The organism is Nitrospira sp. MA-1 (assembly GCA_032139905.1).
GTDB lineage: Bacteria > Nitrospirota > Nitrospiria > Nitrospirales > UBA8639 > Nitrospira_E.
Genome location: JAQJDB010000006.1, coordinates 634,386 through 749,728, shown reverse-complemented (window position 1 = coordinate 749,728; position 115,343 = coordinate 634,386). Strand labels below are relative to the sequence as shown.

75 protein-coding genes and 1 pseudogene (2 of these 76 cut by a window edge) are annotated in these 115,343 nt (G+C 46.3%); 8 read left to right on the top strand and 68 right to left on the bottom strand.

Annotated features, from left to right (window positions below):
- On the top strand, nucleotides 1-1,046 hold the 3' portion of the coding sequence (locus tag PJI16_10715) for a glycosyltransferase family 4 protein (protein MDT3778029.1). 148 nt of this gene lie to the left of the window's left edge; only the last 1,046 of its 1,194 coding nucleotides appear in the window; the start codon falls outside the window, past its left edge; the stop codon is at nucleotides 1,044-1,046.
- A gap of 458 nt (nucleotides 1,047-1,504) precedes the next feature.
- Here PJI16_10715 and wecB read toward each other — a convergent pair whose 3' ends face one another.
- The 6 genes and pseudogenes from wecB to PJI16_10685 form a co-directional block, all read right to left on the bottom strand.
- Nucleotides 1,505-2,596, bottom strand: a complete 1,092-nt coding sequence (wecB, locus tag PJI16_10710; protein MDT3778028.1) for a UDP-N-acetylglucosamine 2-epimerase (non-hydrolyzing) — start codon at nucleotides 2,594-2,596, stop codon at nucleotides 1,505-1,507.
- A 264-nt stretch (nucleotides 2,597-2,860) separates the two neighbouring features.
- Nucleotides 2,861-4,009 carry a glycosyltransferase family 4 protein gene (locus PJI16_10705; GenBank protein MDT3778027.1) on the bottom strand — a complete coding sequence of 383 codons (1,149 nt, stop codon included), beginning with the start codon at nucleotides 4,007-4,009 and terminating at the stop codon, nucleotides 2,861-2,863.
- A 692-nt stretch (nucleotides 4,010-4,701) separates the two neighbouring features.
- Complete coding sequence (locus PJI16_10700; GenBank protein MDT3778026.1) at nucleotides 4,702-6,099, bottom strand: hypothetical protein; 1,398 nt, start codon at nucleotides 6,097-6,099, stop codon at nucleotides 4,702-4,704.
- A gap of 1,114 nt (nucleotides 6,100-7,213) precedes the next feature.
- Complete coding sequence (locus PJI16_10695; protein MDT3778025.1) at nucleotides 7,214-8,266, bottom strand: right-handed parallel beta-helix repeat-containing protein; 1,053 nt, start codon at nucleotides 8,264-8,266, stop codon at nucleotides 7,214-7,216.
- A gap of 237 nt (nucleotides 8,267-8,503) precedes the next feature.
- A pseudogene (locus tag PJI16_10690) lies at nucleotides 8,504-9,615 on the bottom strand (IS3 family transposase).
- A gap of 434 nt (nucleotides 9,616-10,049) precedes the next feature.
- Nucleotides 10,050-11,057, bottom strand: coding sequence for a glycosyltransferase (locus tag PJI16_10685; GenBank protein MDT3778024.1), 1,008 nt, complete (start codon nucleotides 11,055-11,057; stop codon nucleotides 10,050-10,052).
- A 146-nt stretch (nucleotides 11,058-11,203) separates the two neighbouring features.
- Between PJI16_10685 and PJI16_10680 the strand changes: the two genes are divergently transcribed.
- Nucleotides 11,204-11,545: a hypothetical protein gene (locus tag PJI16_10680; GenBank protein ID MDT3778023.1), complete on the top strand. Its 342-nt coding sequence runs from the start codon at nucleotides 11,204-11,206 to the stop codon at nucleotides 11,543-11,545.
- Between the two features lie 503 nt (nucleotides 11,546-12,048).
- On the opposite strand, the gene PJI16_10675 is transcribed toward PJI16_10680, so the two are convergent.
- The 25 genes from PJI16_10675 to rfbF all read right to left on the bottom strand — a co-directional run bounded on the left by PJI16_10675 (nucleotide 12,049) and on the right by rfbF (nucleotide 49,246).
- Nucleotides 12,049-13,350: a right-handed parallel beta-helix repeat-containing protein gene (locus PJI16_10675; GenBank protein MDT3778022.1), complete on the bottom strand. Its 1,302-nt coding sequence runs from the start codon at nucleotides 13,348-13,350 to the stop codon at nucleotides 12,049-12,051.
- Nucleotides 13,351-14,157: 807 nt separating this feature from the next.
- Nucleotides 14,158-15,099 carry a hypothetical protein gene (locus PJI16_10670; GenBank protein MDT3778021.1) on the bottom strand — a complete coding sequence of 314 codons (942 nt, stop codon included), beginning with the start codon at nucleotides 15,097-15,099 and terminating at the stop codon, nucleotides 14,158-14,160.
- 927 nt (nucleotides 15,100-16,026) lie between these two features.
- A complete protein-coding gene (locus PJI16_10665; protein MDT3778020.1) occupies nucleotides 16,027-18,258 on the bottom strand; it encodes a right-handed parallel beta-helix repeat-containing protein in 2,232 nt (743 codons plus the stop codon).
- Nucleotides 18,259-18,971: 713 nt separating this feature from the next.
- Nucleotides 18,972-20,099 carry a glycosyltransferase gene (locus PJI16_10660; protein ID MDT3778019.1) on the bottom strand — a complete coding sequence of 376 codons (1,128 nt, stop codon included), beginning with the start codon at nucleotides 20,097-20,099 and terminating at the stop codon, nucleotides 18,972-18,974.
- Between the two features lie 351 nt (nucleotides 20,100-20,450).
- Nucleotides 20,451-21,641 (bottom strand): glycosyltransferase family 4 protein, encoded by a 1,191-nt coding sequence (locus tag PJI16_10655; protein MDT3778018.1) that lies wholly within the window; start codon nucleotides 21,639-21,641, stop codon nucleotides 20,451-20,453.
- Between the two features lie 344 nt (nucleotides 21,642-21,985).
- On the bottom strand, nucleotides 21,986-23,479 hold the full coding sequence (locus PJI16_10650) for an O-antigen ligase family protein (protein ID MDT3778017.1): 1,494 nt from the start codon (nucleotides 23,477-23,479) through the stop codon (nucleotides 21,986-21,988).
- A 290-nt stretch (nucleotides 23,480-23,769) separates the two neighbouring features.
- On the bottom strand, nucleotides 23,770-25,674 hold the full coding sequence (gene asnB / locus PJI16_10645; GenBank protein MDT3778016.1) for an asparagine synthase (glutamine-hydrolyzing): 1,905 nt from the start codon (nucleotides 25,672-25,674) through the stop codon (nucleotides 23,770-23,772).
- Between the two features lie 503 nt (nucleotides 25,675-26,177).
- Nucleotides 26,178-27,446: a glycosyltransferase gene (locus PJI16_10640; GenBank protein MDT3778015.1), complete on the bottom strand. Its 1,269-nt coding sequence runs from the start codon at nucleotides 27,444-27,446 to the stop codon at nucleotides 26,178-26,180.
- Between the two features lie 30 nt (nucleotides 27,447-27,476).
- Complete coding sequence (locus PJI16_10635) at nucleotides 27,477-28,706, bottom strand: glycosyltransferase (GenBank protein MDT3778014.1); 1,230 nt, start codon at nucleotides 28,704-28,706, stop codon at nucleotides 27,477-27,479.
- Nucleotides 28,707-29,018: 312 nt separating this feature from the next.
- Nucleotides 29,019-30,698: a hypothetical protein gene (locus PJI16_10630; protein MDT3778013.1), complete on the bottom strand. Its 1,680-nt coding sequence runs from the start codon at nucleotides 30,696-30,698 to the stop codon at nucleotides 29,019-29,021.
- A 59-nt stretch (nucleotides 30,699-30,757) separates the two neighbouring features.
- On the bottom strand, nucleotides 30,758-31,729 hold the full coding sequence (locus PJI16_10625) for a glycosyltransferase family 2 protein (GenBank protein ID MDT3778012.1): 972 nt from the start codon (nucleotides 31,727-31,729) through the stop codon (nucleotides 30,758-30,760).
- 306 nt (nucleotides 31,730-32,035) lie between these two features.
- Nucleotides 32,036-33,877 (bottom strand): asparagine synthase (glutamine-hydrolyzing), encoded by a 1,842-nt coding sequence (gene asnB, locus PJI16_10620; GenBank protein MDT3778011.1) that lies wholly within the window; start codon nucleotides 33,875-33,877, stop codon nucleotides 32,036-32,038.
- Between the two features lie 85 nt (nucleotides 33,878-33,962).
- On the bottom strand, nucleotides 33,963-35,141 hold the full coding sequence (locus tag PJI16_10615; GenBank protein ID MDT3778010.1) for a phosphotransferase: 1,179 nt from the start codon (nucleotides 35,139-35,141) through the stop codon (nucleotides 33,963-33,965).
- 207 nt (nucleotides 35,142-35,348) lie between these two features.
- Nucleotides 35,349-36,692, bottom strand: coding sequence for an ABC transporter ATP-binding protein (locus tag PJI16_10610; GenBank protein MDT3778009.1), 1,344 nt, complete (start codon nucleotides 36,690-36,692; stop codon nucleotides 35,349-35,351).
- A gap of 26 nt (nucleotides 36,693-36,718) precedes the next feature.
- The gene (locus tag PJI16_10605; GenBank protein ID MDT3778008.1) at nucleotides 36,719-37,570 is read right to left on the bottom strand and encodes an ABC transporter permease; all 852 of its coding nucleotides are present in this window, start codon (nucleotides 37,568-37,570) and stop codon (nucleotides 36,719-36,721) included.
- 337 nt (nucleotides 37,571-37,907) lie between these two features.
- On the bottom strand, nucleotides 37,908-38,390 hold the full coding sequence (locus PJI16_10600; protein MDT3778007.1) for a hypothetical protein: 483 nt from the start codon (nucleotides 38,388-38,390) through the stop codon (nucleotides 37,908-37,910).
- Nucleotides 38,391-39,707: 1,317 nt separating this feature from the next.
- The gene (locus PJI16_10595; protein ID MDT3778006.1) at nucleotides 39,708-40,727 is read right to left on the bottom strand and encodes a hypothetical protein; all 1,020 of its coding nucleotides are present in this window, start codon (nucleotides 40,725-40,727) and stop codon (nucleotides 39,708-39,710) included.
- A 160-nt stretch (nucleotides 40,728-40,887) separates the two neighbouring features.
- Nucleotides 40,888-41,640 carry a class I SAM-dependent methyltransferase gene (locus PJI16_10590; protein ID MDT3778005.1) on the bottom strand — a complete coding sequence of 251 codons (753 nt, stop codon included), beginning with the start codon at nucleotides 41,638-41,640 and terminating at the stop codon, nucleotides 40,888-40,890.
- Between the two features lie 104 nt (nucleotides 41,641-41,744).
- Entirely contained in the window at nucleotides 41,745-42,947 is a 1,203-nt protein-coding gene (locus tag PJI16_10585; GenBank protein ID MDT3778004.1) for a glycosyltransferase, read from the bottom strand.
- Nucleotides 42,948-43,077: 130 nt separating this feature from the next.
- Entirely contained in the window at nucleotides 43,078-44,058 is a 981-nt protein-coding gene (locus tag PJI16_10580) for an NAD(P)-dependent oxidoreductase (GenBank protein ID MDT3778003.1), read from the bottom strand.
- A 166-nt stretch (nucleotides 44,059-44,224) separates the two neighbouring features.
- Nucleotides 44,225-45,520, bottom strand: a complete 1,296-nt coding sequence (locus PJI16_10575) for a DUF4910 domain-containing protein (GenBank protein ID MDT3778002.1) — start codon at nucleotides 45,518-45,520, stop codon at nucleotides 44,225-44,227.
- A 23-nt stretch (nucleotides 45,521-45,543) separates the two neighbouring features.
- Nucleotides 45,544-46,083, bottom strand: coding sequence for a dTDP-4-dehydrorhamnose 3,5-epimerase (gene rfbC / locus PJI16_10570; protein MDT3778001.1), 540 nt, complete (start codon nucleotides 46,081-46,083; stop codon nucleotides 45,544-45,546).
- On the bottom strand, nucleotides 46,080-47,318 hold the full coding sequence (locus tag PJI16_10565; GenBank protein ID MDT3778000.1) for a class I SAM-dependent methyltransferase: 1,239 nt from the start codon (nucleotides 47,316-47,318) through the stop codon (nucleotides 46,080-46,082). The genes rfbC and PJI16_10565 overlap by 4 nt, the downstream gene beginning before the upstream one ends.
- A gap of 162 nt (nucleotides 47,319-47,480) precedes the next feature.
- Nucleotides 47,481-48,476, bottom strand: coding sequence for a GDP-mannose 4,6-dehydratase (locus PJI16_10560; protein MDT3777999.1), 996 nt, complete (start codon nucleotides 48,474-48,476; stop codon nucleotides 47,481-47,483).
- Nucleotides 48,473-49,246, bottom strand: coding sequence for a glucose-1-phosphate cytidylyltransferase (gene rfbF / locus PJI16_10555; protein MDT3777998.1), 774 nt, complete (start codon nucleotides 49,244-49,246; stop codon nucleotides 48,473-48,475). The genes PJI16_10560 and rfbF overlap by 4 nt, the downstream gene beginning before the upstream one ends.
- A gap of 4,118 nt (nucleotides 49,247-53,364) precedes the next feature.
- Here rfbF and PJI16_10550 point away from each other — a divergent pair.
- Both PJI16_10550 and PJI16_10545 read left to right on the top strand, forming a co-directional pair.
- Entirely contained in the window at nucleotides 53,365-54,324 is a 960-nt protein-coding gene (locus PJI16_10550; protein MDT3777997.1) for a tetratricopeptide repeat protein, read from the top strand.
- A gap of 38 nt (nucleotides 54,325-54,362) precedes the next feature.
- Nucleotides 54,363-58,628, top strand: coding sequence for a PKD domain-containing protein (locus tag PJI16_10545; GenBank protein ID MDT3777996.1), 4,266 nt, complete (start codon nucleotides 54,363-54,365; stop codon nucleotides 58,626-58,628).
- A 1,430-nt stretch (nucleotides 58,629-60,058) separates the two neighbouring features.
- Here PJI16_10545 and PJI16_10540 read toward each other — a convergent pair.
- From PJI16_10540 to PJI16_10525, 4 genes are all read right to left on the bottom strand, one after another.
- On the bottom strand, nucleotides 60,059-62,335 hold the full coding sequence (locus tag PJI16_10540; GenBank protein ID MDT3777995.1) for an FG-GAP-like repeat-containing protein: 2,277 nt from the start codon (nucleotides 62,333-62,335) through the stop codon (nucleotides 60,059-60,061).
- Nucleotides 62,336-63,481: 1,146 nt separating this feature from the next.
- The gene (locus PJI16_10535) at nucleotides 63,482-65,125 is read right to left on the bottom strand and encodes a VCBS repeat-containing protein (protein MDT3777994.1); all 1,644 of its coding nucleotides are present in this window, start codon (nucleotides 65,123-65,125) and stop codon (nucleotides 63,482-63,484) included.
- A gap of 1,608 nt (nucleotides 65,126-66,733) precedes the next feature.
- Nucleotides 66,734-68,020: an O-antigen ligase family protein gene (locus PJI16_10530; GenBank protein MDT3777993.1), complete on the bottom strand. Its 1,287-nt coding sequence runs from the start codon at nucleotides 68,018-68,020 to the stop codon at nucleotides 66,734-66,736.
- Between the two features lie 233 nt (nucleotides 68,021-68,253).
- Nucleotides 68,254-69,219, bottom strand: a complete 966-nt coding sequence (locus PJI16_10525) for a KpsF/GutQ family sugar-phosphate isomerase (GenBank protein MDT3777992.1) — start codon at nucleotides 69,217-69,219, stop codon at nucleotides 68,254-68,256.
- Nucleotides 69,220-69,701: 482 nt separating this feature from the next.
- On the opposite strand from PJI16_10525, the gene PJI16_10520 reads away from it, so the two are divergent.
- Both PJI16_10520 and PJI16_10515 read left to right on the top strand, forming a co-directional pair.
- The gene (locus PJI16_10520) at nucleotides 69,702-70,349 is read left to right on the top strand and encodes a hypothetical protein (GenBank protein ID MDT3777991.1); all 648 of its coding nucleotides are present in this window, start codon (nucleotides 69,702-69,704) and stop codon (nucleotides 70,347-70,349) included.
- Between the two features lie 55 nt (nucleotides 70,350-70,404).
- Nucleotides 70,405-71,373 carry a Gfo/Idh/MocA family oxidoreductase gene (locus PJI16_10515; protein MDT3777990.1) on the top strand — a complete coding sequence of 323 codons (969 nt, stop codon included), beginning with the start codon at nucleotides 70,405-70,407 and terminating at the stop codon, nucleotides 71,371-71,373.
- 11 nt (nucleotides 71,374-71,384) lie between these two features.
- Here the strand turns inward: PJI16_10515 and PJI16_10510 are convergent, their stop codons facing one another.
- Nucleotides 71,385-72,218, bottom strand: a complete 834-nt coding sequence (locus PJI16_10510) for a hypothetical protein (protein ID MDT3777989.1) — start codon at nucleotides 72,216-72,218, stop codon at nucleotides 71,385-71,387.
- Nucleotides 72,219-72,952: 734 nt separating this feature from the next.
- Here PJI16_10510 and ilvD point away from each other — a divergent pair.
- Nucleotides 72,953-74,626 carry a dihydroxy-acid dehydratase gene (gene ilvD / locus PJI16_10505; protein ID MDT3777988.1) on the top strand — a complete coding sequence of 558 codons (1,674 nt, stop codon included), beginning with the start codon at nucleotides 72,953-72,955 and terminating at the stop codon, nucleotides 74,624-74,626.
- A 42-nt stretch (nucleotides 74,627-74,668) separates the two neighbouring features.
- Here ilvD and PJI16_10500 read toward each other — a convergent pair whose 3' ends face one another.
- The 13 genes from PJI16_10500 to PJI16_10440 all read right to left on the bottom strand — a co-directional run bounded on the left by PJI16_10500 (nucleotide 74,669) and on the right by PJI16_10440 (nucleotide 88,801).
- Complete coding sequence (locus PJI16_10500; GenBank protein ID MDT3777987.1) at nucleotides 74,669-75,883, bottom strand: multiheme c-type cytochrome; 1,215 nt, start codon at nucleotides 75,881-75,883, stop codon at nucleotides 74,669-74,671.
- A gap of 92 nt (nucleotides 75,884-75,975) precedes the next feature.
- Entirely contained in the window at nucleotides 75,976-77,313 is a 1,338-nt protein-coding gene (locus PJI16_10495; GenBank protein ID MDT3777986.1) for a multiheme c-type cytochrome, read from the bottom strand.
- 9 nt (nucleotides 77,314-77,322) lie between these two features.
- Complete coding sequence (locus PJI16_10490) at nucleotides 77,323-77,754, bottom strand: PDZ domain-containing protein (GenBank protein ID MDT3777985.1); 432 nt, start codon at nucleotides 77,752-77,754, stop codon at nucleotides 77,323-77,325.
- Between the two features lie 38 nt (nucleotides 77,755-77,792).
- On the bottom strand, nucleotides 77,793-78,668 hold the full coding sequence (locus PJI16_10485; protein MDT3777984.1) for an ethylbenzene dehydrogenase-related protein: 876 nt from the start codon (nucleotides 78,666-78,668) through the stop codon (nucleotides 77,793-77,795).
- A gap of 372 nt (nucleotides 78,669-79,040) precedes the next feature.
- Nucleotides 79,041-80,294: a hypothetical protein gene (locus PJI16_10480; GenBank protein MDT3777983.1), complete on the bottom strand. Its 1,254-nt coding sequence runs from the start codon at nucleotides 80,292-80,294 to the stop codon at nucleotides 79,041-79,043.
- A gap of 91 nt (nucleotides 80,295-80,385) precedes the next feature.
- Entirely contained in the window at nucleotides 80,386-80,709 is a 324-nt protein-coding gene (tatA, locus tag PJI16_10475) for a twin-arginine translocase TatA/TatE family subunit (protein MDT3777982.1), read from the bottom strand.
- A gap of 22 nt (nucleotides 80,710-80,731) precedes the next feature.
- Nucleotides 80,732-81,547, bottom strand: coding sequence for a tetratricopeptide repeat protein (locus PJI16_10470; protein ID MDT3777981.1), 816 nt, complete (start codon nucleotides 81,545-81,547; stop codon nucleotides 80,732-80,734).
- Between the two features lie 14 nt (nucleotides 81,548-81,561).
- Complete coding sequence (locus PJI16_10465) at nucleotides 81,562-82,674, bottom strand: hypothetical protein (GenBank protein ID MDT3777980.1); 1,113 nt, start codon at nucleotides 82,672-82,674, stop codon at nucleotides 81,562-81,564.
- 69 nt (nucleotides 82,675-82,743) lie between these two features.
- Entirely contained in the window at nucleotides 82,744-84,516 is a 1,773-nt protein-coding gene (locus PJI16_10460) for a radical SAM protein (protein ID MDT3777979.1), read from the bottom strand.
- A gap of 249 nt (nucleotides 84,517-84,765) precedes the next feature.
- On the bottom strand, nucleotides 84,766-85,722 hold the full coding sequence (locus PJI16_10455) for an ethylbenzene dehydrogenase-related protein (protein MDT3777978.1): 957 nt from the start codon (nucleotides 85,720-85,722) through the stop codon (nucleotides 84,766-84,768).
- 115 nt (nucleotides 85,723-85,837) lie between these two features.
- Complete coding sequence (locus tag PJI16_10450) at nucleotides 85,838-86,809, bottom strand: molecular chaperone TorD family protein (protein ID MDT3777977.1); 972 nt, start codon at nucleotides 86,807-86,809, stop codon at nucleotides 85,838-85,840.
- Nucleotides 86,810-87,130: 321 nt separating this feature from the next.
- Entirely contained in the window at nucleotides 87,131-87,685 is a 555-nt protein-coding gene (locus PJI16_10445) for a 4Fe-4S binding protein (GenBank protein ID MDT3777976.1), read from the bottom strand.
- Nucleotides 87,686-87,802: 117 nt separating this feature from the next.
- The gene (locus PJI16_10440) at nucleotides 87,803-88,801 is read right to left on the bottom strand and encodes a hypothetical protein (protein ID MDT3777975.1); all 999 of its coding nucleotides are present in this window, start codon (nucleotides 88,799-88,801) and stop codon (nucleotides 87,803-87,805) included.
- A 255-nt stretch (nucleotides 88,802-89,056) separates the two neighbouring features.
- Here PJI16_10440 and PJI16_10435 point away from each other — a divergent pair, with 255 nt between their 5' ends.
- Nucleotides 89,057-90,151: a WD40 repeat domain-containing protein gene (locus tag PJI16_10435; GenBank protein ID MDT3777974.1), complete on the top strand. Its 1,095-nt coding sequence runs from the start codon at nucleotides 89,057-89,059 to the stop codon at nucleotides 90,149-90,151.
- Nucleotides 90,152-90,224: 73 nt separating this feature from the next.
- On the opposite strand, the gene PJI16_10430 is transcribed toward PJI16_10435, so the two are convergent.
- The 19 genes from PJI16_10430 to PJI16_10340 form a co-directional block, all read right to left on the bottom strand.
- The gene (locus PJI16_10430) at nucleotides 90,225-91,685 is read right to left on the bottom strand and encodes a sigma-54 dependent transcriptional regulator (protein MDT3777973.1); all 1,461 of its coding nucleotides are present in this window, start codon (nucleotides 91,683-91,685) and stop codon (nucleotides 90,225-90,227) included.
- Complete coding sequence (locus PJI16_10425) at nucleotides 91,682-94,906, bottom strand: PAS domain S-box protein (protein MDT3777972.1); 3,225 nt, start codon at nucleotides 94,904-94,906, stop codon at nucleotides 91,682-91,684. The genes PJI16_10430 and PJI16_10425 overlap by 4 nt, the downstream gene beginning before the upstream one ends.
- Before the next feature lie 63 nt (nucleotides 94,907-94,969).
- On the bottom strand, nucleotides 94,970-95,890 hold the full coding sequence (gene secF, locus PJI16_10420; GenBank protein ID MDT3777971.1) for a protein translocase subunit SecF: 921 nt from the start codon (nucleotides 95,888-95,890) through the stop codon (nucleotides 94,970-94,972).
- A 158-nt stretch (nucleotides 95,891-96,048) separates the two neighbouring features.
- A complete protein-coding gene (gene secD, locus PJI16_10415; protein MDT3777970.1) occupies nucleotides 96,049-97,683 on the bottom strand; it encodes a protein translocase subunit SecD in 1,635 nt (544 codons plus the stop codon).
- Between the two features lie 19 nt (nucleotides 97,684-97,702).
- Nucleotides 97,703-98,026, bottom strand: a complete 324-nt coding sequence (gene yajC, locus PJI16_10410) for a preprotein translocase subunit YajC (GenBank protein ID MDT3777969.1) — start codon at nucleotides 98,024-98,026, stop codon at nucleotides 97,703-97,705.
- Nucleotides 98,027-98,067: 41 nt separating this feature from the next.
- A complete protein-coding gene (gene tgt / locus PJI16_10405) occupies nucleotides 98,068-99,273 on the bottom strand; it encodes a tRNA guanosine(34) transglycosylase Tgt (protein MDT3777968.1) in 1,206 nt (401 codons plus the stop codon).
- Between the two features lies 1 nt (nucleotide 99,274).
- Complete coding sequence (argS, locus tag PJI16_10400) at nucleotides 99,275-101,056, bottom strand: arginine--tRNA ligase (protein MDT3777967.1); 1,782 nt, start codon at nucleotides 101,054-101,056, stop codon at nucleotides 99,275-99,277.
- 68 nt (nucleotides 101,057-101,124) lie between these two features.
- A complete protein-coding gene (locus PJI16_10395) occupies nucleotides 101,125-101,820 on the bottom strand; it encodes a glycosyltransferase family 9 protein (protein ID MDT3777966.1) in 696 nt (231 codons plus the stop codon).
- 388 nt (nucleotides 101,821-102,208) lie between these two features.
- Nucleotides 102,209-102,829 (bottom strand): molybdenum cofactor guanylyltransferase, encoded by a 621-nt coding sequence (locus PJI16_10390; GenBank protein MDT3777965.1) that lies wholly within the window; start codon nucleotides 102,827-102,829, stop codon nucleotides 102,209-102,211.
- Between the two features lie 63 nt (nucleotides 102,830-102,892).
- Nucleotides 102,893-104,767, bottom strand: coding sequence for a c-type cytochrome (locus tag PJI16_10385; GenBank protein MDT3777964.1), 1,875 nt, complete (start codon nucleotides 104,765-104,767; stop codon nucleotides 102,893-102,895).
- A 13-nt stretch (nucleotides 104,768-104,780) separates the two neighbouring features.
- Nucleotides 104,781-105,578 (bottom strand): cytochrome c, encoded by a 798-nt coding sequence (locus PJI16_10380; protein MDT3777963.1) that lies wholly within the window; start codon nucleotides 105,576-105,578, stop codon nucleotides 104,781-104,783.
- 216 nt (nucleotides 105,579-105,794) lie between these two features.
- Complete coding sequence (locus tag PJI16_10375; protein ID MDT3777962.1) at nucleotides 105,795-107,108, bottom strand: nitric oxide reductase; 1,314 nt, start codon at nucleotides 107,106-107,108, stop codon at nucleotides 105,795-105,797.
- A 66-nt stretch (nucleotides 107,109-107,174) separates the two neighbouring features.
- On the bottom strand, nucleotides 107,175-109,142 hold the full coding sequence (locus PJI16_10370; GenBank protein ID MDT3777961.1) for a cytochrome ubiquinol oxidase subunit I: 1,968 nt from the start codon (nucleotides 109,140-109,142) through the stop codon (nucleotides 107,175-107,177).
- A 688-nt stretch (nucleotides 109,143-109,830) separates the two neighbouring features.
- Nucleotides 109,831-110,703, bottom strand: coding sequence for a formylglycine-generating enzyme family protein (locus tag PJI16_10365; protein MDT3777960.1), 873 nt, complete (start codon nucleotides 110,701-110,703; stop codon nucleotides 109,831-109,833).
- 85 nt (nucleotides 110,704-110,788) lie between these two features.
- Complete coding sequence (locus PJI16_10360; protein ID MDT3777959.1) at nucleotides 110,789-111,709, bottom strand: SUMF1/EgtB/PvdO family nonheme iron enzyme; 921 nt, start codon at nucleotides 111,707-111,709, stop codon at nucleotides 110,789-110,791.
- A gap of 50 nt (nucleotides 111,710-111,759) precedes the next feature.
- Nucleotides 111,760-112,134 carry a hypothetical protein gene (locus PJI16_10355; protein ID MDT3777958.1) on the bottom strand — a complete coding sequence of 125 codons (375 nt, stop codon included), beginning with the start codon at nucleotides 112,132-112,134 and terminating at the stop codon, nucleotides 111,760-111,762.
- A gap of 10 nt (nucleotides 112,135-112,144) precedes the next feature.
- Entirely contained in the window at nucleotides 112,145-112,879 is a 735-nt protein-coding gene (locus tag PJI16_10350) for a DUF3047 domain-containing protein (GenBank protein MDT3777957.1), read from the bottom strand.
- Nucleotides 112,879-114,750: a cytochrome ubiquinol oxidase subunit I gene (locus PJI16_10345; GenBank protein ID MDT3777956.1), complete on the bottom strand. Its 1,872-nt coding sequence runs from the start codon at nucleotides 114,748-114,750 to the stop codon at nucleotides 112,879-112,881. The genes PJI16_10350 and PJI16_10345 overlap by 1 nt, the downstream gene beginning before the upstream one ends.
- A gap of 1 nt (nucleotide 114,751) precedes the next feature.
- Nucleotides 114,752-115,343, bottom strand: partial view of a hypothetical protein gene (locus PJI16_10340; protein MDT3777955.1) — the 3' portion only. 482 nt of this gene lie beyond the right edge of the window; only the last 592 of its 1,074 coding nucleotides appear in the window; the start codon falls outside the window, past its right edge; its stop codon occupies nucleotides 114,752-114,754.

Genomic DNA, 115,343 nt, shown 5'->3' with positions numbered 1-115,343 from the left:
ATACACGGATTTCTGATCAGCTTATTGACGGAATCCACGTGAAAGTAATCAACGTGCTGATTGATAACCAACAGTCTGTCCTAAAGAGAATCTGGACATTTGCTCAATATGCCATGATTTCCACATGGTATGCACTCACCCTTAGAGCCGATGTAGTGATTGCTTCTTCGGGCCCCATTACAGTGGGAATTCCCGGACTAGTGGCGCGGATGCGGGGGAGAAAACTGGTCTTTGAAGCACGTGACCTATGGCCTGAGGGGGCTGTGAAAATGGGCCTACTGAAAAATCCCATCGTAATTAAACTCTTATATGCTTTAGAAAAACTCTGTTACAAAAGTTCACACACAATCATCGGACTTTCCCCTGGGATACAGCAGGACATCCAGGCAAGATTTCCGTCGTGCCGGGTGGAAAGCGTTACAAATGCTGCCAATATTGAGTTGTTTTCAAATACCTTTCCTCCCCCTGCGGGTCTTCAAGCAGGCAGCTATGCGATATATTTTGGCAACATCGGTGAAGTGAATCATCCTGGATACTTGCTGGATGCAGCCTCAATTTTATTGCAGCAGGGCAGGAGTGACATCCAGGTGGTGTTTATTGGAGAAGGACAGTTGAAAAAAGCATTGATAGAGCGTGTTAGCAAAGAGCGATTAATCAATGTTTTATCACTGAATCTTATGCCGAAATCCACTCTGGTGCGTTATGTTCAGCATGCATTGGCTTCAGTTGTTCCTTTAAAACCCTTACCGGTATTCGACACCTCCTCACCCAATAAATTATTTGAATCGATGGCCGCCGGCGTGCCAGTAATTCAGACGACACAGGGTTGGATTAAAGATTTCCTTAACGACCATGAAATAGGGTTTACGGTAAATGCCCATGACCCTAAAGAGCTTGCGGACAAATTGATTTTCATGAAAGATAATCCGCATCTCTCGCAGGAAATGGGTAAACGGGCCAGACAGGTAGCTAAGAAATATTTTGACAAGAATTATCTTGCGGATAGGATGCTTGACATCCTAAAAAAAGTGGCACATGAAAACTGAGCCACGTTTTTCAGAAACACCCCTCTATGGACATGGCCTGAAACTTGGAAGTAGGTGGACCAAATTATAGTACTTCCTAAACTCAGGTATGCTTGGATTGAGGTAAAAAAGAGAGAAGATTAATGGGCCTGATATTTGGTAGGGTCATTTTTTTCGCGGACAATATTTCAAAAAGAAGCTGGAGGTATAATGGTGTCCATTTGCAAATGAAGGGAATACATCTCAGAACTTCGAACCCGAAATGACTGTCAAAAATGTAGCCATCTCAATTTTTAAATTATCTCCTGCCACAAATTACACTACCATTCGATTTCTAAACAGAAATTTAAAGGAATTGGGAACCCATCCAATCTCCTGAAGAACCAGCTCCTAATCAAGAGCACCTGAAACATTCATCAGAAAAATTTATCAACGGATGCAAGGGTATTACACCCTAAAAAACATTCAATAAAACCAGCTTACTTGTGTGTTTTCGCACAAAATTTTTCAATGACATCAACTATCCTGCTGGCCGCCTGCCCATCCCAAAGAGCTGGTGGGTTTTTATTTAAAGATTTCTGTGAAAGAGCGGCTTTGGCGGCTGCAACAATGCCTTCCTTGGTGACTCCTGCAAGTCTATTGGTTCCGGCTTCTACTGTGATGGGACGCTCAGTGTTGGGGCGTATGGTTACACAAGGAACTTTTAAAATAGTCGTTTCTTCTTGAATCCCGCCTGAATCGGTAAGAACCAGTTTAGCTTTGGCCATTAACGCCAAAAAGTCTAAATATCCTAACGGTTCGATGATTCTAATAGGAGCCCAATCAGATAATATTTGCTCCAGCCCTGCACGAGTACGAGGGTGTACGGGAAATAAAAGTGGAAGTTCGCCGGAAATTTCTTTCAGAGCCAAAACAATCTGGGAAAGAGTGGGAAGGTCGTCGACATTAGCAGGACGATGCAGGGTCACCAAACCATAGGAATGAGGCTCAATATCCAATTTCTGCCAAGGTTTCCCAGCCAAAGCCTTATCCAAGTGAGCCTTCAAACTATCAATCATCGTATTGCCAACAAAATGAGTCTGACCTACAAAAACTCCTTCGTTGTGCAAATTGTCATTTCCACTGGGCTCGGTGGTAAAAAGTATGGAGGAAAGATGATCGGTCACAATCCGATTAATTTCCTCTGGCATTGAACGGTCAAAGGAACGCAATCCAGATTCCACATGGGCAACCGGAATATGAAGTTTGGCGGCAACGAGTGCACAGGCGAGTGTCGAATTGACATCACCCGCGACAATAACCAAAGTAAACTTTTGCTCCAGGCAGAGTTTCTCAAAAGAGGTCATTATACGTGCAGTCTGTTCCGCATGCGAACACGATCCAACGCCCAAAAAAGCATCAGGCTTGGGCATACCTAATTCATCAAAAAAAATTGTGGACATTTGCGAATCATAATGTTGCCCCGTATGCACACAAAACTGCGGCAACTCGCGCCGTTTAAATTCAAGAATAACAGGCGCCATTTTCATAAAATTGGGGCGTGCCCCAACAACCGTACAAATTTTACTCATAGACTGGTTTCCAGGTAGTTAATGAATCTGGCATCAATAGCAGTAGCTAAAATTTTGTTCAGCCACGGGACATCTAATTTCGCCATAATTTTTGTGGAGATGGGTATGCAAAGCTTGAGTGCCATTTACTTAACTAGAAGTATTTTCTGCTTTACTTTAGTTTCAGTTTGATCATCCCGCACAATATTAGCCCCTTCGGCACTATGTGTACTAAAATAGATAAATATGCAGCTATGGCCAATGGACAGGTATTAAATTTCAGAGCTAGGTAGTCGAAAGAAGGCGGTCAGCCAACCGTTGCCCATTTTTCCAAAGGTCGAAATGTTTTTCTGTATGCCCACGTGCCGCATCAGCAAATTGAAGCCGTAATGACTGATCCGCAAGTAAGGACTTTATTGCCTTGGCAAGCTCTGCGACATTTTGCGGAGGCACCAAAATACCACACCGCCCATTATCCAACATGCCGGGAATGCCGGCCACACTCGAAGCAATAACGGGCGTTCCAACAGCCATAGCCTCTTTGATGACATTGGGAACCCCATCTCCCAAACCGGTTGAAGGATGAACGAGAATGGTCGCTTTCCTCATGGCATTCTGAACATCATCAGGTTTTATCCAACCAGAGAAGCTTACTTGCTCAGAAATGCCCAATTCTTTTGCCAGCAACTTCAAATTTTCCATCTCTGCACCATCACCCACTAGTTCCAATTCAGCAACTATCCCCTCATGTTTTAGCTCACAGGCTGCACGTAATAGAAAGTCAAAGCCCTTGTTTTTTGCAAAATTGCCGACTGCCAGAATTTTGCTCTTTGGCCTGTTCGTCGGGTCAAAGGTGAGTGCTTTAAGGTCCAGACCATGAAGGTGCACAAAAATTTTCTCTGAAATCAGGGAGAAGATGTCTGAATAATGGTCGTTTAGGAATTTGCGATTAAATTCTGTACAGGTAATGATATTGGCTGCATAAAGCAGCTTTTGTCTCATAAACACCGGCGTGCGGTAAAGATCGGTCCCGGCATGGAGAAAAATGGAGAATGGTACCCGCCGGTTCATCAATCGATGGAAGACATACGCGCAGGTTGCTGCATAATTCCCCCAATATCCCAGAACATGATCGTATTCATCAGAGCGCTGATGAACCCAAGCAAGTGCTTTCAGAAATACGTAAGCACTTTTTGATACGGGGGTGACACCGAATTTGAGACCTGAGGCAGTAATCCGAAAGGTATCATTTAGAAACGTCCGGAATTTAAGGAACGAGGTGAAAATAGTCAATCGAAGGTCGTAAGGAAGATTAAGGTGATGAATCCTGTTCCGAGGCAAAAACTCCTCTCCAAGAATGTCGGGAACAAACTTCCACAGCAATGGATCAAGAGGATAGATTGGAAACACATCAATTTCGATACCAGCCTCCAAAAGGGGTCGCATGTCCCGGGCAAAAAACGTATTAACCCGCCCTGGAAACTGACTAGTGAAAACAGCAAGCCGCATATAATGTTTTTTTAACGAAGCGCCTGGAAACTTTGTTTATGTTAGGAAAAAAATAACCGCCACGGGTTTACACCCGTGACAATTTTCAAAAAGTTCAACCTATCCTGGGTCTGTGTCCTCTAGTCTTTGTATGGTCTGCTAACTTCATTAACCTTCACCCTAGACACAATATTTTACTTTTATCAGATTTCAATATGAGCCCGACTCCCTTTTTGCCAATAATTTATTGTGCCCATAAAGTATCGGATCGGCAGTAATCTTCGCTGTGCGGTCCACGGAACGAACATTGCTTTTGAGGGGTATGATTAAAAAAAATCCACGGAATCTTTCTCTGGAGCAATCTCGGTTGAAGGCCAATTGGAAAGTATTGGCAGGCTGCTCGTATTTCATCCAAAGAGATTCGTCACCCTTACCGAGAAAATTCCCGATTGATCCCGGCAGCAACGGAAAATGGTACCGGATTTTTTAGGCTGTCAGTAGAACTTTCTTAGCTTTTAACTTTGGGGGTGTATCGTTATCTGAATATCTTCAACTTAACTCTAACAGACTGAAAATTCCCCATTTAGAATGTACCCGAAATAATTTGTTAAGATGCAACTGGCATTTGTTCAATGCAACTATAAGTTTTCGCTAGGCAGATTACAAACCACGGCACGAAATTTTCCATTTGCTCCACGAGGTATATTACTCACTTGCTCCATGGTTATTTTTACCTGCCCCACTCTCTCCTGTAGGCGTCCGATAATGGCACGCTCAGTTTCAACTGTAAAGGTGGATGCCGGTACATATTTTACACACATACGGTCCAAACTTTCTTGGATAATTTGCGCCTCTTGCACAGGGAGGCCATAAAAAACCGGGTTGACCCAAAAGACTCGTCGTCCATCCGACGCAATTAACATGTCATTAGTCCTACCCTCGATGCCGGATAAGATCGGAAGCGTACGCCCACATTTGCACGATGCATGTTCGGTAATGGAGCTCATACGGTCACCAACCTCATATCGAATTAAAGGCATATCTGTGTTCAGCAATCCAGTGCAAATTAGCCGACCAGAGGAACCTGATAGCGCGGGCTCGTTCATTTCATCACTCAAGCATTCAAGCCATCCCACTTCAGGCCAAGAGTGCAATTTTCCATCCTGACATTCAGATGCCGCAGCTACAATCTCGGCCATCCCATAAGTTTCTCGCACCACACTCCCAAATCCTTGCCCTATACAATCGCGTTGCCAAGGCAGAAGGGGTTCGGCATTTGTAATAATCACTTTAATTCCCTGAGTCAGTAATTTCTGTCCGTAAGCTTCCCGGGCTAATACTGAAGCTGAAGATGGATAGACTATCATATGCGTTATTTTATAGTTACGCAGAGCATCCATATAGGCTGGAGCTGCTTTGGAACTTATGTGATTTGCAGACATATACAACTGGTTCATTGGAGCATTCCATACCCAAAATGGTGGCTTAGATGTATTAGGGGGCACAACTGCTTGGCCGCCTAAAATTGCCCATCGATCATGTCGGGATACTCCATACCAATTGCGCCAACGCGCTTCAAATAAAGCGTGCCAGGCACGTGCAGTCTTAAGACTCCACCATATGCTAAGTGGAGTACCCGATGTACCGCTGGTGTGGAGACGATACATATTCTGAATTTTGCAGTCATCGGCGACAAATGCTGAAGCATTCTCCCTTAAAGCCTTTTTTTGCAAAATTGGCCAACTTTCAAGATATTCCCACGAAGCCCGATCCCCCTTACGGCGACGCTCCGTCCAATATTCGCGATAATAGGGCACCTGTGTGGCAGCCCGATGTAACAGAAAAGCTAATCTCTCTTCCCGGAATACCTTCCAAGTCTCCGAACTCCAATTTTCTCGTTCTAAGGCTTCAGAAACCAATTGATCGGTTTCCGGACCGTAACGCCATGAGCGTAAATAATATCCATGCAGACTAGCCGCGACTGAACGAACTGGAGTAGGAAGACGATGATAAATTTGTAGTAATTTTTCTTTCATAAAATGGCTACTTCTTGATTTTCACAATGAGATTGTTATGCGAAAACAGGTTCAAAGCAGATTCTCTTATGGGTGAAGTTTGTTCATTTCTTATACGAGAAGGTTGTAAGAATCTTAAGCCGTATTAACTCTTTATTCCGATAACCCCAGGTACGCCGTTGTATCACACGGACTAATGGAAAACAGGTTGTGGAGTTTCCTGCAGATCCCCTGCAATCGAATTCTGGCGCGAAAGCCATGAAAAAAAGGAGAACAGAGTTAAGACATACTTCCTGGTACCTCCGCCTGAACTTTTCCCCACTTCCTGTACCAATTGCGAGATTCAGTCAATTAACCTATCCCACAGTCTGAGTGGAATTGGAGAAGTCAAAGCATTCTCATATAACCACTATATTCTGCATTGATCCAGACAGTGGTATTATTGCGTGCTCTTGATGCCCTGCCCTCACGGACATGCCAAATCGCTTCAAACGATAATCAACATCAAAGCAGGGTCTTTAATTTTCTTTCGGGGATCCATAAATTTGGATAAAATCTGTTTCCTCTTGGGTAACAATTCTTCTCGTGATTAATAAGTTGAAAGCACCCAGAAGTTCGTGCCGGATTTCCGACAATTTCATCGGTATTCTTTTGGACCAGGTACATTGTCTACTTACCTTGGGATCTCCAGATGAAAGGATATTGGGCATTTGCCGGTTTCTCCGCATTAAACCGACCTTTATGGTCATAGAATTTGAAAATAGACGGTCACGTCATTTTGCATAGTTGCTTCGATTTCGAAGTCGGCAAATAAGCGAGCAAGAATACATCCATACCCAAAAGTGTCAGAATCTCCAATTCACCTTTTGCTATTTATTCCCGATTCACAGAGAAATTGGATTTTTCAGAGAAAGGACGCCTTCATTAAATTGATATGCCCCTAATTCTTAACCAGTAGTTGAATTTATGAAACCCAATCCATATCGGCCTTCACATTGGCTAGTACTAATCCGGCACCAATCGCCGAATTAGCCTCGGTTATATGGAAATAAAAATTTTCTAATTTGTTTAAACTATATCTTTAAGAACCTCCTAGATTGCCATTAGCAATTGCGGACCCATCCACGAGTTTTAATTAATAGCTTGGGTTCATTGAAATCTCTAAAATAAGATTATTTTCGATTTTGGATGCGCTAGTGCCATTGGCTATCAAAATTGCAGCCTTGGAACTCTTCCCAAAGAGTATGTTATTTCTCACAAATGACTTATCACTATCGACTCCAAGTCGGATTTCATATTTCTCGCTCCCATAAATGGCATTGTGGTATATGGCCGTGTTGGTTGCCCGATAATCAACGTGTACCCCCACTTCGTTACCCCAGATTACATTATTGATGACTTGGTTGTTAGTTCCTGTGGTCACAATAACCCCAGCTCTACCATTGTTATAGATGCGATTATTAATAATGCGATTGTGGCTAGGTGTAAAACTCGTACTAAAAATATGAATGCCATTTCCATGGTTGTTGTAAATCTCGCAATCTTGAACAAGATTGTAGCTCCCATTCAGGTAAAACCCGTAGGACCTCGTGCGCCCGGCATATCCTTCGATCCCTAGCCAACTGTCATGAATCTTAAGATTGATGATCTCAATAAAGTCAGCCCCACTACCTTGAATCGCGCTATTTGGGGTATTTTTAATTTCGCCATTTCTTATCCGAATATGATGACTGCCAGTTCCCATGACATACCCGAACGCACCATTTGTCCCGTCCAACACCAAACCTTCCATGATGATATATTGACTTTTATCCTTAAAATAAAAAACAGAATTGCCAGGGAAATTTTTACTGGGCAACGGTTTGATAATTACTTTTTCTTTCTGATAGGCCTTAACCATAATGGCGTGTGTCCAGGATGTGCCACTCGGCGGGCTCCACAATTGTTCATTTCTTTGATATGTTCCTCCTCTGACATAGAGAATATCCCCAGGGGAAAGACTTCTCACTCCCTTCTCGAGCGTAAGAAAGGGAGCCTTTTTGGTACCGTTATTTTCATCTTTTCCATTGTTAGCTGCCACAAAATATTCTTTGGCATTAGCTTCGCTTATTCCTGCAAGGCCAAAAATTCCACTCAAAAGCAAAGCATAGACAAAATAAATTTTTGGAAATTCATTCCATCGTTTCATTTTTTCCTCCAGGATTCACATTCCTGACTCTGTTATCCAGGCAAATCGACAAAATCGTCCAAAATTCTGGAGTCTGCGGTCCTTTTAAAGATTATTGAAAAGATCTCCCCAGCATGTTACAGAATAAAAATACATTATTTTTCTACAACTCCCATTTAGTCACTTCGGTTTACGGCTTGGTCCAACAGCTACAGTGCCCCAGCTCGATTCAACATGGTCAAGGTGTAAGCTTCCCCGTCATGGAGCCAGTTTATAAATAGAGTTTCTGGGCAGTGATCGTGTATACGTGCAAGGTGTACTGTCCTGTAGGGAATCATGAGGGCGCTGCTCGTTGTAGATCGTTAGCCATTGAGCCGTCAGCTCCCGCACCTGTTGCCAACTGCGGAAGAGATAGAAGTCTAAGACCTCATGGCGATACGTCCGATGAAATCGTTCAATAAAGGCCTTCTGGGTGGGACGACCCGACTGGATATAGATCAGCACTCGGTTGTTCTTGCCCCACTCGTGAAGCTGCTGCGAGAGAAATTCTTGGCCGTGATCGACTCGGATCATGTGCGGTAACTCCCGATTCGCCTTGAGTCGATCCCGGACTCGAATGATCCGCTCCGCTCTGAGGGAGGTATCAACCTTAATGGCCAACACTTCCCGATTGAAGTCGTCGAGAAGATTGAAGGTGCGAAAGCGGGTGCCGTGATAGAGGGCATCGCTCATGAAATCGGCCGACCACACCTCGTTCGGGCCTTCGGGCACAAAGACGGGAATAGAAGGCCGAGCGGGTAGTCGGCGTGTCGTTCGGCGCAGATGATTGAGGCCCAATTGACGAGAGACCCGATAAATCCGCATGTGCTTCCAGAGCTGTCCGAGGGCCTGCAAACGTTTGATCTATTTCCACACACCCCAGCGAGGATGGGCCTCAACTCATTCGTTGAACGCTTCAATGACCGGCGCATCACGAATCTCCCTATCGATTGGGGCTCGATCGTACGCCGCCCGAGCCAGTCCCACTGCAGCACAACTCCGCACCACTGAGCCGCCATGGACTTCTTTCATGGTCTGCACCGCCGCCCGTTTCTCAGGCGACGTTAGAGCATTTTTTGAGCAGATCCTTGAGAGCCCGATTCTCTAAGGCAAGATCGGGATATGCATTTGAGTTTCGCCAGTTCACTCTCGATTTCCTTGCGGCGCTTGAGATCTGATGCTTCCAGCCCTCCATACTTCGCTTTTCAGTTGTAGTAGGTCGCACCACTCACTGCTCCCATGCTCCCGACAGAGGTCTTTGACTTTGATGCCGCCATCGCCTTGTTCAAGATCGCGACACTTTGCGTTTCGCTGAATCGACTGGTTTTCAGGAACCTCCTGGGTGCAGAATGCCAAAAGCTCTACTTTTCGCCTTTCCAGGTTATGGAAAGGCTTACACAGGCATCACGCTCGCCAGGATCTTTCTCCGCCGGTTTGGGACACTTCTTCAGCGTGACATCTGCTTTGTGGTTGAATGTGAATATCTCCCGAAACCATTTCATTTCAAGGATCCACGTATTTTCAACCTTCCTATAGACACTATTTTCAAATACCCCCCAACACAAACGCTTTTTTGCTTAAATGGCTAGGATGTCAACCTGGCCTTTTTTCATATAACACCTCATTTCGAATAAATATATGATTCCTAATTCGGTGTCCGATATCCAGGAGACGAGCAAACAAAGGGACCCGACAGGAGAAAATAAAGATATATCGCCGAAACTTGCACCTGTAGTGCTCGAACCACAGGATGAAAACATGAAAATTACAATAGTTCTTCGTAAAAATTCCCTATACGAATTGCAACTTGTTCCAGGGAAAGTTCTTGCATGCCAAGTCGCCCCGATATTCTCTGCATGCCAGCCTGAACCAACTGCAGTTTTTCGGCCAAGTCCACAGGATCTGCCAACGCAATGTAGCACCCGTCGATTTCCTTTATACGCTCTCTGACATCACCTACATCTACAGAAACAACCGGGACATCGCACGCGAGAGCCTCCTTAATAATATTGGGAGATCCCTCATGCAATGAAGTAAGAAGGACGACATCACTGGCATTGAGCCATATGGGAACCAATTCATGGGGAACACCACGAAGCTGATGTATTTCAACCAAATTTTTGGATGAATTGTTAAGAATTTCCACAGCAGCTTTCGCCAAGTTGAAACGCTTACGAGGATCACCTTGGTTAGTAGGAAAGAGGACGTGAAAACAATTATCATTCCAGCCAAGTTGCTCTCGGCTTTCACTTTGACCAAGAGGTTTAAATCGTGTCAGATCGATACCATTAGGAATGATTCTAATCTTAGATCGATTAATATCTTTGGGTAAGGAATCCAAAAGATTTCTAGATTTGACTATGACCCCTGAGGCCCGTCTTGCAGCTCTCCAAGAGGCCCTGACACCGATACGAGAAATTATCTTCCTTACAGACCCAGACAAAAGTTCCCCAAGTAGATCCGAACCACAAAATGAAACAACTGTAGGTCTGTCACGAACAACACGAGTCATTACATTTGCCATGACTCCCCCATACATGGAGTGAACGATATCAGGACGAAACTCTTCACATCGAGTGCGAATCCCTTCCCCCAAATTTATATATTCCTTCATACCTCCCTCAGCACGATTTACAAAGAGTACTTCAACATTAATACCCACTTGCCTGAGTCCTTTGACCTGTTGCTCAACAAAGGTACCGGAAGCAGGAAATTTCTGAGAAGGAAAGAGATTGGTCACCGCTAGAACTCGTAAGTTTTTAGATTGGTCCATAGCCTATAAACCTTTTAATGTTCTATCTGCAGATTTCAATCTGAGATTAAGAAATGTGGTTTCCCTTGAGAATTTAAGGTAATAGAGAAATTTTTCTGTACAATGTTGCTCCATTTCCTGCTGCGACTGGGGAAGGCTGGGGTGTAATGCTCCCCCGGAATCATGTCCATCATCCCTTTAGGAAGGAAGGTCTGATCGTACGACTCACGCACCGTGGAAAACGAACGAGTCATCTGCAGGTCACGAAACGCTTCCCTAGCCAGGTCAAGGAACGGTGGAGCATGGATTTTCTGACCGACACATTACTGCTGAATGGGCGGCGAGTACGCACGGACACCGTGGTGGGTAACCGAAGTCGGCACCGTTCATTAAATGGGGTCGATTTCACTCTAACGAGGACTAAGGTCAGCGCGTCTTTGGAACATGTGGGGAAACGAGGTGGATATCCGAAAATAAAAAAGGTGGATAATGGGACAGAATTAGCATAGAAGAGATTGGATGTCTGGGCCCATTCGCATAGGGTCACACTCGATTTCATACCGCCAGATTAACCCATGAATAATAGTGTGAATGGGAAGTTCAACGGACGCTTACTGGACGAATGCCTTAAGAACAATGTGCTTCTCTCCCTTCAGGAGGCTTGATAGAATATTGCAGCGTAGCCAATCGATTAAAATGGCCTCGGCGGCATAAGTCACTTCGGAAATTTCACGCCTCACGAGTTTGCAGAACTCGGGAGTCAACCCGAGCTGGAGAAGGCATCGCATTTCCAGGTTGCAAGGAATAGTTTTTTGGGAAATCTCAACCCACCAAGCGTGAAATGGTTCTCATTAATCTCCGGTCAAACATTTTGGACAAGTCCCCGATCCAGGAACCCTAGCATGACACTGGCCAATGGATATGAGCAAGAAGCAATTTTTTTTGGCGTTTTTTCTCTTAATTCCTAGGAAGCCAGCACCAGGAACCTTACTAACTTCTTTTTTGAGTTATACTAGTTTTTCGAAATTATTGAAAGATTAGTTGGTGGTGCTAATGCTGCACCAAAAGCATACGCACCAATATCAAATGGCAAACCAAAACTCCTTATGGCTCCGTCGAAATCGGTTTCAACTTCTTGAATAACTAGCCCCCTCCCTATGGCAAAGCTTCCTTTGGTAAGATGGAAGTCATATTTGTCTACGTCCTGAAATTTCGGATCATAACTCATGCCAAGAAAATTCTCCCCTAATATTGCGCTCTTATCCATTTGCTTTATCGGATCAGGTGCAATGACAAGATTGTTTTCAATTACAGACGCGCCACTACCGTTAGCTATATACAAACCAGCATTTCCATTTTTTTGGTAAACCAAATTGTTCTTGACTAATGACTTATCACTTTTATCCAATAACGCTATCCCATACGCCCCATTCTCATATAGAGTATTATTATATATCCTTGCTCCAACCCCATGTTGAGTATTGATCCCATCATGCAGATTTCCCCAAACAAGGTTATTATATGCCTGGTTATTCTTTCCCTTCCACATTACAATGCCATGCCCTGATGCACCTGCAACTCCATTATTATAAATGCGATTATTTCTCACAATGTTGCTACTCGGCGTATAGGCCGTACTATATATCTGCACACCCCGCGTACCATTATTAAAAATTTCACAACCCTCAATAAGATTATTGGAACCCGGCATATATATACCGTGAGACTGGCCGGGAGTATTTGATGTTATTCCGTTATGGTGAATCCTCAACCTGAGAAATTCATGGAAAGACCCGTTACTGGTCATTATACCTTGATGTGGTGCATTTTTGATCTCACTATTAGAGATGCGTATATGATGACCATTTGTACCCATACGAATGCCATCATGTCCGTCGGTCGCATCCATAATAAATCCATCCATGATAATGTATTGACTATTATTTCTAAACTCAAAGACGGTATATCCTGGAAGCGGTTTAATGACTACTTTTTCTTTTTGATAAGCCCTTATAGTGATCGGGCTTCCCCAAGAAATCCCGCTGGGTGGACTCCACAGCTGTTGATTTCTTTGATATGTTCCTCCTCTGACATTGAGAGTATCCCCTGGCGATAGGACACTCACTCCCTTCTCGAGCGTAAGAAATGGCGCCTCATTAGTGCCGTTGTTTTTGTCATTTCCATTACTCGCTGCCACAAAATATTCTTTGGCAATAGCTTCGCTTAATCCGGCAAGGCCAAAAATCCCACTTAAAACAAATATATAGGAGAGAAAAAAATTTATGACTCTTCGGTGACCATTCAAATATTCCATTTCTCTTCTCCAGATTCAATAGTTAAAGAGTTCGCATTCTTCCTAATGAAGATTCGACAGAATCGGAAAAAACTTTAGAATAATTCTTCTGGTGAAATCATGAAAAAATTAGGAAAACCTGTCTCTATTTTAAAGAATTTGAGGATTTGAAGTCGAGGTGAAGTGCGGTTGGAAGAGGGCATACCGTCGCAGCCAGCCTGTGACTCACGAGTGGTTGCGAGTCCCCTCATAATCTACGACCAAAGGCAGATAGAGATGAGGCCTTTCCTCCGCTTCGATCATTTTGCGGAATCAGATGAACTCTTGGTGCCGCTGCGCTTGTCGTCATACAATCTGGTTACAAAGTGGCACTTCCTCAGCGGAAAACCGAGCCAGGTGCGATTGGGAGCCTAGCCCTGGCTTTCTCGGCTAATGAGAGTCCCAAGAAATCGTCATGAGGATTGAAATAAAGCCCACTCCTGGAAGTTCTTAAGTGGGAAAGATACTGGCCAGGAAAGAGATCTGCGGTTTTTATTACCTTATTTCTGACGGTGACAAACACTATTGAGATTTGTTGAAGCAACAAAGAAACCGAAGCCTTTCAAGAGGACGGCTTTTGAAGGAAAATTCCCAAAATGATGTCTCCCGTATTTCCATCCTTCAATTACTCTTTGAGTCGTCGAATCTCAAAGTTGGAATTCATAGATTTCCACTTCTCTACGGAATGACGATTGTACTTCAAAATTTGTGGACAGAGTCAGCCCACGTTATTGATTGCGTTCAAGCAGTTCGTCGTTCCATTATGCCCTTATTTACTTAAATAATTCCTCATGAAAATTTCCGCAATACAACTAACGCACTGCGAGTTTTGGAATCCTCTGAGCTGATATTTTGAAACCGAGGAGCCAAGTCATTAGACTTTAATCCGGATTCATCATAGTACTTCTCGACATGTACCACCTCAAATCCAACTTCCTTCGCATAAGCCAGATGGACACTGAGTGGTTGCCGATTCAGAAGAAATTCCCGCTTCCCCTTAACTAATTTCCATTCCCAATCAGAATACGCGAAATGCCCATTCCAGAAAGGAGACAGCCCATGAGATCCAAAGTCGATGACATTACTTGCATATCCACCTGGTTTGAGCCATAGAAACATGGCCTTGTAAGTTTCCCTAAGAGGATCAATGTGTTCAAAGACTGCCTGTGAAATAATGAGGTCAAGACTCGATTCCCGGATTACCCTCGAGGACATCCAAGGAGCTTGATACATAACATATTGACCACCAAGCTCATCTTTCTTTAACTCAGTGCGAATCACTTCAACCTTTTCATTGAAGCTTGTCCAATCAATCAGTTGGTCTGGGAAATGATAAGAATCCAACGGTGGGAGAACCCCTGGAAATTCATTTTGGTCAGGGATTGACTCTCTCTGGTTGTACAACCCCACCAAATCATCAAAGATCCTATTCAGATCTGCCTTTTTAGAAAAGGGAAAAATATCCAAACCTACATATTGAATCGCTCCAGAAAGTAACCCGGCTAGTCCAGTACCTATGCTATCACCAGGACCCAGTTCACCTATACAGGAACCTTTTATTTTAAAATCGAATTTGCTAAGTGAAACCAAGTGTCTGAGCCAAACCGAATAACAGTAACGCGGAGAGGTGGAGCCTCCAGTTCCAGCACGTTGTATCCGTACCTCATTTAGTTGGGGCACCCAAGTTAAACTTCCTTTAAGAATGGGGGATAACTTCCAAAAATTTTTCATAATAATTTTATTTACTCAACTTAAGATAAATTAATGCCACATGTCACTTTCTAAGAATATGTGCTTCGAAAAATGGTATGTTTTTGAGCCGGTATCAACAAAGCTGTCCTCACAAGACGCTGGGCCAAACTTATTCTGAACGGATATTAAAGTCTTTGTTAAATCGAAACGGATAATTTTTGATGGCCATGCAAACTTCAGGCAAGAGAGATAAACCGTTTGTCGCCGATATATTTCAGCCGAAAAACCCCCATCAGTTTTTCGCCGATTTGGTTTAGCGAGACTTTTCCGGATAGCCCTCTATTATGTGATAGTTTTTCCGCTTCTTTGAACAACCTGAACAATACCTGAACCGGTGTCCAAGATTCATAACGTGTATGACGAGAGAAGCCCTAGAGAATTCCAATTTATTGGGCTCAACAATAAAACATTAGCAGAGAAGAAACAAGAAACCTCAACTACCAAATAGGTAAATCGCCCCCTTAATGGTATTACATATTAACCATTGAAATCTTCATTGACGTATTACGTGGTAAACATGATTGAGTTTTATTAGTTAGCTGAGTAGAGGAGACAGCTCAGGAGAACCATGAGCCAAGCTGCCTATCAACCTCCCACAGAAGGATTTGGTCTGGTCAGGTGCACCCAGTGGTATGACGACTACAGGCTCCGCTCCAAGTGTACTTTGGGAAAGGGTCACGCGGTCCAGTTAGTCTCAGGCTCACGTCCACATGGTCCAAGGCTTGCTTTTCCTCTCCCGACCAGGGTTACGCCGGAATCGAGGCAGGAGTCGAAATCTCTTAAAAGTCGGGACTCGTCAAGTCCCCCTCCCGATCGACGGGAGGGGGTGATCTTCGTATTTTACTGGCTTCTGCTCCAGGCGAGCGTTAGTGGCTAGAAAGCCCGCTGGTGCTACCGGTGGACTTCTTAGGGCCTAACAATGACCGAATACATGCTGCCGCCACTGCTGGCATTACCCCCGAGGGTAATCGTCCCGGCGGGAAAAGTCCGCACAAAAAGACTTAGGGTCGTATCCGAGGTCACCAAATTCGTGCCGGTGTTCGCAAACGCGTTCAACCACAAGGGACGGGGATGACGCTCATCATGGGCCACATAGACGGACACCGGTTGAGTGACCCGAAAGCTGAGGAAGGCAGCAGTAGTGGCCGTCTTATCATTGTTGGCGGTTTGGATATAGGCGGCTCCCTGCAGATTGGAAGGGACAGTCCTAAACGTATAGGCACGGTCAATATAGACCTTGGATCCGGCTTGGAGGCTAGAGGCGGCCATATACGCTTGCCCACTAGCGACCGACAGGTTTGAAATACCGAGAGATGAGGAAGAGGAGGCAGAAGCCGGTGGCGGAGGGGTGACCGTACCACTACCGCTCTGTGGAGTGATGACGACGGAATACATGCTGCAACATCCACCGCTATTATTGCCCCCAAGGGTAATGGTGCCGGCAGGAAAGGACCGAACAAAAAGGCTGAAGGTCGCATCCGATGTCACAAGTTTCGTGCCAGTATTAGTAAAGCTGCTTAACCATGAGGGTTTTGAGGTAATACGATCGCCATGGGCGACATATACCGATACCGGCTGATTGACCGTAAACCTGAGGAAGGTGGAACTGGTCGCCGCTTTATCATTGTTGGCCGTTTGGATATACCTGGCTCCCTGCACGATGGAGGGGACCGTTTTATAGGTATAGCTACGATCAATATAGGCCCTGGCCCCGGTTTGGAGTCCAGAGGAGGACACCGCGTAGGCTTGCCCACTGGCAACCGTCACATTCGAAATACTGAGGGAGGAAGAGGAGGGAGGGGAGGACGGTGGCGGGGTACTAGTCGATGGTGGCGGGGTACTAGTTGATGGTGGTGGGGTACTAGTTGATGGTGGTGGGGTGGAGTTAGCTGGTGGTGGTGTCCCATTGAAAGCAAAAGCTCCAATATCATATGCATTGGAGTTCCTTGAAGCATAATCAAAATCTTTTTTGACTTCAGAAAGAACCACACCGGCGGCAATGGCAAGACTTCCTTGTTTAATGTGAAAGTCCCGGCTTTGGTGATTGGCAAATTTTATGTCATTGATGGATCCGGCCAAATTTTCTTTAAGGGTTGCGCTCCCATCCCAACTTTTCAACCCGGTACCTGAATTCGTTGCGGCCACCAGGTTATTAAAAATTTGAGCATTTTTACTTCCGTTGGTAATTAATATCCCATTCCCCCCATTTAAACTGGCAATGTTGTTCTTAACCTGGGAGTTTCGACTCCCACTTGCCAACCATATTCCATATAGAGAATTAGCATATACCGTGTTGTTAAAAACTTTGGCATTTGATGCCCCTTCCCATACCACTATGCCCATATTATTTCCCCAAACAAGGTTATTGTAAACCTGATGATCCGATCCCTTATAAACCCCAATTCCAAATCCGGATACACCTAACCGCCCATTGTCATAGACTCGATTATTTCTCACAACCAATTTGTTTGGCGTATAGGCAGTACTGAATATCTGTATCCCCCGCGCGGCATTTCGATAGATATCACAACCTTCTATTAGATGGTTTGAACCTGCTATGTAAATCCCATGATCTTGGCCTGCGTGGGTTCCATTATCATGTATTTTTAAGTTAATAAACTCAAGATTATTTGATGGCTCTGTCGCAAGAATTCCCTGTTGAAGAGAATTCATAATTTCACTATTGAGAATACGTATATGATTACTTTGGGGCCCAAATTGCAGTCCATTTGCGCCACCTTTGGCATCAAAAACAAATCCGTCGATAATAATGTAATGGCTCCCATTGTTAAAATACAGGGCAGAACGGAAGCTCTCCGCCTTAATTATAACCTTTTCATTTGCATATTTTTTAATAGAAATGGGTTGGTTCCAAGAATTCCCATTTGGAATGTCAGAAAGGTTGTGGGTTCCCAGATACGTCCCACCTCGCACAAACAACGTGTCTCCTGGGATTAAAACGCTGACTCCCCGTTCAAGAGTTTTAAACGGTTCCTGTAGTGTTCCTCTATTTCCGTCGTTTCCATTGCTTGCAGCCACATAATAATTTGTTGCCTTGGCTTCGCTTACATGGCTACCCATGACCAAGACACAAAAAAGAAAAATTTTCATAACCCATCGATTGCTTGAAATACTCATTACTGATCCTCCTGAACAAAAAAAGAGACCGATCATCTTGCCGCTAAATGAGGGCAATGATATCGATCAACCATTGCGAGCCAATTTAGGAACCGGAGATGGAGTCAGCAATAAGTATTCCCAAATTAATTCCCTACCTCTTAAAAATGTCAACACCCTTGTTTATATACAAATTATTTCTTTTAAATTAACTTTTGTACAATATTTTCCAATGTAATAGTTGTAGGAGATAGCCTTCACCTGAAAAAAAAATTTCAGAATTCTCCTACGGAAAATATTGCCTAGTGTCACATGAGACAAAATCCATGACAGAAAAAATGCAACATATCTGAGTCAAATTCTCGAACTAAATTGGATTCCAATATGCAGGAAAGAATGCCGTTGATTAAAAGATTAGGAGATCGAACGCCGAACGAAGCCGATGTTTTTGGACATAGCCGTCAGGCATAACTACAGTCTGGCTGTCAGGACTGTGCGCACAAGCGATTTGGGGGATCCAGATAGATCACGCAATACGAGATCTGGGGATGGCTTTGGGCTCAGTAGCAGCGATCACATCATGAACAAAATGATGCAGGTTTTCTCACAGGAAGAATGTCAAATACACGTTTCATAATCAACCCTTTAATCCTAAAATCGGAAATTAGGTGGAAAACCAGCGAAGATTACAGGAAAATTAAGACCATATTTTTATCCGAAAACCTTTAATTGCATCAACGCCCTGAAGAAGAAGCGGTATCCTCTGATCCGCTTAATACCATTTTATAAAATTGACAGAAATTTCCAAGAATACGTTGTTGGTTATACGTTTCTTGAACATGAAGGTTCAATTGTTTTCCCAGCTCGTGACGCCGCTCAGGTGACCGCAACAATTTCGTCAGCGCTTGAGCCAACTCATTTGGCGAACCTGGTGGGACTAACATGCCCGCTCGCCCGTAATCTAAAACCTCCGGACATTGCCCCACCTGAGTGGCGACAGTTGGAAGTTCTGCCATACCATATTCAAGAAGCGCCATGGGGAATCCTTCCGCCTTCGAACTGAGCACCCCAATGTCACAAGCTCTGAGTATGCTCAATACATCCTTTCGATATCCTAGAATAGAAATGTGTTGGGTCAACCCGCCCATTGAAATTTCATTTTCAATGGACCTGAGACAATCTAAATCGCCAGTAGAGCCGACCAGAACCAGATGGGCCTTGGAATTCTCCTGAATGACATGTGACATTGCGCAAAGGAGAGTTGCGTGATCCTTTACCGGGAGAAGATTTGCCAGACAAACTATTCTATAACCCTCATGGCCGGGAAGGGTTGCCTTTGATCCTATTCCATTATATGTTCCAATAAAGTTGGGAATATATCTGACTTGATCTGAAGGCATAAGCAATGATTGGCAGACCCAATCGGCTAAAGCCTGATTAACGGTAATTATTCCCTTTGCACGTCTTGCCATTAATCTATAAGCCAATGAGGGCGTGCCTGAATCTGCCATGCCTCCGTCATGAATATGCCACACTACCGCGGGGAAAGGTGGGAAAAACCCCGCGAGCGTCGCTACGAATACGGATGGACCGTGCGCATGAAGAATCTGGATATTATGCTTACGAATAAACAAAACCAGGAGCATTAGTGCTTTCAAATCCAGCAGGTGTCGACGCCTCAAATGAAGAGTAATGACATCGTCCGCTAGTTCTCTCGATAAGGGACCATCCCGCCGTGTTGTACACAACAATGGTTGATACCAATCTCTCGGGAGATAATTCACCAAATTGACAACTACCCGCTCTTTACCACCTGCCACAAGAGTATCTGTAAGGTGTAAGACACCACAGGGTTTTTGCATTACCGAAACCTATTGGTACAAACGCATTGATATTTTAAATTGTAGAACCCAAACTTCACATTCAACGCAAAATTCCCACCACTACCGGAAACCCGAAGACTTTGCAATGACAATTTGGAAACCCACCGCATGTACGGCCCAACTGTTCCAGTGTCAGAGTGGATTAATATTCTCAAAGGAGAATACGACCATTCAGAAAGTTCTTTTACTGGCGTAGGTGCTTTCAGGCATTCGTCACAAATTAATTTTTGCCCAAATTATTCGAAAAATTCAGCACCATTTACTAAACCCCGGCAACCACGGAATCAGTAAGACTACAAAACCAACTACATTAGCACACAACATAAGGCCTCATTCCAAATTGTCTTTATCCTTCTCATTCAAGAAACTGTAATTCCAACGCTCCAGAAATAAACGACTTAAAGTCTCTCGAACTCCTTCAATAGAATAGTTTTGTGCCCAAGCACTCGCCTCTTTAGATAACCGTTGAATATCGGCTGAATTTTCTACAATATTTCGCAGCTGATTTGCTAAGGCTTCTACGTCCCCATAGGGAAAGACGAATCCTCTCTCCTTCAGCATCCAAGGGATCAATCCGATATCAGTGGCTACACATACAACCCCATAGCACATCGCTTCTACGAGTACCTTTGGAAAGCCCTCACTTCTAGTAGGTAAGACCAACACATGCGCCCTTTCATACCAACTCATCACCTCCTCATAAGGAAGAGGCCCAACAAACGTGACATTATCTCCTAAAGCGAGCTGTTTCGTCATCGTTTCAAGGCGGGCTCGATCATGTCCCTCCCCCACAATCGATAACTTGAACGAACTCTTTTGTTTTAAAAGAACAGAGGCTGCCCGTAGCAGGACATCAACTCCCTTGGCAGGGACCAATCTCCCTACAAACAGGATCTGGACAGGTAAAGTCAATTGCTTTTGCCCCGCAGCCTCCCGTCCACGCTGCACTTGACTGGCCGTCATCGTAGAAGCAAAAATGGGAATAACCTGTTTAGGTTGGTTAGGCTCTCCGCCATATACCAGTACTAACCCATTTCGCCACCACCAGGATCGTAAGATAAATCTCTGCAGGCGATAAGAAAAAGGTTCTCCGGCAAACCTAATCCACTGCCCAGCATAGTTGGCTATTATATACTTGGAAAACAGTGGGGCAAGGATAGTTCCCAATAGGCCCAGATTACATGGGCATCGAACCTGGATGACCTCGCCTTTTTGCATTGCCCTACACAATTCCATCACATGCCTCGGCACATTAATAAAAAGGGAAAACTTTTCCTTAAAGGTTCTCCCACCGGTTTCTTTTTGGGGCAAAATAGAAATATTACGGTTGGCGAAAGAGAGACAATCGCGAGGAGGGAGGCCTTTCTGAAATGGAGCTGCGATCAATACTTTCTCAAACAGATCAGCCAAAGGCTGAATCTGTAGAGTATAGGGACCGGACGCGTAAAACTGCCCCGCAACTTCATAATGCCGAACGTTTGTGATGACCACCAATTTCTTATTTGCATCCTGTAATGCCATGTTTAAACTTCCTTCTGAATTAACCGTTCAAGATCCAATCATCAATGCCACTTATGCGGTCCAGGGATATTTGTTCGCATTCTTCCTTGATGAACCCTGTCATTCCAATTTCCAGGGGAATCCTTCTTCTAATGGCACAAACAGATGCGGAAGGCTCTCTGCCAGCCATCAACACACATGATCATGTGTCCTATTCTTATGAAATTGACTGGCCTAGTAATGGTTATGGGTGCCCTGTTCCCTTAGCCTCCCAAGTCGTCGCTGTAAGAACCGGTAACTGATTTAACCGGGAAACAGATTCAATACTTTACCGGTTGGGCTTCATATTGAATACATCCAGAAAATCAGTGACTGACAACCCTGTGGTTTGAGGAATTTGTGGGGCTATCCGTTTTTACTCCATCTGCTCGGGGTTTCAACCATTTTTGTCGTTGTACCTTTTCCACCCGCCTGTTCCCCAGCAACGCCATTCCTAAGAAAAGGCCAGACAATGGGTCAAGGGCAGAAACGGAGAGACCGATCGTCATGAAACACGGTACGCCCAACAGCGGGCCTACCTCACCCGTCATACGCCGATGGACAAGTCCCCTGCTCACTAGGGTGGCAAGGAAAACCATTAATAGAGTGAGGCCGATAAGCCCTGTTTCGACACCCACATGGAGATACAGGGAATGCCAGGCCATTTCCCGGCCTGGTTCGTATCCTACATTAGGATCAAAGATAGCATAGGCACCAAATACCTTTGGCCCTAAGCCAGGGCCAAAACCCCAAATCGGTGAATCTTGCAGAACTTTCGGAAATAGGATCCACATGTCGAAACGCCCCGAAGTTTTTTCCCCCAGACTTCTCTCGTCGCTCGTAGCCTTGTCAAACCATTCGTTTATTGTTGCCCCTTTTTCCGTCAAAAGGAAACCGAGCAGGAGAACAACCATGACCATCAAGGACATGAGTATTCTCATTTTCATTCTGACCTTGGAAAATAGTAGCATGATGAATACACCCACACAGGTAACAGCCCAACTGCCTCTCGATGTTGAGAGGAGCAAAAACAAAAGAGCCGTTCCACCAACTACTCGACGAACAGTGGGAGAATTGTGCAAAAACAGCCATTTTCCGTCGTCCACAATTGAATACAGCAGGATAAACGCGGCTGGTACCCCAAAGTTGATAGGATTTCCGAAGGTCACACCTTCAATCTTAGCTTCGACCAAGCGTGGCGAACCATATCCCAATAAGGCCAACCCAATTGCGAACAGGGAGATGCCCGCACCAATAAATGCCGTGGACAGGTATCTTGGTTGCTCTGCAAGTAGATACACGATTCCTGCACTGAAACCTAGCTCCAAAATTAAAATGCCAGAGGAATATTTTCCCGTCAGCACGAAGGCCAACCCCCAATACAATACCCCAACAATCAGAAGCCATCGCAAGGGAAGATTATTCCATAATCGAAAAAATTTCTGAGGGCTTTTAAAAAGTCTGAGAGCAAGTCCCACCCCCAAAATAGCTATTACCGAGTTGTAGAACAAACCATCACGTAAAAACGCCAAAACAGGGAGGACTGATATGGACAAGGCAAAAAAACTTAACGGTTTTCCAGACACCACATAATACGCAAGAAACAGTAATAAAAAAACGAAGAAAATTTTTCCACCGGCAAATAATTTCCCCATTCCAACCAACCCCATGGCGGGGATTACACAAATCATTACTTTTATGAGGATAGGCCAAATCAGTTGGCCATTCTTTTCTTTGGCCTTCAGTTCAGCCTCTTTGGCGGAACCCGAACTTCCCGGTTTTCGGATTGAGGGTGAAGTAGGTGGACTTATCTTAGCCATACATTTTTCCTTAAACTTCGAGAGCAACCGAAATCCACAAATACTCTGACCTAAAAAATTGATTCATCATGATTTTCCGTAGATCACTCCCATTTTCGTGCTCCTCTTTCGACATAAATCGGCTTCAAAATCCGCTCCTTTGTAAGGAGAGGATAGGTGAGGTAGAGGCCGTGGGTTATCAGTCAGCCACTACGGAATCAAACATTGAAGACTGTTCAGTGGCCAGCAAAAGGCTTTCCATGAAGGAGATTCCCACCTCATCAGCAAGACGACTGAATACCGAACCCGCCCTACCTATCGCATAGGGCTAATTGGACGGCTAGTAACATAATGGCCCGTTGATACAACCCTGCCCGAGAAATAGCGTGATGAGGGCGTCCCGTACAAAAAGATTCTACTACCGGGCGGTACGTTTCAGGTCTGAAAAATTCGGGAAGTCGGCTGGAAGGTCCGAGTAGAACTTCTGACAACCGGGATTTAAATTCCCTATCAACCCATTTATCCACGGGGATGACAAAGCCTAGTTTGGGTTTATCAGCAACGGCTTTAGGCAATTTATTTTCGGCCACTGCACGCAACACCTTCTTACACATTCCTCCGCTCACTTTCAGACGATGTGGAAGGGTTAGGCCAAACGCAAACAGCTCTTCATCTAATAAGGGGACACGGATTTCCAAACTCTCTTTCATGCTTGCCATATCTACCTTAAACAGAAAATCATTGGACATTCGCAACCGAACGTCGACTTCGGTGACATGAGCAGACAACCGTTCCAATCGAGAAACCCCACGCGATGAATGATATTCCCACTGTGATTCAAACAGGCGACGGACTGGAAGAAGATTTGTGTCCAGGCAAAGGTTTTTATGTTCTTCATCGCGAATCCAACAAAACAACGTTTGTAAAATCATTGTGTCGTCAGCACCAGTAAGATCCCGGATCCTATCCGGGAATGAATTACGCAAGACACCAAGTCGAGCTAATGGATGCGAAATGGCTCCAGCTGTCCGCCACAACCATGCAGGCAAACGTTGATAGCGAGCGATTTCACCAATTCTCAAAAAATGGTCATAGCCCCCGAAACCTTCATCCCCGCCGTCTCCAGAAAGCGCAACGGTTACATGCTCACGCATTAATCGACTGACCGCATTCACAGCAAAAAAGGAGGTATCGGCAAAAGGTTGCCCGGCATGAAGAAGAAGATCCGTAATATGGTCCCATGTCCCTCGGCTATTTCCCACTTGTAATGTCTTATGGTGGCTTCCAATGTGCTTTGCTACTGCCACTGCTGCCCATGTCTCATCATATTCCTCCTCTGAAAATTGCGCGTTATAGGTTTGAAGCCTTACTTTGAGAGCTTCCTGCGCCGCAACACTAACCAAAGAGGAATCGATCCCACCGCTGAGAAGGGCACCAAGCGGGACGTCGCTTTCCAACTGCTGTCGGACGGCCCTCGTTATCAAAAAATCAGCTTGTGCTTTAGCCTGTTCCAAAGACATTTCAAAATCGGGAGCAATGGCCCAATGATGATAGGTCTGAATATTCCAAGAGATCTTGTGGGCATCCAATTGGGCAAACAAGACCTCTCCCGGTTGGAGAGCCCGGATTCCGACAAAAAACGTCTCAGGCGCAGGAATGTAAAATAAGGCAGCGAAATCGGAGATCGCCTGCCTATCCGGCTGAAGGTTGATTTCAGACAATTCACGGAGAGCCCTGATTTCGCTGGCAAACGATAGCCGGTTGGTTCCTGGCGCGTAAAATAGTGGCTTGATACCGAATCGGTCTCTGGCTAATAGAAGGGTGTCAGTTTTTGTATCATAAACCGCTAAGGCAAACATGCCACGCAATCTATTCAGGAATGCTGCGCCATTTTCCTCAAAAAGATGAACAATGACCTCAGTGTCTGAGCGTCCTTTGAATATATGTCCGCGGGCCTCAAGATCATGCCGGAGTTCCCGGTGGTTATAAATCTCCCCATTAAAAACAACCCAGATCCTCCCATCTTCATTCGCCATCGGTTGCGCACCACCAGGTGACAGATCGATAACACTTAACCGTGTATGAATGAGAGTTGCTTCAGGCCAGTTTTGGATACCATGTGCATCAGGACCCCGGTGATGGAGAGCCTTGGCTACCCGTGCTGCGTAAGACTCGCTATCAGTGAGATGACCCAACCAACCCGCAATTCCACACATAAAACTATCACTCCCTCTCGCACTGGAGACTAGCAATCAGCTTTGGTTAAACCCATAAGCCAATATCGTTGTAAAATTTAAGACCTGCTCTGTTAGACCTTACATCACGCCGGATTGCATAAAATATTAGGGAACAACCGAAACGTTTTGACCTCAGGGAGGGAATGCTGGGAATCAGACCCTAAGTAGCGCATGAACGGGAGCCCATCCCGAATCTGACTCGGCTTAATTATCAGACGGTCTTGGTTTCATTTTGGCATGGCAGCGGTTATTGAGATGGTAATATTGAAAAAAATTTAACATCGCTCCCGCCCAAAATCCGGAAACGACTCCCGTGGGCTTTTCCGACCTTAGAGCCCTAACACGACGGCATTTAAGGCCTAGTTAAGATCTCTGGCATTCCTGTAATTCCGTTCTGTGTTTCACAATACCCCAGGGGCTTTCCCGAGACACCCTTTTCCTTTTACCTAGAGAATGAATACAGAAAGGGAATGCCCATTCAACTAACGACTTTTGAGAAGAATATCATTCAACTGTCTACTTAAATTAACCCATGAATACGGACCTTCCCCCTCAATTCTCTCCCCTTGACTCTCAATACGTTCATTAAGATATGCAGCCATTTCAAGGATATTATTTTTTTGGAACGAGCGTACCCCTTTACACTGATCTAATATCGCGACATCACTACCCAATGGGCAAATTAGCAGAATTGGAGTCCCCAATCCTAAAGATTCAAAGACTTTGCATGTGATCATTCCCTGATCGGCAATTGTGACGTCGTCAGGTATAGAGGTAATTACAATAGATATATTGGCACCAGCGACCGCGGATAACACGACATTGCGCGGGACTTTCCCATGAAGTTCCACTTCATCAATCATCCCCAATCGCCCAGCTTCTTCTCTGACATGCTCTCCCATCTGCCCATAATAATGAAGACGCCACTTTCCATTTTCTTTCCCTCTTAATTCTTTTAAATGCTTCAGAGCTTCCATAAACGGCGTAATCACCCGTTTAGGGGGATAGAAATCCCCCGTGTACACTATAGCGAAATGTGGGAACTGAGTAGGCTGGACTTGACTCATTTCATCCGGATCAAAGCCATTCGAAAGGACATGGATCTTTTCCTTAAGGCCATATCGTCGAGTTAAATCCAATGCCCACGAGGGGGAAACGATAGTCACAGCAGCGCATTTTTTGAGCAGCTCTTGCTCTTCATTAATGATTCGCTGAGGTTTCGGATACCTTGCGTGAGGATTACCGGTCCAAGGATCACGATAATCAAGCACATAAGGCCGGCTTAGTTTATCTGCCAGCCACTTTGCTAATCCAAAAGAGCAAAAAGGTGAACCACTAGCAAAAATGATATCTACATCCTCTTTGGCTAACGTTGAACATGTTCGTTTGGCTTCTTTGATCCAGCCAATTTCCCGTTCAATCCTCCACTTGCGTGCGATCCGTCGACCTAACCCTCCCAAAAACCATTTGATTCCCGAATTCTCAAAATTCAAGCATCCGGGTGAAAGAAACCGCCAGTCATGCCCTGTAAGGAGGCACTTGATTCCGTTTTCATTGAGCTCAATATTGACCTTCTCAATTTGACTGGGGTCCCCTAATCGCCACAGGTGAGGATCGGGTGTTACCACCGTGACATCCCAACCTAACCTGGAGAGATATTTGGCAATATTCCAGGTTCGGACACATGCACCGGCATTAAGCGGGGGAAAATAATATGCAAGAAACAAGACTTTGGGTTTTTTGGGAGGCATTATTCTATCCTTTTCACTCATTGGCGAATATCACGTTTTGGCACATACTTGGCCATATAATTCCACCAGCCGATTATTTAAAGTCTTCATGTCATAGTCCTTTTCCACTCGCCCACGCCCGGCTCTTCCCATATCCGCCCATTTCCCAGGATGGTCAAGCAGGTAGGACAATCGATCGGCCAGGGCATCCGCATCTCGCTCTCGTACCAGATAACCTGACACACCATCTTCCACCAGTTCCGGAATGCCGCTATGCTGAGTGGCAATAACCGGCAATCCCATCGCCATAGCCTCTTTAATCGCATTGGGAATGCCTTCCTGATCACCGTCTTTGGCTGTCACACTTGGAGCGATCAGTATATGCGCATCTTGCAATAATCGAATGACTTCCTCATGGCTTTTCCACCCTAGTAACTGCACATGTTCCTTGAGATCTCGCTCCTGTATCAATTCCTCCAGATCCCCTCGTAATTCGCCTTCTCCGATTATGGAATAGCAGATAGATTTTCCGGATTTGACTATTTTATTGACTGCTTCAATCGCATAGACAATGCCCTTTTTCTCAATCAACCGGGCAATGGTCATTACGTGTACCCGTTCACTCTGGAGAACTTTCTTGGGGGAGCCTGTGAGGTTTTGGCAATTAATACCAGAGGGCAAAACGACAATCTTCCCCTCATCACATCCTTGCTGGACAATGAGATTTTTCAGAGATTGGCTCACCGGCAAAAAGAGGTCCCCTTCCCTGAATAATGTTTTATACAAATCGGGGCATTCAAAGACCATTTTTGATGCATCAAATCCTCGAAAAGAAGTCACCACTTTAGCCGTCGGGGCAGCCACCTGCTTAATATATAATCCTTGCAGGCCATCCGTCCCAAATTGACAATGGATAATGTCATAGGGTCCTTTTCCTAAAAATGGGATAATTTTATATAGAAGCGTTAATGATGAAGCTGCCCTTCCATATCGAAAAACATTTAAGGATCGCACTATTGGGACGGGATGTCTTAGGATATATTTAAGGATAAGATACAATCCCCTGGCGAATCTTCGAGTTTTATTTTTCGGTATAACTTGATAGATCGTACGTTCCCGCAATTTATATTTTCTCAGGCTTTCTGGACTTGGAAGATCATCCCTTGGTTTCGCGGCAAAAATGTTTACCTCAAGACCAGCTTCTATCATTCCTACAATTTGACTTTGCACAAATGTTTCAGTGGCAGAGGGAAACTGGCTCACTATATAGGCAATTTTCATCCTTCATCCTCTACCTTTTTTCGGTTACGTCTTGCAAAAAACCAAGTTGGGAATCCCAATCAATTTGCGGACCCTGGCCATCCAATACAGCATCGCTTTAACGCTTATTTGACCTTCTTCGAGGCTCTCGCACCAAATAAAGACGATTCTCCCTCTTGGCAATACCTGATAGAACTTTCCCAATCCCTTGCTCAACGTCTTGCATAAAACCCCAGATTGACAGGAGGAAATATCCAGTAGGTCCTTATAGCAGTTTTCAATTTTACTTAAGGAGAGATCGGATTATGTAAATAAATGTTTCCTTTGCACATCCTATTTTTCTCGCACAAGTTCCGACGCATAATAATCAACTGAATACCCTCCAGTTTTCTGACGGATAGCTTCTTTTACACGTTCTATTTCTTCATGATCTATTTTTTCAATATATCTATCGTACATATAGAGGACATCCATAAATTCAATGTAATAGGGGCTGGACTCAAGGGCATTGGTTAAACCGAATTGAAAGAGAAATTTCCTGAGAAAATTAAAATTGTTTTTTATGTAAGGGACTAACCACGAAAGTGGCATTTGCTGATACAAGGAGAGGAAATCTTTAAGATTGGTAATTTGATATTCTTCAGAAAAACAACTGATGGTTAAATCCCGATCAATCCATCCGCCGGGATAAACAAGCCGGGGATAATGCTGTCTCAGAACCCAAAAAACCTTTCGTATGCTTCTTACCTTCACGGCATGGGCCACTACTTCAACCTTGGAACGGGGCTTTTTTCGTGATTTCATCCACATCACTATAAACATTCTATACAGTGCCTCGGCCGGTTGATGCGCTAATACTCTTTGTAGCGCACGTAACCCTTTTTCGGACAATTCGGAATACAAGGTTTTTTGTGGAATCACATGACTAAGGCGATTCAATACCGTCAATGCCTGCACATGCGTATTGATACAGAGCGAATTGCCGGGAGATTTGCCAAAAAGGGAAGAATGAAAATGTGCATGTTTGTCCTTGTGTTCATTGGTATCGTGTAAGAACCAAAGACTCCCATCATCAAGCTGTTCCATCAGGTGCTCGGTCACAAATGACATTGCACGCTCTGCGGCTTCTACCCATAATGACTCACCCGTTTTTTCATGTTGCGAAATGAGTAAATGAATTCCGTCAAGATGGAATCGGGCATGCGTTTCAATTTCATCGGTCCAAAAACCATGCCCCCACTCCCCTTTTGGCGACAAGTCTAAAAAAACAGAATATGCAATGACATTTTGCATGATGTCATACAGTTTTTTACCGGTCTCTTGATATAAAAACCCAAAGTAACTCCACCAGGCAAATGCACATTGCTGACATTTAAATCGCTTCTTAAGGTCTTTATGTCCACGAGGATCATAGATACTTCCGTTGATCAAATACCTCCAGATATCTGATGGCTTGCTAGCAAAAAACCAATCTGTTTTTCGATACAAACATCGTTCAGTCATATTTAAAGATTTGATTTCCCCAATAAACTCCCCACAGGCATCTTCGATAATCATAAACGGGACAATAGCTTGCTCTCCTGGGATTCCTGAAAGGAATAGGTGCAATTGAATACCTGAATTTACTTCCCAATGGCAGGGGAGGAACGTGTCCTCTGGCTCTGAAATTCGTTGGGATTGGTCAAAATGCAATTTCGCACAAGCAGCAGGCAGCCAAACCGTATATATTTTTTGTTCATATTGAACGGTTAACAGCATTCCAAATTCATTCCCATGTAAAACATTCAAGACCGTGGCTGCGCTTGAAAATCTTATGTGGGAAGCCCCCTCCTCTGAACAGACACGAAGGCTGTGGATCCTCACCCCCCGCTTCACATGAACATCCACCAATTGGGAACAAAATTCATCAAATGCATACTCAACACGTTCAAAGCCATTAGAAGCGAAAATCCGCTCCCCTGTTGCCTTTCCAAATAGTATATCTGTTGAATAAACTTTACTTTTTGAATTCATGGTACTCCTTGCTCAATGGGAGACTCGAGAGGTAGGAACCAGCCACGTTGGTCCCACCGCTAAGCCTCATACCCAAAAGAGCCTATCAGTTGTTTTATTTTCCTTTTACCTGCTTTCCATTCATCAAGAATGGCATATTTCAAAAACCGGCTAATAGAAAATAAATACCCACATTTCCTGAAAAGCAGGAACAAGGCCTTTAAACGGACACTCACGACCTTCTCTTTTTTAACCAGATTATAATTATGCCTAAAGATATAATTATTCCCTGTCTTTCTTATTTTTACCACCATATTCTTTTCAGAAACTAACTGACACATCGTATCTACCAATAATAATGACTCTTCACACCACTCTTTAGTTTTCACAGATACGGTCAATTCATTGGGATGTTTCCGATTACTTGCCTTACTTTCTCGAATATCCTTTCGGCCATAGTGGGAGGATAATTTGGCTATTGCCATGACATCCAAGAGTAAATTGTGTTTTGAATGCATGCCACCGATCTCTCTCAACCTTTTAGTATTCAATAAGGTACTACAGAGATAAATACCCGTCTCAAAGGATAAATACGCCAAAAAAAATTCTTCCGTGGAAAGTCCACCAACCGTATTGAGCCACTCCCCTATTTGCTGCCCATCTGGGCCAATATAGCGAGTTCCTGTTCGGATAACTCCAATATCCATGAATGAATAGTTAATCGTTTCCAAGCACACATCCACAAAATCCTCATCAATAAGATCATCATCCTGTAATAGTAAAAAATAATCCCCCCGTGCTTGTTCTATACAAAATTTAAAATTATTGTAATGCCCGATATTTTGACTGTGCTTTACATATCGAATGCGAGGATCATCAAATTCTTTTACCACTTTTTCGGTTTGATCAATCGAACAATTATCTGAAACGATAATTTCTACATTTTGATAGGATTGATCTTTCGCGCTTTGAAGAGTGTGCTTCAGGTAAGTGTCTGCTCGATTGTAGGTCGGAATAGCAATCGTGACTAATGGCTTTTCCGGATTAAACATATTAAACCTCTTCAAAGAAATAAAAACTTATATCCCAGCTAAAGATAGGCTCAAATGCCATTTGGGATGCAATCTTAGGCGAAAACGCCTCACTCGCCATGCCCATGGATTGCGGCGGAAATGCATCCGAAAATTTGGATTAAACTGTCTTTCAGAATATCATCCTGATTAACAAGGAAGGATCCCGCTGAATCCTGAAATTTTCGGGTAAACAGAGATTCTCCCCCAATGACTCAGGCTGCCAGGCTTGCGCAACATTATCGTTCAACTATTAGTTTTTTTGCTTTTTCATGAACTCTTTCACAGCTAATGATAATGTTTATTAATCCAGAGGGATAAACTGAGCAGAGGCCATAGCGCCCATGAATAATCGCTCCGACCATTGAGATGCTGATCATACAGCTGTCGGAGAGCTTTCTTGTTTACTTCCAACCCCAACATTTCATCCCGTTTCATGAGGCTTTCCTCAACCATTTCACGGAGTGAGGTACGCAACCATTCACCCATAGGCACCTCAAAACCCCGCTTCCCTTGAGTCTGTTGTTTGGTATATTTGGATAAGATCTGACGTAATATTATCTTTCCTGTCTTTTGTTCCACATTAAGGCACTGATGCCAGTCCGTTTGTGCCGCTACCTCAATAACCTCCCTATCCAGGAGGGGGACCCGAACTTCTAATGAATGAAACATACTTGCCCGGTCCACTTTCATCAACACATAGGGCAAATGACATTCAAATTCGCTTATCCGGGAATATTGTGCCGCACGATCTGGATCGCAACTATGGTATTCAAATGCTTTATAGGCATTTGGCCAGGATGGCAGCGAAGGAAAAATTTGTTTCAACCATTGTTCGGAAAGATGGGTGAGCATGAGACGATGATAGTTTCCGAGGGAGCGTTGATTTAGATGGTTATAATTTCCATATTGCAGAACTCTTTTAAATCCTCGCCAGACCCAACGACACCAGAATGGGTACCGGAAATCACCGGCATTCCTCACCAAGGAACCAAAGCGGCCCGTATAGCCCCAAAACAATTCATCACCGCCATCACCGGAAAGCATGACTTTGTAATTTTGACTGGCCAGGCGGGATACCATCATGGTGGGAAAGAGAGAATAATCTCCAAACGGCTCTCCACAGCTTTCGATCACATCCTCCAAAAAATCCAGCGCTTTGGCAGGATCCATACATTCAATCCTATGCTGGACTCCAAAATCCCTGGCATATGCCATGGCATCCTGTGTTTCGTCAGTAGCTTCTTCTCCGGTTCCGATTGTGAAAACTTCAATGGGCGCTGCACTCACCGATCTCATTTTCGCGACGACCAGAGGTGAGTCGATGCCACCGGAAAGGAATGCTCCCACCGGGACATCACTAATTAGATGCCGTTTCACAGCCCCTGTGATTGCCGCATCCACCGCCTCCAGAGCCTCTTGCCCTTTTAATTTTGGTATTTCGTACTGTGGAAATTTAAAGTACTGTCCCTTTTCTATTTGTCCATTCCCCGTGAATTGGACCCAGGTTCCCGGCTCAAGCATCTGGGAATCCTGCATAAGAGCATAAGGCGCAGGAATGTATGCCAACCGCAAATAGAGGCCAAGTGCTTCTGGTGAAACTTCAAGATTGTGGCTCAAGGGATGCGCCAATATTTGATTATATTGTGATGCGAATACCATCCCTTCGGCCTTCTTTAGAAAATATAGCGGTTTCATCCCAGCATGGTCGCGAGCCAATAGCAATCGCTTTTCTACAGAATCAAAAAAACCCAAGGCAAACATCCCGTTAAAACGTTCTAACGCAGTCGTTCCCCATTCCATTAGGGCATACAGCACAACTTCGGTGTCACTAGTTGACCGGAATCGTACTCCACGGCCTTCTAATTTTTTCCGCAAGTCCTGAAAATTATAAATCTCCCCATTAAAAACGAGTGTATAGCGACCATTATGAGCCGTCATAGGTTGGTGCGCATTCATACTTAAATCAATGATGGCCAAACGGCGGAAGACCAAGGTACAGGCTTTATGGTCGGTCCAAATTCCCTGGTCATTGGGTCCCCGACGTGCCATCAATGCACTAATCTTTTCCCAATCGGCTTTCGACTCCACCGCCTGATTGAATCGCAATTCTCCAGCTATCCCGCACATGTTCTATTTTTCCCCTCAATTCAACAAAACTTCAAGATGAATATCGGCGATGCCGCTATATTGTCTGGCTTAGATTTCTGAAACGTCATACGTTTTTACCGATAGCCAGTTCTTCGTAAAGATTAAAAGCCTTAATGTATTCTTGGATATAATGCATAACATCCAGATTTGTATCTGTCATTTGCCGATCCACTAATCTATAGATCATCTCAATATAAAATATCCATCGATAGGTTTTCTCCTGCGCCTTTAGACTACTTGAAACTTCGGGAGCGTGTTCGGTTAATTTTGAAATAAACATCGGCAGGGCTTTCATTACTTCTGAACCTAACATGCTCACCGGCACTTCCCTACAAGCAGGTCGATAAAAAAAATAACTGTAAAAATCAAATAATGCACTCCAATATCCAGCACCCTCCCAATCAATAATTTTCATTCCATGTTGCGTATTGAGCATATTGGCTGGAACAAAATCACCATGGGCAAACACCAAGAATATTGGGCAATTTCCTTCCGTTTGGAGCCGATTCATAATGGAATCAATAAATAATGTAATTCTTTGATGCTCTGATCCAGTGAACGTCGGCTTTGACGATAGCTTTGATCTTAATTCCCTGTTCCTATCAAGAGCATGTTCTACAGCATTTTTGGATATTGGCTTTTGAAACAGTATTAAATGTGTTAAACACTGAATGATCTCATTAAAAAACTTCTCTAATAACGCGGCGGAATCTAAAGGCTTATATGAGGAATCCAATGCTCCATTCACATATTCTTCCTCGTACCATCGTTCTTCAATACTCCATTTTTTTATAGAAGAGGCAAATTCGATCTTGGAGACCACCTTCAATTTTTCAATTTCATCACGGATAGCGGAAGCATTCACATCATGATCAAACACCTTAATAGCGATCCCCCGATGGAAATCGAATACTTTATACCCCTTATGAATAGGCACACATATTTGACCATAGCATGGCAATTCAACGACCCCTTGCCTGCTTAACAATTGAAGCTTATAACCCCAAAAAAAGCTAAGACAGCTAACATTTCTTTTCACAAATCCCAGATAACTATGCATCTGCTTTATCAACAACCCCACACGAGAAATTTGGGAGTCAGGGCGGACAATAGGGGTTAAGGAGTCCTTTATGAAAAACAACATCCAAGCTAAAACAAGAATGTTTTGCTGTAAACAAAAAAACCGTTTATTCTCATTTGGGGTCTTTATATATTGAAAGACTACTGACTGATGAGAGCTCATCTATGAATTATCCGAATCTTTTTTATTTGGGATAGGTAAAATCAAGCTGGTGCTTCAGTCACACCACCATGTGTGTGATTCACTTTTGAAATTTTGTGGATTACAGTATTTTCTGGAGTAAGTTGAAGGGAAAGTTGCGCAGTGAGATATTGGAGAAAGAGCGAATCCTCTGGAGAAAATAAAAATGTTATATTCCTCAGATTACACTTAGGTCTTTTCTACGTATGCTTCTTTTGGGTTAAATTGCGTTTCCCACTTTAAGAGCGGCCGGACCACTCCCGGGATATGTCCGACGGAATCAACACGAGCCCCATTACCATCCATACTGTCAATCACATGAAATGCCACCACCTCATTAACTCTCAAGCGCTTCACCCAGGGATTTTCGGTGCCTATCGTCGGCGAAATAAAATACCTCCCCTCGGAAAGCAAATTTTCAGGAATCACGGACGTACTCACGTATCGCCCAATGGGGCGCGGTTTCTGCCTCCAGGCCATATCATTTTCGATCGGTAAAAAAGCTTCAATACCCTCTTCATTGAAAACATGGTAATAGATCCGCAGCACATAGCCCGGTTGAAGTATTTCGTATTCTATTTCAATTCGAATAGGTTGGCTAATATCTGCAACATCCGACACCAGGCCATCCTGTGTCCGCACTCTTACTCCGCATAATCGAACGACTTCGTCTCCAGGTGCCTCCATAACATTAGTCCATCTACGCTCAGCTTTGGTACATTTATCTGAGTTCATATAACTTGTTATGACTTCATGGGTTGGACCATCCTGTTGTACTCTTCCCCCGTCAAGCAAAATCGACCTGGAACATAGTCGAGTGACGGCCGGCATATTATGCGAGACGAACAGTACGGTGCGCCCATGTTGGCCAACCTCTTTCATTTTATCCAGACATTTCTGTTGGAAACGTGCGTCGCCGACCGCCAACACCTCATCAACAATCAAAATCTCCGGCTCAAGATGAGCGGCGACGGCAAATGCCAGACGCACTTTCATGCCACTCGAATACCGTTTCACAGGAGTATCGATAAATTTTTCTACTCCTGAAAAATCCACAATTTCATCAAATTTTCTGTCGATTTCTTTCTTCCGCATGCCTAAAATGGTCCCATTCAGGTAGACATTTTCTCTCCCTGTCAGCTCCGGATGAAATCCGGTTCCAACCTCGAGAAGACTTGAAAGCCTTCCACGGATCGTGACCTGCCCACTGGTTGGATAGGTAATTTTCGACAGAATTTTCAGGAGGGTGGATTTGCCAGCGCCATTGCTCCCGATAATGCCGATAACTTCCCCTTCTTTCACGTCAAACGAGACATTTTTGACAGCCCAGATGACATCGGGAGGATTGGTATCTTGATTGGGATTCACATCGTCGAAATTATAGAGGGAGCGATAGACACGGTAATTCTTGAGAGGATTTTTGATGAAATTCCATACGGTGTTAAATAAATTATCCTGGATGGTCTCTTTCAATCCGATCCGATAGCATTTACTGATATTTTCTATTTTGATGGCAAAATTTCGGTTTTTCATGGTTTTCCTGATAATGATCTGGTTTCTTAAATCACATCCACAATGATACGCTCCATCCGCTTAAAATACACCGCTCCACTGATGACCAACAGGACCGCTGTCAGTGCTCCAGGCCAGATGTACAGCCAGGGAATGGGCGTACCTAGCAAACACGCTCTGAAACCCTCTATGACGCCTACGAGAGGATTTAGCGAGTACAGCAACCGATACCCCTCAGGGATTGATGATGCCGAATAGACGATTGGGGCAGTATACATGAGCATTTGAATAAAAAATGGCATGGCTTGTTTGATATCACGAAATCGAATGGCCAGTGAAGATAGCCACAATCCTATACCCAACGGGACAGCCATCATCATGACTACCAGCACGGGGAAAAGCAGGAGATTCCATGTGGGCGACACTCGATAATACAACATGATACAGAGGACAATGAACAGGGAAATTCCAAAATCAACCAGCTTCGCCAAAACTGGAGTAATGGGAAAAATTATTCGAGGAAAATAAATCTTTCCCAATATATTCGATCCCTGAAGGAGGCTTTGACTCGATTGCGTGAGCGCCTGTGACATATACGTCCAGGGGATCACTGCCACACTTGAAAATAAAATATAGGGAATTCCCTCCGTTGGCAGTTCCGCAACTTTTCCAAAAATAACCGTGAAAATTATGATCTGCACAAGGGGTTGAATGATTGCCCATGAAAATCCCAAAACGGTTTGCGCATATAACGCCTTAATATCCCGCCAAGTGAGGAAGTAAAACAGATCTCGATAATCATTCAGCTCTTTAAAATTAATAATTTTCCAGCCGGAATCAGGTTGAATAATGGTTACCACATCTGCACTAGAGCACCCAGTTTCTTCTGTATTCTTCATTTTGCTTCCAAACATATTAATCCTTAAGTTTTGTCACGAATTCGGAAAAGTGTGACTATTACAGACCCTGCACTCTCTGTCCAACTACTCTCTACCATTTACGTCAGCGTATTATTACGGATTTGACGGCTTTGGACTTTTCGTTACCCACTACTATCCATGTATATTTATGCCATATACGCCCGCATTATGAATGGTTTTGGCAGGCCACTTTTACCTATCACGGCTACAACTCGTCTATTGAAAAAGGAGAGATTTTTTGTTAAACACCTTCTTTCATAGCTCAAATATTTCATAGGAGAATATCGAAATACTAGAATGCGTTTGAGTTGGACAACTAAAATACTTTGGAAGTGTCCTTTGTGAGCCAATTAAAAACAACATCGCAGACCACTCTATTCCCATAAGGGGTGTGATGACCATGGTCCCTATATCCAAACCAAAGCTCCTCCCTCTTTTCAGGAACATAAATCTCATCAAATGAATCAATTATTTCAAGATCATATTTTTCCCCATATTTTCTAATCAGCTCTCGTTCATTATTTCTTCTTTCAAAGCCCTCGTCCAGAAAAATTCCCTGACCATACTGTAGTAAGATTACCTTTCTTTTCGTCCCCGTAAGCTTGGCATATTGTTGAAAGGTAAAATCAATGATATCCTCTATTTCTGCAGCATTCCTCCCTGGAATTTCATATCGTCCGTCATATTCAAAATTCCATCTTTTCTGAAGTATCGGCAACAAATGCCTCTGAAGGATCACCGAATATCCAAGCAACCACATGAAATCCGGAGAAGGATTAAAATCCATTGGCGGCACCATCCTCGTCTTTCCTTCCACCGTGGCGATATGGGGCTTAGGGAAATTCGACCGAACCATTAATCGAGCGCGACGAGAATCTGCTCCCACTGTAATCGACCAGATAATGGTGTCAAAAGGTCCATGCTTGGCGACTTCCTGTTCAGCTCTCAAGACCGATTGAAGAACTCCATAACCACCCACTCCGCCATTTAAAACCTTATGACCTGTTTTTTGTGCGAGACAAGCCGGCCAGGTTTGAGAGTTATTCACTTGGTCGCCAAAAGTGAAACTATCACCCACGGTTAACACTTTTGTTCCGGAATGATCACTCATTGTGTTGTCATCGCTATGTTGACGAAATCCGTGGCGGTCAATAGAGACATACACGTTATCCCAATACGGTGGATGATGAATGAACCCCCTAAAACCCGGATTGGGCTTATACCCCAGGAGGGGATCGAGGGTGGAAAGGCCAATCATCTTATTTTCATGGAAGAGATTGAACCTCGTGAATAAGGATCCGTCACATTGCTCCATCAGACAAGATTTGAGGGTAGAATAGGCCCTCAACCCGATTTCGGCGAGGACAAAAATTAGGATCACCACGCCAATATTAATGAGAAAAATTTTAATCCAATTTTTCAAAATTGCCCTATCCTAATTCAACTTATAACTTGGGTGAGGGACCTAGCTACTCAACCGAGATTACAATGAAAGCAAAACTCATTCCTTTCTTTACGTTGAGCAAGGTAGTAGATAGTTCATAGATATTGCTGGCATTTCTATTAATTTGGGGGTTGAACCCATGACCGAATAACCATCTACAGCAAATTTGCATGGGAAAACCTTCATTCAACTCCGGGTTAAACCATCAATAGACGAAACCTTTTCTCAGATTATATGAGAAGTAACGAATTACTCACTCAGAGTTTCAATCCGCTGGATGACATATTGCCGACTGGAGAATAATTGCACCCATTTCAGAAACAGCCCATTCAGACTCCTTTTATCTATCGTCCCGAAATGCTCCCAGCCTTAGGCTTTTAAGATTTCCTCTTATGATTTTTGCTGCCTGTCTTACTGCCATTCCCAAACATCCTCGGCTAGGAGGTTGAGGGTCCCTTCAATTTGGATCCCATCATGGGCTCCGACAAAGAAGGGACAGCTTGACAGAGCTGGTTCACCAACCGATCAGCAACTGTCACCCATCCCGGCGGTACTTGAATAAGGGTTTAGGATAAGAGGTTGAGGTTGGGGTAACCAAATTCCAAATCAATGGGGGCGTTTTATGTGAAATTTTCCGACAGGCTTCTACCGACAACATAATTATTGAGCCGCCTATTTTCTTTTTGAATATGTTTTACAAGGGATTGAACTGGGCCCGCATCTTCCATCAACCGCGGCTATCCATTGCCCATTGATGAAATGCGGGTCGACATGGTGCATGCCATACGCATTCCAACCTTCTCCTGACATCGTGACGACAGGTTTTTCTGAAACGATTTTTTCTTTATAGACGGTTTTTGATAATTTTTCTATTTCAAAGGCGAACACCTGAATACCATAACGTGGCTCAGTATCTTGAGTGAACCGGTAAATCCGCCCATCATGAACAAGAACCCTTCCGCCCGGCCTGGCAATATGCTTATTTAATTTCACGATCGGATTCATCGGATGAGGCTTCCAATCCCCCATTAACTCGTCAGCATAATAGAGATTTAATGCGTCATTTTGTGGGTTTGTATAAAACAACCACCAGATATTCTCATATCGAAAAATTGAGGGGTCCACATAGTGCTCTCCATTGAAAATGCTTTTCACGAATTGCCATTCCGCAGGAAATGACTTGGCCCGATATAGTCTGATCGAGAGATCCTCGTGACTCTCCAGTATTAGGTAATCATTGCTTTCCCATTCAAACACGTAAGGATAGGATAGGTGGAACGGTTCATTGATAAGAATATTCTTGTATTCCCATTTTTTACCATCCTCGCTTTCGGCATATCCAATATCTCCCTGATTATTGGCCTGATTCAACACTTCGAAAAACAGATAAAAACGACCATCTTTGGTTGTCATAAAGGGATCGGCTACAAATTTGGCATCGACATCTTTAACATCCTTTGCCGTAAGAACGGGATTCGAGATGTCTTCAGGATCATGTAATTCAAATGGAGATTCACCCTTGTAAATTCCAATCGACCAGGGACCGGAACCAACGTTCTCTAACTGCGGACTTAAAAAGCCTCGTACAACCCCAAAGTACGGAGAACTCACCCTCCAGATCAATGCCCCTATTACCAGGCTAATGATGATTACTCCAGAAAGGACAAGTGGGGATATTGTAAATTTCTTCATTAATGGCTTACTTCCAATTAGTCAGTGCCTAGAGAGAAGGCGTACAGCAATCTTCCCTGTCCGTCCAGGAGCATGAAAATTTTCATTTTTTCCACTCAGAGTAAAAACCTAAAACTGCCACCAACATTCGTCAGGAAATCTGTGTCCACAAATTTCTCCCTCATAAATAAGAGGAGGGCAGTCGTTTTAAAATGCTTTCAATATCACTAATTTTCCAGAGCCCCAAAGATTTGTCCTTGTACTCCCCCCTACTAGTCTTTTGAGTGCAATGTTCTACAAGAAGTGATTGGGGGGGAGGAAATTGGAAAGGGACCGCTTCAAGATTCAGGGCCCTCCATTGGCCGGTTTTTATGTCGCGGTTTGCTTGTCGTTCAGGAAATGTTGTTGTGAGCAAATAGGTCGATCTACTCCTACTCATGTTCTGCAAGGCCATAAAAATATCCGAAAAGGAAAAATGCCCTAAACAATCCCGACAAAAAATAAGATCAACTTGAGGTAAGTCATTTCGTAAAAGATTTAGCTTCGTAAAAATGATATTATTTGTCTGATATAAGTATCGATTCCGCTCAACTAATTCTCCAACTATATCTGCTCCTGTATAATGAATTCCTCTTAAATCCACCCTTTTCATCCAGAAAAAATCGCCACAAGGGATATCAAGCATTGTGGAAATTTTCAAATTATCAAAGAGAATTGGCAGTTCTTTCACAATCGTCTGTGTTTGATCAAGATCTGAACCTTGCCCGGATACACTATTTTTACCCCTCCAATAATTTTCCTTGTATATTTCAGTGAATATAGCCTCCGTGGATTTCAGACGTGAAGCCACTTCTTTGCAAATTTTCACAATCCATTGGTAGGCAGGATAGGCACCCGGAATTTTTTTTATCAATTGTTTCAATTTTAATACCATCTCTAATATCGTTAAAATCCTTTTTTAATTCTCTAGACGGTCTTTTAGCAATTGGCTATTTCGCGTTTAAACTCGGACTAATAACCACAACAAAATCCTGAATATTATTTTTTATATTCACTAATCAATTTTTCTATCACGTCTCGATATTTCTTTTCGAAATTGTTCACCATATGATTTTCTTGAGCAAATTCCCATGATTTTCTGGACATACGCCTGAGTTCCTGAGTAGAACGAGACGAAGTTTGACGAACCGCCTCCCGAATCGCCTCGATTGAGCAATCCTCAAGGACAACACCTTCCTCCTTACTCACATCCACACCGGACTCATAGCTTATGATTGGGATAAGGCCAGCATGCAGTGATGTCAACACCGAACCGGCATTCGTTTCAGAGCATGATGGATAGACCAATCCGAGACAGCGATTGGTCAGGTCCATAAACTCAGCGCTTTCAACGTCAATCCATCCACGAGTATGAATATTGGGAGTATGATACAACTCCTTAAAATAGGCCTGCTCAAAATCCTTTTCTCTCGCGACCGGGCCGCAAACCGTCAGATGATATTCCGGCATTCCTGCGAATGCCTCTAAAACCAAATCAAGACCTTTATGCACCATTCCCTCACTCCCCAACCATAAAAATCGGAATCGACAGGATTCGAAATCCTTTGAATCCGACCAGGGATACCTATAGGGAACCGCATTCGGAACCAGATAAATTGGCTTATTAGCATAATTGAAATTTTTGACACCGAATGCACAATGAACGACCACGGAATCCGCATACTCAATTGCCATGGCAAAGCTTGGCTCCATGAATCTTCTGGAACGTAGAGTTACATTTCTTCTTTCCTGTAAGGCCAAAAGTCGTTTCGTTTCGGCGAAATTATTAAAATGCGGATGGGCCGTAGTCGCATGAAGTATCTTAATACAGTCCTTATTAAGGTGAGGGGCGAGTCTTTCAAAGTTCATCCGGGTATCGATAAAAAAATCATATTTCTTTTTAGGAAGAAAACTCTTATTCTGATTGCTAATGACATCAACAGCAAAACCGAGATCGGTAAAAGTTCTTGCCATTACGACGGACAATTGACGGTTATAGTGATAATAAGGGATTGGTTGTCCCGGTTTGGTTGAAAAAAGTTCAATTCTATAGGAGAGAAGCACATGACCTCGAGGCGGTCCCTCAGGCTTAAGGGATATCACCTTTCTATTAAAAGGCGAATTGAATTCCTCAAGAATACTCCCGAGTGCTGCATGGGAAAACTTAAGTATTTGTTTCCCATAACTACGAACAATCTTCATTAGAAAAAGCGCCTTCTTCTCATTTGGATTTGGAAGCTATGACTACAGAGGACAAGAACCCTCTGGCAAAGATTAGTTGAATAAGAAGCTGCAAATCTGGAACTCCCAACCCCATACCATGGAAAACACCTCATTCATTCGAATGCCCTGGGAGTTGAGATTTTTTGGAGGCAGAAAGTTGAGCTTTATACCATTCCACGGTTTGCTTCAGCCCACTTTCAAGCGAAACTCTTGGTTTCCACCCGAGTTTCTCGAATGTCTTCAATACCTCGGCGGTTCGCGCTGGTTCCAATACTCGATCAGGGAGGACGCCGAATAGAGGTTGAGCCCCACTCCCCATTACCTCAACCAACCGTTCAACCAATTCACGAACGGTCACCAGTGTCCCCGATCCCAAATCCACCGTGGTCCCTTCAATTTGTGGCACTTGAGCAGCGGCAAGAAACCCCTCGATAACGTCATCGACATAAATCCAGTCCGCCTTCCACTGCCCGCTGGAAAGTTTAGGCGATTCTCCTTTCAACAGAGAATGTACGACGGTGGGAATCAGCTTGCGGGTTTCCTGTCCTGGTCCATATGTCATAAAGGTCCTGACAATGACCACGGGCGTACCATAGAGCGCATGAAACATACGCCCATAGCCGCTACTCGCCCACTTGGCAGCCGCATAGGGTGAACTGGGAATACTCTCTCCATCATCCGATGGTTCATTGAGGGATCCGGCCAGCACGATGCGGTGGCATCCCATTTCCGCCGCAACCGTTAAAAGATTCACCGTGCTGGTGAGCAGGCTGTGGAATGACGGCAGAACTAGTTCTCTGTTCTGAATTCCTGAGACTAACCCGGACAGATGAAAAATGACGTCGGGCTTTATGGATTCGAATAACCTGCGGACCGCTCCGAAATCCTCCAGGTTCGATTTCCACCAGATGGGTCCACCTTTCTGACGGTCTCGTTGAGATCGGGATATCGCATGTACTTCCACACCGCGCATGCCTAGGTGACGGCACAAATGCGATCCCAAAAACCCGCTGGCACCGGTGACCATAACTGTGCGAGCTTTCCATGAAGAGGTCGTTTCCACCAGGGGGTTCCCATTAGGAGAGGTCATTTTTCACCTCCCGACCACATGGAAAAGATCATCATTCGCCTGATCGAGGAGCCTGCCGTAGTAATTTTCTCTTGAACCATCGCACAAGTCGTCTTTCCTCTCCACTGCAGCCTCACTCACCTTGATGTCCATGGTGTCCGCCATGAGAATTCATTGGGCGTGGCACTCATGATACTTCCTTTAGAAGTCCGTGCTCTTCCAGGGATTCAGCGGCTTTGTCAATGGACTCAAACTCCAATCCAGATCGTTCGGCAATGTCTAAGAGCGAATGCATTCCATCAGAAAAATTTAACACCCACAACATCGCCATCTCCCTTTTCGCGCCTTCCGATTGACCACCAATGGCCCGGTAGAGGCCCCTTTTTCCTAAACGGGGTTCGCACTTGGGATTTTGACTGAGAAATGTTTTGTTCCTTTCCAAAATATTTAACGCCCTTTCACAGCAGATCAAGGACTCTTCCAACGACTGAGGCTGGACAAACGTTAAATTGTCGCCTGACGTATGATATTCGGGATATTCTCCGTGAGGTGTCCTCATGAAACAGCCCACTGGCAAATTGAAGCCCGGGGAACAATATTGCCTTTCATCATACCCATAGGGGAAGAAATCGATGATGTCATGCTCCAACCCCGAGGTTTTCAGGATATGCGTGAAGGCCCGATCAATCCCGGCATTGCCTTGCCGGCTCTTTTTATACGTTAATGGTCCGGGATCTCCCACCCCGGTCACCACCATGCCATTGGTGATTGTGAACGCTTGGGTTTCATGCAACGCCAGCCAGGTAATAGACCCAATCGTCCCTGGAATAAAGAGAAAGCGGTAAGAATACCGTAATGAGCGCCCGCTCAACGTCTTGGCCAGAAACGTCGTAACGGCAATTCCGGACAGGTTGTCATTGCACAAGGATGGATGGCAGGTGTGACAGGAGATCAAGATCTCTTCTTCAGTTTCCCCTTTTATGATGTATTCCCCGTAGGTCAAATGCCCGGATTCTAAGGTTGAATTGATACATATCTCATATTCCTCATCTTTCATCGCCATCAATTGCCGATGAGTCAGACAGAATCCCCAGCTTTCCTTGTAGTAGGAGGTTCGGTATGGAATCCAATCAGGATTCTCGGGCAATGAATACAGATGGGGTTTTAATTCTTCAAGCGTCATCGTGGTGTGAATGGGCTGACTATAACTGACAACATGCAGGTTCGATTGCTTAAAATCGACAACCCGTTCTCCCTTTTTATTTTTAATATACGCATCCTGAATGTTCCACTCCTGTGGCACTACCCAATCAAACACCTCGGTTCCGCTTGGAATCTCATGCATCTTCACGGGGACATGGCGTGCAATTCCTTTTAGTGTCTCCCGAACGCCATGACCTGTAATACTCCGACAGATGGGATACAGTTCAGCAAGAAACTGATAGATCTCATGCCCGATTTGATTTGAAACTTTGTTATCCATACGGCCACGCAGCCTTATCGTGTTCAATGTTGGGGTTCGATAAAATCGGGGTAACTTAGGTCGCGGTCAGATATGAGGCGTTCATCGGCTGGCCATTGAATCCCAAACGCAGGATCGTCCCACCGCACCCCTTTAGCACATCGAGGATCGTAGAATGCCGATATTTGGTAAAAAATCTCCGTATTTTCTTCAAGAGTCTGAAATCCATGGGCACATCCTTCAGGGATATAATGCATCCGCCGGTTTTCCGCGGTGAGAACGACCGCCGCATGCTGAGTATACGTTTGAGATAAAGGCCGCAGATCGATCAGCACATCGTAGATTGCGCCCTTGATGCACGAGACGAGCTTGGCTTCTTCATACGGAGCACATTGGTAGTGCATCCCCCGAAGGATCCCTTTCCTTTTATTAAAAGAAAGGTTGCATTGCACCTGTCTGAATGTGATTCCATGGGCCTCAAACTCTCGTTGACACATCGTTCGTGCAAAGAACCCCCGACTGTCTTCAATACGCTCCGGATCAATTAAGAAGGCTCCCTTGATTGTTGATTCGGTAAAAATCACGGATACACCCGGACTTCCGGAATTGGCACCACGAATGCCCCGCCCCATTCGCGGATATAGGCCATTTGCTGCATAATTTCATCTTTCAAATTCCAGGGAAGGATCAAGACGTAATCAGGCTTCGTTCTCCTGATCGAATCGGGGTCATGGATTGGAATATGCGTCCCTGGCAGGTAAAGCCCTTGCTTGTGGGGGCTACGATCAACTGTGTAATCAATGAAATCCGTACGAATCCCACAATAATTCAAGAGGGTATTCCCTTTAGCCGGAGCACCATACCCTACGATAGTCTTCCCCTTTTCCTTCGCCTCAATCAAGAAGGACAGGAGTTGCCTCTTGGTATGATGGACTTTTTCGGCAAAAGAAAGATAATGATCTAAGGTTTGTAAGCCTGCCTTTTTCTCCCGATCCTGCAAGGCCGCAACTCTGGACTCCACTGGCTTTGAGTGATCGGCTTCATGGCGAGCATAGATTCGAAGAGACCCGCCATGGGTGGGGAGCTCTTCGACATCGAAAAGAATTAACCCGTGCTTCCGGAATACCTGTTCTACGGTGCCAAATGAGAAATACGAGAAATGTTCGTGGTAAATCGTGTCAAATTGATTTTCATCCATGAGGCGCATCACATGGGGAAATTCCATGGTGATGACACCCTGAGGTTTGAGCAGCGTTTGAAGCCCACGGACAAAATCATTCAAGTCCGGGACGTGAGCTAAGACGTTATTGCCAATCAACAAATCTGCCTGCTTTCCTTCTTCAACCAAAATTTGAGCCGATCGTTCCCCAAAAAACGATACCCGTGTAGGTATCCCTTTTTCGGTAGCCACTTTGGCCACATTTTCCGCCGGTTCGATTCCCAAAACGGGAATGCCCTTTTTGACGAAATATTGAAGTAAGTAGCCGTCATTACTGGCGACTTCAACCACAAGACTCCGTTCATCCAGTTTTATCCGTTCCTGAATCATGTCTGTATACGCGCGCGCATGTTGAAGCCACAAATCAGAATAGGAAGAAAAATAGGCATAATCGCTAAAGATTCTCTCAGGAGTTGAACAGTCCTTTAACTGCACCAGAAGACACCGGCTACAGACAAAGGCATACAATGGGAAAAACGGTTCCATCTCCCCCAAGCATTCGGCTTTCACATAGGAATTTGAAAAAGGGGAAGTCCCTAGATCAAGAAACGTATGCTCTAGTACCGTACGGCAAAACCGACAAGACTGTGAATTTTTCATAGTTTTCCCCTCTTGAGTCGACCGCCTTCACTCCGGAAATCGGGGATTATGGGGCCGGCTGCAATCCACGCCAAAAACGAAACATTTCGACGATCTACCAGTCACGTATTGTGTATTGGGAGGAATATTTTTAACAGGGCCCAATGTGAGGGGCCTTCTTCTTTAACACTTCGTCATACTTTTTTGCTCGAGAAATTCTTTATACCATGTAATTGTCTCAGCCAGCCCTTTTTCCAAACTATACAAGGGAGCCCACTTGAGCATCCGTTTAGCTTTGCTGGAGTCGAGATATTGATCCCGGATCTCGGCATTGGCCTGGTTCATTACGATTGGGGCTAACTGATGGCACTCCATCTGTATTTGAATTTCGCGCACAACATCCAAGACCGTCCACGGCTGTTCTCCGCTAAAATTAAACGCCTCGCCACGAACTCCCTCCTCCCGTGCGTGTAAGGCCAGAAGAAGATAGGCTTGCACAACATCAAGGACGAAGATGTAATCCCGTGTAAATTTTCCATCGCTCCGAATGATGGGGCATTCCTGCCTCAGGAAGCTTCGAATCGTGCCCGGAACGATGCGACTCCAATTTAGATCGCCTCCTCCAAAAATGTTTCCACACCTTGCAATTGTGACAGGCAAATCATATGTCTGGCTATACGAGCGCGCGAGCAAATCGGTACAACTTTTACTCACATCATAGGGAAACCGTCCCAAAGGCGGCATATCTTCCGTATAAGGCAAGACCTCAACATCACCATAGGCTTTATCACTGCTGGCCACGACAATTTGTTTGACCAGGTTTTTATGAATCCGGCAAGCTTCCAGTACATGATATGAGCCACGAATATTCGCTTCGAACGTTGGCAGCGGGCTTCGCAAAGCAATCCCCACCAACGGCTGGGCGGCCAGATGAAACACCGTGTCTATTTCATTCTCGCTGATGGCACGCTCCAGAGCCTGATAATTTTCCAGTTCTCCTGAAACCACCGTTGTTCTTTTAACATCACCACTTCGAATGAGCTCGCTCTGAGGATTCCAATCTCTAATTAGGGTAGCCACGAAGGCACCTTTTTCAAGCAGGCTTTTCACCAGCCAGGAACCGACAATGCCGGTTGCGCCAGTTACTAAAACCCGGCTTTCACTCCACAATATACTCATTTCCATACCTTCCAAGGGGCTTGCCCGGAATTCCACAATTCATCCAAATAATTTTTCTCTTTTAAGGTATCCATGCAGGACCAAAACCCAAAATGCCGATATCCCATCATTTGTCCATCTTTGGTCAGACCTTCCAACGGCTCTTTCTCCCAGGATGTTTCATCATCACGGATGTAATCAATGGCCTTACCATTTAACACAAAAAATCCACCATTTATCCATCCTTCCCCTGATTCAGGTTTTTCATGAAAGTTACAGATCCTATCTCCTTCAAACCCGATTCGTCCAAACCGGGCAGGTGAACGTACAGTGGTTACGGTTGCCAATTTCCCATGTGAATGATGAAATTTAATCACCGATTCAATATCAAGGTCCGCCACTCCATCACCATACGTAAACAAAAAAGTTTCATCATCACCTAACCATCTTTTAAGGCGTTTGAGCCTTCCACCTGTTTGCGTATGCATTCCAGTATCCACTAGATGGATTTTCCAGTTTGGCTGTTTGCCATCATGTATCGTGGTTTTTCCATTCGCTAAATCGATCGTAAGATCATTATTGATAGCATAGAAGTTCAAAAAGTATTCCTTAATGACCTCAGCCTTGTACCCTAATGCCACGATGAACTCGGTAACATTATAAGCCGCATACACTTTCATGATATGCCAAAGGATTGGTTTCCCTCCGATCTCTATCATGGGCTTTGGTCTTAAGGCGGTTTCCTCAGAAAATCGAGTTCCCAATCCACCAGCGAGAATAACGGCTTTCATAATCCTGTCCCTTTTCTTATTTGCTCGTCAATTATAATACCCAGGCCAAGGACGCACCCAGAGCTAAAAGAAAAACAGTCAACAACCCAATTCCGAAAACCTACTAGTCCGTATGTGACCACCTAATTTTTTGAGGGGCATGGATCTGATGCGATCAGAAAATTTCCCACTATATCCACAGCTCTTCGACTTGGTTTTTTGCAGCGGGCCATTAAACCATGGCTTTAAGCAGGAGGTCTCATCTACATGCCCACATTCAGACTCAGTATTCCCTACCCACATTGATAACCCTTGATGGCCCAATTGAACCAACTAAACTTAATCAACTTTCCATTTCGGCTAAATCCTCACAGACTAACTCTGAAAAAGGGGTAGAGCATATAAACCCAGGAAGACTGCATTAAAATTTAAATGGATTTGTCCTCTCCTTCAAGGACAAAGTCCATTAAAAACCTCTAAGCCTTCACATTGACCAGTTGCCCTCTTATCGCTGGTCTCTCCCCAGGACGTCTAGTTCCCTGGCTGCACCCCATCTAGTAAAGCCGAAGCCAAAGTAATCAGATGAACGCAGGAGTATTTCCTCAACTCTTGAAGGCTAAATTTCTCGATTCAGAAAAATTGTTCCCGCCAAAAGGCCGGAATCGCGGTTGGTCTAATCTTCGCTTTCCCTCCGAGTTGACTGTGACCCGAGCTCTGAGAAAAGGATTTCGCAAATTTGGAGATGGATGAAAATTTGTTCGGATGCCTCCTCTTGGCTCATCCGAGTAGGAGAGTCCTTTAAAAAATGGCAAATTTTTATAATTCTCGAAAAAACCGAAATCCTTTTCAATTTTGTCTGCATAAAGTCTAGGCTCAAAAATGAAATACCCTACATATAAAGGCACCGCCTGAGGTAAAGACATTCCTTCCTTATCCTGAGATACTAATTTGCGCAACGAACCTGTACCCATTCATCAATGGCATCCCTAGGCATTGATTGCATATCTTCAATTGGATCGATTATTGATATTGTTAAAAAAACAGAGCTTGTTGGTAAGTTTCACACTAGGCTCAATGGGTTTGCTTCTTCCACGGTATTAATAGCCTGTATATCAATGTCGTTTATTATTTTCCTCACCTGAGAAGTTCTTCTTGAGCCAAATGTTCGCCACCATCTTTGGTAACAATGAGCTTTCCAAGCCTATTCATCGAAATCTGCTTGGATTCACACCATCCCATTAGCCGTTTACTTCCTATGCGTGTAAATTTGACTTTCCGGTGAATTAATAAAAACCAACGTGCAACACCCCGCTATTCCGACAACTGGCGCGAGTATCACAGTGATTTCCGTTTTCAATAACAGTCCCCGTCTCATCGTAAAACTGCCGTTTCAGTTGTCGGGGGGACATTAATACCGATGATTCCAGCACCAATAACCAGAAAATCTTAGGTTATCATTTATTTGTCTAGAACAGACTCGAGAAGAAATTTTAAGCCCTAAACCCCTGACAGAATCAACCTTGAGAACTTTGTCAATGACATCCTCACAAAATTACTAAGATTATCCATCTATTAAACAAGGAGAAAAATTCGTACACATTGAAACAGGCCACTACATGGACGATTCATTCCTACGTGTGGGAAATCAAGAAAAATACAGTCGGCATTTCATCTGACCGCCGATTTACGTCCTTCTACCCGAAAAAAATCATGACTTCACGTTTTGCCTTGAGGTGATGGCAATTCCTCCCTGTGACAAAAATTGCCAAGCTGCCGCCATACCTAGCTAACTGCGTTAACAACCTTGTGGTCAAATTTTCCCGCTCAAACAAATACCAAAATTACTCAGCCCGACAAGATGAAGACTAATGGGAGCACTTTAGAACTCACGGCACCTACCCTTCTGATTCCATTATTCAAAATGATCAAGAAACTATGGCATGTAATGGCAAATTGTTTCTTACCATTTTTGAATTGTCCTTGTCGTAACTTAGGCTATTATACTTGAATGCTTATTCATGTATGAAGAAAAAAGTAGGGATAGTCGCTCAATATAATTAATGAGTTAATAAACCCTATTGACTAAATTTGCCTTCGACCCAATTTTCCGCGTAACGGCCAAATGGGCCGTATCAATTCTCATTACAACACCACGCACTTGCAACCAATAACCATACGGCCTTGAAACGCCACGGTTTCATAGGAAGTGAAACTCGTTGGGTCCCATTCCGTTCTGTTCTGTTCGAAAATTGCTTCAAGGCCATGAAAAGGCCCGTGATTAATACGAATAATTTGTCCAGATTCAAAGGAAGCTAAAGGGGGGAAGGAAAACAGCTCCATTGTGAACTCTCTTCCTAATTGAGTCAATGATTTCTTCTTCCACTATTGCTGGTGCGGCACCAAACTTGACCATCCCTCAGAACCCCATGAGCATAAGTCACTTTCCGATATCGGTCTTCATGTCAACTCATATAAAGATATACCCTGGGAATAATACCTCTCCATCACTTTTCGCCTTATTTCGAGTCGATTTTAATCTCTTTCCTCTTAACTTGGACAGAAGATATAAACACCCAATAACTGTAAGTTGGCCTCCGCCACGTCTTCCTGACGAGCTTTACTATGAACCAGATCCCACCGAGAATCCGACATTATATTGTCTCCATCTTCATTAGAGCATATCAGAAAATTCAATTAACTCAACGCTTTACTCCAATTTTTTCGTTAGCATTTCTTAAATAAACATGAATGTATTTCTCATTCAACACTTCTCCTTTAACCTCATAGGCATTTTTCTGCTCCAATAACAATTGCCCCGACCTTTTAGTTGGTTCAACCTCCAACCATATTGAAGTGGATAAATCAACGGAGCTTGAGGCCCTAATTTCTTAAGCCATCCTGTATTTGGTTCCAGGCAACGAAATCTGTAATATTGTTTTAGATCTGTGGCAGAATACTCGGCAGTACTCATTCAGGAGGAACGATGAAATAGAAAAAGACTCCCTCCACGTTAATTTTCTTCCAGGTTTTTTGGTCCCCAATTGTCTATTGGGAGTTTTTGACGATCCCTGCCTCAGACCAGGCTAAACAAACTGCTATGCGCTCCCATTCAGGACTGCTGCAATGCAGCTTCTACGACCACACCACACAACAAGAGCGCGATAGGGATGCCGTCAACTGACTGATCTAGGTGGCGTTTGGGCCATAGTTGCCTATCACTGCTAGGGAGTAAACGTAGAAAAGCTAGTGTTTTCACCTCTACCCTTGCTGTTAACAATCAGGTCAGGGAAAGAACAAGGCTGATGGAGGGTATTATTGAGGGAGAGAACCAGAGAATCCTCATTACCGTTATTGACCGTTAGGACGTACGACTGCAGGTTCCAAAAGAAACCATGATGTTTTGCACCAGATAAGTGTTCTTGCTTTAGGCAAAAATCGTTGACATAGACTAGTCGGGCCCTGGATTAGGTAATCACAATGCCTAGATTTTCGGGAGTTCCACAACCAATTTCTGGATATATCCAGACGGCGATTTGAGGAGACACCTACGATCGCCAAAAAAACCTCTTCAGCATAGTTTCCCAAGTCTGAACCAGGAATTGTTCACTAATTCGGTCGACACTGAAGATGGCCTGACCTTATGTAACTTCCTGGACTGGACGGTCATGACGTGACACAGATCCTTATGTCCTCCCATTGGCGCTAAAAAAGTGTAAGGCAGCAAATAGGCCAGACCCTCTTACCAGGTGGGAGTGGGAGTGGGAGTAAGGGGGTCGGCCGAGGACTCAAACACCAAGTCGAGTGCCTCGCTGAACATACCGTACTTTCGGAGATAAAAAAACCGATAGGTTAAAAGAGGCATTGCCCAGGGGTTTATATATCCCTGAAAATTTAGCTTCGGAAATTGGCTTCTTTTACAATTTCATAATAAACTGTCTACAATTATGTTTCTCTTAATCAAAGAAGTTACCGCCTGTACAAAAGGCTCGCGAAAACCAGGAAAAATTTATCGTCGACCAGACCAACATGACAACTATTTTCAAATCGAAGATGCATCAATCTAAAGCAGTACCCCCTTATAGAGAGGCGCACGGATGAGCAAGATGCCCCTATTTCCCAATAATGAAAAGGAAAGACTCATGTCTGTTTCCATTAAAATTGACCAGCAAGTCAGATCTCGACACAGATCTTCCGTCCTGGCAATAGCCTCTTTGGCACTGGCACTCGGATGCTTTGGCCTCGTCCAGCTGGCCACTGCCCATTCTGGGCTTGATCCAGAAATTCATGAAATCACCGAGGAATTGATCAAGGATCCAGATAATGTGGATCTGCTAGTCCAGCGTGGGCAGGTCTATCGGTCCAATGGAAAATACATCGAATCCTTGCTTGACTTAGAACGGGCCTGGCTGCTGAATCGCGAGAACCGCACTGTCGCTTTACAACGCGCTTTGACTCTCTCTGCCCTAGGCCGTGACAAGGAAGCTAAGACCGCATTGGATTATTTTCTTGAGGATGAATCCGACCCGAAACGAGTCTTTGCTTTGGCCGAACGCGGGAGCATTTATTTACGAACTGGTCAATCTGAACTGGCCATTACAGACTTTACGTCAGCCATTCAGTTGCAACCTACCATTGAGCTATACCTTGTTCGAGGAAAACTCCAGGAATCTTTGGGAAAGCTTGAGGATGCGGCAGAAGGATATAAGGATGGTCTTGCCAAGCTGGGAAATGCCATCTTACTAAAAAATGGCCTCATCCGTGTACGGATGGTTCAAAAACAATACGGTGAAGCCCTAGCCTTGGTAGACAAAGAGATAGCTGGCTCGTCAGTAAAGACATCCTGGCACCTCAAACGGGCGGAAATCCTAGATAATATGGGTCGATCGGAAGCAGCCAGCCTCGCATATGAACAGGCATTAGCTGAAGCCAATCGTGTACTGGGAAAACGCCAGACTGCCATGCAACTACTTGCCCGCGCGGAAGTTTATCAAGCGATGGGTCGGATGGAAGAAGCCAAACAAGATCTCCGTGTGGCTATTCAAAAGACTCCGCACTTTTCCGAGGCCGATGACCTCTTAAGAAAATTAGAGAACCAATAAATACTAGCCATCAGCCCCTTACATAACAGCAAGTGCACTTGGAAAAATTAAATAAATCACAATGGATTATGGTGGCGCTGGGCTGTGCGCTATTTGTGCTGGTGACTTTTGTGACGCCAGCGACCGCCGCTGTGGTGCGGCAACCCTATCTACAACTCGTCACTCCCACCTCCGTCACGGTGGTGTGGCGCACGGACCTGAATTCGGCAGACAATAGCCAAGTGAAATATGGCACAGTGGCCGGCTCTCTGAGCCAAACGGCGACCGGTACGGCGGTCACACGCTCAGGACTCAACGTCAAGGATCACATTGTTACGATTACCGGGCTAACCGCTGCCACCAAATATTTCTATAACGTCGGCACCGTGACGAACGGTGTGCAAGTTACCGGCACTACTCAGCACTTTTTTGTCACGGCGCCCCCCGTCGGGTCGGCCACACCCGTTCGGGCGTGGGTGCTGGGGGATTCGGGCGACGCCAGTAACAACCAAAGGAATGTGCGGGATACGATGCTGACTGAGACCGCGCTGAATCCGCCAGCTCCCAACTTGATCTTGCACATGGGGGACATTGCGTATCAAAGCGGCACCGACGCACAATTTACCAACAACCATTTTAAGATTTACGAAGATATTCTCCGCCAGACACCTCTTTGGCCGACGCTGGGTAATCATGAGGTTCCGAACAGCTCCAGTTCCCTGGGCATTGGGCCTTACTACGAAGCCCATGTCCTGCCGAGCAGCGGCCAAGCGGGAGGGGTGGCCTCCGGCACCGAAGCCTACTATGCCTTTGATTACGCCAATGTGCATTTCATTGTGCTCGACTCCATGGACAGTAGTCGGGCTCCGGGCTCGCCGATGTTGACCTGGTTACAGAATGATCTGGCTGCCACCGGGCAAGAGTGGGTGATCGCCTTCTGGCATCATCCGCCTTATTCGAAAGGCCACGACTCGGACAATGCCGCCGACTCCGGTGGACGATTGGTCAATATGCGGGAGACGGTGCTACCCATTCTGGAGGCCGGCGGAGTGGATTTGGTCCTTGCGGGGCATTCTCATGCCTATGAGCGGTCTTACCTCCTGGATGGCGCCTACGGCTATGGCACCTCACCTAACTTTGCTACACCGTCCTTCAATACCCTATTGGCCGATGGCCATATTCTGGATGCGGGCAATGGCCAGCCCTCGGGCACCGGAGCGTATCAGAAAAGTGCCGGAGGTGTGTCGCACGAGGGAACCGTGTATGTCGTGGCCGGCCATGGGGGGCATGATCTTGATTCCACCCATCCCGTGCATCCGGTCATGGCGGTGTTTGATGTGGCCTATGGCTCGGTGCTCCTCGACATCACGGGCAGCAGCCTCACCCTCCGAAATCTGCGGGCAGGAGGCGCCATCACCGACACCATGGCTATTCAGAAGAGTGGGTCGCAACCAAACCCATTAACCCTTTCGAATCTGACCGTCGCCAGTGGGCAAACATATGTGGTGCCCGCCTCAGGCCTCCAAGCCGGCGGCACCGTCTATATCGACCGTGCCTATACCTTTACTACCGTCCCCTCCAGTGTGCAGGGCGCCACCTATATCCGAACCGCCAACAATGATAAAGCCGCGACGAATGCTGACTTTCTCAGCTTTACAGTCACTCAACCCGTCTCCGTATCGGTCGCTCATGACCTGCGTATCACCCCGAAACCTACGTGGTTGAGCACTTTTACTGATACCGGCGTGAATCTGGTGACCTCGGATACCACCCTCCGTCTCTTTGCTCGGTCCTTCCCCGCCGGCACCATTACCCTCGGGGGCAATGCTAGCGGTGGGAACAGCAGCATGTATTCCGTCATCGTTCAACCACAGAGTGGCGGAGGACCTGCCAATCAAGCTCCCAATGGGGTCATCAACACGCCGAGTGGGGCGCAGAGCATCCAGGTGGGCCAAGCCCTCACCTTTACCGGCACCGGCACGGATCCAGACAACAATACGCCATTCACCCATCGGTGGACCTTTGGCTCGGGCTCGGGCCTGGCCGATCGCACCGTGGAGGACCCCGGCTCCGGCACCTTTAATACCGCTGGCGTATTCACCGTAACCTATACGGTGACGGATGCCCTTGGGCTAGCCGATCCCACCCCTGCGACCATTCAAGTAACAGTCCAGCCACAAGGCACAGGCTTTACTGCTTACAATGACCTAGCCTGGGGATCAGGGCAACTCGAAACGAATATCACGAAGTTCACCTCTCCCGTCGGAGGCTCAGGCTTACCCAGCAGTGGCATGCTCAAAGATTTCACCACCGGCCTCGATACCGGAGTGACCCTGACGGTCACTGGCGGCGAGTTTATCGGTAGTGGCCAAGCCACTCAGGGCGCAAACCCGACCATGGGAGACGCCTTCACCATCTTTAATGGAAAAGTCAGTACCCTTGGCGTCATTTCCTATGTCAATCAAGACACTAACTCGCTCCTATTGACCTTCAATGGGCTCAATCCGAGCAAGACCTACGATTTGGCCTTCTTTGCCCATCGAGACTTTTACGGTTGGGATCGGGCCTCCCTCGTAACTCTTTCCGGACAGGACGCATTTATCAATGCGAGTTCCGCCGCCACCGATAATCCCAGTGAGGTCGGCGGGGTAATCTTCTCCGGGTCGTCAGATACCTCGACTCGGCTACCAGCAGATAATGATAAGGGTTATGTGGCGCGATTTAGCAACATTCAGTCCGGAAGCGATGGGAAGATCCTGCTCACCATTAGCTTTGATGGAAACGTCGCCAGCCAATACACAGGGAAGTATGGCAGTGCAATCCGGCTGATGGAGTCCGGTAACGGCGGAGGACCAGTTAATCAAGCCCCCAATGGGGTCATCAACACGCCGAGTGGGGCGCAGAGCATCCTGGTAGGCCAGGCCCTCACCTTTACCGGCACCGGCACGGATCCAGACAACAATACGCCATTCACCCATCGGTGGACCTTTGGCTCGGGCTCGGGCCTGGCCGATCGCACCGTGGAGGACCCCGGCTCCGTCACCTTTAATACCGCCGGCGTATTCACCGTGACCTATACGGTGACGGATGCCCTTGGGCTAGCCGATCCTACCCCCGCAACCATTCAAGTAACAGTATCTAGCACACCTCCACCCTCATCATTAACCCTCTCGAATCTGACCGTCGCCAGTGGGCAAACATATGTGGTGCCCGCCTCAGGCCTCCAAGCCGGCGGCACCGTCTATATCGACCGTGCCTATACCTTTACTACCGTCCCCTCCAGTGTGCAGGGCGCCACCTATATCCGAACCGCCAACAATGATAAAGCCGCGACGAATGCCGACTTCCTTAGTTTCACGGTCAATCAACCAGTATCGGTCTATGTCGCCCATGGAGATCGTATTACTTCGAAACCCTCATGGTTGAGCACCTTTTCGGATACCGGCGCGAATCTGGTGACCTCGGATGCGACCTTTAGCCTGTTTGTGCGGTCCTTCCCCGCCGGGACCATTACCCTCGGGGGCAATGCGAGCGGAGGAGGATTCAGCATGTATTCCGTCATCGTTCAACCCCAGAGTGGCGGAGGACCTGTCAATCAAGCCCCCAATGGGGTCATCAACACGCCGAGTGGGGCACAGAGCATCCTGGTAGGCCAAGCCCTCACCTTTACCGGCACCGGCACGGATCCAGACAACAATACGCCATTCACCCATCGGTGGACCTTTGGCTCGGGCTCGGGCCTGGCCGATCGCACCGTGGAGGACCCCGGCTCCGTCACCTTTAATACCGCCGGCGTATTCACCGTGACCTATACGGTGACGGATGCCCTTGGGCTAGCCGATCCTACCCCCGCAACCATTCAAGTAACAGTATCTAGCACACCTCCACCCTCATCATTAACCCTCTCGAATCTGACCGTCGCCAGTGGGCAAACATATGTGGTGCCCGCCTCAGGCCTCCAAGCCGGCGGCACCGTCTATATCGACCGTGCCTATACCTTTACTACCGTCCCCTCCAGTGTGCAGGGCGCCACCTATATCCGAACCGCCAACAATGATAAAGCCGCGACGAATGCCGACTTCCTTAGTTTCACGGTCAATCAACCAGTATCGGTCTATGTCGCCCATGGAGATCGTATTACTTCGAAACCCTCATGGTTGAGCACCTTTTCGGATACCGGCGCGAATCTGGTGACCTCGGATGCGACCTTTAGCCTGTTTGTGCGGTCCTTCCCCGCCGGGACCATTACCCTCGGGGGCAATGCGAGCGGAGGAGGATTCAGCATGTATTCCGTCATCGTTCAACCCCAGAGTCCTCCTCTGTAAACGGGCCTTTTTCCAAGCCTTACAACGTAATACCAAAGAATGGGGCCATCACTGGGTCTGCTGATCCCACTCCGCAATCATCCAAGTGAAAGCATATCCCCATCTCTTGTGATGGTTTTCTTTAAAGTCAGTTGTATTTGGGACGAGTGGTTCCTCAGTCAGTGAAATACTCCCGACGGGAACGAAAGGAGCCACTGATGAGAACAGACAGGAGGCGATGCAAAAAGGCCACTAAAGGCTCTCGAGGGATCTAGCAACCCGCGTGCTCTAGCGGGCAAGTAAACGCTTAACGCAGTGATGATGGATATGGGCTGGATGTTCACGGATAGCGGCATGTTGATCGAGCCAGAAAAATTGACGGGACCTCCTACCGACCGAGCTTTCCCGAATTGGGTGCTCGAGAATGGGGCGATCTTCCATGGACGACCAAAAGGTCAAGATGACGCACCCACGGCTCCGCGACGTGACCAATACGAAATGATCATATTTAAGGCAACGACGCAAGCTTTTCATTTCTCGCCCTAACCCGCCTCAAGAAAATGGTGACGCTGACGGCCCAGGACCTAAAGGTATTCCAAGAGCGGTCCCTTATGGCATTCATGGCTTTTACGATCCTCTTCGGCCCGCCCCATCCGGGCCGCTAAGCCTCATCTCACTGGACATGGACTTGAGCGACCAGAAGATGGCCAAGGGCTTTGGGAAGGTTCCATCGAAAATCATGTGATTGACGGCGAATTCGGTTCTGGAAGCCTTCAAAGAATGTCGACGTTTCATCATGTGAAGGTTCTGGCACAACTGCACAAGACACTGATGTCGACCAACCCTGCGACCATGTTTCCACTGGTTCGCCAAAACGAGCGAAAAATCAAATGCACCCGAGGCAGCGCGAGGCTCCAGCATTGACTGGGGCCAGTGTTGCTGTACTGCGAGAAGCAATTTAACCGTATGAATGGCTTTGCAGATAATGCTCAGGTCATGAAGACCATGGAGGAATCAAACCCGCAAAGCCCTTCGACGACGAAATTGGCGTAAAACAACCATGGGCGTCGCTCAGGATTTTTCAAAGAGTTTATTGTTAACACCTCTCTCGGACGCCAGATACTCCGTCAAAATGGGAAACCAAGACGATCATTTGTTGATAACGCCGAGCTTCAATCAGGGTCTATATTTTGTCTAGGAGTGAACGGTGGGTAACAAATCAGGTGTAGACATCTTCCGTTAATCGGTAAAACAAACCATGAGGATTTTACACGCTGCTCATTGAAAACAACAAGAAATGTTCGTACAGCTTGAATGTAGAATTTAATTACGACCATATTGCCAATATCATTCTTGCCGCCTTCGTATCCGCTTTGTTCAAAGTTAGGGAAGGAGCTTCGCTTCTGCAAAAAAGGAAGCTTTCGAATACAAAAAAACCCTTAATTCTCCGACTATTGAATTTGCCAATCTAGGGACGTAGTAGCGGGATAGCCTGTTGAGGTTATGGCCGCCCCATTCATTAACCATATCGCTACTGTACCACTAACTGTATTATGCCAGACGAGGTCGGCCTTCCCATCACCATTGAGATCGCCCACCTGCCGATTCACCCAATTTAACGAAACACTCCCCGGAAAGCCTGTCGATGCGATGGTCGCCCCATTCATAAACCACACAGCTACCGCACCTGAGCTCGCATGGCGCCAAACAATGTCGTCCGTGCCATTCCCATTCAAATCTCCCACTCCTGCAATCTGCCACGCTAAGGATCCACCTGACGGAAAACCCGTCGACGTAATAGTTGCCCCATTCATTAGCCACACAGCCACAGCCCCTGTGCTGTTTTTACGCCAGACGAGGTCGGCTTTCCCATCGCCATTGAGATCGCCTACTTGCCGGATCACCCAATCCAACGAGACACTACCTGGAAATCCTGTCGAGGTTACAGTCGTCCCATTCATAGTCCACACCGCCACTGCGCCACTGCTAGTATTTCGCCAGATGAGGTCAGCCCTCCCATCGCCATTGAGATCTCCCACGCCCGCAATCTGCCACACTAAAGGGGCCCCGGGTAAAAAACCCGTCGACGTGACGGTTGATCCATTCATGAACCACACCGACACTGCACCACTGCTCGTATTTCGCCAGACAAAGTCCGACTTCCCGTCTCCATTAACATCGCCGCCTCCAGCGATCTGCCATGCTAAAGACACCACGCCTGGAAACCCGTTAGAGGCGATATTAACACCGTTCATGAGCCAAATGGCCGAGGCCCCAGTACTGGTATTCCGCCAAACAATATCGGATTTTCCGTCCTTATTAAAGTCAGTCGAAGCAATTGGACCAGGTGGATAAGTGGAATTTTTGATAATGCTCATGGTGTCGGTGATAGCGCCTCCTGCCCGCAGATTTCGGAGGGTGAGGCTGCTGCCCGTGATGTCGAGGAGCACCGAGCCATAGGCCACATCAAACACCGCCATGACCGGATGCACGGGATGGGTGGAATCAAGATCATGCCCCCCATGGCCGGCCACGACATACACGGTTCCCTCGTGCGACACACCTCCGGCACTTTTCTGATACGCTCCGGTGCCCGAGGGCTGGCCATTGCCCGCATCCAGAATATGGCCATCGGCCAATAGGGTATTGAAGGACGGTGTAGCAAAGTTAGGTGAGGTGCCATAGCCGTAGGCGCCATCCAGGAGGTAAGACCGCTCATAGGCATGAGAATGCCCCGCAAGGACCAAATCCACTCCGCCGGCCTCCAGAATGGGTAGCACCGTCTCCCGCATATTGACCAATCGTCCACCGGAGTCGGCGGCATTGTCCGAGTCGTGGCCTTTCGAATAAGGCGGATGATGCCAGAAGGCGATCACCCACTCTTGCCCGGTGGCAGCCAGATCATTCTGTAACCAGGTCAACATCGGCGAGCCCGGAGCCCGACTACTGTCCATGGAGTCGAGCACAATGAAATGCACATTGGCGTAATCAAAGGCATAGTAGGCTTCGGTGCCGGAGGCCACCCCTCCCGCTTGGCCGCTGCTCGGCAGGACATGGGCTTCGTAGTAAGGCCCAATGCCCAGGGAACTGGAGCTGTTCGGAACCTCATGATTACCCAGCGTCGGCCAAAGAGGTGTCTGGCGGAGAATATCTTCGTAAATCTTAAAATGGTTGTTGGTAAATTGTGCGTCGGTGCCGCTTTGATACGCAATGTCCCCCATGTGCAAGATCAAGTTGGGAGCTGGCGGATTCAGCGCGGTCTCAGTCAGCATCGTATCCCGCACATTCCTTTGGTTGTTACTGGCGTCGCCCGAATCCCCCAGCACCCACGCCCGAACGGGTGTGGCCGACCCGACGGGGGGCGCCGTGACAAAAAAGTGCTGAGTAGTGCCGGTAACTTGCACACCGTTCGTCACGGTGCCGACGTTATAGAAATATTTGGTGGCAGCGGTTAGCCCGGTAATCGTAACAATGTGATCCTTGACGTTGAGTCCTGAGCGTGTGACCGCCGTACCGGTCGCCGTTTGGCTCAGAGAGCCGGCCACTGTGCCATATTTCACTTGGCTATTGTCTGCTGAATTCAGGTCCGTGCGCCACACCACCGTAACGGAGGTGGGAGTGACGAGTTGTAGATAGGGTTGCCGCACCACAGCAGCGGTCGCTGGCGCCACAGAGGCCACCAGTAAAAATAGCGCACAGCCAAAACTCACCACACCAATTTTCTTCATATTTACGATCCCTAATGTCCTAATGTTGGGGGGAAAAAGTCATCCCCAAATTTTTTAGAATAAAATGCGAAGGAAACTTTACTGGTTATATTGAGGCATCACAAACATGTAAGAGAATGCCTGAGCAAATCCAAAAAAATCAGATCTTCAAACCTTGATACATAACCTACGGTATGAATATATACAAATATTCATTCCTATAAAAATACCAATATAAGGCTAATACCAAATTAAGACTGTCAAAACTCCAGCATATCTCGTGCCCAGCAAATGTCAACTGGCGGATAGGCGGTCGAGAAAATGATCAAAATAGCTGGAATCTTGTTTTTAAAAGGTCATTTTTCTTTAAAACGAATAAACACTGTAGAAAAACCTGCGTCCTTTGGACATAATAATCATAGAGTTTTTTTATTGGGATCCCCAACACCCTACAAATTGAAGATTAATCAATACTTCATATGGGAATAACCCCACACTCCCACTCGTCCAATGCTTCCTTCCCAGATAGACCTCAGTTAATTTTCTTTTTAAGGACTTTTCGAATATTTCAGATTTAAAATTTGCTTAAGCTCTCTCTGACACAAAGGAAGTTAACCCATTTCCTTACAATTCAAATAAAACTTGGAGACACCTCCTGAATTTATAAATTTTTGAATGAATCTTTATACTCCCCTGGTCTCTTAGCATCAGGAGCTTCCAAGAAAGGAGCAAAGGTTTCTCCTGCATTTCCATTCACATACTCCAATCCGATGATGTCTTATGGACTACTTCATCATGGTATTAAATTCTCATCATGCCTTTCAGGTGATCTAGAGACGCCTCCCACACGTAGCTTATCTGCAGCAGGAGAGCCCAATTTCCCCAAGTATAAACTATTCTAAGCCTTCTCTGTGCCTTTCAAACGTGAGGCCTTTTGGGCTTTCTTCATTAGCTCGCATAAAGCAAGTGGGGGGCAATGCCGGAAGAGGTATAAATCTTATCCTCTTTATTCCGTCATGCCCCCCAGCTCTTAGATGAGATTCCGCTCTTCCCTGGCCTACTCAACAATTCCCTAAAGCGTTGGGCTCCAGCTTGACGTGACCCCCGTTTCTAGCAAGAAACGGGAATCACACTTAGCAGAACTCTCTTTTCAAAAAGTGCTTCAGGCTAAGGTTGAATTTCCCAGGAGGTCGATGCGCTGCCGGGGAAACCAGCGGAGGTCAGAGTCGTCCCGTTCATCAGCCACACAGACACTGCCCCACTCGTGGTATTTCGCCAGATGATATCCGCGTTGCCATCGGCATCGGTATCACCCACCTGTCTAATTTCCCAGGCAGAGCTCACCACACCTAATGAGCCGGTGGAGGAGGGAGCCGCTGTCCCATTCAGCAACCATACCGCAGCACTTCCATTCGTGTGCCGCCAGACAAGGTCGGCCTTGTCATCACCGTTCAGGTCCCCGACTCCCTGGATGGACCAAACTGTCGACGCAGTGCCGGGGAAGCCAGCGGAAGTCATGGTCACCCCATCCATCAGCCACACGGCCACAAGGCCGCTCGTGGTATTGCGCCAAATGATATCCGCCTTACCATCGGCATCCGTATCACCAACTCCCGAAATTTGATACGCCGAACTCACCACACCCAATGAGCCCATGGAGGAAGGAGCCGCTGTCCCATTCAGCAACCATACCGCAGCACTCCCATTCGTGTGTCGCCAAACAAGGTCGGCTTTGCCGTCACCATTTAGATCCCCCACTCCCTGAATTTGCCAGGCCGTGGATGCTGTGCCGGGAAAACCAGCGGAAGTCATGGTCACCCCGTTCATCAGCCATACAGCCACTGCGCCGCTCGTGGTATTGCGCCAAATGATATCCGCCTTGCCATCAGCATCCGTATCACCCACTCCCGCAACCTGCCATGCAGAGCTCACGCCTCCTAGAGAGCCCATGGAGGAGGGAACCGCTGTCCCATTCAGCAACCATACCGCAGCATTACCATTTGTATGTCGCCAGACAAGGTCGGCTTTGCCATCCCCATCCAAATCATGGCCAACAGAACCAGATGACTCAATCAATCGGACTGCACTGCCATACTTTCCCTTGTATTGCTCACCCGCACTTCCATCAAAACTAATAGTCAGCACCACGATACCATCGCTGCCGGGACTCACCTCACTCCACCGCGCCACATAGCCATTGTCATTGTCGGCCGGTAACCGAGTTGAGCTATCCCCAGGACCAGAGAAAATCACACCCCCAGGCTCACTGGGATTATCAGTTGCCACCGAACTCGTATTCGTTCGCCCAGCCGTTCCGGAAATGGTCACAAGGGAAGCCCGATCCCACCCGTTCGCATTTCGATGAGCGAAATAGGCCAAATCGTACGTCCTGTTTGGATTGAGCCCGCTAAAGGTCAACACGAGGGAACTGCCAACAGCATCGACATAGGAAAGCGCGCCCTGGCCGCTGACCTTGCCATCAAAGATCATAAAGGCATCTCCTGTGGTTGGATCTGCCCCTTGAGTGGCCTGGGGAGCACCGAGATATGAGCCCCCCGTAACGGCTAGGGTGACGCCGGTATCGACACCAGTGGCAAAATCTTTAAGTAAGCCGGTACTGGGCAAGCCAGAACCGCCATCTGGCGAGGTGTACTTCGTGATATTCGTTTCGAGCTGACCGGTACCCCAGGCCAAATCGTTATATGCGGTAAAACCCGCCGCAGCGGCCATAGACGCCGTCCCCATAACCAACATAGCAGTCGCTAGTGAACCCGCTACCCACCCTGAAGACCGACATGTATTCCTTTTCATAAATCCGCCTTTCCTTTTTTCCAGGAATAAGACCAAATCTTTCATGGAAGCCTATCCTTTCAATAAATCTCCACAAAAAATCTTTCCCGGGCAATGGTTAACACACCTATAAAATATGAATATGACCGCATGCTGAATTGGCTGTTTCCCTCTCAAACGGATTGAAAGTGGGGATAAATTTTCAAACCATCCGAATTCGCAGTTCTTTTCAAGTGTTCTACCTGGTACCACCTCCTTTGTATTTCTACAGAAATTGAGTTATTTTTCCTGCCTGATAATCCCGGAACAAGTCTCAGTTTTCCATAAGTCCATACTGGTTATTTGATAGAAAATGATGAATATCTTTCTTCCGGCTTAGTACAGCAAAACTTCTGCCACCTTTGTCATCTCCACGATTATTTCTCTAGATTCCTTCGATCCGAGTATGTTTTGTGAAATCAGTGTTCGAATCTAGTAGATAGGAAGCCAGATGTTTTTCTAAAGTCGAAAAAATCTTTGACAGAATAGGGTACCCAATCGTTCCAGGGCTAAAAAACAAGGAACAACTTCCAACAGGTGAGACAATATATTTCTGACTTAGACAAATTTTCCGACGATGAGGAAATCCTCTTTACCTGGTATTCCGAGTCAGATGATTAATTCTTTAACTATTTAAAGAATTTCAAATCATTTCTAAATCTTTCCGTTGAATATTTCTGGATGACGGTCTTTTCTACTCCTAATTCCAATTATGGGGAATTCATAATAACTTTATGGCCCGGGAGTCCCGACAGCAATTTGGGCTAAATTGAGCGTCTATTCGCCCACCTTGGAGGATTTATTTGGTTTCTTCCCCCATAAAAGGTCGCGCCAACTCTGTGGGAAACAGGTGCGATTGGGGGAATAATATTTGAGGGAATCCAGAAGCACTTTCGACTGTGCACCATCTGGAATTTGACGAGTCAGAAATACAGCGCGAAAGCTCGTCGATTGCAACGAGTCCTTGGCTTGGCCAGTTACTTTACCTTTTAGCCATGGCTCCACGAACTCCCATGAAAAAGGGGGCGTCCTGAAAGAGACCGACTGGTTGGTCCTGTGGAGGTCAATGAAAGCTGTGTTGGGGTGGAAAGCTCGTGTGCCGAAATGACACACAATCATTAAAGCTTCCGCGGCCATTGCGGCAAAGATGAAAGAACAGGGATCCTCGAAAGAATCTCACTACTCCATATCTCCCATGTGTCTGGACCACATTTTCCACTTCATTTAGAAAGTGGGGTTAAACCCAGCCCCCCGCTCAAATGGATGGCTGGACAGGGTACGCTCCTCTCCTACCGTTGGTTTTCAACAAACGGTCACCGTCCTTTCCGATAGCCCGGACCCTGCTTACGTCCTGACGCCCGTGATCTATAGAACTACTGACCTCCTAAAGCGATGGACTCTTTGCGCGCTCCCAAATGTGGAGTAAGCAAGGCTCACTTACCATATACCCGGATGAGGTCACACATCACTTTTCAGCGTACGGCTCGGAAAAATGTGGGGAATTGCCGATCAGCTAAAGAAATGATGGATTACTGCCTCTGAAATACCCCTAACCATCTCCATACATTTTTCGGCTAGGAACTTCTCAGCTCACCCAATTGGCTTTTGCTCTCCACTCCTAATTTCCACAAGCACCGCACTTGTACCGACAAGTATCCAAAACAGATAGGAATGGCTCCCGCCGAAGCTGTCCTCAAAAAAAATACGAATGGAAAATCCAAGAACCATCAGAAATACTCCCATCTGTAACCACCGATGTGCGGAAGTTTTAGCTTTTGTCCATTCCTCATAAATGGCCGATCCCACTTTGGCGAGCAACCAAAGAAACAAGGCCAGCCCTGGTAATCCCGTCCCCGTGACCACCATGAGATACCAGTTATGCGGTTTTTCCGGAATATCAGGAATTCCTAGATTCATTGCTTCCAAGTCAACAATATTTTGCCCATGACGTTTTTCTAAAATAGGTACGCCATAACCGACTCCAACAATGGGATGGTTCAAAACATCTGAAACACTAAGATTCCATACCGCTAACCGAGCCTTAATAGTCCAGGAATTGAAGGTTTCACGATGTAGCCCCAATTGACTAAGGACGACTCCAATTGAAAGGAATACCGCTATTCCTATGATCAGCAATCGGAGCGTATGCCGTTTATGAACTAGATATCCTCCGACAATTATTTGCGCCAGGGCTGCTAACCAGACACCACGACTATAGGAAAGCAGGAGGGCCAAGAAAGAGAGGAGTATGCCACAGACCAACATCACCCGTTTCCATGGATGAGTCACCGCTAAAAATCCCGTGATAAACAGAGGAAAAACCATCAACACATTGGTACTCAACCAGGTAAAGTCTGCACCGTCTATTTTTGGAAAACCCGCACGAATTGTGCGATCTAAAAGATTCCCTCCTCGGTCAAAAAAATCCAGAAGGGAATAGGTGTAACAAGCAATGGCCCCCAAGAGGACGACGGGGAGAACTTTTTTTAATAAATAATCATTTCGTTGTTCCTGCACAATCAAACAGGTTCCATAGAAAACCGCAAACTGTGCCACAACTTTTTGCCATTCCCGTAGACTGATCATAGGATCAATTGAAAAAGGAATCGTAAACGCAACCCAGGATACAAAACAGATAAACGGGATAAGGAGTGAGACATGAATCCAGAAAGGCTTTCGCTCCCATAAACAAAGGAGGATTGCCATACCCAGAAGAGGGAAAAAGAAATATTCTTGAATATGAAATAGTCTGGGAGAGAATCCTAAAAGAATGACCGCACAAAGGGCCCACCCCAGGGCAACCCAAAGATCGGAGCTGGAGAAAACCTTTGAAGAGGGGTTGTTACCGACTTGTCCCACGTCTAAGTGGATGCTCATTGTTTCAATTCATTTGAGACAAGCAGTCTGGCAGAAGGTACGCTTTTAAGCCAACCCTCAATAGTCATTCAGCTGTGGGCAAAAACATTTGAAACTCTGTTGCCCCATACGCAGACAAACCGGCTACCCGAATTTAAGGAATCGATATGGATGCTAACCATCACGCTGTCCCCCTACTACGACGCACCTCTTGAATCAAATCCAAGACTCTTCGCATTGAACACGAATATTGGCTATAGACCACGGGAAATCAGGTCATGAATATGAATCATGCCGACGACTTTTTCCTGTCGATCAAGGACGGGTAACACGGAGATGGGCTTTTCCCGTTTTTCCATAAATTGAAGAACCTTGACGGCTTTTTCATCCTGATATACCCAACTGGGCTTTGGATTCATGACCGTGGCAATGGTGAGAGCAAAAATGTTTTGCCCCCCTTCCAGCACCCGACGAATATCAAAGTCGGTGATCAATCCCAATAAACGATCTTCCTCATCCAGCACAGACACTGCGCCAGCACGTTTACTCGTCATTTCACACAACATGAATTGAATCGTATGAGAAAGACGAATTACCGCATTTCCCTCACCTGTTCGCATCAGATCCCCAACGTTCAAAAGCAGTCGTTTACCCAATTGTCCACCAGGGTGAAACATGGCAAAGTCGGCTGGCTGAAAGTTTCGCAATTTCATCAAGGCCATGGCCAACGCATCCCCTAAGACCAAGGCTGCAGTGGTGCTGCACGTAGGAGCCATATTGAGCGGACAAGCTTCTTCTTGAATGGGCGTCACAAGAACAAGATCACTCCCGCGTGCCAGGGTGGAATTTACCTGCGCGGTAATGGCAATAATTCGTGCGCCCATTTTTCGAATAAACGGAAGTAGTGCTAGCAATTCTTCGCTTTCGCCTGACTTTCCTACCGCAATCACGATATCTTCTTTTGCCACAATCCCAATGTCCCCATGCAACCCCTCCGAGCCATGTAAAAACACCGCAGGCGTGCCGGTGGATACCATCGTAGCCGAAATTTTGTTCGCTATCAGGCCGGATTTCCCTACCCCCGTAAGAATCACTTTTCCCTGACAGGATTGCAACATCTTTATCGCCTCCTCGAAAGGAAGACCTATGCTCTCCTCAAGGTGCGCAATGGCTTGACCTTCCAGCCTGATCACCCGGCGAATTTCTTGAAGAATATCCATAAGGATCTGACCTCGTGATCTCTAGAAAAACAGGCTATGCTGGCAAAAAACTTTCAAGGTAAAACAATCATTAGCTAAATCAGCACCGAATGGTTCAGCCTTAAGGCGCGAGGTGTGTCCCACTCCTGAGGAGTACCTTCGCTATACTGAGACCCCAACCAAGGAATTTCCCATGACGCACAGTAAAGGAGGAATGGAATCGGTGATAGGAGGAACCTTTGCCACTTTTGGGATTAGACCTCTTTACCTAGAAGAACGTCTAAGCCATTTCAAGTGTATCAATACACAAAATCGTAATATGGGTCAAGTTGAGATAGAGCTAACTTTCCTGGCTTAGATCATGACACCACCTCTTCCTTTAAGGGCTATTATCTCCTTTGCCGAACCTGGTACAAAGAAGGAAACCGAGACATATCGAAAGGCCTACACAGGGTATGAAAATCCCCAACTTATCATCTGCCACGACTCAAGAAATTTCCAGAATGTATAATGTGTTGGACTATGATGGGCTTGGCCCGGTCTATTGTGACGAAGGTGGAGACGCGTTTTGGGAGGATCGCCGAGGTCCCTGCAAGAAACTGGGGATCGCGATTGCGAGAGCCCTCCGCACCCGTTTGCCTGCTATGGGGCGAAGTTTATATGTGGGTGCAGGAGTCCCGGAGATTCCCGTTTTGCTCATGGAACGGCTGGAATTAAATCGAACGGTATGTCCCTATAATCTTCGACAAGCAGAAGTGGATATTCTCAACCAAGCCGGGGGTGAAAACGGAATCCATTTTTACTGCGGGTCGGCAGAGACGGCGACAGGCAAGGTTGATCATCTTTGGATTGTCAGCGTTCTGAATGACCCGGAAGAATTCCCCAATCTGTCAGTCCTTTTTTCTTACGGCCGTGCGGACCCTCTGGCCTTTGACCTATCGGCCTTTTCACACGAACGGGAAACAGGAGTTCGCTTATTTGCCAATTGCATGGCCAAACTTACCCTGCCAGGGTTGCTCACGACCTCGGTTGAAGAAATGCCCTGGGTTGAACACTGGTGCCACTTACATGGTATTCCCTATCAAGTGGAGGATCGGACCTATCCAACTGCCTTAGTAGGCGATCCTGTGTGTTTTATACGGATTGGATGAAGACACCTCATTTACTTAATACTCACGCGGGATAAAGGAAAAAACCAGGGCTGACATGAAACCGATTCCCCTTGGATTGATTGGCGTAGGACGACACGGCTCCCGTTACCTTCATCATTTGCTCTCCATCGAGACGGGAGGAAAATTGATTGCCATCAGCCGAAAAAACATGGAAGAAGGCATTCGACTCGCCACAGAATACCCTCTCCGCTTTTACCCGAACTATCACGATCTCTTAGCCGATCCGGCTATTCAGGCCGTTCTGATCGTGACCCCTCCCTCACTCCATCTTCCCATTGCATTAGAAGCCATTCAACATGGCAAAGCGGTTCTTCTGGAAAAACCCCTCGCTCTGAACCAAATCCAGAGCAGCCAAATCGTTGAGGCCGCCACCAAAGCTAAAGTCCCTGTAATGACTGCTCAGACTCTGCGGTATGAGCCAGCGATACGCCAATTGCAAGCCTTCGCCTCATCCTTAGGCCAATGGCAATATCTTGTTTGCACCATGCGATTCGAATCCCGCTCAGCATTGCCGGGAAAAAACCCGTCATGGATCAATTATGGGGCCCTCATGGAGTTTGGGATTCACTTGCTGGATCTGGTCCGTGTCCTCACTCAGGATGAGATCCATTCGGTCTCGGCTGACATTAGTCGGCCTGGGGCCGATGACCCCGAAAATCGGGCTTTCATTAAACTGGTTACGCAAAAAGGACTTCCCTGTTACCTCGATATTTCACGCGTAAGCCAGGGACGAGTCACCCGCGCAGAAATTATGGGGTCATATGGCCAAGCATTCGCCGATTGGACGACCAACATCGTTCGAAAAATTTCCAGGGGCAGCGAGATATTAGACCATTCCTGCCCTCCCAGTGCCACGTTAATTGAAGTACTTCGAGACTTTTGTCAGGCGATTCGAACTGGAGGACCGATGCCCGTTACTGCGGAAGATGGGTTACGAGCAGTCGAACTTGCCGATGCGTGTTACCGATCAGCACAAACCGGGAAACCCGTTTTCCTCAATTAATTTCTGTATCTTCATGGCCGACTTCCCGGCATTTGTGCTCTCCACAGCTCATAGGCGTCATGGATTGATGATCCTTTCCTATGATAGGCTACGTCGGCTTCGCCAAAGATTTTCTCAATTAATTCCCAATCTTGCCGGGAAACATTATAACGTTGAAAGAGTTCAGTAAGAGCTGGCTTTTCCCACATTTGTATTTTGTGGTTATAGTTCACGAGGGCATCTAACATTTTGGATGTCAACCCTCTCTGATAAATTGACTGTAAAATCCCTGCACCTTCCTTATCAAAACGCTGCTCAACCGCCGCTATAAAATATTCGCTCAACTCTGAAGATTGGGATTTCACTAAAGCCGACTGCAATTGGATGAGACCATGAATCAGTTGATTGGCCTGGGAGGTCCCCTCAGGCGGAAGAACACTGGCATCCCCAAATGTGGCTAAGAGGGCCATGACGGACCCAACTAAGGCCGAACCATCTCCCTTTGAAGCAATATCCGGCGAAGGCTGGGGCGACGAGGCAATTTCGCTGTGAGCGAGAAATACATGACCCTGTAGCCGCTGTTTATAGATATCGGCGAAGGAAACGTTTACCTTCTCCTTCTGAAATGGCTCAAGGTTTTCAACTCCTGATGAAACTTCATTCTCCAAGCCTCCTTCACTTCTACTTTCACCAATCCCCCACACGAGCAGGACAGTCACCACGCCCCATACAGTCAGGGAGATCCACCACACTTTACGATTGCCGCCCTGGTAGATCAACGAACTCATGTCTTTCACCTGTCCTTTGATTCTATGAACCATTCGCTTTCCGCCTCCAGGTTTCAGCAAAACCGTGGTTAGGTTCATCCCTACCTCCAAGCTTCATTGTCGTGGCTCATTTGTGCACTACAGTCATTTCTGGGAACTGCATGTATTGTCATCACCAAGCAGGAGACCTTTTCCACAACTTCAACACACCTTCTTTCAAAAAGGCTCTTCCCACGCCCCAGTGCCCTATTTTCCTGTAGAGCCGGTAATTGCTGGCTTAGATAGTATTAAAAGCGATAATTAATTTTTGAGAAAATCCTGCACCCACAGCATTTCAATCCGGCATGATCGACTCTTGGAATACCTTCAACAAGGGGCCATGGAATCAAAGCCCCTGCGAAATTAGTTGAAGCATTCCAGATTACGACAGCTTGTAAAGTTTTACCGTCATGGTGAGACCTATTATTTCTCCAATCCCTATTTGCTCATATTGTTTACTCCCTCATCCCCAGGAATGGATGGAAGTTCCGGCTACAACGTAGCCTTTCATCGGTGACACTTCGTAAACTCACCTCCCGGGAATTTCAGGATCAAGACCTCCCTCCTCTTTCCGTTTCAGAGGAAAGGACTGTCCGGCGTTACTCACCGCCCGTCTTCTTCTCTTCTCCAGCTGATTTCATGGGAAAGCATGATCGCTATGGCTAAAATACGTGCAATATTTTGGCCCTCTAACATTGACCATTTTCCTAGCATTATGAGACATTCAGGCATCGAATTATTGGCTGACCCAATATTCCATTCATCAACGGTTATGATCGAAGGAGCACCGTTTCATGTCAAAAACCTTGAAAAAAAATAGCCTTGTCCTGACTGAGGGACCCGACCGTGCCCCCGCTCGTGCGATGCTCAGGGCCGTCGGCTTGACCGACGAAGACTTTACCAGGCCCCTTATCGCGATCGCCAATACCTGGTCTGAAATCACTCCTTGCAATTATCATCTCCGCGATCTCGCAGCAAGTGTGAAGCAAGGGATTCGTGAGGCGGGAGGGACCCCTATCGAATTCAACACGATCGTGGTCTCAGACGGCATCAGCATGGGGACGGAGGGCATGAAAGCCTCCTTGATTAGTCGGGAAGTAGTGGCAGACTCCATTGAATTAGTGGTTCGAGGACATCTGTTTGACGGAGTCATTGCCTTATCAGGTTGCGACAAAACCATTCCGGGATGCGTGATGGCCCTGGCCCGTCTGAATCTTCCATCAATCATGCTCTATGGAGGCTCCATCATGCCTGGAGAATTCCATGGAAAACCTGTGTCGATCCAGGATGTCTTTGAAGCCGTCGGATCACACGCCAAAGGGAAAGTGACAACGGAGGAGCTGATTGAATTAGAACGCCGAGCCTGTCCAGGAGCCGGCGCGTGCGGTGGTCAATTTACGGCGAATACCATGTCAATTGCGTTTGAGTTTTTAGGAATTTCCCCAATGGGATTCAATGGCGTGCCAGCCCTCGACCCCAAAAAGCACCAAGTGGCCAAGGAATGCGGAAAAATCCTGATCAATCTCCTGAAAAATGATCTTCGCCCCAGGGATATTATTACTCGCTCCGCATTGGAAAACGCCATCGCGGCAATCGCCACTACCGGTGGATCCACCAATGGCGTTCTCCATCTTTTAGCCCTGGCACATGAAATGTCACTCCCATTAAATATTGATGATTTTGATACTATTAACCGCCAAGTCCCGCTCCTGGCTGACCTGAAACCAGGGGGTCAGTTCATGGCAGCCGATCTCTATCAAGCAGGAGGAACCCCGTTGGTGGCAAAGTGGCTTTTGGAATCTGGCCATCTCCATGGGGACCAAATGACTGTCACAGGACGAACCTTAGCTGAAGAAGCTTTCTCAGCCAAGGAAACTCCCGGTCAAAAAGTTCTCTTTTCCCCTTCTCATCCAATTAAACCAACGGGAGGGCTTGTGATACTGAAAGGCAATCTTGCCCCGGAAGGTTGTGTCGTCAAGGTAGCGGGGCATGCCAAATTAGCCCACCATGGACCCGCCAAAGTCTTCGATTGCGAAGAGGATGCGTTTCAGGCAGTCCAAAAAGGCAAAATCGTGCCAGGAGACGTGGTCGTTATCCGCTATGAAGGACCACAAGGAGGACCAGGGATGCGGGAGATGTTAGGCGTGACGAGTGCTATTGTTGGGGCAGGGTTAGGCGAATCAGTCGCCCTTTTGACGGACGGACGGTTTTCAGGAGCCACCTTTGGCTTCATGGCTGGACACGTCGCCCCAGAGGCCGCGAAAGGCGGACCAATTGCGGCAGTTCAAAACGGAGACCTGATTAATATAGACATTACTGCACGACGTTTGGATGTTGAACTATCAGATCAAGACATTCAATCCCGTCTGGCAAAATGGAATCCACCGGCACCACGATATACAACCGGCGTGCTAGCCAAATATGCCAAGATGGTTTCCTCCGCATCTCTGGGAGCCGTGACTTCCTAACGATTCTCCTCAAGAGGGATGCGATTCTCCAGAGAGATGCGATTATTTTTTGAGGGGAATGTTCATTTTCTTTTGGGCAATTTGGACTGATTGAAAGGCCTTGTCCTTTTGCCCGAGTGCCGCTTCTTCTTCCACTTTTTCAAGGAAATCCTGTGGTCCGTGGACTGGGGCATACGTAAGGGTCACCACCACATCCATGGAAGGCGCATCCTTTGGGGTGGGAAACGTAAAGACCTCTACCCGCATTTCTTCAGGCTTAAGAAGGGTATCGTGTAAAACCTTTTTTGCCTCAAAATCAAAGACCGTCTCCTTTCCCTCCGTATTGCCAAACGTGCGCTCATAAAACCGTTGTTCGTTATAAACCTTTTTGAGATTTTTTCCAAAAATAGAAAGATCAACGACCACCCGAGACCACCCAGGATGCGGCAAAGGCAAATTATGTGGGACCAGGCTCTGAATATTGACCTGGACTTGAGAAGTTTCGGCGGAGGCTTCAGTCGAAAAGTCCAAGGTAACAGCATCCGCACGGACCTTTCCGAACCTACCAGGGAAGCTGTGATTGGCGACCTTCCTGACCTTCTCTCCATTTGCAGATTCATCAACTGCCTCTGGCATATGACAGGTTTGACAGGGTTTCCCACTGGTTTCAGCGTTAGTTTTTTCCCAAGATCCTAGCCAACCAGGGAGGTCCTTGGCAGAGTCCGTGATCTTTGGAAGGGAATCGTGACAGGTCACGCAGAATTTAGACTCTCGATAGAGTTCCAGCTTCTGTGATTGATGTGCCAAATTCTCAGCGGCTTTATCATATCCTCCAAAAATTGTTGTTCCCAATTGGAATGTTGGCGTTGGAGGATGCGAATTCATGTCTACATCCTGAATAAGATGGCATTGCGGACATCCGACTCCATCCATCCGTGGATCCTTTGATTGAACCTCTTTAATAAAATGAGGCAGATGGTCGCCATATTCAAGAATGTGCGGAGCGTGACAACGAAAACACATTGCATGGTCTTTTTTATCGGATGAAGCGAGAAATTTGTCCAGGGTGACCCGGAAAGCGGCAGTCACAATAGAACGCGATTGAGCCGAAGCTTCCCATTCATCAAAGACTCGAAGATGACAACGTTTACATTTTTCAGAATTGGGAAATGATTTTTCTATTGGTTTTTTGTTTAAAGACGATTCACTTGCCACAGAGGCCTGAGGAGGCATCGCCAGCAGAAAACATCCCAACAACAACAATATCCCCCCCCTCATAACTTCACCCCCGGGTGTTCTCTCTTTGTAGCTTTTGGTCATCAGACAATCCTTTTATGTTTTCCAACAAACAATCTGCAAGTTTTGACTGTCTATAAACTCATGGTGCGAAACGTGAGGAGCCGCGGGGAAGAATAATCTTTAATAATCCGTTCTGCCGTTTCCCGTTCTTTATCGGTGGCCAGGCCTTCGATGAATTTCGTGGAAAGAGCCTTAGATGGCTCGGGAATGAGAGAATAACTCACTGCAGCCTCAATCAGGGTAACCTCTGTACCTTGGGGAACTTTCAATGTAAATGGAATATGCCTGGTTGTACCTCCATTGACAAATGGTCTGGGGATCGGACCGCGAAGCAGTTCCTCAAATGTTCGGCCAAAGCGTTCCTGATATTGGTCGATAACCTGTCCATCTGAATTTTTGAGCGTAATCGTGACATAAAATTGCTTCAATACTGGATCGCCACCGGGAAATGTATGAGGCAAGGCACCATTCCGTAGCAGGACCTCTCCCTCAACCTGTCCATTAACCTTTTTAGCTTCAATATCCACCCTTGAAAACCATTCGGCCTGTAAATTCCTATTACTCAGCATAATCCCAGGAATCACAATACCTTGAAACCAATGCCTTCCGATTGGACGAGTGAGGGCTCCACGTTGAGAGGTTGAACTCCCCGTAGAACGCTCCATATGACAATCCTGACAAATCGTGCCTTTCAGAATTTCCCCAGGGATATCAGGCCGAGTGACGTCCTTAACTTTATCAAAATGGCAGGATGCGCAGTAATGTGCTCCTCGATAAATATCCGCCTGCGCAGAGGGATGCACGAGATTCTCATCTGGTTCGGCGTATGGTCCGTAAAGAATCGCCCCTGATTCAATTTTGAAAGTGGGATGTCCATAGGCATTTTCTTGAATCCCCGTAATGAGATGACAGGCACTACAGCTAATGCCTTCAATTTTACCCCGCTTTCCTCCCTTCATCACTTGATCAATAATCCGATCAGTGTGCTGTGGGAACACGGTCACCGCGGGAGCATGACAAGAAAGGCAACGAGTACGTTGTTCCTGATCGGGATCGGTTTGAAGCCACAGGCCCAAGACAGTTTTGAACACCGGTGAGGTGAGAGCTGTCCCATGGAGAAGAGCTCCATCCACCCGGCCAAAGGTCTTCAAATCCATGGTCTGCTCACGCATCCCCTTCCACTCTTCATAATGCCGGTCATGACATTGTTTGCATTGTTCAGAAGGGATAAAAACCTGCTCAATTTCCTCAATCCAGGATTCATCTCCCTCACCAATAACTGAGCTAGGCTGTTGACCAAGCCCGACTCCAGACAAACAGAAAATCCCCAATAGGGCCGTTAAAATCCATCGGTTGTGCAAGGGTACAATTTTCAACAACCGAAAATTTTTGCTAAACAGATTTTCCATGCAAATGGGTTAATCCTGAAGAATTCGTACAAAATGGAAATTAAGCCCGCCGGTAACCCCTTGATTCTCTGGATCTGCAGGTTCATAGGTGGCGACAGTAAAATTCTTTGTGGGGAGGGTCTGTTCCAAGGCCGTTCCCAAATCTACAAGGGTTTTGATTTCATACTTATCAACTTCCTTAATGATCGCTTTCACCTTTATTCCTGATAATTCGGCAGGAGACCCTCCTATGACGGCATACACTACAACCCCTTCAGCTTTAGTCAATCCAAGAATTTTCTTGATTTCCTCGTCTACTTCCCCCACATCAATTCCAAATTGTTCGGCCAATATCATGGCTTTTTCTTCGGTCATATTCTCATTTGGAAGCTGCCCAAATGTCTTTGCTTGGAGGGCAATCAATCCAAACCACAGGCACAAAATACTTAAGAAAATTCGCATTCCACCTATAGATCTCATCCTTTTCATTTCTAAGATTCTCATGATGACCTATGCGTGGATTCCATTACCCCTGGCCCATTTTGTGATAGTGGAACCGGATCAATGAGTAATTGCATCCAGGAGGCAACCGACTTTTGCCCATTCCGCTCCTTATTTTCTCCATTCCAAACCGCAAAGGCTATGGCTTGCATTCGCCCGGGAACCAGCATTGCTTCATTGTCCAAATCATCTCCAGTGGAGGTCAGGGGCCGTTTCATGACCACTCGCCATAAACCGTTTTTCCACTCCGCTTGCCCTTGAATGCGTCCCTGCTGTTCCTTGCTCGTTAGGGTGCTAAAACCCCCTCCTACGAGGTCCTCGACCGATGAGGGCCGACGCGGGATCACTTCAAACCGACGAGGACCTGATTTCTCACGCTTGGATTCTTTGGCTCGCTCGGCACGTCGGTCCACATCGCTCTGCCAATCCGCTTTCCAATGCCAAATATTCACATAATGATCGAGTTGCCCCATGCAAAAAAAGGCCGGTGCATCTCCCAGAGGAAGAGCTAATGCAACCCCATCCCTGAAGACCCCAGGCGTCAACGATTCATTAATTGTGGCATCTTGCCATTCCAGTAAAAACGCAATGTCTTTCCCGTTATGAATTGATCGGATGGAGAGAGCTCGTGCACTGGGCTCAGGCCAAACCGGTCTGGTAATGATTTGGCCACTGAGAGGAACAGGGAGAGGAGCCACGGATTCCCACGCGGAATCGGAAGGATGGGTAGGGACTTCCCCTTTTGAAAAATGGGCAAGAACAACCATGCCCTGTGAACTGACAAGGGGGACTTGATACCAAGTCAATCCGAATAAAACCACCACAGCAAAAACCACAAACAAAGCAATCCGTTTTTTGGCGTGAATTGTGCTCAATACTTGGTTCCCTTGGAATTCCTAAAGATTCAATACCAATGATAATTCAAAAATAAAAAAATCAGTCCATTCTCGAACACATCCATTCTGGAGGATCGTTTTCAATTTGAATGCGTGGTTCTCGAATAACTGCATTGCCCTATTTTAAATGCAGAGCGATACGTAGTACAAACCGGGAAGAAAGTTTCAAGAGTTTCGACGAATAATGGCAACTGGGAAATAACTGAACTCCGCCAACAGGATGGGGGGGAGAAGAAAAACGAATAATATAGCCTTGAACCAGTACGTGGGGCAGCAAATTATTTACTCACTGGGATAAGAATGGCTCCACCGAATTCAGGCAATTTCTATTGAAAAATTAACTTAGCCTCGTTATCGCAATTTCAATCGACGGATTTTATTTTCATTTCGTTCACAAATATACAAATACCCCTGTGAGTCCAAGGTTAAGCCAGCTGGAGTGTTCACTATCGCCTCTATGGCAATGAGTCCATCACCATGCTTCAACATCCCAGCGTCTTCTTTTGCCACAAAGCGAGCAGCACCGCACCCACCCATATTTTTATCATCATAGCCACTATCCCCATTTCCCGCTATGGTAGTAATCACACCGGTCTGGCTATCAACTTTACGAACCCGGTGATTCATCGAGTCGGAAATATAGACATTCCCCTCGGAGTCTACCACAGCGCCTTCAGGGACATTAAGCATGGATTTCACTGCTAATTTTCCATCACCGTCAAACCCATAGCGGCAGATTCCAGCCACGGTGGACATCGTGCCAGTTTTCCGATCTAGCTTTCGAATGCGGTTTGTTCCCTTATCCGTGATGTACAAATCCCCATGCCGGTCAACATCGATATCAACCACATCGTACAATTTGCACTCTAAAGCAGACTTGCCATCGTCAAGATATAACGATAAATCCAGTCCATCTGAACACCGCGGCCTCAATAAACCTTCATCATTGCTAAAATCAATCCCAATCGCATCGCCGGAAAGGACAATAAGATTTTGGGCTGTCAAAGGACTCACACGCTCATCATCTTCTGCCGTCCAACAACCAGCAATTGTCGTAATCATTCCTGTCTGAGGATTATAATGCCGAATGCGATGGGCTTGCGTATCTGCAATATAAAGATGATCCTGATCGTCAATGGCTATGGCTGCCGGATACGTTAAATTGCATTCCAATGCTGGCCCATCACCATTAAATCCCCACTGCCCCGTACCAACGATGGTTGTAATAATTCCCGAATCCGCGTCAATTTTTCGAATTCGATTGCTACCTGAATCACAGACATAAATATGATTCTGTGAATCACACAAGACATCTAATGGAAGATAGAGACCAGCTTCCCCACATGGCCCGTAATCGCCGCTATAACATGTCTCACCAGTCCCCGCGAAGTTATGCAACAGCCCGGTCTCCATGTCCACTCGCCTGATTCGGTCAGACCCAGATTCCGCAATATAGAAATACCGCCCATCCCGATCAACGGTGACATGGTTAGGCAACGGAATTCCAGATTTCACGGCTCGCTTGCCATCCCCTGTGCTCCGTGATTTTCCGTTGCCGGCGAAGGTTTCAATTACCCCGATTTCCAACGCGGTCTCTATGCTCATAGAAAATTTACCCTTTATGGTTATTCCGAAAACAATCTGGTTCGACGACCCCTACGAAAAAGACTTTTACCCCATTTCCGTTTAAGCAAAACTAGGCTTTAGAAGACGCAGGAACCTGTTCTTGTGGAGCAGGGTTTGCTGCCTCCGTTTGGATTGGGGGAACCGTTTCAGTCTGGACAGTTTGCATAGGCTGTGAAATTTGTGCTTGAGGATTGCCATGGTTGGCTGAGGCTGTGTTTTCGGCCTTGGTTTGGGGGTCCAGGTCATACGCCTCTGCCTCATGGACAGATTTTTTGAAACCTTTAATCGCTTTTCCAACCCCTTCGCCCAATTGCGGCAATTTCCCCGCCCCAAAAATGATCAGCACAATCATGAGGATGAGAATTAATTCTGTAAATCCTAAGCTTCCGAACATGGTACCTCTCCTTGTTGGGGTATCACTTTTTTACCATTTCTCTCGAACGCTTGCTAAACCGATCTTTGAGACGATTTCTGGCCTCTTCCGCTTGCTCAAACATCTTACACTTTTCATAGGTGTTAATCAGATTATAATAGGCCAATGGTTCATCAGGATTATTTTCAACGGCATCTTCCATTATTTTAACTGCCAGATCTGATTTCTTGAGATTTAAGGCAATTTCCATAAGCTTAAAACTCGATTCCAAATTACTTGGATCAAACTGGAGTACTTTCATATAAGCCTGCATTGCCATGTCTAACGTATTAAAGTCGGAGATATTAGGGTCATCTAATTTTTCATAGACTCCGGCCAAATTATACCAGGCAATGGGATCCTCAGGTGAAATTTCAATCAGACGTTCGAAATACTCCTTGGCCTCTAAAAATGCATTTTTATCATTATAGAGTCGGCCGACATTAAAAAGAGCAAGTACATCATAGGGGTTTAATTCCAATGCTCGTTTAAATTGAGCCGTAGCCTCCTCCAGCATCCCCTTCGTTCCATAAATCGTTCCAAGGTTCGAATAGTACATGGCCAGAGACCGATCCATTTCTACCCGAATGCCTTCTGCCATCTCAATCGACTTCTTTACTTCTGCCAAAGCTTCATCCATCCGGCCTTTATTGAAATAGAGCTCGCCCAATCGACACCGTGCTTGAAAGTCGTCCGGCTCCTCGCTCAACAACTTTTCAATCTCTGCAATTTCCTCATCAACCGTTAATGGGCGTTCTTCTGTGGTCGTCTCGCCAGACTGCGGTTCCATCGTTTGGCTTGCAGCACTTTGTTCTTCCATTGCGTGTGTCCTAACTACTGTGTTTGCCCGTAAACGGGACGAATTGGTTGATAGACTACCCCTTCTTGGGCTTTCTTACGAAGCTTTCCCAAAGTTCCTTTTTTATCAATATTTAGCAACATTAACCCAAGCACTACCATCAAGGTCAAATGGGATAATTGGAGCGCATAGCCAGCCATAAACATGAGTCCCAGCCCATATCCTGCTAACCGACCGATCAACACCAACTTAATCACGGTATACGCCCAACAGGTAAATCCCAACACATAAAATGCAAAGGGAAGATAAAAGGTATAGCCCATTCCCATTTGAAAAATCCAGCCTATCCCCTCGCCAGCCTTTCTGACCTCCTTCGCCACTTCAGGGTTCCAGAGAGAAAGGAAAAAATCCATGAAAAGTAGGGCTAGAAAGGCACTCCCCCCGCTAATAACCAGGGTTAACCCCCATCGGCGCTGTTGCTTGTTTTTGGTGATGATCGACGTGGTCCCATAGGCCCAAAACACCAGAATGCTTGAAAGCACCATTAATGCCTCCCCAAGCCTATTACCTTCATGCACCAGGGGTGGGGCATCAAAAATATTGAGCCATCCATAAGTCGTTGACATCGTCTGATAATACAACCATCCGCTAATCCCAAGGAAAAAAGTACCCACCATGAGCCGTTGGCTCAACACCCGGTGAGTAGCCCAGTATTCCAAAACAAGAAAAACGAGCAATCCAAACGCCAAAACATTATAGACAATCGTTCCGACCATAACCGGAGGAAAGAGTAAATAGCCCACCGTACAGGCTACCAATAAGGCCGCCAATGGAATAACGAATTTATCCCATTCTCCCACCCAAAGCTTTGTCCGTATTTTTTGAACCAGCAAAATCCCTAAAATCAGAAAAACCAGAATCGCAGTCATATTCAATAGTACAAACCCTAAGGAAGAGAGCGTGCGAAATCCTATTCTAACCGCTTCATATTTTTCGGCTAACTTGCCAAGGTGCATACCCAACCGTGAAACCAGCCGATACAGCACCAATTCAAAAAAGGCTGCAAACAACAAACTCTTGAGACCCCATTCAAAAAGAAGCCCGGGGCCGTCTATTCTTTCTTGGCTCTTTCCAGTAGTAGAAATCATATTTTTGTACATTAGAAATTGAAGCGCATGTGTGTATTGAGATGGCTAGATTTTCATCCCAGATAATTTCTAAACCCTAGAGGGTTCCACCTCAACCTGTTTGTTATGGCGGGTGATATATAGCAACCCATCCGCCATGGAGTAATTAAATGGTAATTCACACACAACTTCACTGATCTTTTCATACACGTATTGGTACACTTTTTCAGCTTGCTCCGGAGTCATGCCTGATTTTACTTCATAAAAGAACCCTAAGCTCAGATCTTCCGAAGCTGGCCGCATTATTCGTTGAATCCCATATCCCCCTGGATCACTCATAATGGGGGCTTCCTTTTCTAGATCAAACAGACAAGGTTGACAGGAAAATCCATAGGAAGAATGCAGCTTTGTATTATTGACAATAAAATTCAATGTTTCCAAGGACTCTTCTTCCGTTTCAGTCGGAAATCCCACGATCACGTAGCAATGCACCGCAATTCCAAGGTCAACACAATCGGAACAGATTCGATCAACATTTCCTTGGGTGATCCCCTTCACCATAAAATCCATCAGCCTGGCATTATAGGTTTCCAATCCAAAGACAATTTTCTGACATCCTGCCTCACGCATGGAGGCCAGTAACTCACGAGATAAATTCTTCTCAAATCTCAACTCGGCCGTCCACTGTAAATCCAACCCTCGATGAATGAGTTCCTTACACAACCGTTTAGTTGGTGAAAGTGCCAGGCACTCATCAGTAAAGAAAAAATACGGTGTTTCATATTTATTGGATAAGGCTTCCAATTCATCAACAACTTTCATCGGATCCTTTTGACGAAAATTCTGATGATCTAAAGTCAGTGCACAAAAAGCGCAATCCTTATAATAGCACCCTCTAGAAAATTGTACTGGCAACACTGTATGGGGCGCTAAATATTCTCCCAAAGGAAACCCATCATAATTCGGTGCTGGATGCTCCGCGAGGTTTTCCGAGTAAAATGGCTGATTCACTATGATTTTTCCATCTTGCCGCCAAATGAGATTTGGTACTTTACTGAAATCTCTTTTTCCATCTAACTGATTTATCAGTTCCAACAGGGCTGTTTCTCCTTCAAAAACAATGAAATCATCAGTCAATTGGAATAACCGATCACATCGCCTGAGATTATCAACCAACCTGGTGAAAATACTTCCCCCGACGGTTACATGAACATCAGGATGAATTTCCTTAATTAATTTACAAAGGGTTAACCCAGGGATAATCTGTGATGTTGCGGTAATGGAGACCCCGACAAAGTTTGGAAGGTCTTCACCAAAGGCAGGAAGAAAGAATTTCCGGTAAAGATCCAGATAGGGGTTTTGGCTTTCATCATGGATAGCTTGAAGAATTTCGCGTGAAGAATAGATAGAATACGCAAATTGGTTGTCAACTACCGTCAGCCTGGTCGGGAAATATAGGGAAGAGACAACTTCCAACCACCGATCAATCAAAAAGAGGCATTCTCGGTACCGCTCAAGATCATAAAATTCTTCACTACGCAAGGAGGCTTTAACTGGCTCGATTTCATCTATTAAATAAGGAAAACGATCAAGGGATTCCACCACACGAGCGTAATGCTCCTTACTCCCATAGCCGGTTTCTCCAGAAACGGACTCTTCCAGCTTTTTCACCAAATCAACTAACCGCGGATGAATATCCAACCCAAAACCTTTAGTTAAGACCCTATCAAGTAACTCAATATTTAAATCACGTTGCTGATGAACAGGAACACCGGATTTTTCAAGAAAGGCTGAAAGGCAGGGCACACTCAAATAGGGCTGTGAGGGATGCCAACTTGGAGGGAATAAAAGTGAAATTTTCACAATGCGGCTCCCAGGTAATGGGTATAATAAGAAACGCGAAAATTGCCTATTTTAAATTTATACACGTCGCATTCTCTTCAATGCAACAATTGGTCACTCCCTGTCACATAAATTTGCATTTCATAAGGAGTAGGTGTTTAAAAAAAAACCTCCGATAATTTTCCCCATTACTGGAGTCCATTACCGGAGGTCTTTTAAACCAATCAAAGTCCTAAATGAAAATGGACCTGATCCAGAAAAGGCTGGAACTTAGTTTGGCATTTGAGCCGTGAACCAAGTGGAAATCCCTTTCATTCCGTTTCTTTCTACGTTGGAACCGTCCCAGACTGCAAAAGCTACCGGGAAGCTGGCACCTGCCGCGAATTGAACATCATTGGGGTCTTGGGTTTTGAGGCTTCGCTTCATAACCACCCGCCAGGTTGGGCCGCTGCAGCAGCCACCCTTCAATGATCCATACGGCTCCCATAATCCATTTCCCACCACGTCTTGTGACGCTTGGGTTGTCAACGTGCTAAATCCATTTGCATTCAAATCTTCGACTGATCCCAACCGCAGGTTAGGATCTGACATAATGTTGCCAGACCAAATTCCTGGGTTAAATGGCCCAAGGCTCCGACCAATTCGGTCAGGATAGGTCACACCACCAGCTGGCTCTTCATAGTAATAATCCCAGGCAATGGATGGATATTGATTGTCAACATCCCACATGCCTGCTACGCCAGCACCAAGATCTTTTTGCCATTCCGCATTCCAACGCCATATGTTGACCGTCCCACCAGACTGTCCCATACATTGGAATGGAGGAGCCCCTGCAGATTGCACCGGGAATTGCACCGCCACTTGATCCCTGAAATCTTGAGGACCAATGGTGGTATTATTTAATGTTTGATCACCCCAGTTGGCCCAAACTCCGATTTCTTCGCCATTTGTTGCCATTTTGATCATCACAGTTTTCACTGAGATGTTCGGATGCATTGGGGTCGTTATCGTCTGCCCACTTAATGGAGCAACGATTCCAGGCACTGATTCCCATACAGGATTTGCCGCATCCATAGGGATTGGGCCAGTAATTTTGCCAACCGGAATCGTTACCGGTTGCGAGACGGCCAGCGGAATCTGTCCCATGGTCAAACCTACACAGACCACTAAGACAGACAGAAGAACGCCAAACACCAGTCGTTTGTTACGCGTCTGCACCAATCTCATAATGACGCATCCTCCTTTGATAAAAGATTAAAACCGAAAAGACAGTTAACTAACTGTTTCCTCAAACCTATCACCACTCAAAACAAAATTTAAAAATGACTTTTTCAAAAATTCACTAATCATTATCTGATTGCTCGGATGCTCCACTTTCCTTATCCAAAAAGGCATCAGCCCCAACTTCACTCATAAGAAGGCTCAGTTCGTTCCCTTTATCTTGAGCTCCACATTCAAAGCTTTGACCTTCAGGGTTATTGTATGTTGCAGGGCGATAATCAGTTTCCGAATAAGGCTGAGGAGTTACCCCTAAAAATGCAATGTCGAAGGCCATCCAATTTGATGTGAAATCGGCCAAAATTTTATAAAATCCATAATCGGCTTTTCTAATTAACATTCCTGAAAACAAAGGCACCCATCGACCAATATGCTCTTTGACGAATTTCTTCTCCGCTTCAATGACGGTCTTAAGTTTTTCTGCTCCATCATGAAGAATGGCATATGATTCTTTATAGGCCAAATAATGCATAAATTCTAACTCTACACTTAAATGATCAAGGCGCTCATGAATATCAGGAGAAAGCTGAAGGCCAAAGGCACTATAAAAACCAGAAATATCTCCCATTACGTATGACTGGCCAAACACATGATCATTTCCAAACAATGTTTCGTACGGCGGACAATCCAAGGCAATGACATTACTAAACACCCTTCGATGCTCATCACGTAAATCCTGGAGGCTCCAATTTTCCCCTTCGGATGATATCCAGGCTTCAATCGCATTAAAATTGCCAACCAATGCAGCAAGACGCTCCTGTGCCTCTTCTCCGCCTATACTTTGCAGTTCTTTTTTCAAACCCTCCAGGGCTAATTTCCCATCTTCAACAAATTCTCCACTTTGAAGATAATCCAAAAATTCCTCATCTTCTGGATACAGATAACCCCATGACACAAGAAGATAGAGCTTACTCCGACAAAGTGCTCGATCAACAGCTGGCGCATCCTTTGGAGATATCTTGACGGACTTTTCACTTCCGGAAACTGTCATTCCGTTTTTTCCTGCTTTTTTCCCCTCTTTAACGCCTGATGTCATATTTCACCTAACTTTTAAAATTTTTCATTTCACAAGCTTTTGCTTCAATTAGGATCATCTCAGGACCATTTATACTTCATGAAAAAGGGATCAGATAATAGGACAACAGGCCTATGAAGTCAAGACTTCAATATCCCTCATAGCCCCACAGATTTCCAGAGTTTTTGATCAACCTGAATCCCCTACTCTTAACTTAAAAAGTCCACAAAAGACTCCCCCCTTTACCCCTCTATCCATTTCCCATACCCCCAATCCAAAATTTCCATATTCGCATTTTTCTTTCCCAAAGGTTCCATCCATCCAAACAATGCCCTCGACCCATTACCTGGGAACAATTCGAATAGCTGTACGGTCATTTACCGTTCCACAGATATATTGGCATATTCCACAACCCACACATACCGAATCATCTACACGAATGTGATATGAGGAAAAATCCATCGAGAGAGCATCAGTGGGACATTTAGAAACACACGCATTGCAGCCGGTTCCTGCCGTACACATTTTTGCCCAAACTTCCGCCACCCCCATATTGACCTGAAAACTATCCTCAACAGGTAAAAGGGCTTCCGTAGTACACGCTCCAATACAAGGAAGATCATCACATAATTTGCATGGGGATTCTCCAGGATAGATAACGGGAGTGTCATTACTCGATAACACTTGAATGGCGTCGTGAGGACAGACTTCGACGCAATCAGCGCATCCGGTACAGCGCTCCAAAAACAACTTCTCCTCCACGGCTCCTGGGGGACGAAGCCACCCCGTTTTTTCAGGAACAGGCTGCTCCTTTTTTATCGGGGAAGGAGCATCTCTGTGCTTCACAAATTCATGAACAGTCGCGCCAATGGAAATTGCGGATTGTCGAAGAAACATTCTCCGACCTAATGTCGGATTAGATGAAGGCTGTCTTGACATATCGGATTCCGCCATTATGCCACTTTCAATAGCTTAATAAACCAAATTGGACAAGAGGAAAGGCATTTTAAGAATTTATACCACTCCAGAGGCCCGCAGCTTATACACCTCGACACATCTGTCACAGGCCCCATACTCCACATCCCATCCTGGATGGTTTTCGCGAATATAATCTAAGACAAAGCCTTCTAGGGTCTCATCCATGTTTTCTACCCAGGTATAGGTTGGGAATCGACAAAGAGGGCAAGGGAATCCCGGGAGAAGCATGGGCTTGGTTGGCACATCAGGGACTTCACTGTCCTCAACCTCAATAGCCCTCTCGATAACTCGTATCGTATCCGAAGCCATCTCTACTAATTCAGCATGAGTGAGATAATCCGCCTGCCAGATCCCTTCAAACACGGATTCCACCTGACCGGGAAGAATCTTTCGATACCAGGAACGAAACTCCCGAAACCGATATTCCTTGGAAAACATCGGCTCTTTTCCTGTTCGGGCAATCCGGCTATCGACATGAAGGTTCCACAGCACACGGTAACGATTTAAAATCAAATGTTCTTCACCGGGGTTCAACCCCACTTTTGTGTCAGGATCGTAACCAAAGGCCTCATCTAACATATCAGAAATATGCGTTAACTCATGTCGTAGGTAACGGGTAATGGCTGGATCATAAAATCGCCGGGGGATCAATTTAATTCCTACCCCTTTTTTCCCGGCCTCCTCAAATTTGCGGGACAGTTTCTCCTCGACCACCCCCCACTTCCGGAGGACATCAACCCCTTCCTGATCTTCTTTTAATACCCCTCGCACCAATACAATCCCAGTTTTATCTCGCAAAACCGGGAAATCATCAAAAGCATCCCTGAGAATTTCAGCAAACCCCCATTTAGCAAATAAATGTTGATAGAGCCGCTTGAACTCCGGATCCCGGTCATCAAGAGAAAACTTCTCGTAAATGGGATCCGCAAACTCATGAAACTCATTAAAATAAGTCGGATCGCCCTCACGCTCAGTCTTTTCAGCAAATGAGTCAATCACCTCCTGAAGGAGGGCGGGTTGAAAACGAATTTCCATGAGCAAAACCTCCGTTTACCGCAAGATCACCACAAGACGAGTTTCGTTTCTCGAAAGATGATCACCGTAATTATAAATTCCCATTGGATTTGGGAGGTAGCTATCTTGACTCCCTCGAAAAGCGCCGTTTAGTATCATAACTAGTTGAATTATAGGAATGAGTTTTCCCCTTTGGCAAGAGAATTCCCTTGATCCATTCCCGAGGTCATATAACCGACCATTTATTGTCAATCTGTTTCCGAAGCGAGGAATTTCATGACCCAGCCGACAAGTCCTGACACACTAAGTTCCAATCCCGGGTTCATCCATAATCCAGATTTCCAACCCACGCCACTCATTGATTCACTCGCCTATTGGAAAAGCGGTGTTAGGGAACTGAAGTCATTTCGTGGTCACACACAGGAAATATGGTCTGTCTCCTTTTCCCCTGATGGCCTGACACTTGCCAGCGGAGGAAATGATCGTTTTATTAGGATTTGGGATATTGAAACCGGCCGTCTTCTTCGATCTCTACGAGGCCACACCCTTACCGTTCGAGAGGTCAAGCATAGCCCTGATGGGCAAATGATCGCTTCAGCAAGTGAAGACCGGACCATTCGGCTTTGGAATCCTCAAACAGGGGAATCACTTCGATTACTCTTTACTCGTTACGACCATGGCGTGACCAGCATTTCATTTTCCCCAGATGGCCTCATGCTCGCTAGGGCTGGCCAGAATAAAGACATTAAAATCTGGGAAGTAACCACAGGCACTGAACTCATGACGCTCCTTGGGAAAGACCAATATGACCATAATTGGAGCGTCTGCACAGCGTTTTCCCCGGACGGTATCCACCTAGTTGCTGGTACCGATGTCGGGAAAATTAAGCTCTATGAAGTTCTACCAAGCGGGGAAGAAAGAATTGTTCACAACGGCCATTGGAGAGATGATGCCGACGACGAATCGACCGAAAGTCGTGGTTTTTACGTAGACGACCAGGGCGGATTTCAAAAGCCCATGGAATATTGGATTGGGGCGCTCACCTTCACTCCTGATGGGGGCACCATGATTTCCGGAAGTCGCGACTGTACGATTAAGTTCTGGGACATGCCGACGATGGAAGAATGCCGCACACTGAAAGGCCACTCGGCATGGGTTAGAAATCTTCTTGTGACCCAGGATGGACAGGTGCTTATCAGCGCCAGTGATGATGGGACCGTCAAAATGTGGGATATTCAAACTGGGCGTCAGTTCAGGACGATTCGGTCACACAAGGGACCTGTCAGAGGGATTACCCTTTCATCTGATGGGAAATACCTTGCCACGGCTGGAAACGACCGGATCATCACCCTCTGGGAGGGTGGAGAATAATCTATTTTCCGACTAAGAAACCCTAAGGGGCAAGCACTCATGGCGCAGCTCTTTTCAAAAAAGGGCTGCGCTTTCAATCGTCATCCCGATCGTCCTTTTCAGAATTCGTGTCGTCGCATGCCCGAACAATCCCATACCGTTTACATTTTTCCCAAAGACCTTTTCTGGATAATCCCAAAACCCTCGAAGCCGTCATCCGACTCCACCCCGTTCGATTAAGTATTTCGAGAATATGCCCCCGTTCAAAATTTTCTCGCGCTTCGGCCAAGGTTTCCATCGCCCCGTTCTTCCCGCCTCTCCTCCCCTCCTGGTCCCCGCAAAGCCCGCATCCTTTTTGCGGTTCCCCACCCGCATATGGACATCGACTCTGCCCACAGAGATCCCAAACCTGGATTTCTTGAGTGTGTTGTGCCAAAGCTAACGCACGTTCAATGGTATTTTCTAATTCTCTGACATTCCCCGGAAAGGAATACTGCAACAACACCTCGCGAGCTTGCCGTGACAAGGCTTTTGGTTCTTGGTGATTTCGACCTGACATCGTCTTCAAAAAATGCTGGGCAATCATGAATATATCTTCTCGACGTTCTCGGAGAGGGGGAAGCTGAACCGGCACCACATTCAATCGATAATAGAGATCCTCCCGGAATCTTCCTTGTTCAACTTCTTTCCGTAAATCCTTCTGTGTTGCACACACCAATCGCACATCCACTTCAATCGTGTCATTTCCCCCGACGCGTTCAAACTGCCGTTCCTGTAGGACACGAAGTAATTTAACTTGGACCAAAGGGGAAATTTCGCCGATTTCATCCAAAAAGAGGGTGCCCTGATGAGCAAGTTCGAATCGACCATGCCGTTGCCGGAGAGCCCCCGTAAACGCCCCTTTCTCATGGCCAAACAGCTCAGCCTCTAATAGCGTTTCCGGTAGCGCGGCACAACTCACTTTGACCAAAGCATGATTTCGGCGGGCGCTATTGGCATGTATGGCATTTGCGATCAACTCTTTTCCCGTTCCACTTTCACCAACCACTAATACCGTCGCGTCGGTGACCGAAACTAACTTGATCTTTTCCAGTACTTGGCGCATTCGCTCGTTTTTTCCCACAATCCCTTGAAAACTAAATTTCTTTTCCAATTCATCCCGTAAGACCCGATTCTCTTCCCGAAGAGCCACCACTGCACAGACTCGCTCCACACTCAACAACAATTCATCCATGGAAAAGGGCTTCGTGATGTAATCGTAAGCACCGCTTTTCATCGCATCCACAGCCGTGTCAACAGAGCCATGGGCAGTTATGACAATCACTTCCGTGCCAGGGCAATGCTCCTTACACTGTTTTACAATATGAAGGCCGTCCACACCTGGTAATCGCAAATCAGTAATCACCAAATTAAACCGGGAAGTCCGCAACCGCTCCAGTCCCTCCAACCCGGAACTGGCTTCTTGTACCACATAGCCGATCGCCTTCAGCGCATCCACCATAGAGACTCGCATCAAGGGCTCATCATCAATAATCAGGATTGAACCGTGAGTCATGTGCCTACCTTCACAGGAATGCCAGAACGAGATCGAACCAATGGCATGCGAATGGTAAACCGAGTCCCTTTCCCCTCTTCACTGTCCACCAACATCTCACCTGCATGCCGCTGGACAATTCCCAAACTCACCGACAATCCCAACCCGGTCCCCTCACCGGTCCCTTTCGTCGTAAAAAAAGGATCAAAAATATGAGGACGAATCTCTGGAGGTATTCCGCACCCAGTATCCTCAACCTCAATTTCATATCCATCTTCCTGTTTTCGAGTCCGCAACGTCACCTGGCCACCTTCTTTGAGTGCCTGAACCGCGTTCAGGACTAAGTTCATAATCACCTGCTCAATCATATGCGCATCGACCATCACCAAAGGAAGTGTCTCATCATAGAACTTACTCAACGTAGCATGTTTGACCAAAAATACATGCTCGGTCAATACCAGGACCCGGTCTAAAATTTGATGCAGATCTGTCATGGCTAATTCCGGTTCGCGTTGCTGAGAAAAATCCAGGAGCTGGCGAACGATACGTTGAACCCGTCGCAACCCATCCTCCATAAAATGCAAATATTCCTGAGATCGCTCAGGCGTCAACGTCCCTTTTCGGATATTGTATAAACAATTCAAAATTCCCCCTAACGGATTGTTGATTTCATGGGCAACCCCGGCGGCCAGCTTCCCAATGGACGCTAATCGCTCAGAATTCTGCACCTGGCGTTCCAAATGCTTGCGCTCCGTAATATCCCTGGCGATGCCCAAGACTCCTGTGTAGACGCCTGCATCATTGAGAAGCGGTGCCACACTCACCATCACCGCCCGCAACTCTCCCTCTCGACTCACCACCTCCACTTCGTAGACTTGCTTTGTCCCGAGATCCAATGTCTCTTTCAAATACCGTCCACGATACCGCTTGGAGAGTAACGAGAGATACGGCTTACCAATCAAGTCCTCTTTTCGATATCCCCAGGCATCAACTTTTCCATTGACATAAGTAAACCGTAAATCAACGTCCAAGGTATAAATCACGTCATTCGCATTTTCCAACAAACTTTCAATGTACAGTTTGGCTTGTTCAATTTCCCGAGTACGCTCAGAGACTTTCTCTTCCAAGACTTCATTGTATCGTTGTAGTTCAGCTTCAAACTTTTTATGCTCGGTTATATCTCGTAACTGGACCATGATTGAGGCTCTTCCTCCCATATCAATCCGAACGAGGTCCATCTCCACGGATTTCATCACGCCTTGCCGATCATAAACTTCAATCTCTGTCGTGGGCACCTTTGGCTCCTCACCGCTGACCCGATCTAACAAACTCTGACTGACGACTTGGAACGCCGGTGGCACAAGCTTCACGAAGGAAGCACCCTCTAAATCAGAAGGGACATACCCTAGAATATCCCGTTCACGGGCATTGACATCCAAGATCCGGCCTTCCGAATCGACCACAAAAATTGAATCGGCAGCCAAATTGAAAAGCGCCTTATATCCCGCCTCTGATTCAGACAATTGTTGGGTTCGTTCAGCCACAATCCCTTCCAGTTGGTTCGTATACCGCTCAACCTCACGCTCCAGAGCCTTTCGTGCTGTGATATCCCTCACAAATCCTCTCGAATACACCACCAAATGGGTTCCTGGATCCATCAAAGTCGTGGAATGAATTTCCACATCCATCACTTCACGCGATTGCGTCCGAAAGACAGTTTCGATGGAGCGAGCCCCGCCTAAGGCTAACCCTTGGACGTAGGCCTGCACCACTTCTTGTTGTTCCGCCGGAACAATATCCCAGAGCGACATCTCAAGCATTTCGGCTAGTGAGTATCCCAGCTTTTGCAACTCGGTCGTATTGACATGCACGAACCGCCCTGAAGGATCCAATTGATGAATCATTTCCGGAGCATTTTCAATGAGATCACGATATTTCTGCTCCAAACGCCCAATTTCATCAACTTTCTGATTCAACTCAAAAAACGAATGTTGAAGATTCTCCGCCATGGCATTAAATGTGTCAGCCAAACGTTCGATTTCATCACCGGAACGGATGGCAATCTTTTCCGAAAGATTCCCACTTCCAAATTGCTCAACTCCTTGGGATAAGACCTGAATGGGCTTCACAATCCGGCCAGCAACCACGACCCCCGCCCCCCACAAGATGACAAAAACGGCGATTCCATAGAAGATGACCTTGCTTAATAATTGATCCAGCGGAGCATACGTTTCGGCAGAGTCTTGACTGGTCAACATATGCCAGGACTTACCTCCAAAACTTTCTGGAGCAAGTGGCATCCCCAAGTGGAGAGGAGCATAGCCAACTATGGCATTCGGCATACCATGTGAATCCGGATCAGCAACCAACCACCCCACACCACCTTGTTGGAACGCACTGACCACATTAGAGGGCATCACATGCTCTTCCAAGGAAAATGCTGGGCAGAGAATTGGCATCCCATCAGAAGCAGTTAACATGGCATGACCTGTTTTCCCGGCCGCCACTTCAGAAATCGACCGAAATAACGAGTCTCTCCTCAGAAGAATACTAATGGCTCCCACTACATGCTGACGAAGATCGTCCCAAATAGGGACACCAACATTCAGGACATGAGTCCCAAACTCTGGATCAAATGACAAATCACTCACAAATGCTTGGGTTTCATGATGTTGAACGACCGCCTCCCACCAGAGACTGTTTCCATGGAAAAAATTGACTTGTGGGAAAGAGCTTAATACCAGCGCTCCTTGCGCATCGACCACAACTATGGCGAGATAATCCGATTTTCTGATCGCATGCCATTGAATCAGGTAGTCCGTGGCATATTTGTTCAGAAATACCGGAAACTCATCCAGACTGGATTGGATCCGCCAACTTTCCTGCCACTGTTGAATAAGGGCCTGAATTTCGTCTGGATTTTTATCAGCATAACTCCGGTTCGAATTTAGGACGGCACTTCGAATAAAGGGAATGGTGGCCAACTGTTGTGCTTCATTGATCCCACGAATAATCTGGGTCTCGACTTTACGAGCCACTTCCACGGCAATCCCCTTCATGGTGATACCGGCGGCTTCCCGTAGTGCCCGTTTTTCTTCAAAATAGGTGAGGAGAAGAGAAAGAATAAGGGGCAATAGACCGACCAGCACCATAGCCAGGATCGTCTTGCCCTTCAGTTGGAGGGGAAACCCAAAGCTTTTCACTTTGGCAACAATGAAAAATCCATAGAGAACATCTAACACCTATATTTTTCTACATTTTGGTGCTCCTTTTTCCTTGCTGTCAAGAAACAGTAACAGAGAAGTCTATTTACCTCGACCTAATAGCTTTCCCTCTGCACCAGGCCACAGTAAGAGGAGCGGACTCGCGACAAAAATCGAGGAATAGGTTCCAATGAGAACGCCCAACAATAAGGCCAAAGAAAAATCGTGTAACACTTCTCCTCCCCAAATGGTCAATGGAACCAGGACCAGAACAACAGTCAACGTCGTAATTAATGTCCGGCTTAAGACCTGATTAATCCCGTTATTGATCATCGTCGTCGTCGTCTCACGTCTCCTCTGTCGAAGATTTTCACGAATACGGTCGAACACAATCACGGTATCGGTCAAAGAATATCCTGCCAGGGTCAATAGGGCCGTCACCACCAGCAACGTAATTTCGGTATTCAACAAAAAATAAATCCCCAATACTGCAAGGACGTCATGAAATGTGGCAATGGCCGCAGCCACGCCAAAACGAAACTCAAAACGAACGGCAACATAGAGAATAATTCCTGCGAGCGAAAGTATAACGGCAATCAAGGCATCTTCTTGTAGTTTCTTCCCAATCGTGGGACCTATTGACGTACTGGAGTCCACCACAAACCCATGATCAGGAAATTCAGCTTGAAAAGCCTGAATGATATTCTTACTGACGCCCTCTTCAATTGTGGTTTCAGTTTTCACGCGTATCAAAAGTTTTTGATCCTGGGGAAACTCCTGAAGTTCCGCGGCACCCAGTCCATGCGCATCCAAGGCTTTTCTGGCGTCGGCAATCAGGAGGGGCTTATCAAACTTCAGTTGGACGGCCGTCCCCCCGGCAAAATCAATCCCCAAATTGGCCCATCCCACCAGAATGGCGATAACGGCCAACAATCCCAGAGAAACCAGAAAGCCTGATACCATGAAGGCAATGTTCCGCTTTCCCATAAAATCAATATCTGTTTTCCCCAGAATTTCCATCATAATCTATCAGCGCTCCTCCCCAAAGAATGTCTCATGCCCATATGCTTGCGTTGACGCCCCGCATGAAAGAATGCTCAAGCCCAATAAATCCGCATGTCTATTCTCCCACCAACCACGACAATTAAGCTCACGAAGCACTTCTCAATCCAGATGACCCATTAGATACTGAGCGTATCCAACTTTCGTCGATTCATGAAATCAAATACCACCTTTGTCCCGACCAACGCCGTAAACAAGTTAATAGCAATGCCCAAGCACAAGGTCACCGCAAACCCCTTGATGGGTCCGGTTCCAAATAAAAACAGTGCTAACCCGGTAATCAGGGTCGTCACATGGGAATCGACGATTGTTAAAAAGGCCTTATTATACCCACTATCTACGGCTAAACGAACGGGGCGGCCCTGACGAAGCTCCTCCCTAATTCGCTCAAATATCAAGACATTGGAATCGACTCCCATTCCAATAGTCAAAATAATTCCGGCAATACCCGGCAAAGTTAAGGTGGCATTGAGCCCAGATAAGGCTCCCAGCAAACAAATTAAATTAAGAAAAACGGCCATATTCGCAATGACGCCGGAAAGTCGGTAATACACAATCATAAAGATCAGGACCAACGACCCGGCAATAATAGTTGTTCGTAACCCTTTCTCAATTGAATCCTGTCCCAGTGAGGGCCCCACGGTTAAATCCTGCAAGGTTTTTAACGGTGCCGGTAATGCACCGGCCCGGAGCACCACAGCCAGATCATTCGCTTCTGCCGTGGAAAAGGTACCTTCAATGATCGCTCGTCCGCCGCTGATCCGATCTCGAATGACCGGCGCTGAATACACCTTTCCATCCAAGACCACAGCCATCCGCTTACCGATATTGGCAGCCGTCAGCTCATCAAATTCTCGTGCCCCTTTGCTGTCAAAGGTAATACTGACAATCGGCTCATTGAACTCACCAATTGACACGCGTGCATCCTGCAACACATCCCCAATGAGAACCGCATCTTTTTTCACAAGATAGGGAATACTATACGCCCGCCCATCGGGTTCCGAAACCGCCGTTTCAAATAGAATTTCTGCCCCTTCAGGAATTTTTCCTTCCAACGTCTTCCGTACCGTGTCTTCTTGGCCTTTTTCCACTTGAGGCGGTAAATCCAATGCCGCCTTGGACTCCTCCAATAATTTAAATTCCAAGAGAGCCGTTTCTTGAATGAGATCTTTAGCCCGTTGAGGGTCCTTGACCCCAGGCAATTGAATTGCAATTTGGTTGAGCCCCAACCGCTGAATGAGAGGTTCCGCCACGCCAAATTCATCAATCCGGTTTCTGAGGGTTTCAAGTGCCTGATTGATGGCTGAAGTTTTAACTCGCTCTTCCTCGGTGTCTCGGAGTTCGTATACTAAGCGCGTTCCCGCTGGATTTTGCGACATAAAGTTCGGGAAAGACTCATCGAGAAGCGTTCGGACTGCCTCCCCATCCGCCTCTTGTTGAAGGGTGATGACAATCATTTTCGAGCCCTCACGACGCACACCCTCCACCTCGATTGCCTTATCCTTCAGCAGATCCTCGACAGCCTTTCGAATTCGATCAACGGCAATCTCCACCGCACGCTCCTCTTCTACTTCCAGGACCAGGTGAATTCCTCCCTGAAGATCCAGGCCCAAGGAGAGTCCGCGATGACTCAATACCCTCTTGACCCCATCAGGTAACGACTGGAACAGACCTGGAAACGAAGGAAGGGCCAGGATGGCGGACACCACCGTGACCACGAAAAGGAGAAACAACCTCCCACGAAGCTTTTTCATTCATCTACCTCTTGATCCATCATGATTCATTCGACGTACGGATGCTCGCGACATGATCGCGTTGCAACCGGATTTTTGTATTATCCGCGACTTGTAGGGTAGCCGTTTCCTTATCCAAATTGGTCACGGTTCCCCAAATCCCTGAAGACGTAATCACCTTATCGCCTTTTTTGAGGCTATCCAACAATTCCCGTTGTTTTTTTTGTCGACGTTGCTGCGGCAAAATAAGCAAAAAATAAAACACTACAAAAATTAGAAGAAAAGGAATGAGCGATAATAAGCCGGCTGAGGAATCGGGGCCGGCTCCTCCGGCTTGGGCCCAGGCATAGGAATCTAAATTCATAAGTACCTCAATGTAAATGTTTCTGTGGTCAATCCATTCGATCAGGTCGTCACATCCTGAATGAGCGTTTCACTCGGATCACATTCGCGTCGCCGGTAAAAATCTCTCCGATAGTCGTCAAACTGATTCGCGCTGATAGCTTGTCGCAACCCCTTCATGAGCGAGCCATAATACCAAAGATTATGGACCGTATTCAGACGTACACCCAACATTTCATGCGATAAAAACAGGTGTCGTAAATATGCCCTGGAAAACCGGTGGCATACAGGACACCCACATTCGGCATCAATGGGATTTGGATCACGGGAGTAGCGGGCCTGTTTAATCAACACCTTCCCTGTAGAGGTAAACAGCCAGCCAGTTCTTCCATGGCGGGTCGGGATGACGCAATCAAATAAATCCAATCCTTGGGCTACCCCTTCCACAATATCTTCAGGAAGCCCAACTCCCATTAAGTAACGCGGGTGGCTAGGGGGAAGCTGATCAATGACCGTCTCGATCATGGTCAACATGGCCGGCTTTTCTTCCCCCAAGGATAATCCACCCAAGGCATACCCATCCATGTTCAGATTAACCAACTCCTGAGTCGACTCTTCCCTCAACTGGGTAAAGACTCCACCCTGAACAATTCCAAACAACCATTGGTGCTCTTTTCTCGGCACCACCGCACATCGCTTGGCCCACCTGGTCGTTCGCTGTACGGCTTCGCGCGCTTGCTGCTCGGTACAAGGAAAGGTCGGACAATGGTCAAGAACCATCATAATATCGGATCCAAGTGCGACTTGGATGGCCATACTTTTTTCCGGTGAGAGTAAATGCCACGCACCGTCGATATGGGAACGAAAGCCGACTCCCTCCTCCGTCACCTTACAAAGATCTGCCAGGCTCACCATCTGGTACCCACCACTATCAGTCAAAATCGCTCCGGACCATTGCATAAAGGCATGAAGCCCTCCCAGAGATTCAATGAGTTCATGGCCAGGTCGCAAAAAGAGATGATAGGCATTCGCCAAAATCATATGAAACCCGCATTCGCGGACTTCCTTCGGGTCCAGTCCCTTGACCGTCCCCTGTGAGCCAACCGGCATAAAAGCCGGAGTCTCGATCTCTCCATGGGCGGTAAATAATCGTCCACCCCTCGCACGACCCGAAGGCACAGTATGCTGAATATGGAAACGATTTGGACCTGACTGTGAGATGGATGGCTCTTGAGGCATTATCTTCGTGAATGCTTGACCTTCACGCACGTTACATTTTCTCCGGTGCGGATATTCCCAGGAGAGATAGCCCATTACCAAGAACCGTCTGGACTTGCCGAAGCAGGGCTAAGCGAGCGGCGGTCAAATCCGGCGAAATACTTTCGTACCTGAGCTCCTGATTCAATGCTCCAGTATTCCCACTTGTCTCGAATTTAATATTTTCTCCCCTACCCCCAGTGTCCCTCTCAGAATCCAATGAGGGAAGGACCCGATTTTTGTTGTAGTAGGCATGCAATTGCGCAGCAAGCTCTTGGAGATAAAACGTCACCCGATGAGGCTCTAACGCGAGAGCACTGCTTTCGACCACCAAAGGATATTGTGCCAATGTTTTAATAAGCCCCAACTCTTCATCCTGAATCAATAATGCCTGCTTAACGTCCTGGATGACCGGAAGGCGTACTTGGCGTTCCTGGGCCACTCGAAAGAGACTGGCCAATCGAGCATGCGCATACTGAACATAATAGACGGGATTATCCGAAGACTGTTGTTTGGCTAAATCCAAGTCAAAATCCAAATGCGTATCGGCTCGTCTCATCAGGAAAAAAAACTTAGCGGCATCTGGACCCACCTCATCAATCACCTCGCGTAGGGTCACAAATTCACCAGCTCGCTTCGACATCTCAATTTTTTGCCCACCACGTCGCAGACTCACCATTTGCACCAAAACGATCCGCAAAGTCTCTTTGGCAAAGCCAAACGCTTGAACTGTGGCTTCCATCCGTGGAATATAGCCATGATGATCAGCACCCCAAATATTTATTAAGGTATCAAAACCACGTTCTAATTTTTGTCGATGGTAGGCTATATCGGCCGCTAAATAGGTATAGCTCCCATCCTGTTTTTGAGCCACACGATCTTTTTCATCTCCAAACTGAGATGAACGAAACCACCAGGCTCCCTCCTCTTCTATGAGCAGCCTTTTCTGTCTAAGTTCGTCCAACGATTGTTGAATAAGACCAGTCGTATGCAGGGATGTCTCGCTAAACCAGGTTTCAAATTCAACACCAAATGTGGCCAAATCTTCTTTGATTCGATCCAAAAGCATCTGACTGGCCAATTGCGCACAGAGTGTCTCCGCCTTTTCCGATGAGTCCTCCAGTAAGGTTTGCCCATGAGTCTTCGCCACCGATTCAGCCACAATTTTTATATAGTCTCCATGATAGCCATCCTCGGGAAACGATGACGGTTTGCCCCAATGCTCTCGATAACGGGCATGGACGGAACGACCCAACAACTGTAATTGGCGACCGGCATCGTTAATATAATATTCACGGAAAACTGAAAATCCGGTAGATTTCAATAAGCTGGCAATGGCTTGCCCCAATGCCGCTCCTCGTCCATGGCCGACATGCAACGGCCCTGTCGGATTCGCGCTCACAAACTCCAGGAGGATGCGTTTCCCTTTTCCAATGTCGCTGGTTCCATATAACGATCCCTTGTCCTGAATCATCCGTAGGACTTGAATCCACCGGATGGGATGGAGGGTCAAATTCAAAAATCCTGGAGGGACAACGTTAACGTGGACGAATAGATCTGAAAACTGCGCACGAAGGCCTGCTGCCAACAGTTCGGCTACATTCAAAGGTGGTTGTCGAGCTTGTGAGGCCAATGTCATTGCGACACTAGAAGAAAAGTCTCCCCATTCCGGTCGTTTAGGAGGTTCCACAACGATGCTAGGAATCGTGTCCACCATTAACTCGCCGGATTCCTTGGCCGTGCTAAGGATAACCCCAATGGCCTCAATGACTTGGTTTTGGAGGATTTTCTCCACGCTGAAACATCCTATCTACGCAGAATATATGGGTTTTTCAATAGCCGCGGCGAATGTAGCACAGCATTCTAACCAAGGCAAGGCACAGTTAAGTCTTCATCAACGCACTCAAAGGCTGGGTAATTTACGGCTGTCTTCACTCCACATAATACCTCTTCAACCTTTCCGAGGACTTCAAGTGGAGAAACAGAAAGACATTGTCTATCCATACAACCAGCAATGGACGTCTTACCAATGCAATGACAGGATTTTCGTATAATGGTTACATGAGCTCCCTGCGGCGCCCATTTTGCCGGATCGGTTGGCCCAAACAACAATACGGAAGAAATGCCAAAGCTTGCAGCGAAATGCGAAAGTCCAGAATCATGCCCAATAAATATTTGGGCATATTGTAAATATTTTGCGACCTGAAGCAGATCCATTCCGGTAAGAGTGGCATACTCAATGTCAGTCAGTAACCCTTGCACATTTCGAAGAGAGTCAATATCTGCGGGTCCTCCTACAAGACAAATCTTCCGTTTCGGATTCGTCCTCATCAGGCCATTTACAATACTCGCCCAAAACATCGGAGAGGCACATTTATATCGACACCCGCTTCCAACATGAAGAACAATAAGTGGCTCCTTGATGGGAGAATGGACTCTTAACGAGAGTGATTTGTGGAAAACAAGATGCCGTGCAGGCCTCTCATGTGCTCCTATGTCACTCCGGACCTCTGTCGTCCTAGCCCAAGGTTGAAGTATTTCAACATACCGATCAACCATATGTTTATTTATCAATGTCGGGTCACGAGGGGACCGAAGAATACAGTTTGGAATTCCCGCGGTCTTCAACCAACTTAGCCAAATTCCGTCTGTGTCCTCTAACCAACAAATGGCTCTATCGCAACGACGGAGAATCGACAGAAAATTCTCTTGAAGGGAGTCATTTTCCACACGATATGCCAAAAATTCCAGTCTATCAAAAGAATAGGCCTGATGAACCTCCTGCGTATGCATAAGTACCTCACCCAATTCCTTATGACCAAACCAAATTAGACGATGGTCAGGAAATCTAATCTGCAATATCCGAAGAGCAGGCAGAGCTAATAACCCATCCCCTAATGCTCCAGGATGAATAATCAATAAATTGTGGTGGGAGAGAGGCATACTATTATTTCAGATGAGAAGCAGCTTTTCTAGCGAATTCAAAATCAAAGGGAGTATTAATATTCAAAAAAGAATACCCATGAGGATCGATATCATCGAATAAAGATTCCTCAACGATTTGGACCGAGAGAGATGAGTCCTGAATCAGGCTATGAATTCGAAGATTCCCGTCCTGAATCATCCTCTCCATTATGAGGGAGCAACGTTTGGAATATCGTGCATGAAGAGGTTGATATCCGGTTGAAAGATTGGCCATCACCACATCATTATCAGGTAAAGCGCAGAGTCTTGAAATAACCGATGGATTTAAAAATGGCATATCACAGGCCACTACAAATACAGAAGAATGAGAGGCCTCCTTGATCCCGGTAAACATGCCCCCTAAGGAACCTGTATGAGGAATGGCGTCGGTCACTGATCTAACAGGGAGGTGTCCGCAAGGGTAATCTTCAATGGCAGTCACCACAATGATTTCATCAAATAATTCTACGAGGGTGAGGCAAACTTTATCGAGAAATTTAACCCCCTCCCATTCGAGGATTCTCTTATCTTTCCCCATCCTCCGGCTTTTCCCGCCTGCTAAGACTACACCGGAAATATTTGTAAATTTTTTAATATTGGTCATAAAAAAAGGGGGTGGTTGCCCACCCCCTTCATTTTTCGGATATTTCCGAAGTTCACATTTTCCTTAGACTTTACCCTTACGACGATTAGCGCGTCGGGTCAAAATCCACCCTTCAACAAGGACCAACCCAATGGCGGCCAGTGTTGGGTAAATATATGTTTCTTTTTCTATGGGTGGCTCTAACACCAGATAATAGAAAGCGGAGACTGCCATCTTTCGCCCGACATCCCCATTGTGACCATCCCAAACAAAGAAATTAATAGGAATATATTTTCCCAATTCAATGTAAGCATCTTCCTCATAGTCACCCTTGAGTGGGCGCGTTATGATAACCGTCCATCGTCCATCTTTCCATTCAGCTTTCACAGTTTTCAGTTCTTCGGTGAAATCGTCACGATCTTCGAAATCAACATCCCAACCTTCACCTTGGTACGCTTTCAATTCTCCATCAGCCGTCCATTTGGCGATGTCCACGGGAAATCCCTCATCTCCCCAGAAATATCTAGGCTTTCTTGGCGCAGGCAATTCCTGCCATTTTATTGGGAACTGAAAAGCCAGCCCGTCATTAAACACTTGATAGGCCGTTTGTTTCGCGGCAATCGATTCAGGGTGTTCAGGATCATCGGCAAATTTTGATCCTCCTGGTGCCTGTTCTTCTATACCGTAATCTCCAAGATTTACCTCATAGGGTTCCCAGTCAACGCTATCTTGCTGCACACTCTTGGTCCGGTCATCCCAACGGAACATAAATGAGATATGGGTTTCATTGTACAAGGATTGAACCCACACATCGTCAATTCTTGTCACAAAGTTTCTTGGTTTATGGGTGATCTGCCCTCCCATGGCTACAATGCGACGGTCAACCAGTTTCCAACGTTCATCATGTTCGTCAGCCGGCAACTCTCCTTCGACAAACTTAGAAGGAACCACGAAATCAACTTTGGGTTTATCCGTAAGAGGATCAATTCCCCTGGGCTTTGCCGCTAGTAAAGCCGCAGCGATTTCATCCGTCACATTACCTCCGGCAATATCCACATCAACATCACGTTCACAAAGATGATTGACGTAATTGGCAATATGCCACCTGTCCTCTACAGTAGTATTATCTGCAAAAGATGGCATCGGCGTTCCACTTACCCCTGTGGAAAATGTCCGGAAAATGTTTTTTACATTATAGGCATCTTGTCGGCTGCCTCTGAAATTCCAGCATTTATGCCAATCCGCAGGTTGAATGGAAAAGCCCCAGTCATCTTTGAGATTAAAGGCATTCCCATCTCCCCGACCTTCTACCCCATGGCATTCTATACATTTCATTTCTTTTACTAACTCCGAACCGCGTTTGATTGATTCAGCCGAGGGAGCAACCGGTTGAATTTTATCCAATTGCAATACATGGAATTCTTCAAATTCCGTATCCTGCCAACTACGATCCTTGACTAACTCAGTTGTCACAAAAGCCAATACATCTCTGCGTTGATCTTCGGTCAAAATACCCTCCCATGACGGCATGGCCGAACCAGGCAATCCATGGGTAACGGTTTGAAATAAATCCACGTCTATTAGGGGCAATTCACCGCTCGCGGTATGTCGGATTTTAAATGTCCCTGCATTAAAATTCCGTGGACGCGGCCATAATCGATCGGCTCCGGGTCCGTCACCAGCCCCCTCAACCCCATGACACCATACACATTTGGTGAAATACACTCGCTTCCCTGCTTCAACCTGTTCCGCAGATGGCGGGGCGGGGCGACTCCCTTCGGCAAATCCTTCCGCCATTTCCGCGTGGGAGGTGGTTGCTAGGCCTAGGCTACCAATCAGGAGACCGCAACTCAGAAGCCAGGCTCCTAAACCCCTCCTTCCATATTCGGCCGGTGTCGTCGTTTCGTTCATGACCATCCTCTTTTCAAAAAGTCCATTTTGGGATTTATTACCATTCATGTCCGCGTCCTCCTTATTCCCAAGTCCGCGGGTAATACCCGGTGTGCCAGTATTCAAACATGATGACTTTCCATATTTCATCAACGGTTAAATGCTGTTCCCACGGTGGCATAACTGATGCCCATGGGAACCCCTCACCAGGAAGACCAATTCCACCTTTAGCAACCCTCCAGAAAACAAAGGTTTCTTGTAGCTGAGCGATGGTTCCTGCATCCGTAAAATTGGCAGGTATTGGATTAAACGCGAATGCCCAAAGACCCCGGCCATTTAAATTATCCCCATGGCAAAAATGGCAATTTTGAAAAAAGATCTCCCCCCCCTCACGAACATGTTTGATGTAGCCTTTCGCATTGGGATCCCAGGGGTTATCTTCCGGATTTTTCACATCCTTCATTAATCGCCCCATATCCTGGCTGACGATATGAGCGTTGCTGTATGCCTGATCGTATTTCCCTTCAGTATTGATACGAAAAGGATTAGCTGCGGTTTGTAATACATATGTTTTTCCATGAACTTTAGTTGTGGCCGGTGGGGCCGGATGCACAGTTCTTAGCTCAATGGGTTCATCAAAACTTGGCAGGAAGGAGTTGTAGGCAAATCCCCAGAGTCCAATAGGTAATAAAATCAATAGGGCCGTACGAACGAACTTGGTCAAACCCGTTTTTGCGTCCAACACATTGATAATTGGGCGCTTGAATTCTTCCCATTCCTGCTGTGACCCCGAAACCCACATAAAAATACCGCAAGCGGCCACGGTGCCATAAATAGCCCGCACACTAAATGGTATTGGTGGGTAAATTCGATATTTCAAATAAAACAAATTCACGAAACACCAGACAAAGATTCCTGCCCAAAACTTTGGCAATCCCATGCCTGCTCTCTTGAGAGAGTAATTAATAATAGAAAACACAAGGATGCAGATCGCCAACTCGGAAATCATCTGCATCGGCATGTAGCCTTCAACTAATTTAAGCCACGTCATTCTTCCTTACTCCTTATAAAGGGTTATACCCTAAATTAATATTTCTTATTCTTTTGGAGGTAAAGGTTGGCCTTCTTTTAATTGCGCCAAGTAATCGACCATCTTACTAAGTGCACCGCCTGTGAGCCTTACACCAAAGTCCTTTGGCATTTGATCGTCAGGAAAATCTTTTACCACGTAGGCACTTGGGTCTAATATCGATTCAGTAATGTACTCCTTAGGAGATTTTGCTTTACCCTTATAGTTGGGATCTTTAATCCGATTGGGAGCATTTGATCCCTCCATGAGAAGAGGACCAACTTTTCCCGTGGCTCCTTCAATCCCGGGAATGGTATGACAGGCAGGACAACCGGCTTTCATAAAGAGCTTGTCGTAAGGCTCGCTCCCGTCAGCTAAAAGATTCCCACCACCACCACCAGCTTCTTCTTCTCCACCCGCAGAGGGGCGATCGGCTTCTGGAATGAACTTTTCATATGAGGTAGCAATCACATCATAAGCAGGAGCTTCTTTTCCTTCCCTCGTATACATCCAGGTATCCACTGCTGCCATTTCGCCGATTGTTAAAGATATCGGTGGTTTATGAATCTTAGGCATGGGACTTACGGTATCATTTGATCCTTTGACCCCAAATCCCGTTACTACAAAACAACTCGGGCATGCATGTGACTCAGCAATGTATTCCTGAGCATTTGTAGCCGTCCCCGATCCTTCAAAAGCTTCCTTTTGTTCAGTAGTTCGAGCAGCGGCATTATTCATATGGTAATTTGGCTCTTTTAATCTTTCTTCAGATCTTTCAGGAATTCCAAATAAATTAGGTGCCCGTTCACTTAAAAATCCCTGTTGGAACCCATGACACAACGGGCACTGGCCTTTCCCTATGGCTCCTTGGGTTTTACTTTGCCCAATCCCACCAAATATAATTTTTTCCCCTTCATCACCAAGTTGTTGCGGTGACATACTTTGGAAGTCTAACTTCACGACCGGTGGAGGGAATCCGCCCTCGACCTGAGGCAGCCAATTTCCGTACCCGGAAAGCGCGGCCGCCACAAAAAACATGAACCCTCCAATTTTCATTAGGGCACTGATATTCGGAAAATAGAGACCCATAATAAAAGACATGATAGTGATCATGACAAGGGAAACCGGCAGCAACCGACTTTCCCCTTCAAAATTATGGGTATAATTGGAAATAGCGATAAACGCTAAAAAAGCACAAAAAATTCCAATTATGGTCTGAAAACTTGCCCTTTTCTTTTTTTCAGGATCCGAAATAGTTGCCTGGAAATACAGCAATAGCCCAACCAGCATCAGTAATACTGGCCAACCCATTCCTATCGCCCGTCCCAATAACTCAACCACAGTGCAATCCTCCAACTTGGGGGCTGCCTAATGCAGCCCCACGATTGTTTGTAATTGTATTTTTCGTTAATGACCAGTTGCAGATTGAGGAGATGGAACTGGCTGCCCTGCAGGCGAAGGAACCGGTATTTTTTTAGCACCTAGTGTGCCAAGCCAAAAGACAAACATTATACTGATCCAGAAAAACAGCACATTAAACGAAATAACGTTTGCCGCAAAACCAATTGTATGGGTATAGGCCCATGGAGAATTATCCCGCATTACTTCATTCACGTGCCAGAATAATCGCACCGAAGAACGGATATACCCCATTAATCCCATCATCCACGTGAATGCTGTGGCCAACATGATGATCGCATATTGTGAACGTGGTGGAATTTGGCCCCATCTGATCGGCCCCAATTGTCTTCCATTTTTCAACATCGCCAGGTTGAGCGGGGTCATTAAGAGCAGACAAGACAAGGTTCCCGCCACCTGAGGCACAGACAAACCGATTCGTACGTTTGCAGGTATAAAGTACCCATAACAAGCCAACCAAACATTATTTAGCTGTGCTATGACAAAAAAACAGCCCATAAAAATATTACCAAACTTAGCCCAGCTAACTGTGGGGACCCTGTTCCCTCGCTGGTACCAAATAAAACTCAGAATGGTTGTCATGATAATGGCGTTAATTCCACCATTTTTGGCAGACATGACACCATAATTTCCGAGGACCGGATGCTGCTGCCCGCCCATCGCTTTCAATTCCGCGGGAGACATCACGATCGTGTGCGGCGTAATAAACACCAGAAGCCCAACCACTAAGATAAACACGAGATATTTAATATACCTTTGGAAACGCTCTCCACCCGTCATACGGCCAAGAGCTTGCCACAGGTAATAATTGGTGGTGAGGAATAGAATTCCAATCATGGTGGCTTGAATAATAAATAACCAAGCCAGCAACCCACCCATTAAGGTAATTCCCATCTGCTGACGGTAGGCATACACCTCCCGCATCAACCAATATCCGGCAAAGGGTAGCGGAATTAAAAACGCCACACCTAAACTCATTGCGATATAGCCCATCCAGTCATAATGAGCACGCTCTTCATCCGTTTTTGATGAAAGGAAGCGATAGGCAGCATAGGCAGCTACCACACCACCACCAAATGCCATGTTCCCAAGAATCCTATGAACATTCAAAGGATTCCAAAGGGCCGTATGAATTACATGCCAAATATTTCCAAGATATCTCCCCTGCTCATCAACTCCAGCCGGGGACATCATAAACGCAATCCATGAATTAGCGAGGAACATCAGCACCGTTCCAATCACATTCAGAATCACCGACATGCTGAGATGAACCCACTTCAGGACCCCTTCCCTCATCTTGTCCCATCCGTAGTAATAAATGTAGAGGGTTGCACTTTCCGCCACGAATGTTAATGCATAAATGTGCATGACCGGACGGAAAATACTAGATAAGTATCCAAAAAAGGCAGGATAAAGAGTCAGGAAGGTAAAGATCAGGATCCCACCCAGGATCGCAGTTAAAGAATAGGCCGTCAGACTGATCTTGATAAAATCATAAGCCAATTGGTCATACTTCTTGGCCATAGCCTTATCTTTGCTCACCATACCGGCAAATTCGATACACATACAAAAGATTGGAACCGCCAACACAAAGCTACCGTAGTAAAGATGCTGCTGGTTGGCTACCCAAAGGAGGACACGACTCTCGAAGTTATACCGAGGATAAAAAGTTTCGTTGTCGGCCGTTACCGGTGCGCCCTCTCCAATGGCTGGACCTTCCGTCTTGTAATAAATGTCACGGCCCATCTCCACCTTTTCCGCCTCGCCTTCCTCTCCCGCCTTTTGTGCGGCAACGACATCTGGTGGAGGACCACCTGCTGGTGCCCCGCCACCACTCGCCACAGCTGAGACTGACAGGAAAATTGGCAGCAAAAGCAGACCGCCCATTACCATCAGGGCCGAAACGGCGAACAACTTTTTCTTCCCCCGGGTCATTTGATTGAACAGGCGACCCATTGACCTACCTCCTTGTGAAAACGTGTTGTGTTTAAACCCATCAAATTTACCTAAAATTCGTCATGAATGTGAATCTTAAATATTTCCATTCTTACGACTATCTGAACATGTAGAAATAGTCCAACCCCTGAGCGTCCATCAGTACATAATCCAGTGCCTGAAAATACACAAAACAAATAACCAATGAAACTATTACATACAGAGCTGTCTGCATGCGCCCCTCCTTGCGTCTAAGAGTATTAAATAATTGATTGTCTTATTGGAAATCATGCTTTTTTAGCAGGGGCACTGAATGCCTGAAAACCAATAGAAAAACCAAAGGCTTACCGAGCAGGTTACATAAAAAATCGCTTTTCCAATTTTAGTCTCTAACTCCGTTGACTCTCTTATGACAGCCGTCGAATCACCCATTTCAATTCCTCCCTGTGCTTAATTCGAAACTGAATCTTAAATGATTTTCCCTAATAAACTTCATTGACATAATATAATTTTTCGTGCTATTCAAACATTTATTGATCACGTAAAAAGAGGGATTGCACATGCGTACAAATGCAAAAGTGTTCGACATTATAGTTTTGGCCGGAATGGTTGTCAATATTCTGCTTGCCGTCTTTCTCATCCTCTACTATTTTGATTTTCTTTAATTTTTTTGATTTTCCTCAACAGAATTTCGTCACCTTTATTGTCATTAATTTGAACGTGCACATCTGAAACCAATTGTCTCATCTCGAAAATCAGGAACCATAAAACTCCTATTGGTGATTCGGAGATCTACGCCTCGGCTCGTATACCCACTTCCTCTCATTGTCTTGTAAGTCGAGGTTGGCCGATTATTTTCTTGCGAAACTGAATCTTTCTGTAGATATAGATCCTCCACGTACCAATTATCCGTCCATTCCATAACATTTCCTGCCCCGTCAAAGACCCCGAATACACTTTGATCAAGGGGAAACGAACCTACTGGAGCCGATACTTCAAACCCATCGCCCTCCCCTGCAAAATTGGCAGGATGTCCGGTCAACCCATCACCCCACGGCCAGGTGCGTCCATCTGTCCCTCGCATAGCTTTTTCCCATTCCTGTTCGGTAGGGAGACGCTTGCCTTTCCACTGACAATAGTCATTCGCATCGCTCCATGACACATAGGTAATCGGCTGATAAGGCCCTCTTAACAGTCCGAGCTTTGCGGCATAACGAGATGGCGGGCCAGGTTGCCGATGGCCTGTAGCTTCCACAAATTCCATATACCGTTTATAGGTGACTTCATATCGATCAATCCAGTACGTCCCTAAATTAGCGACGTGGGCAGGCTTTTCATTAAATCCGCCTTCATTACTGCCAAGAATGAATTCCCCTGCAGGTATCTCAACCATCTCATTCCCTATGTCAGGATCAGGAACCATCGATTCTGTGGACGGCTCCAATGCTGAAGAAGGCATTGATTGGGGAGTTGGGTCCTGGAGACTTGGGGGAGTGTCGGTCCCTTTCAAAATCCCTAATAATGGCAGGCCAGTCATAAACAGGACCGCAATCAGAAAAATTAATTTAAATCGACCGTCCATGTCTCCCTATTCCTTATCCGTCAATGTGTCCTATTTCGAGAAACCATGGGCGATTATTCACGCCGGCGAGGAGCCTGCTTACCGCTTAGGAGGATTGAGGAGTCTCAGTGGCCGGAGGATCTTTTGCGCACCGAAATCCAACACTGGCATCGTTCCTCCACATTTTAGCTGCAAAACGCTTGGTAACCCTGGCGCCGATACGAGATTCTCGCCAAGAGCCCCCACGAATGACTTTATTCTCATCTTCGACTTTTGGTCCTGGGGGATCCCGATATGGGGCCTGTTGATAATAGTCAGCAGCATAACTATCCATGACCCACTCGGCTACATTGCCGGTGGCATCATAGAGTCCGAAAGGGCTTCTCCCTACCTCAAAGGATCCCACAGGAGCTAAATACTGAAAGCCATCTTCCTTCCCATCAACATTGGCAAACTGATATTCGAATTTTTCCCCCCAAGGATAACGCCGCTTCCCTTCTCCCCTGGCCGCCTTTTCCCACTCCGCTTCGGTCGGCAACCGCTTCCCAGCCCACTGACAATACCCAAAGGCATCGTTCCAGGTCACAGCCACCACCGGATAATCGAGACCGACCAGCTTGGAGACATCATCTTCAAAGACCGGCACCTTAGGTTTGTCCCGTTTCGTCATCTTGATATACCGATCATAATCTGCTTGTGTGACTTCTTTAAGGTCGATATAAAACGTTTGGAGATACACCGGATGCGATGGCCCTTCATCGGGATCCCCATCCTCAATGCCCATGGTAAACGGCCCTTCAGGAATTTCGACCATTTCCCGGCCATCATCCCCGACAAACGTTTTATACATGGAAAAATCTTGTGTGGGCATTGGCTGCAAGACCCTGACGTTGGCCGGTTGGCCGGCCGACAATTCCGCCAAATCAGCCTTCCCTTTATAAGTCATATAAATCAACATCACGATCATCATGATAAATGAGCCGAATACAAATAAAATTGAGCCGATGAGTACCCGCTGATTTTCCATGACTACCTTGCCTCTCGCTTTGACACACTCACCTCGATGATTCAGATTGATTACGGTTGTAAATGATTAGGATGCTTATCGCACTCAGGAACGGTTTGATTCCGTTGTCGCCACGTCTCTATAAGCATCGAAATCCAAATTCCCAAAAATCCACCCATTGCCGCACCCGAGGCTGCGCCAACCGTCACAGCCTCGGTTCCACTCACTCCTAATGTCAACAAACCACCTAAAATGGTTCCGATAAAAATACTCAAAAAAAATCCTCGTCCGCCTACCAAGCCCACTCCGGCCCCAAGAATGGCTCCCAATGCTAACGCAACAGGAAGCCACCCATCTCCCATGAAGACCCCGATCAAGAGGCCCACTGTCCCTAATCCCAGGACTCCAAGGAGGACATCAAAAATTTTAGCTGGAGTTATCTTCACTTTTCACTCTTCATTCACGCACAAGCTCACCTTTGGATGATTCAGCCTGAACCTGAATGGACCCAAAGTCCACTTCCACTCCCGGCCCTCCTAACAAAGAAATACCCCAGGCATGTGGAGCCGGCTCATGATCATGAATCCTCAGAAAATCTTCATATACATTAACCCGCTCCTCAACCCACGTCCCAAGGGATTCAGTCCCACTACGAATGACAATTTCCGTGGAGCTAAACATGCCACCCTCTTTGACTGACCCTACCGGAAGCGTTGCACTCCACACATATTTCGTATTCACGGGAATAAACATCAAGTCAACATCCAATGACGGGTAGATTGCGGCCAGGAAATCGGCGTTATCGGGAACCGTCTGAATCCGCCAACGCCAGGTCAGAATAGGGTGCTGCTTCGGGTCCCACGTCATGTGCTTGGTATAAACTCGTTGATTGGCGTCTTTTGCCGAAAGGAAAAAAGTCCCATCCTCTTCCTGAATCGTATAGGTTTCATGGGCAGTGACCGTACTCCGCTGCGCTTCCCATCCCACGGGAAATCCTTTAGCATCAGGATGCTGAAAATCCTCCAACACCATCGAACTACTGGAAGACCCTGTGTTCGAAACCTCTTGGGCCCATGCGGCACCACTTCCATATACTAAAATACTCACGATTAAACAGGCCAAAAAAGAAGACCTTGCACGGACTCGCTTCACATTTCCTAAATTATTGTATTGCCCATGATAAACTTTCATTATGCGGATTCCTCTTCTGAAATAACCTGAATCACCGGAGAAGGCCTTGCAAATTCAGCCGTTCGCCGCTCTACCACTTGTTGATCCCGTCGGCTAAGCCAAAACACGAAAAAGACTGAAGACCAAAAAACAATCATATTGAGGGTGACCATTTTTGCTGCAAATCCCAGAGAAGGGGTAAATGCCCACGAGGATTGATCCGGCATTATTTCGGAAATATGCCACTCCAATCGGCCAACGGACCGTATATACCCCATCAACCCCATTACCCAGGTAAAGGCGGCAGCCACAACAAACAATGCCACAATCCCACGCGGGGTAATTCGTCCCCAATGCACAGGCCCGTTCATGTGAGCGCCACGCAATAACAACCGATTCAACAATAACCCACCAACCACTAGAGTCGCGGTCGTCATCCCTTGAGGGTAAGAAAGGCCCACGCGGACATTTGCCGGAATATAAAATCCGTAAATAGCCAACCACACAATATTGGCAATCCCCATGAGGAACAACCCCACAAGAAAAATATTTCCCTTGGATGCCCACGGTACTGTCATCACATAATTGGCTCGCCGATACAGAATGTAACTCAGTGCGGTTAAACAGATCATGACATTAACCGCACCATTCTTTGCGGACATGACCCCATAATTCCCAAGCACCGGATGCTGTTGCCCGCCCATGGCTTTCATCTCACTCCCACTCATCGCAATGGTGTGCGGGGTAAACCACACGAGAAAACACACCATCAATGTAAAGAGAATGGCCTTAAAATGTGGATGAAAGCGCTCACCACCCTGAAGGCGGGCCAATGATTGCCAGATGTAATAATTAATTCCCAAAAACAAGACACCAACCATAATAGCTTGAAGCACAAACAGCCACGACAACATTCCCCCCATCATGGCCATGCCCATAGTTTGCCGAAACTCAAACACAGAGCGCATCAACCAGTAGCCTGCAAGTGGCATGGGCAGGAGCGCACAGACCACAACCACAATAAAGACATGCCCAACCCAATCATAATACGCCCGATCCTCAGGGGTTTTTGCCATGAAATACCGGTAGGTCGCATAGGCGACGACCACGGCGCCACCTGACATAATATCCGCCAAAAAGCGATGCGTGTTCAGTGGATTCCATAATGGAGAATGCAAAAGATGCCACACATTTCCTAAAAAGTGCCCTTCGGCATCAACTCCGGCTGGTGCCATCATAAACGAAGCCCATGAATTGGCTAACAACAGTAAAACCACTCCGGTTGCGTTTGAAAGAACTCCAAGAGTCATATGGACCCACTTTGCCGCCGGAGTCTTGAGAAAATCCCAGGTGTAATAATAGAGGGCCAACAGGAATGCTTCACTCACAAACACCGTGGCATACACCGGCATGACGGGCTTAAACGTCGACCCCATGTAACTCATAAACCCAGGGTAAAGAGTCACAAAGGTTATGAGCATGAGACAGCCTAATAAAGCGGTAATGGACAAGGACAACAGGGCCACGCGCAAAATATCACGAGCCAGTCCATCGAACTTCTGTTGGGATGCCGGCTGCTTTCGAGTAATTCCTATGAATTCCAATAATAGACAAAATAGGGGAATTGATAAGACAAATCCCCCAAAGTAGGTGTGTTGCTGAGTCACAAACCAGACCACCAACCGGTTATCCACGAGAGGATAAGCTGAATAATCCTGGTGGGTCTCCGCGACAGATGGACCCTCAATCGTTCCGGGAGTTTTGTAGAAAATATCCTGGCTTGCCTGCCCATCAGTTGCCGGTAAGGAATAAGCATCCATACCCAACGCAATTCCGGACTGCATGAGAAAGATGAACAGCACACTCAATAATGGTTTGAAAAGATTTTTCAATTTAATTCACCAAATTGCCATGCCCGACTTTGGCATCAGCGAGGGAAGGAAGAGGTTCTGAGGATTTAGAATTTTGGAGTATCCCCATCACAAAGGGACACCGTTGTATGGATTCAGGAATGCCGACAAGCTGTTCTTCATAGGATTTGCGCCAACCAAGAAAGAGGGTATACAGCGCCATCACCATGGCGGTACAGGCGGCTATCCCCATAAATCCTACTTGGGAAATCTGCTCCACCCGCAAGACAAAGGCGGCCATCCCCATGAGAACCAGAAAATACGTCGCTGAAAAGGTCAGATTTGGCCACATCCAAAACCAAAGGGATGACAGCCAGGTTCGTGGCCTACTTCCCTGTGTATTTTGAGCATATAACGATTCCCCGCTGAAAAACGTCTTCATTCCGATGGAGGCGATCATAACGGGAACAAGCAATGATTGAAGGATGGGTTGCAGTTCAATCGGCCCCACAGTGAACAGGAGCCACGAACCGGCTATCCCTATCATGGTTGCCAACGCGCTCCATTTCACAATGTTTCCTATTTCCTGCGGAATCCATTTTCGTAATGCCTCTCCGTCAGGAAAGGTTGGGACG

Bases quoted from the DNA above. Each gene is read 5' to 3' on its own strand.
- wecB (MDT3778028.1), bottom strand. From the start codon at position 2,596: ATGAGTAAAATTTGTACGGTTGTTGGGGCACGCCCCAATTTTATGAAA.
- PJI16_10700 (MDT3778026.1), bottom strand. From the start codon at position 6,099: ATGAAAGAAAAATTACTACAAATTTATCATCGTCTTCCTACTCCAGTT.
- PJI16_10695 (MDT3778025.1), bottom strand. From the start codon at position 8,266: ATGAAACGATGGAATGAATTTCCAAAAATTTATTTTGTCTATGCTTTG.
- PJI16_10685 (MDT3778024.1), bottom strand. From the start codon at position 11,057: ATGGACCAATCTAAAAACTTACGAGTTCTAGCGGTGACCAATCTCTTT.
- PJI16_10680 (MDT3778023.1), top strand. From the start codon at position 11,204: ATGCTCCCCCGGAATCATGTCCATCATCCCTTTAGGAAGGAAGGTCTG.
- PJI16_10675 (MDT3778022.1), bottom strand. From the start codon at position 13,350: ATGGAATATTTGAATGGTCACCGAAGAGTCATAAATTTTTTTCTCTCC.
- PJI16_10670 (MDT3778021.1), bottom strand. From the start codon at position 15,099: ATGAAAAATTTTTGGAAGTTATCCCCCATTCTTAAAGGAAGTTTAACT.
- PJI16_10665 (MDT3778020.1), bottom strand. From the start codon at position 18,258: ATGAGTATTTCAAGCAATCGATGGGTTATGAAAATTTTTCTTTTTTGT.
- PJI16_10660 (MDT3778019.1), bottom strand. From the start codon at position 20,099: ATGCAAAAACCCTGTGGTGTCTTACACCTTACAGATACTCTTGTGGCA.
- PJI16_10655 (MDT3778018.1), bottom strand. From the start codon at position 21,641: ATGGCATTACAGGATGCAAATAAGAAATTGGTGGTCATCACAAACGTT.
- PJI16_10650 (MDT3778017.1), bottom strand. From the start codon at position 23,479: ATGGCTAAGATAAGTCCACCTACTTCACCCTCAATCCGAAAACCGGGA.
- asnB (MDT3778016.1), bottom strand. From the start codon at position 25,674: ATGTGTGGAATTGCGGGTTGGTTGGGTCATCTCACTGATAGCGAGTCT.
- PJI16_10640 (MDT3778015.1), bottom strand. From the start codon at position 27,446: ATGCCTCCCAAAAAACCCAAAGTCTTGTTTCTTGCATATTATTTTCCC.
- PJI16_10635 (MDT3778014.1), bottom strand. From the start codon at position 28,706: ATGAAAATTGCCTATATAGTGAGCCAGTTTCCCTCTGCCACTGAAACA.
- PJI16_10630 (MDT3778013.1), bottom strand. From the start codon at position 30,698: ATGAATTCAAAAAGTAAAGTTTATTCAACAGATATACTATTTGGAAAG.
- PJI16_10625 (MDT3778012.1), bottom strand. From the start codon at position 31,729: ATGTTTAATCCGGAAAAGCCATTAGTCACGATTGCTATTCCGACCTAC.
- asnB (MDT3778011.1), bottom strand. From the start codon at position 33,877: ATGTGCGGGATAGCTGGAGAATTGCGATTCAATCAGGCGGTGGAGTCG.
- PJI16_10615 (MDT3778010.1), bottom strand. From the start codon at position 35,141: ATGAGCTCTCATCAGTCAGTAGTCTTTCAATATATAAAGACCCCAAAT.
- PJI16_10610 (MDT3778009.1), bottom strand. From the start codon at position 36,692: ATGAAAAACCGAAATTTTGCCATCAAAATAGAAAATATCAGTAAATGC.
- PJI16_10605 (MDT3778008.1), bottom strand. From the start codon at position 37,570: ATGAAGAATACAGAAGAAACTGGGTGCTCTAGTGCAGATGTGGTAACC.
- PJI16_10600 (MDT3778007.1), bottom strand. From the start codon at position 38,390: ATGGTGCCGCCAATGGATTTTAATCCTTCTCCGGATTTCATGTGGTTG.
- PJI16_10595 (MDT3778006.1), bottom strand. From the start codon at position 40,727: ATGAAGAAATTTACAATATCCCCACTTGTCCTTTCTGGAGTAATCATC.
- PJI16_10590 (MDT3778005.1), bottom strand. From the start codon at position 41,640: ATGGTATTAAAATTGAAACAATTGATAAAAAAAATTCCGGGTGCCTAT.
- PJI16_10585 (MDT3778004.1), bottom strand. From the start codon at position 42,947: ATGAAGATTGTTCGTAGTTATGGGAAACAAATACTTAAGTTTTCCCAT.
- PJI16_10580 (MDT3778003.1), bottom strand. From the start codon at position 44,058: ATGACCTCTCCTAATGGGAACCCCCTGGTGGAAACGACCTCTTCATGG.
- PJI16_10575 (MDT3778002.1), bottom strand. From the start codon at position 45,520: ATGGATAACAAAGTTTCAAATCAAATCGGGCATGAGATCTATCAGTTT.
- PJI16_10565 (MDT3778000.1), bottom strand. From the start codon at position 47,318: ATGAAAAATTCACAGTCTTGTCGGTTTTGCCGTACGGTACTAGAGCAT.
- PJI16_10560 (MDT3777999.1), bottom strand. From the start codon at position 48,476: ATGAGTATATTGTGGAGTGAAAGCCGGGTTTTAGTAACTGGCGCAACC.
- rfbF (MDT3777998.1), bottom strand. From the start codon at position 49,246: ATGAAAGCCGTTATTCTCGCTGGTGGATTGGGAACTCGATTTTCTGAG.
- PJI16_10550 (MDT3777997.1), top strand. From the start codon at position 53,365: ATGTCTGTTTCCATTAAAATTGACCAGCAAGTCAGATCTCGACACAGA.
- PJI16_10540 (MDT3777995.1), bottom strand. From the start codon at position 62,335: ATGAAGAAAATTGGTGTGGTGAGTTTTGGCTGTGCGCTATTTTTACTG.
- PJI16_10535 (MDT3777994.1), bottom strand. From the start codon at position 65,125: ATGAAAAGGAATACATGTCGGTCTTCAGGGTGGGTAGCGGGTTCACTA.
- PJI16_10530 (MDT3777993.1), bottom strand. From the start codon at position 68,020: ATGAGCATCCACTTAGACGTGGGACAAGTCGGTAACAACCCCTCTTCA.
- PJI16_10525 (MDT3777992.1), bottom strand. From the start codon at position 69,219: ATGGATATTCTTCAAGAAATTCGCCGGGTGATCAGGCTGGAAGGTCAA.
- PJI16_10520 (MDT3777991.1), top strand. From the start codon at position 69,702: ATGTATAATGTGTTGGACTATGATGGGCTTGGCCCGGTCTATTGTGAC.
- PJI16_10515 (MDT3777990.1), top strand. From the start codon at position 70,405: ATGAAACCGATTCCCCTTGGATTGATTGGCGTAGGACGACACGGCTCC.
- PJI16_10510 (MDT3777989.1), bottom strand. From the start codon at position 72,218: ATGAACCTAACCACGGTTTTGCTGAAACCTGGAGGCGGAAAGCGAATG.
- ilvD (MDT3777988.1), top strand. From the start codon at position 72,953: ATGTCAAAAACCTTGAAAAAAAATAGCCTTGTCCTGACTGAGGGACCC.
- PJI16_10500 (MDT3777987.1), bottom strand. From the start codon at position 75,883: ATGAGGGGGGGGATATTGTTGTTGTTGGGATGTTTTCTGCTGGCGATG.
- PJI16_10495 (MDT3777986.1), bottom strand. From the start codon at position 77,313: ATGGAAAATCTGTTTAGCAAAAATTTTCGGTTGTTGAAAATTGTACCC.
- PJI16_10490 (MDT3777985.1), bottom strand. From the start codon at position 77,754: ATGCGAATTTTCTTAAGTATTTTGTGCCTGTGGTTTGGATTGATTGCC.
- PJI16_10480 (MDT3777983.1), bottom strand. From the start codon at position 80,294: ATGAGCATAGAGACCGCGTTGGAAATCGGGGTAATTGAAACCTTCGCC.
- tatA (MDT3777982.1), bottom strand. From the start codon at position 80,709: ATGTTCGGAAGCTTAGGATTTACAGAATTAATTCTCATCCTCATGATT.
- PJI16_10470 (MDT3777981.1), bottom strand. From the start codon at position 81,547: ATGGAAGAACAAAGTGCTGCAAGCCAAACGATGGAACCGCAGTCTGGC.
- PJI16_10465 (MDT3777980.1), bottom strand. From the start codon at position 82,674: ATGATTTCTACTACTGGAAAGAGCCAAGAAAGAATAGACGGCCCCGGG.
- PJI16_10455 (MDT3777978.1), bottom strand. From the start codon at position 85,722: ATGAGATTGGTGCAGACGCGTAACAAACGACTGGTGTTTGGCGTTCTT.
- PJI16_10450 (MDT3777977.1), bottom strand. From the start codon at position 86,809: ATGACATCAGGCGTTAAAGAGGGGAAAAAAGCAGGAAAAAACGGAATG.
- PJI16_10445 (MDT3777976.1), bottom strand. From the start codon at position 87,685: ATGTTTCTTCGACAATCCGCAATTTCCATTGGCGCGACTGTTCATGAA.
- PJI16_10440 (MDT3777975.1), bottom strand. From the start codon at position 88,801: ATGGAAATTCGTTTTCAACCCGCCCTCCTTCAGGAGGTGATTGACTCA.
- PJI16_10435 (MDT3777974.1), top strand. From the start codon at position 89,057: ATGACCCAGCCGACAAGTCCTGACACACTAAGTTCCAATCCCGGGTTC.
- PJI16_10430 (MDT3777973.1), bottom strand. From the start codon at position 91,685: ATGACTCACGGTTCAATCCTGATTATTGATGATGAGCCCTTGATGCGA.
- secF (MDT3777971.1), bottom strand. From the start codon at position 95,890: ATGATGGAAATTCTGGGGAAAACAGATATTGATTTTATGGGAAAGCGG.
- secD (MDT3777970.1), bottom strand. From the start codon at position 97,683: ATGAAAAAGCTTCGTGGGAGGTTGTTTCTCCTTTTCGTGGTCACGGTG.
- yajC (MDT3777969.1), bottom strand. From the start codon at position 98,026: ATGAATTTAGATTCCTATGCCTGGGCCCAAGCCGGAGGAGCCGGCCCC.
- PJI16_10395 (MDT3777966.1), bottom strand. From the start codon at position 101,820: ATGGTTGATCGGTATGTTGAAATACTTCAACCTTGGGCTAGGACGACA.
- PJI16_10390 (MDT3777965.1), bottom strand. From the start codon at position 102,829: ATGACCAATATTAAAAAATTTACAAATATTTCCGGTGTAGTCTTAGCA.
- PJI16_10385 (MDT3777964.1), bottom strand. From the start codon at position 104,767: ATGAATGGTAATAAATCCCAAAATGGACTTTTTGAAAAGAGGATGGTC.
- PJI16_10370 (MDT3777961.1), bottom strand. From the start codon at position 109,142: ATGGGTCGCCTGTTCAATCAAATGACCCGGGGGAAGAAAAAGTTGTTC.
- PJI16_10365 (MDT3777960.1), bottom strand. From the start codon at position 110,703: ATGGACGGTCGATTTAAATTAATTTTTCTGATTGCGGTCCTGTTTATG.
- PJI16_10360 (MDT3777959.1), bottom strand. From the start codon at position 111,709: ATGGAAAATCAGCGGGTACTCATCGGCTCAATTTTATTTGTATTCGGC.
- PJI16_10350 (MDT3777957.1), bottom strand. From the start codon at position 112,879: ATGAAAGTTTATCATGGGCAATACAATAATTTAGGAAATGTGAAGCGA.